108 protein-coding genes and 1 pseudogene (2 of these 109 cut by a window edge) are annotated in these 112,512 nt (G+C 64.4%); 46 read left to right on the top strand and 63 right to left on the bottom strand.

What is annotated here, in order from left to right:
• Nucleotides 1-117, bottom strand: partial view of a hypothetical protein gene (locus C7G42_RS18800; protein ID WP_199580983.1) — the 5' end (the start) only. Its footprint begins 237 nt before the window's first position; the window shows 117 of its 354 coding nt (coding positions 1-117); it begins with the start codon at nt 115-117; the stop codon falls past the left edge of the window.
• 2 nt (nt 118-119) lie between these two features.
• Entirely contained in the window at nt 120-593 is a 474-nt protein-coding gene (locus tag C7G42_RS18795; RefSeq protein ID WP_106950409.1) for a tellurite resistance TerB family protein, read from the bottom strand.
• A 440-nt stretch (nt 594-1,033) separates the two neighbouring features.
• Here C7G42_RS18795 and C7G42_RS18790 point away from each other — a divergent pair, with 440 nt between their 5' ends.
• From C7G42_RS18790 to C7G42_RS18775, 4 genes are all read left to right on the top strand, one after another.
• On the top strand, nt 1,034-2,779 hold the full coding sequence (locus tag C7G42_RS18790) for an MOSC and FAD-binding oxidoreductase domain-containing protein (protein ID WP_106950408.1): 1,746 nt from the start codon (nt 1,034-1,036) through the stop codon (nt 2,777-2,779).
• 33 nt (nt 2,780-2,812) lie between these two features.
• The gene (locus C7G42_RS18785) at nt 2,813-3,409 is read left to right on the top strand and encodes a redoxin domain-containing protein (RefSeq protein WP_106950407.1); all 597 of its coding nucleotides are present in this window, start codon (nt 2,813-2,815) and stop codon (nt 3,407-3,409) included.
• 84 nt (nt 3,410-3,493) lie between these two features.
• Nucleotides 3,494-4,321: a class II glutamine amidotransferase gene (locus tag C7G42_RS18780; protein WP_106950406.1), complete on the top strand. Its 828-nt coding sequence runs from the start codon at nt 3,494-3,496 to the stop codon at nt 4,319-4,321.
• A 17-nt stretch (nt 4,322-4,338) separates the two neighbouring features.
• The gene (locus C7G42_RS18775; protein WP_106950405.1) at nt 4,339-5,568 is read left to right on the top strand and encodes a carboxylate-amine ligase; all 1,230 of its coding nucleotides are present in this window, start codon (nt 4,339-4,341) and stop codon (nt 5,566-5,568) included.
• Between the two features lie 264 nt (nt 5,569-5,832).
• Here the strand turns inward: C7G42_RS18775 and C7G42_RS18765 are convergent, their stop codons facing one another.
• Nucleotides 5,833-6,141: a hypothetical protein gene (locus tag C7G42_RS18765; protein ID WP_106950480.1), complete on the bottom strand. Its 309-nt coding sequence runs from the start codon at nt 6,139-6,141 to the stop codon at nt 5,833-5,835.
• Between the two features lie 376 nt (nt 6,142-6,517).
• On the opposite strand from C7G42_RS18765, the gene C7G42_RS18760 reads away from it, so the two are divergent.
• Entirely contained in the window at nt 6,518-7,654 is a 1,137-nt protein-coding gene (locus tag C7G42_RS18760) for a hypothetical protein (protein WP_106950404.1), read from the top strand.
• A gap of 125 nt (nt 7,655-7,779) precedes the next feature.
• Here C7G42_RS18760 and C7G42_RS18755 read toward each other — a convergent pair whose 3' ends face one another.
• Nucleotides 7,780-7,983 (bottom strand): hypothetical protein, encoded by a 204-nt coding sequence (locus C7G42_RS18755; RefSeq protein WP_106950403.1) that lies wholly within the window; start codon nt 7,981-7,983, stop codon nt 7,780-7,782.
• 394 nt (nt 7,984-8,377) lie between these two features.
• Here C7G42_RS18755 and C7G42_RS18750 point away from each other — a divergent pair, with 394 nt between their 5' ends.
• Complete coding sequence (locus tag C7G42_RS18750; RefSeq protein WP_106950402.1) at nt 8,378-9,553, top strand: zinc-dependent alcohol dehydrogenase; 1,176 nt, start codon at nt 8,378-8,380, stop codon at nt 9,551-9,553.
• A gap of 57 nt (nt 9,554-9,610) precedes the next feature.
• Nucleotides 9,611-10,618, top strand: a complete 1,008-nt coding sequence (locus tag C7G42_RS18745; RefSeq protein WP_106950401.1) for an alpha/beta fold hydrolase — start codon at nt 9,611-9,613, stop codon at nt 10,616-10,618.
• A gap of 216 nt (nt 10,619-10,834) precedes the next feature.
• Here C7G42_RS18745 and gor read toward each other — a convergent pair whose 3' ends face one another.
• The 3 genes from gor to rpiA are packed head-to-tail and all read right to left on the bottom strand — an operon-like array spanning nt 10,835 to nt 13,539.
• Complete coding sequence (gene gor / locus C7G42_RS18740) at nt 10,835-12,223, bottom strand: glutathione-disulfide reductase (protein WP_106950400.1); 1,389 nt, start codon at nt 12,221-12,223, stop codon at nt 10,835-10,837.
• Nucleotides 12,224-12,268: 45 nt separating this feature from the next.
• The gene (locus tag C7G42_RS18735) at nt 12,269-12,811 is read right to left on the bottom strand and encodes a DUF2059 domain-containing protein (RefSeq protein WP_106950399.1); all 543 of its coding nucleotides are present in this window, start codon (nt 12,809-12,811) and stop codon (nt 12,269-12,271) included.
• Complete coding sequence (rpiA, locus tag C7G42_RS18730) at nt 12,808-13,539, bottom strand: ribose-5-phosphate isomerase RpiA (protein WP_106950479.1); 732 nt, start codon at nt 13,537-13,539, stop codon at nt 12,808-12,810. Before rpiA ends, C7G42_RS18735 begins: the two co-directional genes overlap by 4 nt.
• A 169-nt stretch (nt 13,540-13,708) precedes the next feature.
• Between rpiA and C7G42_RS18725 the strand changes: the two genes are divergently transcribed.
• The 5 genes from C7G42_RS18725 to C7G42_RS18705 all read left to right on the top strand — a co-directional run bounded on the left by C7G42_RS18725 (nt 13,709) and on the right by C7G42_RS18705 (nt 18,595).
• A complete protein-coding gene (locus C7G42_RS18725) occupies nt 13,709-14,383 on the top strand; it encodes an HAD family hydrolase (RefSeq protein ID WP_106950398.1) in 675 nt (224 codons plus the stop codon).
• 155 nt (nt 14,384-14,538) lie between these two features.
• Nucleotides 14,539-15,033, top strand: a complete 495-nt coding sequence (locus C7G42_RS18720; RefSeq protein ID WP_106950397.1) for a hypothetical protein — start codon at nt 14,539-14,541, stop codon at nt 15,031-15,033.
• 107 nt (nt 15,034-15,140) lie between these two features.
• Entirely contained in the window at nt 15,141-16,160 is a 1,020-nt protein-coding gene (gene moaA / locus C7G42_RS18715; RefSeq protein WP_106950396.1) for a GTP 3',8-cyclase MoaA, read from the top strand.
• Between the two features lie 170 nt (nt 16,161-16,330).
• Entirely contained in the window at nt 16,331-16,912 is a 582-nt protein-coding gene (locus C7G42_RS18710) for a TRAP transporter small permease subunit (RefSeq protein WP_106950395.1), read from the top strand.
• Nucleotides 16,913-16,939: 27 nt separating this feature from the next.
• Nucleotides 16,940-18,595 (top strand): TRAP transporter large permease, encoded by a 1,656-nt coding sequence (locus C7G42_RS18705; RefSeq protein WP_106950394.1) that lies wholly within the window; start codon nt 16,940-16,942, stop codon nt 18,593-18,595.
• 72 nt (nt 18,596-18,667) lie between these two features.
• Here C7G42_RS18705 and C7G42_RS18700 read toward each other — a convergent pair whose 3' ends face one another.
• Complete coding sequence (locus C7G42_RS18700) at nt 18,668-19,996, bottom strand: sensor histidine kinase (RefSeq protein WP_106950478.1); 1,329 nt, start codon at nt 19,994-19,996, stop codon at nt 18,668-18,670.
• Between the two features lie 133 nt (nt 19,997-20,129).
• On the bottom strand, nt 20,130-20,804 hold the full coding sequence (locus C7G42_RS18695; protein ID WP_106950393.1) for a response regulator: 675 nt from the start codon (nt 20,802-20,804) through the stop codon (nt 20,130-20,132).
• A gap of 420 nt (nt 20,805-21,224) precedes the next feature.
• Between C7G42_RS18695 and C7G42_RS18685 the strand changes: the two genes are divergently transcribed.
• Nucleotides 21,225-22,385 (top strand): acyl-CoA dehydrogenase family protein, encoded by a 1,161-nt coding sequence (locus tag C7G42_RS18685; protein WP_106950392.1) that lies wholly within the window; start codon nt 21,225-21,227, stop codon nt 22,383-22,385.
• A gap of 259 nt (nt 22,386-22,644) precedes the next feature.
• On the opposite strand, the gene C7G42_RS18680 is transcribed toward C7G42_RS18685, so the two are convergent.
• The 4 genes from C7G42_RS18680 to C7G42_RS18665 all read right to left on the bottom strand — a co-directional run bounded on the left by C7G42_RS18680 (nt 22,645) and on the right by C7G42_RS18665 (nt 26,849).
• Nucleotides 22,645-23,733: a TRAP transporter substrate-binding protein gene (locus C7G42_RS18680; protein WP_106950391.1), complete on the bottom strand. Its 1,089-nt coding sequence runs from the start codon at nt 23,731-23,733 to the stop codon at nt 22,645-22,647.
• A 178-nt stretch (nt 23,734-23,911) separates the two neighbouring features.
• Nucleotides 23,912-25,000 carry a TRAP transporter substrate-binding protein gene (locus tag C7G42_RS18675; RefSeq protein WP_106950390.1) on the bottom strand — a complete coding sequence of 363 codons (1,089 nt, stop codon included), beginning with the start codon at nt 24,998-25,000 and terminating at the stop codon, nt 23,912-23,914.
• Nucleotides 25,001-25,214: 214 nt separating this feature from the next.
• Nucleotides 25,215-26,357, bottom strand: a complete 1,143-nt coding sequence (locus tag C7G42_RS18670; RefSeq protein ID WP_106950389.1) for an Mrp/NBP35 family ATP-binding protein — start codon at nt 26,355-26,357, stop codon at nt 25,215-25,217.
• A 54-nt stretch (nt 26,358-26,411) separates the two neighbouring features.
• A complete protein-coding gene (locus C7G42_RS18665; RefSeq protein WP_106950388.1) occupies nt 26,412-26,849 on the bottom strand; it encodes a VOC family protein in 438 nt (145 codons plus the stop codon).
• Between the two features lie 197 nt (nt 26,850-27,046).
• Between C7G42_RS18665 and C7G42_RS18660 the strand changes: the two genes are divergently transcribed.
• From C7G42_RS18660 to C7G42_RS18640, 5 genes are all read left to right on the top strand, one after another.
• Nucleotides 27,047-27,919, top strand: a complete 873-nt coding sequence (locus tag C7G42_RS18660) for an NAD(P)-dependent oxidoreductase (RefSeq protein WP_106950387.1) — start codon at nt 27,047-27,049, stop codon at nt 27,917-27,919.
• Nucleotides 27,920-28,032: 113 nt separating this feature from the next.
• Nucleotides 28,033-29,313 (top strand): sodium:proton antiporter NhaD, encoded by a 1,281-nt coding sequence (gene nhaD / locus C7G42_RS18655; protein WP_106950386.1) that lies wholly within the window; start codon nt 28,033-28,035, stop codon nt 29,311-29,313.
• Nucleotides 29,314-29,448: 135 nt separating this feature from the next.
• Nucleotides 29,449-31,044, top strand: a complete 1,596-nt coding sequence (locus C7G42_RS18650) for a sensor histidine kinase (protein ID WP_106950385.1) — start codon at nt 29,449-29,451, stop codon at nt 31,042-31,044.
• Between the two features lie 44 nt (nt 31,045-31,088).
• Nucleotides 31,089-31,292, top strand: a complete 204-nt coding sequence (locus C7G42_RS18645; protein ID WP_106950384.1) for a DUF1289 domain-containing protein — start codon at nt 31,089-31,091, stop codon at nt 31,290-31,292.
• Nucleotides 31,293-31,320: 28 nt separating this feature from the next.
• Nucleotides 31,321-31,875: a TIGR02281 family clan AA aspartic protease gene (locus C7G42_RS18640; protein WP_106950383.1), complete on the top strand. Its 555-nt coding sequence runs from the start codon at nt 31,321-31,323 to the stop codon at nt 31,873-31,875.
• Nucleotides 31,876-31,887: 12 nt separating this feature from the next.
• Here the strand turns inward: C7G42_RS18640 and C7G42_RS18635 are convergent, their stop codons facing one another.
• Complete coding sequence (locus C7G42_RS18635; protein WP_106950382.1) at nt 31,888-32,088, bottom strand: hypothetical protein; 201 nt, start codon at nt 32,086-32,088, stop codon at nt 31,888-31,890.
• A complete protein-coding gene (locus C7G42_RS18630) occupies nt 32,085-32,951 on the bottom strand; it encodes a helix-turn-helix domain-containing protein (protein ID WP_106950381.1) in 867 nt (288 codons plus the stop codon). Before C7G42_RS18630 ends, C7G42_RS18635 begins: the two co-directional genes overlap by 4 nt.
• A gap of 453 nt (nt 32,952-33,404) precedes the next feature.
• Between C7G42_RS18630 and C7G42_RS18625 the strand changes: the two genes are divergently transcribed.
• The 3 genes from C7G42_RS18625 to C7G42_RS18615 all read left to right on the top strand — a co-directional run bounded on the left by C7G42_RS18625 (nt 33,405) and on the right by C7G42_RS18615 (nt 36,462).
• Complete coding sequence (locus C7G42_RS18625) at nt 33,405-35,315, top strand: PAS domain-containing sensor histidine kinase (RefSeq protein ID WP_106950380.1); 1,911 nt, start codon at nt 33,405-33,407, stop codon at nt 35,313-35,315.
• Nucleotides 35,312-35,983: a response regulator transcription factor gene (locus C7G42_RS18620; protein WP_106950379.1), complete on the top strand. Its 672-nt coding sequence runs from the start codon at nt 35,312-35,314 to the stop codon at nt 35,981-35,983. Before C7G42_RS18625 ends, C7G42_RS18620 begins: the two co-directional genes overlap by 4 nt.
• 101 nt (nt 35,984-36,084) lie before the next feature.
• Entirely contained in the window at nt 36,085-36,462 is a 378-nt protein-coding gene (locus C7G42_RS18615) for a response regulator transcription factor (protein ID WP_106950378.1), read from the top strand.
• A gap of 663 nt (nt 36,463-37,125) precedes the next feature.
• Here the strand turns inward: C7G42_RS18615 and C7G42_RS18610 are convergent.
• Together C7G42_RS18610 and C7G42_RS18600 are read right to left on the bottom strand one after the other, a co-directional pair.
• Entirely contained in the window at nt 37,126-37,911 is a 786-nt protein-coding gene (locus C7G42_RS18610) for an alpha/beta hydrolase (RefSeq protein ID WP_106950377.1), read from the bottom strand.
• A 719-nt stretch (nt 37,912-38,630) separates the two neighbouring features.
• The gene (locus tag C7G42_RS18600) at nt 38,631-39,176 is read right to left on the bottom strand and encodes a hypothetical protein (RefSeq protein WP_199580982.1); all 546 of its coding nucleotides are present in this window, start codon (nt 39,174-39,176) and stop codon (nt 38,631-38,633) included.
• Between the two features lie 39 nt (nt 39,177-39,215).
• Between C7G42_RS18600 and C7G42_RS18595 the strand changes: the two genes are divergently transcribed.
• From C7G42_RS18595 to C7G42_RS18575, 5 genes are all read left to right on the top strand, one after another.
• Nucleotides 39,216-40,388 carry an efflux RND transporter periplasmic adaptor subunit gene (locus tag C7G42_RS18595; protein ID WP_106950376.1) on the top strand — a complete coding sequence of 391 codons (1,173 nt, stop codon included), beginning with the start codon at nt 39,216-39,218 and terminating at the stop codon, nt 40,386-40,388.
• The gene (locus tag C7G42_RS18590) at nt 40,385-43,528 is read left to right on the top strand and encodes an efflux RND transporter permease subunit (RefSeq protein ID WP_106950375.1); all 3,144 of its coding nucleotides are present in this window, start codon (nt 40,385-40,387) and stop codon (nt 43,526-43,528) included. The genes C7G42_RS18595 and C7G42_RS18590 overlap by 4 nt, the downstream gene beginning before the upstream one ends.
• Nucleotides 43,515-43,931 carry a thioesterase family protein gene (locus tag C7G42_RS18585; protein ID WP_106950374.1) on the top strand — a complete coding sequence of 139 codons (417 nt, stop codon included), beginning with the start codon at nt 43,515-43,517 and terminating at the stop codon, nt 43,929-43,931. The genes C7G42_RS18590 and C7G42_RS18585 overlap by 14 nt, the downstream gene beginning before the upstream one ends.
• Before the next feature lie 101 nt (nt 43,932-44,032).
• Nucleotides 44,033-45,523, top strand: a complete 1,491-nt coding sequence (locus C7G42_RS18580; RefSeq protein ID WP_106950373.1) for a sensor histidine kinase — start codon at nt 44,033-44,035, stop codon at nt 45,521-45,523.
• 161 nt (nt 45,524-45,684) lie between these two features.
• Entirely contained in the window at nt 45,685-46,932 is a 1,248-nt protein-coding gene (locus tag C7G42_RS18575) for an oxalate decarboxylase family bicupin (protein WP_106950372.1), read from the top strand.
• Nucleotides 46,933-47,086: 154 nt separating this feature from the next.
• Here C7G42_RS18575 and C7G42_RS36245 read toward each other — a convergent pair whose 3' ends face one another.
• From C7G42_RS36245 to C7G42_RS18545, 6 genes and pseudogenes are all read right to left on the bottom strand, one after another.
• Entirely contained in the window at nt 47,087-47,365 is a 279-nt protein-coding gene (locus C7G42_RS36245; protein WP_502694217.1) for a DUF1275 family protein, read from the bottom strand.
• A gap of 35 nt (nt 47,366-47,400) precedes the next feature.
• Nucleotides 47,401-47,613 (bottom strand): annotated as a pseudogene (locus C7G42_RS18565) (formate dehydrogenase accessory sulfurtransferase FdhD); the annotation flags it as partial.
• A 32-nt stretch (nt 47,614-47,645) separates the two neighbouring features.
• Nucleotides 47,646-48,146, bottom strand: coding sequence for a Dps family protein (locus tag C7G42_RS18560; RefSeq protein ID WP_106950370.1), 501 nt, complete (start codon nt 48,144-48,146; stop codon nt 47,646-47,648).
• A 63-nt stretch (nt 48,147-48,209) separates the two neighbouring features.
• Nucleotides 48,210-48,773 carry a cytochrome b gene (locus tag C7G42_RS18555; protein WP_106950369.1) on the bottom strand — a complete coding sequence of 188 codons (564 nt, stop codon included), beginning with the start codon at nt 48,771-48,773 and terminating at the stop codon, nt 48,210-48,212.
• The gene (locus C7G42_RS18550; protein ID WP_106950368.1) at nt 48,770-49,825 is read right to left on the bottom strand and encodes a catalase family peroxidase; all 1,056 of its coding nucleotides are present in this window, start codon (nt 49,823-49,825) and stop codon (nt 48,770-48,772) included. The genes C7G42_RS18555 and C7G42_RS18550 overlap by 4 nt, the downstream gene beginning before the upstream one ends.
• Before the next feature lie 292 nt (nt 49,826-50,117).
• Nucleotides 50,118-50,399, bottom strand: coding sequence for a hypothetical protein (locus C7G42_RS18545; protein ID WP_106950367.1), 282 nt, complete (start codon nt 50,397-50,399; stop codon nt 50,118-50,120).
• A gap of 250 nt (nt 50,400-50,649) precedes the next feature.
• Here C7G42_RS18545 and C7G42_RS18540 point away from each other — a divergent pair, with 250 nt between their 5' ends.
• Together C7G42_RS18540 and C7G42_RS35860 are read left to right on the top strand one after the other, a co-directional pair.
• Nucleotides 50,650-50,892: a hypothetical protein gene (locus C7G42_RS18540; protein ID WP_106950366.1), complete on the top strand. Its 243-nt coding sequence runs from the start codon at nt 50,650-50,652 to the stop codon at nt 50,890-50,892.
• A gap of 160 nt (nt 50,893-51,052) precedes the next feature.
• Nucleotides 51,053-51,397: a hypothetical protein gene (locus C7G42_RS35860; RefSeq protein WP_245427785.1), complete on the top strand. Its 345-nt coding sequence runs from the start codon at nt 51,053-51,055 to the stop codon at nt 51,395-51,397.
• 259 nt (nt 51,398-51,656) lie between these two features.
• Here C7G42_RS35860 and C7G42_RS18530 read toward each other — a convergent pair whose 3' ends face one another.
• The 5 genes from C7G42_RS18530 to C7G42_RS18510 all read right to left on the bottom strand — a co-directional run bounded on the left by C7G42_RS18530 (nt 51,657) and on the right by C7G42_RS18510 (nt 59,286).
• The gene (locus C7G42_RS18530) at nt 51,657-52,928 is read right to left on the bottom strand and encodes an efflux RND transporter periplasmic adaptor subunit (protein WP_106950365.1); all 1,272 of its coding nucleotides are present in this window, start codon (nt 52,926-52,928) and stop codon (nt 51,657-51,659) included.
• On the bottom strand, nt 52,925-56,107 hold the full coding sequence (locus C7G42_RS18525) for an efflux RND transporter permease subunit (RefSeq protein ID WP_106950364.1): 3,183 nt from the start codon (nt 56,105-56,107) through the stop codon (nt 52,925-52,927). Before C7G42_RS18525 ends, C7G42_RS18530 begins: the two co-directional genes overlap by 4 nt.
• Before the next feature lie 79 nt (nt 56,108-56,186).
• Nucleotides 56,187-57,110: an RNA polymerase sigma factor RpoH gene (gene rpoH, locus C7G42_RS18520; protein WP_106950363.1), complete on the bottom strand. Its 924-nt coding sequence runs from the start codon at nt 57,108-57,110 to the stop codon at nt 56,187-56,189.
• Between the two features lie 70 nt (nt 57,111-57,180).
• A complete protein-coding gene (locus C7G42_RS18515) occupies nt 57,181-58,596 on the bottom strand; it encodes a sensor histidine kinase (RefSeq protein WP_106950362.1) in 1,416 nt (471 codons plus the stop codon).
• A gap of 9 nt (nt 58,597-58,605) precedes the next feature.
• Nucleotides 58,606-59,286, bottom strand: a complete 681-nt coding sequence (locus C7G42_RS18510; protein WP_106950361.1) for a response regulator transcription factor — start codon at nt 59,284-59,286, stop codon at nt 58,606-58,608.
• A 488-nt stretch (nt 59,287-59,774) separates the two neighbouring features.
• Between C7G42_RS18510 and C7G42_RS18500 the strand changes: the two genes are divergently transcribed.
• Together C7G42_RS18500 and C7G42_RS18495 are read left to right on the top strand one after the other, a co-directional pair.
• Nucleotides 59,775-60,023, top strand: coding sequence for a hypothetical protein (locus tag C7G42_RS18500; protein WP_199580981.1), 249 nt, complete (start codon nt 59,775-59,777; stop codon nt 60,021-60,023).
• A gap of 253 nt (nt 60,024-60,276) precedes the next feature.
• Nucleotides 60,277-60,633 carry a hypothetical protein gene (locus tag C7G42_RS18495; RefSeq protein ID WP_106950360.1) on the top strand — a complete coding sequence of 119 codons (357 nt, stop codon included), beginning with the start codon at nt 60,277-60,279 and terminating at the stop codon, nt 60,631-60,633.
• A gap of 114 nt (nt 60,634-60,747) precedes the next feature.
• On the opposite strand, the gene hydA is transcribed toward C7G42_RS18495, so the two are convergent.
• Genes hydA through C7G42_RS18470 form a run of 5 tightly spaced genes read right to left on the bottom strand, consistent with a single transcriptional unit; the run spans nt 60,748 to nt 65,526 of the window.
• Entirely contained in the window at nt 60,748-62,169 is a 1,422-nt protein-coding gene (gene hydA, locus C7G42_RS18490; RefSeq protein ID WP_199580997.1) for a dihydropyrimidinase, read from the bottom strand.
• Complete coding sequence (locus C7G42_RS18485; RefSeq protein ID WP_106950358.1) at nt 62,169-62,900, bottom strand: maleate cis-trans isomerase family protein; 732 nt, start codon at nt 62,898-62,900, stop codon at nt 62,169-62,171. Before C7G42_RS18485 ends, hydA begins: the two co-directional genes overlap by 1 nt.
• A gap of 10 nt (nt 62,901-62,910) precedes the next feature.
• Nucleotides 62,911-63,687 carry an ABC transporter ATP-binding protein gene (locus C7G42_RS18480; protein ID WP_106950357.1) on the bottom strand — a complete coding sequence of 259 codons (777 nt, stop codon included), beginning with the start codon at nt 63,685-63,687 and terminating at the stop codon, nt 62,911-62,913.
• On the bottom strand, nt 63,687-64,538 hold the full coding sequence (locus tag C7G42_RS18475) for an ABC transporter permease (RefSeq protein WP_106950356.1): 852 nt from the start codon (nt 64,536-64,538) through the stop codon (nt 63,687-63,689). The genes C7G42_RS18480 and C7G42_RS18475 overlap by 1 nt, the downstream gene beginning before the upstream one ends.
• On the bottom strand, nt 64,522-65,526 hold the full coding sequence (locus C7G42_RS18470; protein WP_106950355.1) for an ABC transporter substrate-binding protein: 1,005 nt from the start codon (nt 65,524-65,526) through the stop codon (nt 64,522-64,524). Before C7G42_RS18470 ends, C7G42_RS18475 begins: the two co-directional genes overlap by 17 nt.
• A gap of 198 nt (nt 65,527-65,724) precedes the next feature.
• Between C7G42_RS18470 and C7G42_RS18465 the strand changes: the two genes are divergently transcribed.
• Both C7G42_RS18465 and C7G42_RS18460 read left to right on the top strand, forming a co-directional pair.
• Nucleotides 65,725-66,432: a GntR family transcriptional regulator gene (locus C7G42_RS18465; protein WP_100180354.1), complete on the top strand. Its 708-nt coding sequence runs from the start codon at nt 65,725-65,727 to the stop codon at nt 66,430-66,432.
• A 2-nt stretch (nt 66,433-66,434) separates the two neighbouring features.
• Nucleotides 66,435-67,184, top strand: a complete 750-nt coding sequence (locus C7G42_RS18460; RefSeq protein WP_199580996.1) for an aspartate/glutamate racemase family protein — start codon at nt 66,435-66,437, stop codon at nt 67,182-67,184.
• Here C7G42_RS18460 and C7G42_RS18455 read toward each other — a convergent pair.
• On the bottom strand, nt 67,181-68,572 hold the full coding sequence (locus C7G42_RS18455) for an amidase (RefSeq protein ID WP_106950353.1): 1,392 nt from the start codon (nt 68,570-68,572) through the stop codon (nt 67,181-67,183). The genes C7G42_RS18460 and C7G42_RS18455 overlap by 4 nt on opposite strands.
• Nucleotides 68,573-68,660: 88 nt before the next feature.
• On the opposite strand from C7G42_RS18455, the gene C7G42_RS18450 reads away from it, so the two are divergent.
• The 4 genes from C7G42_RS18450 to C7G42_RS18435 are packed head-to-tail and all read left to right on the top strand — an operon-like array spanning nt 68,661 to nt 72,525.
• Nucleotides 68,661-69,755 (top strand): ABC transporter ATP-binding protein, encoded by a 1,095-nt coding sequence (locus C7G42_RS18450; RefSeq protein ID WP_106950352.1) that lies wholly within the window; start codon nt 68,661-68,663, stop codon nt 69,753-69,755.
• 29 nt (nt 69,756-69,784) lie between these two features.
• A complete protein-coding gene (locus C7G42_RS18445; RefSeq protein ID WP_106950351.1) occupies nt 69,785-70,831 on the top strand; it encodes an ABC transporter substrate-binding protein in 1,047 nt (348 codons plus the stop codon).
• A gap of 15 nt (nt 70,832-70,846) precedes the next feature.
• Nucleotides 70,847-71,710, top strand: a complete 864-nt coding sequence (locus C7G42_RS18440) for an ABC transporter permease (protein WP_106950350.1) — start codon at nt 70,847-70,849, stop codon at nt 71,708-71,710.
• Nucleotides 71,710-72,525, top strand: a complete 816-nt coding sequence (locus tag C7G42_RS18435; RefSeq protein WP_199580980.1) for an ABC transporter permease — start codon at nt 71,710-71,712, stop codon at nt 72,523-72,525. Before C7G42_RS18440 ends, C7G42_RS18435 begins: the two co-directional genes overlap by 1 nt.
• Here C7G42_RS18435 and C7G42_RS18430 read toward each other — a convergent pair whose 3' ends face one another.
• Nucleotides 72,526-72,861 carry a hydroxyisourate hydrolase gene (locus tag C7G42_RS18430; protein ID WP_199580979.1) on the bottom strand — a complete coding sequence of 112 codons (336 nt, stop codon included), beginning with the start codon at nt 72,859-72,861 and terminating at the stop codon, nt 72,526-72,528. It lies immediately after the preceding gene.
• Nucleotides 72,862-72,887: 26 nt separating this feature from the next.
• Here C7G42_RS18430 and C7G42_RS18425 point away from each other — a divergent pair, with 26 nt between their 5' ends.
• The 3 genes from C7G42_RS18425 to C7G42_RS18415 all read left to right on the top strand — a co-directional run bounded on the left by C7G42_RS18425 (nt 72,888) and on the right by C7G42_RS18415 (nt 76,410).
• Entirely contained in the window at nt 72,888-74,084 is a 1,197-nt protein-coding gene (locus tag C7G42_RS18425; RefSeq protein WP_106950347.1) for an MFS transporter, read from the top strand.
• Complete coding sequence (locus tag C7G42_RS18420) at nt 74,065-75,432, top strand: amidase (protein WP_106950346.1); 1,368 nt, start codon at nt 74,065-74,067, stop codon at nt 75,430-75,432. The genes C7G42_RS18425 and C7G42_RS18420 overlap by 20 nt, the downstream gene beginning before the upstream one ends.
• Nucleotides 75,433-75,510: 78 nt before the next feature.
• Nucleotides 75,511-76,410: a LysR substrate-binding domain-containing protein gene (locus C7G42_RS18415; RefSeq protein WP_106950345.1), complete on the top strand. Its 900-nt coding sequence runs from the start codon at nt 75,511-75,513 to the stop codon at nt 76,408-76,410.
• 187 nt (nt 76,411-76,597) lie between these two features.
• Here C7G42_RS18415 and C7G42_RS18410 read toward each other — a convergent pair whose 3' ends face one another.
• The 12 genes from C7G42_RS18410 to C7G42_RS18355 form a co-directional block, all read right to left on the bottom strand.
• Nucleotides 76,598-78,061, bottom strand: a complete 1,464-nt coding sequence (locus tag C7G42_RS18410; RefSeq protein WP_106950476.1) for an amidase — start codon at nt 78,059-78,061, stop codon at nt 76,598-76,600.
• A 16-nt stretch (nt 78,062-78,077) separates the two neighbouring features.
• The gene (locus C7G42_RS18405) at nt 78,078-78,875 is read right to left on the bottom strand and encodes an FAD binding domain-containing protein (RefSeq protein WP_106950344.1); all 798 of its coding nucleotides are present in this window, start codon (nt 78,873-78,875) and stop codon (nt 78,078-78,080) included.
• 11 nt (nt 78,876-78,886) lie between these two features.
• The gene (locus tag C7G42_RS18400) at nt 78,887-81,274 is read right to left on the bottom strand and encodes a xanthine dehydrogenase family protein molybdopterin-binding subunit (protein WP_106950343.1); all 2,388 of its coding nucleotides are present in this window, start codon (nt 81,272-81,274) and stop codon (nt 78,887-78,889) included.
• Nucleotides 81,275-81,276: 2 nt separating this feature from the next.
• Nucleotides 81,277-81,768 carry a (2Fe-2S)-binding protein gene (locus C7G42_RS18395; RefSeq protein WP_199580978.1) on the bottom strand — a complete coding sequence of 164 codons (492 nt, stop codon included), beginning with the start codon at nt 81,766-81,768 and terminating at the stop codon, nt 81,277-81,279.
• A gap of 20 nt (nt 81,769-81,788) precedes the next feature.
• Complete coding sequence (locus C7G42_RS18390; RefSeq protein WP_106950342.1) at nt 81,789-82,895, bottom strand: ABC transporter ATP-binding protein; 1,107 nt, start codon at nt 82,893-82,895, stop codon at nt 81,789-81,791.
• 8 nt (nt 82,896-82,903) lie between these two features.
• Complete coding sequence (locus tag C7G42_RS18385) at nt 82,904-83,794, bottom strand: ABC transporter permease (RefSeq protein WP_106950341.1); 891 nt, start codon at nt 83,792-83,794, stop codon at nt 82,904-82,906.
• On the bottom strand, nt 83,791-84,681 hold the full coding sequence (locus C7G42_RS18380) for an ABC transporter permease (protein WP_106950340.1): 891 nt from the start codon (nt 84,679-84,681) through the stop codon (nt 83,791-83,793). The genes C7G42_RS18385 and C7G42_RS18380 overlap by 4 nt, the downstream gene beginning before the upstream one ends.
• A gap of 82 nt (nt 84,682-84,763) precedes the next feature.
• Nucleotides 84,764-86,113 (bottom strand): ABC transporter substrate-binding protein, encoded by a 1,350-nt coding sequence (locus C7G42_RS18375; protein ID WP_106950339.1) that lies wholly within the window; start codon nt 86,111-86,113, stop codon nt 84,764-84,766.
• Between the two features lie 322 nt (nt 86,114-86,435).
• Complete coding sequence (locus C7G42_RS18370; protein ID WP_199580977.1) at nt 86,436-87,413, bottom strand: HEAT repeat domain-containing protein; 978 nt, start codon at nt 87,411-87,413, stop codon at nt 86,436-86,438.
• 2 nt (nt 87,414-87,415) lie between these two features.
• Nucleotides 87,416-87,649 carry a 4Fe-4S dicluster domain-containing protein gene (locus tag C7G42_RS18365; protein WP_007593252.1) on the bottom strand — a complete coding sequence of 78 codons (234 nt, stop codon included), beginning with the start codon at nt 87,647-87,649 and terminating at the stop codon, nt 87,416-87,418.
• A 34-nt stretch (nt 87,650-87,683) separates the two neighbouring features.
• Nucleotides 87,684-89,426 carry a fumarate reductase/succinate dehydrogenase flavoprotein subunit gene (locus C7G42_RS18360; protein WP_106950337.1) on the bottom strand — a complete coding sequence of 581 codons (1,743 nt, stop codon included), beginning with the start codon at nt 89,424-89,426 and terminating at the stop codon, nt 87,684-87,686.
• 104 nt (nt 89,427-89,530) lie between these two features.
• Complete coding sequence (locus C7G42_RS18355) at nt 89,531-90,304, bottom strand: ferredoxin--NADP reductase (RefSeq protein ID WP_106950336.1); 774 nt, start codon at nt 90,302-90,304, stop codon at nt 89,531-89,533.
• 195 nt (nt 90,305-90,499) lie between these two features.
• Here C7G42_RS18355 and C7G42_RS18350 point away from each other — a divergent pair, with 195 nt between their 5' ends.
• The 5 genes from C7G42_RS18350 (at nt 90,500) to C7G42_RS18330 (ending at nt 95,123) form a co-directional block, all read left to right on the top strand.
• Nucleotides 90,500-90,796, top strand: a complete 297-nt coding sequence (locus C7G42_RS18350; protein ID WP_199580995.1) for a gamma-butyrobetaine hydroxylase-like domain-containing protein — start codon at nt 90,500-90,502, stop codon at nt 90,794-90,796.
• A gap of 188 nt (nt 90,797-90,984) precedes the next feature.
• Nucleotides 90,985-91,758, top strand: a complete 774-nt coding sequence (locus C7G42_RS18345) for a Crp/Fnr family transcriptional regulator (RefSeq protein WP_106950334.1) — start codon at nt 90,985-90,987, stop codon at nt 91,756-91,758.
• 181 nt (nt 91,759-91,939) lie between these two features.
• Entirely contained in the window at nt 91,940-93,361 is a 1,422-nt protein-coding gene (locus tag C7G42_RS18340) for an ABC transporter substrate-binding protein (RefSeq protein WP_199580976.1), read from the top strand.
• Nucleotides 93,362-93,396: 35 nt separating this feature from the next.
• Entirely contained in the window at nt 93,397-94,254 is an 858-nt protein-coding gene (locus tag C7G42_RS18335; protein WP_502694216.1) for an ABC transporter permease, read from the top strand.
• The gene (locus C7G42_RS18330) at nt 94,251-95,123 is read left to right on the top strand and encodes an ABC transporter ATP-binding protein (RefSeq protein ID WP_106950331.1); all 873 of its coding nucleotides are present in this window, start codon (nt 94,251-94,253) and stop codon (nt 95,121-95,123) included. Before C7G42_RS18335 ends, C7G42_RS18330 begins: the two co-directional genes overlap by 4 nt.
• Before the next feature lie 295 nt (nt 95,124-95,418).
• On the opposite strand, the gene C7G42_RS18320 is transcribed toward C7G42_RS18330, so the two are convergent.
• The 7 genes from C7G42_RS18320 to C7G42_RS18290 form a co-directional block, all read right to left on the bottom strand.
• Nucleotides 95,419-96,456, bottom strand: coding sequence for a tagatose 1,6-diphosphate aldolase (locus C7G42_RS18320; protein ID WP_106950330.1), 1,038 nt, complete (start codon nt 96,454-96,456; stop codon nt 95,419-95,421).
• The gene (locus C7G42_RS18315; protein WP_245427783.1) at nt 96,453-97,346 is read right to left on the bottom strand and encodes a sugar kinase; all 894 of its coding nucleotides are present in this window, start codon (nt 97,344-97,346) and stop codon (nt 96,453-96,455) included. Before C7G42_RS18315 ends, C7G42_RS18320 begins: the two co-directional genes overlap by 4 nt.
• 62 nt (nt 97,347-97,408) lie before the next feature.
• On the bottom strand, nt 97,409-98,482 hold the full coding sequence (locus C7G42_RS18310) for an ABC transporter ATP-binding protein (protein WP_106950328.1): 1,074 nt from the start codon (nt 98,480-98,482) through the stop codon (nt 97,409-97,411).
• 5 nt (nt 98,483-98,487) lie between these two features.
• A complete protein-coding gene (locus C7G42_RS18305) occupies nt 98,488-99,492 on the bottom strand; it encodes a zinc-dependent alcohol dehydrogenase family protein (RefSeq protein ID WP_106950327.1) in 1,005 nt (334 codons plus the stop codon).
• Nucleotides 99,493-99,499: 7 nt separating this feature from the next.
• A complete protein-coding gene (locus C7G42_RS18300) occupies nt 99,500-100,327 on the bottom strand; it encodes a carbohydrate ABC transporter permease (RefSeq protein WP_106950326.1) in 828 nt (275 codons plus the stop codon).
• Between the two features lie 4 nt (nt 100,328-100,331).
• Nucleotides 100,332-101,219, bottom strand: a complete 888-nt coding sequence (locus C7G42_RS18295; protein ID WP_199580975.1) for a carbohydrate ABC transporter permease — start codon at nt 101,217-101,219, stop codon at nt 100,332-100,334.
• A 61-nt stretch (nt 101,220-101,280) separates the two neighbouring features.
• Entirely contained in the window at nt 101,281-102,582 is a 1,302-nt protein-coding gene (locus C7G42_RS18290; RefSeq protein ID WP_106950324.1) for an ABC transporter substrate-binding protein, read from the bottom strand.
• Nucleotides 102,583-102,749: 167 nt separating this feature from the next.
• Here C7G42_RS18290 and C7G42_RS18285 point away from each other — a divergent pair, with 167 nt between their 5' ends.
• Both C7G42_RS18285 and C7G42_RS18280 read left to right on the top strand, forming a co-directional pair.
• Nucleotides 102,750-103,790, top strand: a complete 1,041-nt coding sequence (locus C7G42_RS18285) for a LacI family DNA-binding transcriptional regulator (RefSeq protein WP_106950323.1) — start codon at nt 102,750-102,752, stop codon at nt 103,788-103,790.
• 9 nt (nt 103,791-103,799) lie between these two features.
• Entirely contained in the window at nt 103,800-104,534 is a 735-nt protein-coding gene (locus C7G42_RS18280; protein ID WP_106950322.1) for an SDR family NAD(P)-dependent oxidoreductase, read from the top strand.
• Between the two features lie 134 nt (nt 104,535-104,668).
• Here the strand turns inward: C7G42_RS18280 and C7G42_RS18275 are convergent, their stop codons facing one another.
• From C7G42_RS18275 to soxZ, 9 genes are all read right to left on the bottom strand, one after another.
• Nucleotides 104,669-105,754, bottom strand: coding sequence for a YeeE/YedE family protein (locus C7G42_RS18275; protein WP_106950474.1), 1,086 nt, complete (start codon nt 105,752-105,754; stop codon nt 104,669-104,671).
• A 106-nt stretch (nt 105,755-105,860) separates the two neighbouring features.
• Nucleotides 105,861-106,304 (bottom strand): DsrE family protein, encoded by a 444-nt coding sequence (locus C7G42_RS18270; RefSeq protein WP_106950321.1) that lies wholly within the window; start codon nt 106,302-106,304, stop codon nt 105,861-105,863.
• 10 nt (nt 106,305-106,314) lie between these two features.
• The gene (locus C7G42_RS18265; RefSeq protein ID WP_106950320.1) at nt 106,315-107,220 is read right to left on the bottom strand and encodes an alpha/beta hydrolase; all 906 of its coding nucleotides are present in this window, start codon (nt 107,218-107,220) and stop codon (nt 106,315-106,317) included.
• Nucleotides 107,221-107,234: 14 nt separating this feature from the next.
• Nucleotides 107,235-107,669, bottom strand: coding sequence for a DsrE family protein (locus tag C7G42_RS18260; RefSeq protein WP_199580994.1), 435 nt, complete (start codon nt 107,667-107,669; stop codon nt 107,235-107,237).
• A gap of 26 nt (nt 107,670-107,695) precedes the next feature.
• Nucleotides 107,696-108,388, bottom strand: coding sequence for a c-type cytochrome (locus tag C7G42_RS18255; RefSeq protein ID WP_245427781.1), 693 nt, complete (start codon nt 108,386-108,388; stop codon nt 107,696-107,698).
• Complete coding sequence (gene soxC / locus C7G42_RS18250; RefSeq protein WP_106950318.1) at nt 108,372-109,634, bottom strand: sulfite dehydrogenase; 1,263 nt, start codon at nt 109,632-109,634, stop codon at nt 108,372-108,374. The genes C7G42_RS18255 and soxC overlap by 17 nt, the downstream gene beginning before the upstream one ends.
• Before the next feature lie 6 nt (nt 109,635-109,640).
• Entirely contained in the window at nt 109,641-111,332 is a 1,692-nt protein-coding gene (gene soxB / locus C7G42_RS18245; protein ID WP_106950317.1) for a thiosulfohydrolase SoxB, read from the bottom strand.
• A 27-nt stretch (nt 111,333-111,359) separates the two neighbouring features.
• Nucleotides 111,360-112,181, bottom strand: coding sequence for a sulfur oxidation c-type cytochrome SoxA (gene soxA, locus C7G42_RS18240; protein ID WP_106950316.1), 822 nt, complete (start codon nt 112,179-112,181; stop codon nt 111,360-111,362).
• Between the two features lie 28 nt (nt 112,182-112,209).
• On the bottom strand, nt 112,210-112,512 hold the 3' portion of the coding sequence (soxZ, locus tag C7G42_RS18235; protein ID WP_094974899.1) for a thiosulfate oxidation carrier complex protein SoxZ. It continues 24 nt past the right edge of the window; the window shows 303 of its 327 coding nt (coding positions 25-327); its start codon lies beyond the right edge, outside the window; its stop codon occupies nt 112,210-112,212.

The raw sequence follows: 112,512 nt of genomic DNA, 5'->3' as shown, positions 1-112,512 counted from the left end.
GTCACCCATGCGTGGCGGCAGCCGATCGACAAGCTTGTCGAGGCGCGGGTCACCGCCGGCCAGTTCGCCGGCGGAACCTGCGGCCTCATTGCGACGCTCGTCCGATGCTGCGCTCATGCTTATTCCTCTGTCGCCAAGGGCTGTTCGAGGCGCTCCTTAGGCGAGTTGACCGGCTTTGCGCGCGGCAGCACCAGCGTCAGCAAACGCAACAATTTGATCGCCTGCACTTCATGGGGATGGACGTCCTCGTCCGCCGCAGCAACGCGCTCCGACAGCTCGATCAGATGGGACGAGAGCGGCAGGTTCGAAACCGGCCGCAGCGTGTCGATCACGACATTGGCGAAATCCGGCTCTTCGAGCCGTTCGGCGAGTTCGTCGAACATGGCATAGAGCCGTTCCTCCGGAATGTGCGGCGCCAGCTTGCGATCCCGGACGAAGCGGATCACCTCGTCGCGCTCGACGGGCGAAACGCGCCGGTCGGCAACCGCGACCAGCGCGCCCACGATCACTAGCGCGGCGGCAGCCTGCTCGTTCAAGCTGGACGGTTCCGTGATCTCGATCTCGATGGAATTTAAATGCTTGGCGTCAGTCATCGTTGCTCCTCAATTTGCGAAATGACCGCACGGAGCTGCGATGGGGACGAATGGTCGGAGATAAAGAACGAGGCCCGACAATCGGCCGATCCATCGCATTCGCGCGGGACAGGTCATCCGACATCGCGAGGTTTGCCGACTAGGTCGGCGTCCTCGCCAGAGGGGCCCGGATTCTTGTTCGTACCAGAGATAGAGGTGGGTCCGTCGGAATCAAGGCAGCACGGCTGCGACCAGCCGCCGCATCGGTTCCATGGTTGCAGGCTGACTGATCCAGCCTCGTGTTGCGGCTCTGCACGGCGCGCCCAGGAACAGCGATTTTGCCGACGGTCGGCTCGCAACGTCTAACAATCACTAACGGGCCCACAATCCGATTAGGGTGCAGATTACCGTGCAGGCGCCCCGCCAGGTCGGGGACTATGCATCCGCGATCGAGGAAACCGATGGCTCGTCTGCTCTCCCTCAATGTCGGCCTGCCGCGCGACGTCGCCTGGCAAGGCAGGACCGTCCATACCGGAATCTGGAAGACCTCCGTCACAGGCCCGCGCCGGGTACGCCGGCTCAACATCGATGGCGACGGCCAGGGCGATACGGCGGGTCACGGCGGCGAGCAGCGAGCCGTCTTCGTCTATCAAGACGAGTCCTATCGATACTGGCAGAAACATCTCGGCCGTTCCGACCTCGTTCATGGTCAATTCGGCGAGAATTTCACCGTCGAGGGCCTGGCCGACACCGAGGTCTGCATCGGTGATCGCTACAGAATCGGATCGGCCCTGTTCGAGGTCACGCAGCCGCGCGTCACCTGCTACCGGCTCGGCATTCGCATGGACGAGCCCGACATGCCCGCGCTGCTCGTCAAGCACGGCCGGCCGGGCTTCTACTTCCGTGTCATCGAGGAAGGCGACGTCGAGGCCGGCGACGAGATCGTGCAGGTCGAGAGCGGTCCGGAAGGCATGAGCGTCGCCGAGATCGATGCGCTGCTTTACCTGCCGCCTCATCCGCCCGAGCGCCTTGCGCGCGCGCTGAAAATTCCGGCGCTGAGCCCCGGCTGGAATCACTCCTTTGCTGAACTGCTGGCGCAGCAGGACGGCCCCGCCGCGGGAAACGCCGGGCTCGGCCCAGCGGCTTTCCCGGCGCCGGCCTGGCGCGGCTTCCGCCCGTTTCGCGTGACGCGCAAGATCGCCGAAAGCGCCAGCGTGACCTCGCTGATGCTCGAGCCTGCGGACGGACAGAAGTTGGCAGCCGCCCTGCCCGGTCAATTCGTGGTCGTGCGGCTGGGGCCATCGGCGATGACGCGCAGCTATTCGCTGTCGAGCCGCGCCGACGCCGCATCCTATCGCATCAGCATCAAGCGCGAGGCGCACGGCGCGGCCAGCTTCTATGTCGCGGAGACGATCCAGGCTGGCGATATCGTGCCGGTCGGTGCGCCGCGCGGCAGCTTCACGCTCCATGCCGATGCGCGGCCTGTGGTGCTGCTGAGCGCGGGTATCGGCGTGACGCCGGTGCTCGCCATGCTGCACGCCCTCGCCGCCGAACGCACGACGCGGGATGTCTGGTGGCTGCATGGCACACGCAACGGCCGCGAGCATCCGTTCGCGGCCGAGACGCGCGCGCTCCTTGCAGGATTGGCCCATCATCACAGCCATGTCTGCTTCAGCGCGCCCGATCCGGCCGACCGTCCAGGAGCCGACTTCGACAGCACGGGTCGTCTGGATCGGCAGCGGCTCCAGATGCTCGACGTCCCCAGGGACGGCGATTTCTATCTCTGCGGACCGACGGCCTTCATGAGCGACCTTACCACCGGCCTCGCCGCGCTGGGTGTCGCGCCCGATCGCATTCACACCGAGCTGTTCGGCAGCAAGCCCTCGCTGACGCCGGGTATCGCCGCCGCGCCGAAGACGACTCCACATCAGCCGACCGGAGCCCCGGGCCCGGGTCCGATGGTGTCGTTCACCCGCAGCGGCCTCAATGTCTGCTGGGGGCCTTCCTACGCCAACCTACTCGAGCTCGCCGAGGCATGCGATGTCCCGGTGCGCTGGTCGTGCCGGACGGGCGTGTGCCACAACTGCGAGAGCGGCCTCGTGGCCGGAGAAGTCAGCTACGCGCCGGATCCGCTCGACCCGCCGGCGGAGGGAAATCTGCTGATCTGCTGCGCACGACCACAAGGCGACGTCGTGATCGATCTCTAGAGACAAAATCGGCGCCGGACACAGGAGGATTCGATGCGAACTGACATCATGCCGGGAGTGACCTTCCCGGATTACGAACTCAGCGACCACACCGCAAAGCACCGCAAACTCTCCGAGCTGCAAGGGGACGATCCCATGATCGTCGTGCTCGGCCGCGGCGGATTCTGCCCGAAGGATCGTCGCCAGACCGAAGGGTTGGTTCAGCTCCATCGCGAGATGGAGGTCGGCTATTGCCGGCTGGTCACGATCACCACCGACACCATCACCGAGACCAATGAATATCGCAGTGGCGCCGGCGCGCACTGGCCCTTCCTCTCGGACCCCAGGCGGATCGTCCAGAAGGACCTCGACATCGCCGAATACACCGATCCCCTCCACAATCCGATGATTCCGCATGTCGTCGTGCTGGAGCCCCGCCTCGTCATTCACAAGATCTACAACGGCTACTGGTTCTTCGGGCGTCCGACGATGGAAGAATTGCGCCAGGACCTCAGAGCCGTCGGCATGAAGTGCCGCCCGGATTGGGACATCACAGCGCCCGGATTCAGGGCGCTCTGGGACCAGGGCCGCAAGGAGCATTTTTATCCCTACGGCAAGGCTTATCGCGAAACGCTCGGCGGCCGGGACTAGCGGCGCGAGCGACCGGATCTCGCCGGGAACGCAGCCCGGGCCTGTTTGTTGGTGCTGCCAGGACATATCCCCGACAGGAACCTCATGTGCCGCTGGATCGCATACCGAGGCGAGACCACCTCGTTCGAGCCTTACGTCACCGAGCCCGAACATTCGCTGGTCGCGCAAAGCATCCGATCGCTGCAATCCACGGCGGGCTCGAACGGCGACGGCTTTGGTCTGGGCTGGTACGGTGAGCATCCGGAGCCCGGGCTCTACCGCGAGACGCGGCCGGCGTGGTCCGACGAAAACCTGCGCTATCTCTGCCGGCATCTGCGCTCGCATTTGTTCTTTGCCCATGTGCGGGCTGCGACCGGCACGGCGGTGACGCGGCAGAATTGCCATCCCTTTGCCTGCGGCCACTGGATGTTCATGCACAACGGATTCGTCGGGAGCTGGAATCGGCTACGTCGCAAGGTCGAAGCGCTGATCCCCGATGCCTATTATCCGTCGCGGCTGGGCACGACCGATTCGGAAGCCGTGTTCCTGGCGATGATGGGGGCCGGCCTCGACGGCGATCCGCTCGGAGCGACGCAGCGCGTGCTGCACGCCCTGATCGGCCTGGTCAACGAAGGCAATCTGCGCGAACGGCTGCGCTTCACCAGTGCGATCGCCAACGGCCGGGATCTCTATGCGTTTCGAGTTGCGGTCAACGACGCCGCGAACACGCTCTATTACCGGGAGGACGGCGGTCAGGTCATCGTGGTGTCCGAACCGTTCGACAAGGAATCGGATTGGATCGAAGTGCCGCCAAATCACGCGCTCATCGCGCGCGCGTCCGAAAGCGTGAAGATTGTTCCGTTCGACGCGACAATTTGCAGTAGCGCCGACAGGGAACCCGTCCCCGCCAAGAGGATTAGTGCCCGCAGGTGACCTTTGCCGGGTGGGAAATGACTTTTGCTTCGGATGTTTTGAAACTGCTGCGCCTCGATTCTTCGACCGACAAGCAGCATCTGGTGATTCGCTCTGCCGGTGGCGGCGGCAAGGCTGCTGAATATTCCTTCGGCATCGAAGAGGAGTATTTCCTGGCCGACCGCCGCAGTTTCGAGGTCGCGATCCGCACGCCTAACGAGCTGTTCGAGTCGGCGAACTGGTCGACCGGCGGCCAGGCCATGCGCGAGATGCTGCAATCCCAGCTCGAGGTCGCCACCAACGTCCATGTCGACGTCAACGACGCCCGCGAAGAGCTTCGCTTCCTGCGGCGAGAAGTCGCCAACGTCGCCGCACAATATGGCTACGTGATCATGGCCTGCGGCACGCACCCGACCGCGGTGTGGCGCATGTCGCAGCCGAGCCCGAAGCCGCGCTACGAGGAGATGATCGAGGATCTGCGCAGCATCGGCCACCGCAACATGATGTGCGGCATGCATGTGCACGTCCAGCTGCCCGATCCCGAGAAGCGCATGGCGGTGATGCGGGCGATGCTGCCGCATCTGCCGCTGTTCATCGCGCTGTCCGCGTCCTCCCCGTTCTGGAATTCGCACAAGACCGGACTGAAGGGCTACCGTCTCGCCGCCTATTCCGAGCTGCCGCGCACCGGCCTGCCCGAACTGTTTGAGAGCCGGCAGGAGTACGACGACTATGTCGGCGCCTTGCAGCGCTCCGGCGTCGTTCCCGACGAGAGCCACATCTGGTGGGCGATGCGCCCCTCGATGCGGCACCCGACCCTCGAGCTTCGCGCGCCCGACACCTGCACTCTGGTCGACGACGCCGTCGCCATCGCCTCGCTCTATCGCTGCCTGACGCGCCACCTCTATCTGCGGCCCCATCTGTCGAAGGAGGTCACCGCGGTCGAACGCGCGATTGCGGTGGAGAACAAGTGGCGCGCCCAGCGCTACGGCACCGATTGCATCTTTGCCTCCAAGGATGGACCGGTCAACATCGCGGAGATGCTCTCCCGAATCATCGACGACACCGCCGGGGACGCCGAGGTGCTGGGCTGCACAGCCGAGATCGAGCATTGCCGCACCATCGTGGAGCGCGGCAGCTCGGCCGAATTCCAGCTTCGCGCCTACCGCGAAAATGGCGACGACATCACAGCCGTGTCACGATGGATTGCTACGACGACGATCTCGGGGACGATCGCGCCGATCGGGCGCAGTGCGCCTGCGCCGTCATAGCGCCCGCGCAAGCTTCGCGGACGAGAACGTCATTTCCGAATTTGATACGCCGTGGGGGGGGGAATGCATGACTGACATCGCCTGGTGCGCCGGTTGCGGCCACAGCCTGGTCCCGATCCTGTCCGAGAACGGCCGCGCGCGGCCAAGCTGCTTGGTGCGAGGGAGTCGATGCGCGGACCATTGAGATGGCAAAGTGGGCGGACAGCCCGGCCGGCAAGCCGGATCGGGCCGCGCCTCACGCTTTCGATTGAGCCGCCCTCCGCGTCAAGCCCGCGCCACCACGCGCGGACGGAATACGGAATCGACCGTCGGCGCACGAGCCGCGACCGGCTTTCGCGTCGGCCGGCGCCGCGGGATGAAGAAATTGTTCACGAGGATCGGCTCGTAATCGCCGAGCGCAGTCCGCTCCTTCACCAGCAGGCTCATGACCGAGCGCATCTTGATGACTTCCTGCGCCACGAAGCTGCAGTCCTCCGCGCGATTGATCTGCTCATGCATGATGGCTTCGGCTTCGCGCATGCTGACGCGGAGCGCCCTGATCGTTTTGCGAATTTCGTTGATACGGTTGTCCATGGCTGCCTCCATCTCGGTCGCAGCATAAGAACAAACCATGAACAATCTGTCAATCGCCGTGGTGTCAGGTCGCGATGTTACCGCTGATCCTGAGATGGCTTCGCGCCGATCCGTGGCCTCTGCCGTTGCACGCGCGTTGGCGAGCTTGCCGACAAATTAGACAGGCCCCCCTCGCCGCGCCCGAACCGCGCGGCCCCGGCACGCGTCCGACGATCAGAAGCAGCCGTCGATCTAACCTCCCGTGCAACCACCGGATTTCCCCCGAACCGGCACATCCGCATCGCGATGCCGGGGCCGCTTGCTGCTTCGCAAACCAATTGGCCCAAAATTCGCAATGACATTGCCAGCGAAGCAACGGCGCAGAGCGGAGAACGTCATGAACGTGCATGCGGGCGATCTCAGGACCACCGGCCTCACCCATCCGAACGGCGCGCCGCTCCGCCTCAACATGCAGGACTTCGTCGCCATCGACCGCGACCGGAATGCGAAATTCGAGGCGACCTATCGCCCGCAGGCACTCTACAATCGCGCCAACGAAGGCTTTCACGCCAACAACGAAACCTTCCTGCTCCACGAAGTCGCGACCAACCTGCCGATCTACCGCCCCGACACAGGTCCCACCGATTTCCACTTGCACCTTCCACCCGGCGGCTTCCAGCTGGTGCTGGTGACCTCGGGCGCGTTCACCTTCGACTATGACGGGCGCTTCTACAATGTCGGCCCCGGCGCTGTGATGCTGCAAAGCGCGATCGTGCATCGCCAGCTGTTCTACACCTGGTCGGGACTGTCGACCGAAGAGAATTTGAAGACGCCGCAGACGGTGGCGCCGGATCCGGTCTCGATGGGCTATTCGGGCAAATTCCTCGAAGCCTTCATCACCGATCCCACCACCTTCCCGAATCCCACCATCGTCGGCCCCGACCAGATCAACGAAGCCGAGACGCCGCGCGTGGCCTGGAGCCATCCGCTGCACGATCGACCGGCCAATGCCGGCTTCTGGCTTCAGGATCCGCTGGCGCTGGATGCACTGTTCAAGCCGCTGAGCGACGGTTCGATCAAATCGGCGCTGCCGGTTTACGTGCGCGACATCGGCATCGAAGCACCGAGCGGCCAGCTCGTGACCGGCCACATCATCGCAACCGACCCGCGCGGAGGGTCGCTGCTGCCGAAGAGCACATCGTCATCAGCGGACGCCGCCTCGTTCGCCAAGGGCGAGGTGGTGATCTATCGCGTCATTCGCGGCAGCGCTGAATTCAAGAACAAGGCGGGTGAGACCTTCGAGCTCGCGGCCGGCGACGTCGTGACCGCAGGCAAGAGCTCGATCAGCCTCATTGCGGTCGGAGAGAACACACAAGTGCTTCGGCTCGGTCTCCTCAAGGGCATGAACGATCTTCGCAGCTGGACGCCGACGCAGCGCGACGAGATCGACGGTCTCGCCGGCCAGATCATCACACAGAAGGACATCCGCCCGCTGCGCACCGAAGGCAGGCCGGTCGGATATCTTTACGGGTAGCCGTACAAGACAGGCCAGCCCAAGCGGGCTTGGCAAGCGAGCGGACCTGCCGCGACATGATCGACTTCAGCGAGCGGCGCGAGCAATTCTTGCCCGCCGGCACCGGCACCGTGGGTCTCGCACGCCTATACCGGAAGGCGGCGCACCGGAGAGGTCAGACACGCGTTGATATCGGCGGCCATCTTGTTGCGGTGGGCTTTGTTCAAAAGCGCGTCTCGCTCCGCACCGGGTTCAAGGCGCGAGGCCTGTTCACGCAGCCTCGCTGCATCGGCTGCGAGACGTTCGGCAAGAGAGGTCGCTTGACGTGCACGGCTGCGGTTCTCAGTCATTACCAATGTCCTTGCTTGCGCTACGCATCGCCAGGCACTGTTGCCATCGTCCTGAACCGCTCACGCGCCCCAGCAGCGGTAGCTTGCGGCAACGATTCAGAGAATGAGAGATGACGTTCAATGCGCGCCTCCGGTCTGTGGCGGGAGCGCGGCAGCGTCTCTCTGTCACCGGGCGCCAAGCACATCCGTGCCCGTGATACCTTGAATATGGTGTCTCAAACGACATTCGCCAGAGCGCCGTCCCCGAGAAGCCGTTCCTGACCTTCGATCAAGGTCCATAATCGACTGCCGGGCTGCATTCATTGGGTTAGGAACATCCCTCCATCCCTTCTGTTGCATCTGCACGACATGACCCGTGAATGCGCATGCCGTCCCTCAAAATGGAGATTTGACCATGCGTGCGCTCTGTTGGCACGGCAAAGGAGACGTCCGGGTCGACACGGTCCCGGATCCCAAGATCCAGCATCCGCGTGACGCGATCATCAAGATAACCGCCTGCGCCATCTGCGGCTCGGACCTGCATCTGTTTGACGGTTACCAGCCGACCATGGAGAGCGGTGACATCCTCGGCCATGAGAACATGGGCGAGGTGATCGAACTGGGGTCGGAAGTGACGAATCTGAAGATCGGCGACCGCGTCGTTGTTCCCTTCACGATCAGTTGCGGCAATTGCTGGTTCTGCCAGCAAGGATTGTTCTCCTGTTGCGACCGGACCAATCCGAACGCAGAGATCGCCGCCAAGGCGATGGGCCAGTCGCCGGCCGGGCTATTTGGCTTCAGCCACATGCTGGGGGGCTATTCGGGCGGACAAGCCGAGTATTTGCGCGTACCGATGGCTGATGTCGGTCCGATCAAGATTCCCGACAGCATCACGGATGAGCAGGCGCTGTTTCTGTCCGACATCTTCCCGACCGGCTACATGGCTGCCGTCAATGCGCAGATTGAACCGGGCGACACCGTCGCGATCTGGGGCTGCGGCCCCGTCGGCCAGTTCGCGATTCGCTCCGCGCTCATGCTCGGAGCTGGACGCGTCATAGCCATCGACGAAGTGCCCGAGCGTCTCGAAATGGCCGAAGCCGGCGGCGCCGAAATCATCGATTTCTCGAAGGAGGACGTCCATGAGGAATTGATGCGGCGAACCAACAAGCGCGGTCCGGACAGCTGTATCGATGCGGTGGGCTGTGAGGCATCGGGCCACGGCTCGGCAGATGCGGTGCTGGACAAGGTCAAGGCGGCAACCTTCCTGGCGACAGACCGCGTTCACGTGCTGCGTCAGGCCATCATGGCCTGCCGCAAGGCGGGTACAATCTCGATTCCCGGCGTTTATGTCGGAATGGGTGACAAGATCCCGCTCGGCGCCGCCATGAACAAGGGACTGACCATCAAGACCGGTCAGACCCACGTTCAGGCCTACACCAAGCCGCTGCTCGCCAAGATCGTTGCGGGTGAAATCGATCCTAGTTTTGTGGTGACACATCCGGCCAGCCTCGAAGACGCGCCGGAGATGTACCAGAAATTCCGCGACAAAGAGGCCGGCGTCATCAAGGTCGTGATGCGGCCAGGACGTTAAGCGGAAGCATCGCTTCCCTGCTCTCAAACAGCTGGCCGCGGTCAGCGAAAGTGTCCCATGCGCATCTTGAAGAAACGTTCGCCGTCTTTGGCGACGACGACCCTTCGTACTCTCGCAAAATATCCGTTCGTCTCCGCCATCGCCGCGACTGCCGGCTTGATGGCAGCGGCCGCGGTCGTCAATCGGCGGCTTGCCGACAAGGCGCAGCGCGACAACCCACCGCAAGGACGGTTCATCGACATCGACGGAGTTCGCCTGCATTACGTGGAGCGCGGATCCGGACGCCCCCTGGTGCTGCTCCATGGCAATGGCAGCATGATCCAGGATTTCGAGTCGAGCGGCCTGATCGACCTCGCTGCCAAGGACTATCGCGTCATCGTGTTCGATCGTCCCGGCTTCGGCCACAGCCTCAGGCCCCGCAACGTGGTGTGGACGCCTGCAGCCCAAGCCGACCTCTTCAAGGATGCGCTCGCGCAACTCGGCGTCGAGAAGGCGATCGTGCTCGGACATTCCTGGGGAGCGTCAGTTGCGATCGCGCTGGCAAGCAGACATCCCTCAATGGTCGAGGCCCTGATCCTGGCGTCGGGCTACTATTTCCCGACAGCCCGCACCGACGCGATGATGGCGATGGCCGGGCCTGCGATTCCGGGATTTGGCGATATCCTCAGTCACACGATTTCGCCGTTGCTCAACCGCCTGATGTGGCCGGCGATGCTGCGACAGCTGTTCGGACCGAAATCGGTCCCGCAGAAATTCGACGGCTTCCCCAAATCAATGGCCATGCGTCCCTCGCAGCTACGGGCCGGCGCTGCCGAGGCGGCGCTGATGGTGCCTGCGGCAATGCTGTCGGCGAAGACCTACGGCGAGCTGGCGATGCCGGTCACCATCCTGGCTGGCGAGGACGATCGGCTCATCGACATCGACGAGCAGTCCGGCCGGCTGCATGACGAGATCAAGCATAGCAAGATGCGTCGCGTCCCGAATGCCGGGCATATGATCCAGCAGTCGGACACTGCCGACCTCATGGCCGCTATCGACGAGGTCGCTGCGAGCACGCTGCACTGAGAGCCTGATCACGCCAGGCGAATCCGATTCAATGCGAGGTCTGCCTCGCACTGACGCGGGTGAAGTTGCGTTGCATGACAGCTGACGCGGCCTGGCCGCGATATCGGCCAGCCATGCATTCTTCAAAATGCGTCCCAAAAGAATGTCACGATGGACGAACGTCCATCCGATCATCGGCCCGCCGGGCTCTAAGAAAACGGCCCGGTGATTGCCGCCCTACTCCGCCGCCTGACGCACGTGGCGCGCGGTCGGGGTGCGCATGGTGACCAGCTCTTCGGCGGCGGTCGGATGCAGCGCGATGGTCGCGTCGAAATCGGCCTTGGTCGCCTTCATCTTCACCGCGATCGCGACGGCTTGCGTGATCTCGGCGGCGGCCTCGCCGACGATGTGGCAGCCGAGCACGCGATCGCTCGCACCGTCGACGACCAACTTCATCAGCACGCGGGTGTCGCGGCCCGACATCGTCGCCTTGATCGGGCGGAACGAGGTCTTGTAGATGTCGACGTGACTGAATTGGGCGCGCGCCTCGGTTTCCGTCAGACCAACCGTGCCGACCTCCGGCTGCGAGAACACGGCGGTCGGAATGTTGGCGTGATCGACCTGCACAGTACGCTTGCCGAACACGGTGTCGGCGAAGGCATGGCCCTCGCGGATCGCGACCGGCGTCAAATTGAAGCGATGGGTGACGTCGCCGATCGCATAGATGCTGTCGACCGAGCTCTTCGAGAAATGGTCGACCGCGATGCCGCCGTTCGCGGGGTTGATGGCGACACCGGCGTTCTCCAACCCGAGATTGGCCACGGCCGGATGGCGACCGATCGCGAACATCACCTGGTCGGAGGCGAGGCTCGATCCGTTCGACAGATGCGTGGTGAATTCATCGCCGTGGCGGTCGACCTTGCTTACCGTGCAGCCGGTGAGAATGGTGATGCCCTGCTTCTCCATCTCGGCACGAACATGGGTACGAACATCCTCGTCGAAGCCGCGAAGGATGTTGTCGCCGCGATAGATCACGGTGACGTCGGAGCCGAAGCCGGCGAAGATGCCGGCGAATTCCAGCGCGATGTAGCCGCCGCCCTGGATCACGATCCGCTTCGGCAGCTTCTTCAGATGAAATGCCTCGTTGGAGGAGATCACGTGCTCGATGCCGGGGATCGCGGCGCCATGGTTGGGCGCGCCGCCGGTGGCGATCAGGATGTATCTTGCGGTGATCTTGCGGTCGTTTTCGAGCAGGCGGACGGTGTGCTTGTCCTCGATCACCGCACGGCTCTTGACGATCTGCGCGCCCGACTTCTCGACATTGGCGGTGTAGGCCGCCTCGAGCCGCGCGATCTCCTTGTCCTTGTTGGCGATCAGCGTCGACCAGTCGAAGCTGGCGGGCGGAACGGTCCAGCCGAAACCCGCGGCATCCTCGAGCTCGTGGCGAAAATGCGAGCCGATCACGAACAGCTTCTTCGGCACGCAGCCGCGGATCACGCAGGTACCGCCCATGCGGTACTCTTCCGCGATCATCACGCGGGCGCCGTAACCGGCCGCGATACGGGCGGCACGCACGCCGCCCGAACCACCACCGATGACGAAGAGGTCGACGTCGAATTCAGCCATTGTCCACTCCGACCCCTATATGAATTACCGATCAGATAGTGTCTGTCAGATCTCCTTGCCACGCTTGCGCATCTCGGCGCGGAAGGCCCCCATCACGGTCTCGGAGAAGTTCTGGGCCCAGGAGTTCATGAAGGCCATGCTGAGCCCGATGGCGCGCGGCTCGGCGTCGATCAGCTTCTTGCCCAGCGGCGACTTGTAGAACGTGACGAGATCCTTCAGCTCCTGCTCGGTGAACTCGCTGGCATAGATCTGTGCCATGCCATCGCCGATCTCGTTCTGGCGGCCATTGAGCTGCTGTTCGACGATCGGGGCGACCTCGTTGAGCTCCTTCTGGTAGTTCAGGTTCTGCTGGATCAGCGCGATCTTGGTCTTCTGGACGAGACCAGGCACGGCGCCCGCGTACATCGCGGTGGCGTTCTTGATCTGCAGAATCTCCTTGGCCGCCGCAACCGCCGCGGGCGAGGCTTTCGGCTGCGCGGGTGCGGCAGCTGCCTTGGGCGCTGCCTGCTGCGCGGCGGCCGGGACGACCGTGAGGGCCAGTCCCATAGCGAGGGTCGCAGCCGGCAAAAACTTCAAGACGCTCTTCATTCCTGGTCTCCTTTCGGCTTACGCCGTTCAATCACGCGAATTCCCTCGCCGCCCGCCAGTACGGCCGAGCTGGCCAAGCCGATGAATAATCCGTGCTCGACCACGCCGGGGATCGCGCTCAACGCCTTGGCGAGACGAGCAGGATCCTCGATCCGTTCGAGCTTTGCATCGACGATCCAGTGGCCGCCGTCGGTGACGAAAACGTGGCCGTCCCTGTCCCCGCCCTTGGCCTTGCGGACCGCCATTTGCCCGGAAACGCCGCATTCGGCAAATGCCTTCTCGATCGCCCGGCGCGTCGCACCAAGCCCGAAGGGGATGACCTCGATCGGAAGCGGAAATTTGCCCAGCGTCGGCACCCATTTGGTGTCATCGGCGATCACGATCATGCGATCCGAGGCCGCAGCCACGATCTTCTCGCGCAGCAGCGCACCGCCGCCGCCCTTGATCAGGTTGAGTTCGGGATCGATCTCGTCGGCGCCGTCGATGGTGATGTCGAGATGGTCGATCTCATCCAGCGTGGTCAGCGGCACGCCGCACCTGACGGCATCGAGGCGCGTCGCCTCGGAGGTCGGCACGCCGATCACCTTGAGCCCGGCGGCGACGCGCTCGCCGAGCAGCTCGACGAAATGCTTGGCGGTCGAGCCGGTGCCGAGCCCGAGCTGCATGCCATCCCGCACCTCCTCGAGCGCGCGCGCAGCCGCCTGTCGCTTCAACTGATCCATATTCACGTCTGCGCCCACCTCTTGAGTCCCGAACGTGCCGCCGATCGTGGCTGCTTTCGGCGGCCTATGTAGCCTCGTTTTCCGCCGGAGAACAGGGTCTGGGGAACCGCGCTATAAGTTGATCTTATGGCGCCGCCCCTTGCACTGGCCTGACCGGGCCGGTAGCGCTTGGACCATGACCTCCCCTCACACCATCGTCTTCGATCTCGACGGCACGCTTGTGGATACGGCGCCCGACCTGATCACCGCGCTGAACCATGTGCTCGACCGCGAAGGGCTCCCGCCCGTGCCGATGGCCTCGGCCCGCAACATGATCGGCGCCGGCGCCCGCAAGCTGATCGAGCGGGGACTGGAGGCCGAAGGCCGCAGCGTCACCCCCGCCGACATGGACCGGATGACCGCGGATTTCATCGCCTATTACGCCGACCACATCGCGGTCGAATCCCGCCCCTTCGAGGGGCTGGAGGCCGCGCTGGACCATTTTTCAGCGCAAGGCCATCGCCTCGCGGTCTGCACCAACAAGCTGGAATGGCTGTCGAAGCGCCTTCTGGACCAGCTCGATCTCAGTCGCCGCTTCGCGGCAATCTGCGGCGCCGACACCTTTGGCGTCCAGAAGCCCGACCCGACCATCTTTCGTGAAACGGTGGCGCGGGCCGGCGGAGCGGTCAGCGCCAGCATCATGGTCGGCGATGCCGGAACCGATGTCGGGGTCGCTCGCCGGGCCGGGGTGCCGGTGATCGGGGTCAGTTTTGGCTATACCGACGTGCCGATCGCCGAGCTGAAGCCGGACCGGCTGATCCATCACATGCGTGACCTGCCGGCCGCCGCCAACAGCCTGATGACCGTATAGCGCCAACAAGCCATTGTTATAGCGTTGGTATTCGGGCAATCCTGTATTAACCATCCATTAACTATGCGCAGCCCGCCGGTTGCCTGCCCCAGACGACGCTCCTAAGGTCCGGGCGGGGTTATGTGGCGGTTCGTCGCAGTTGAAGTGGATGGGTCATGCGTCGTGTCATCGCGGTTGCGTTATCAGGAGCGAGTGTTTTGGGAGCGGCAAGTCTTGGGGGCTGCTCCTCGATGTCCTGGGACATGTTCAAATCGGCCCCGCCGACCGTCCAGGTCCGGCTCGAATCCAATCCGCCGGGAGCCGACGCCACGACCTCGCTCGGTCCGGGCTGCAAGACCCCCTGCTCCGTCTCGGTTCCTGCCCCCGAGGCTCCCTTTACGGTCGCCTTTGCGCTGCCAAAGTACCAGCCGGCGAGCGTCCCGGTGAACGTGATCAGAAATCCCGGGGATTTCACCACGCCCGCTTCAGCGAACACCGACCCGAATCCGGTGTTTGCGGAACTCCAGCCGGCCACCCCGCCGAAACCGGTTCGCAAGCCGCACCCTCCGAGGAAGCCCAAACCGGCTGCAGCCACGCCGGCCGCGGCACCCGCCGAAACCGCACCGGCCGCGGGCTCGCCGTTCCCCGATCCGAACGCCGGCAGGCGCTGATCTAAGTATACCACCCGATTGTCCTCGTCGCGTCCGATGCTTAGATTGAGTGCCGAGCACCGCTGAAGCAAAGGTGCGCCCGACGCCGCAAGTGACAAGGCCTCTCCATGAACGGATCCACCGCGCTGTCGACCCCGATGACCGATCCGTTCGGGCGGACCATCAGCTATCTGCGCGTCTCCGTCACCGATCGCTGCGATCTCCGCTGCTTCTACTGCATGTCGGAAGACATGACGTTCCTGCCCAAGGCGAACCTGTTGACGCTGGAAGAGCTCGACCGGCTCTGCACGGCTTTCATCGCCAAGGGCGTCAAGAAGCTGCGGCTCACAGGCGGCGAGCCGCTGGTCCGGCGCAATGTGATGACCCTGGTGCGCTCGCTGTCGCGGCATCTGTCGAGCGGCGCCCTTAACGAGCTGACGCTGACCACCAACGGTACCCAGCTTGCGAAATATGCAAGCGAGCTCGCCGATTGCGGCGTCCGCCGCATCAACGTCTCGCTCGATACGCTCGATCCCCGGAAGTTTCGCGAGATCACCCGCTGGGGCGAGATCGACAAGGTGCTGGAAGGCATCGAGGCCGCGCGTGCCGCAGGACTTGCCGTGAAGATCAACGCGGTGGCGCTGAAGAATCTCAACGAGGACGAGCTCCCCCAGCTGATGCGCTGGGCCCACGGCAAGGGCATGGACCTGACGCTGATCGAGGTCATGCCGATGGGCGAGATCGGATCGGGACGGATCGACCAATATCTGCCGCTGTCGCTGGTGCGCGCGCGCCTCGCCCAGCAATTCACGCTGACGGATCTTGCCGAGAGCACCGGCGGTCCGGCGCGCTATGTCGGCGTCGCCGAGACCGGCGGCAAGCTCGGCTTCATCACGCCGATGACGCATAATTTCTGCGAATCCTGCAACCGGGTTCGCGTGACTTGCACGGGAACGCTGCACACCTGCCTCGGCCATGAGGATGCCTCGGATCTGCGCAAACCTCTGCGTGCGTCCGATGACGACGCTCTGCTTGCGGATGCGATCGACCGCGCCATCGGGCTGAAGCCCAAGGGCCACGACTTCATCATCGACCGCCGCCACGACCGTCCCAGCGTCTCCAGGCACATGAGCGTCACCGGCGGCTGACACCGTCGGATTACGGTCTTATTCCCCTGAACTATCAACAAACTTCCAATTGACTGGCGGCACGCCCGCTGGTTTGGTGCGGCTGCCTCATGCCTGCGCGGCGAGACAAGCCACGCGCCCGTTCGGCGCAGTCAAGACGGCCGGGGCACACCATCGGGGAGGACCTATCGTTGCAAGCGCTCCTAAAGCTGAGCCGAGGGATCGACGCGTTCACACGCTGGACGGGCAAACGCCTGGCGTGGCTGATCGTGGCCGCCGTCATCATCTCCGCGGTCAATGCGATCATCCGCAAGACGTTCGACACGTCGTCGAATTCGTGGCTCGAGCTGCAATGGGTGCTGTTCAGCATCGTGTTCCTGCTGTGCTCGCCCTGGACGCTGCTCGACAACGAGCACATCCGCATCGACATCGTGAACAACGCGCTGCCGAAGAAGGTGCGCAACGTGATCGACCTGGTCGGTCACCTGTTCTTCCTCATTCCGCTCTGCATCGTCATGATCGTCACAGGTGTGCCGTTCTTCCAGCGCTCGATGCAGATCAACGAGCAGTCCGGCAATGCCGGCGGCCTGCCGCAATGGCCCGCCAAGTCCCTCATCATGATCGGGTTCGCTATGCTGCTGGTTCAGGCTATCTCCGAATTGATCAAACGGATTGCGGTGATGCGCGGATTGATACCGGACCCGCATGAATCCCAGGTCTCGGCGCTGGAGGCTGAAGTCGAGCATGTCGTCGAAGCGATCGAGAAGAAATAGCCGTTGGCGACGGTTTAAGGGGGACTCATGACCGCGTTTATCATCGCCAATATGGCGCCCATCATGTTCGCGTCGCTGGTCGTCGTGCTGCTGCTCGGCTATCCCGCGGCATTCTCGCTCGGCGCCGTCGGCCTGTTCTACGCCATCATCGGCGTCGAGCTCGGCCAATTTCACCCCGACTTCCTTCAAGCTCTTCCCGAGCGCGTCTACGGCGTGATGAACAACGACACGCTGCTCGCCATCCCCTTCTTCACCTTCATGGGACTGGTGCTGGAGCGCTCGGGCATGGCCGAGGACCTGCTCGACACCATCGGTCAGCTGTTCGGCACCATCCGCGGCGGCCTTGCCTATGCCGTCATCTTCGTCGGCGCGCTGCTCGCCGCGACGACGGGCGTGGTCGCGGCGTCCGTGATCTCGATGGGTCTGATCTCGCTGCCGATCATGCTCCGCTATGGCTATGACCGCCGCGTCGCCGCCGGCGTCATCGCCGCGTCCGGCACGCTCGCGCAGATCATTCCGCCCTCGCTCGTTCTGATCGTGATGGCCGACCAGCTCGGCAAGTCCGTCGGCGACATGTACGAGGGCGCCTTCATCCCCGGCCTCGTGCTCGCCGGGCTCTACGCCCTCTACGCCTTCCTCGTCAGCATGATCTTCCCGAAGGCCACGCCAGGCCTGCCGAAGGAAGCCATCGGCTTCCGCGAGGAAAGTGGCGACCGCGGCCTCCGTTCCCTCGGCGTGCTGTTCCTGGCGAGCTGCGTGTTCGGCTGGTTCATGATGCGCAATTCCGAGACGCATGGCGCCGATTACGTCGTGCTCAGCATGTTCTACGGCATCATCTTCGCATTCGCCGTCGCCGTGCTGAACTGGGTGATCGACAAGCTCACCGGCTTCCGCTTCCTCTCGAAGATGGCGCAGCAGACCACCTTCGTGATGGTGCCGCCGCTGTTCCTGATCTTCCTGGTGCTCGGCACGATCTTCATCGGCATCGCGACCCCGACCGAAGGCGGCGCGATGGGTGCCGCCGGAGCCCTCATCCTCGGCGCCGCGAAGCGGCGTCTGAGCTGGGACCTCATCCGGCAAGCCACGGAATCGACCGCCAAGCTCTCGGCTTTCGTCGTGTTCATCCTGGTCGGCGCCCGCGTGTTCTCGCTGACCTTCTACGGCGTCAACGGGCACGTCTGGGTCGAGCACCTGCTCACCTCCCTTCCCGGCGGCCAGGTCGGCTTCCTGATCTTCGTCAACGTCTTCGTGTTCGTGCTGGCCTTCTTCCTCGACTTCTTCGAGTTGGCCTTCATCGTGATCCCGCTGCTCGGACCGGCCGCCGAGCATCTCGGCATCGACCTGATATGGTTCGGCGTCATTCTCGGTGTCAACATGCAGACCTCGTTCATGCATCCACCGTTCGGCTTCGCGCTGTTCTATCTCCGGTCGGTCGCCCCGAAGGACCGATACACCGACCGCGTCACCGGCAAGCGGATGGACCCTGTCACCACCGGCCAGATCTATTGGGGCGCGGTGCCCTTCGTCGTCATCCAGATCATCATGGTCGCGCTGGTGATCACGTTCCCGTCGATGGTGATGCACTACAAGGGCGTGCAATCGAACATCGATCCCAACACGATCAAGATCGAGGTGCCGCAGATCGAGCTGCCGCCGCTGGATTTCGGCCCGCCGTCGAAGTAGAGGACGATCGTATCCACATCGTCATGGCCGGGCTCGTCCCGGCCACGACCTCTTATCGACGCACGAATGCGATCACCCTGCCCTGGAGGGTGAAGGCGTCGGCTCACTCTCCGCCAGCCGAAACCGCAGCGTGAACTCCGCGCCGCCGCCGGGGAGGTTCGCCACCGCGACCGTGGCGGCATGATCGTCGGCCACGGCGCGCACGATCGACAGCCCCAGTCCCGCGCCGTCGCTGCGCCGGCGATCGGCGCGCCAGAATCGCTGGAAGATCAGCTCGCGCTCGGCCTCCGCGATCCCTGGACCACAATCGCGCACGCGTACCGAACCGTCTTCGCCTACCTCGACGTCGACGGTGGTGTCCTTTGCCGTGAACTTGATGGCGTTTTCGGCAAGGTTGAAGACCGCGCGCTGGAGCATCTCCGAATTACCGTGGATCCTGACCGGCGCGTCGGTGCCTCGGAGCGCAATGTCCTTGTGCTGCGCGATCGCGAACGGAGCGATCGCGGCGACCACCTCGGCGCAGACCGCACGCAAATCCGCGGTCTCGCCGGGATCGAGCACCAGGGTGTCGAGCTCGGCGATCTCCAGCAATTGGGCGACGAGGCGGCTCATGGTTTCGATGTCGGCGTGCAGCGCCTGCCGCACCGCATGATCGCCGAGCGTCTCGATCCGCGTGCGCAGGATCGCGAGCGGCGTGCGCAATTGATGCGCGGCATCCGCCGTGAACTGACGCTGCACCCGAAAGCCGCCTTCGAGGCGGTCGAGCGCCTGGTTGACGGCGGTGACGAGCGGCAGGATCTCGCGCGGGATCTGCTCCGTCGGCAGGCGGATGTCGGTGCGCGCCGGGCCGATATTGCTGGCCTCTTCGGAGGCCTTCCACAGCGGCGCGATCGCACGGCGAAAGATGATGATGTCGGTGGCGAGCAGGATCAGCAGGATCGGAATGGTGATCCATCCCACGCGGCGGAAGAAGTTCGAGACGATGTCGTCGATGATGACATCGCGATGCGCGAGATCCTCGGCGACCTGGATGCGCACCGTCTTGCCATCAATGTCGCGGGTGACGGCGGCACCCGAAATGCTCTCCGATGAACGCGGTGCCGTGGGGGCGGTGCGCCGATGGGACGAGAACAGCAGCCGGCCCTCGGCATCGCGGATGTCGTACTGATAGCGGCCATAGGCATCCGAATAGAGGCCCTTCAGGCTGTCGGGCAGATTGAACGTCAGCAATCCGTCCGGTTGGGCAACGATGCGCTCCGCCAGCACTTCGGCCTGGGCGCGCATGGCATCGCGATGCAGCTGGTCGATCTCGGAATTGAGCAGCCAGAACAGCACCAGCGGCAGGAAGATCGCGACCACCGCGACGGCGAGGATGTGCAGGAACACGATGCGCCAGATCAGCGATTTGAACGTCGGCGACCTGTCATAGGAGCCGGCGCCTTGAGGCCTGGCTTGGGGCTTGCCTTGGAGCCTGCCTTGGTGCCTGGCTTGGGGCCCGCCTTGGGGCCTGGCTTGGGACCCGATCCGGGCCACGCTATTTCTCCACGTCCATGAGATAGCCGACGCCACGGATGGTATGGATCACGACCTTGGCGCCGTGCTCAGCGAGCTGCTTGCGCAGCCGTGAGACGTAGACCTCGACCGCGTTGGAGGCGACCTCGCCGTCCAGTCCGAAGATGTGGTCCTCGACGTTCTTCTTCGGCACCACCCGGCCCTGCCGACGCAGCAGGATCTCCAGCACCGAGGTCTCGCGCGCGGAGATGATCCGCGGCTGGTCGTCGACGAAGATCTGGCGGCTCTCGGTGTCGTAGACGAGGTTGGCAAGACTGAGCGAGCGGCCGAGCAGCTGGCCGGGCCGGCGCAGGATCGCCTCCAGCCGCGCGATCAGCTCCTCCATCGCGAAGGGCTTGGCGAGATAATCGTCGGCGCCGCTGCGCAGGCCACTGACTCGGTCCTGCAGGCCGCCGCGTGCGGTCAGCACCAGCACAGGGAGCGGCTCCATCTTGAGACGCAGCTCGCGCAGCACCGACAGGCCGTCGCCGTCGGGCAGCCCGAGGTCGAGGATCATCGCAGCATAGCTGACGCTGCTCACCGCCTCGCGCGCCTCAGCCGCGCTGCCGACGATGTCGCTTTGATAGCCGGCCGCCGCCAGCCCGGCCGCGACGAGCCGCGACAGCTCGGCATTGTCCTCGACGATCAGAAGGCGCATGTGCTCGACCAGAAATCCGGTATTTCAGAACCGCGGGACCCGCCGCGCTGCGGAATGTCTCCCATCATTCGGCGGCTACGACCAGCAAAAAAATGCGTCCTTGCCGACGTCGACAGAACCGTAAGGTGAGCGTCAGGCAAGGTTGATATGGGTTCCGTCTCGCCGCGACGCTCGCCCTGCCGCATGCAGATGCGCCACAAAAGTCGAACTGATCATCAACGCCAAGACAGCAAAAGCAATCGGCCTCGTGGTGGCGCCAGGCTTGCTCGGGCGCGCCGATGAGACGATCGAATAGACGGTGATCCTTGCGCCCTTCCCTCATCCGGTAGGGCCAGCGCGGATGTTGCTCATCTCCGGCCCATCAGTCTATAGCTGGTCGAAAGCCAGCCTCCGCCGAGGCGGCAGTCGACCGGAGTAGCTATGCCCCATCACGACGACAGCATTGCAGCGAAGATCGAGGCGTTCATCCGGACTGAAGTCGTTCCCTACGAAAAGGATCCCCGGACAGGTCCGCACGGTCCGAGCGACGAACTCGTGCAGGAGCTGCGCGACAAGGCGCGGAAGGCCGGCGTCCTGACGCCGCACATTCTCGCGGACGGGTCCCATCTCACGCAACGCGAGACTGCGAAAGCCCTGATCAAGACTGGCCTGTCTCCACTCGGTCCATTGGCGTGCAACACCATGGCGCCGGATGAAGGCAACATGTACCTGCTCGGCAAGGTCGGCAGCCCCGAGCAGAAATCGCGTTTTCTCGAACCGCTGGTGTCGGGCAAAGCGCGCTCGGCGTTCTTCATGACGGAGCCTGCCGATGCGGGCGGAGCCGGATCGGATCCGTCGATGATGCGGACGACGTGCCGGCTCGACGGCAACCATTGGGTCATCAACGGGCGAAAGAAGTTCATCACGGGAGCCGAGGGAGCGCGCGTCGGGATCGTCATGGCGAAGTCTGACGATGGCGCGTGCATGTTCCTCGTCGATCTGCCAAATCCCGCGATCCGCACGCTGCGCGTGCTGGATACGATCGACAATTCGATGCCCGGCGGACACGCGGAGATCGACATTGAAAACCTGCGGGTGCCGGCCGACCAGATGCTCGGCGCATCCGGCGAGGGTTTCAAATATGCCCAAATTCGTTTGAGTCCCGCACGGCTGTCGCATTGCATGCGATGGCTGGGCCTCGCGATCCGCGCCAACGAGATTGCCACCGACTATGCCTGCCGCCGCCAGGCGTTCGGCAAGCCGCTGGTCGACCACGAGGGCGTCGGCTTCATGCTGGCGGAGAACCTGATCGATCTCCAGCAATCGGAGCTGATGATCGACTGGTGCGCCGGAGTGCTCGACACCGGCTCGCTCGGCACGACCGAGAGCTCCATGGCGAAGGTGGCCGTGTCGGAAGCACTGATGCGCGTTGCCGATCGCTGCGTTCAGGTGATGGGCGGCACGGGGGTCTCGACGGAGACAATCGTCGAGCAAGCCTTCCGCGAAATCCGTGCCTTCCGGATCTATGACGGGCCGACTGAAGTGCACAAATGGTCGCTGGCCAAGAAAATCAAGCGCGACTGGAAAGCGGCCCAAAGCTAAAGCGGCCCAAGCGTAGAGCGGCGCGGTGGCGTAGCGGCGCTAGGAGGCTAGTCTGACTTGCCATTCAAATTGCTCCGCCCCCACACCGACTCCGCCTTCCGCAGCAGCGATTTGCGGGTAAATTTTCTCATGGATTATCAAGCCGTTGGCTACTGTGCATGGGGTTGTTTTTCAAATTTTGGGGCAGACACACTCTTGATCGCACAAGAAAACGCCCCGGGCTTTCGCTCCGGGGCGCTGCATTTGCCCGGTGATGCGCTCAGCTCTGCGAACGCCGTGCCATGAAGATGTCGTAGCCGACCTCGGCGACCTGGAACCAAGCATAGCCGTCGCTCGTGAACTTGGCGAGGGAGTCGTGCACCTTCTTGAAATTGGCGTTGGTCGCGCCGACTTCGGCATGCAGCTCCTTGGCGGCCTTGTAGCAGGCATCCATGATGGACGGTGAGAAGGCGTGCAGCTTGGTGCCGCCCGCCAGCAGCTTCTTCAGCGCCAGCGGATTTGCGGTGTCGTAGCGCGCCATCATGTAGTTGTTGGCGTAGTGGCCGGCCTGCTCCAGCACGCTCTGGTAATACTTCGGCAGCGCGTTCCACTTGTCGAGATTGACGAAGGCCAGCAGCATCGGCCCGCCTTCCCACCAGCCGGGATAGTAGTAGTGCGGCGCGATCTTGTAGAAGCCGAGCTTCTCGTCGTCATAGGGGCCGACCCACTCGGCCGCGTCGATGGTGCCCTTCTCCAGCGCCGGGTAGATGTCACCGCCCGCGAGCTGTTGCGGGACCACGCCGAGCTTCTGGAGCACGCGGCCGGCAAAGCCGCCGACGCGAAATTTCATCCCCTTGAGATCGTCGGGCGTATTGACCTCTTTCCTGAACCAGCCGCCCATCTGACAGCCGGTGTTGCCCGCGAGCAGCGAGACGACGTTGTAGCTCTTGTAGAACTCGTTGAGCACGTCGCGCCCGCCGCCCTGCATGTACCAGGCCTGGTTGATGCGCATGTTGGGGCCGAACGGCACGGATGACCCGAAGGTGAAGGTCGGGTCCTTGCCGAAATAATAATAGGAAGCAGTGTGGCCAATTTCGCAGGTGCCGTTCTGGACGGCGTCGAGCACCTGGAGGCCCGGCACGATCTCGCCGGCCGCGAAGATCTGGATCTGGAATTTGTTGTCGGTCGCCTCGGCGACCATCTTGCACATCATCTCGGCGCCGCCGAACAGCGTGTCGAGCGATTTCGGCCAGCTCGTCGGCATACGCCATTTGATTTCCGGCATCGACTGCGCGATCGCGGGAGCCGCGAGCGTGGCTGCGCCGGCCGCACCAAGTCCTGTGACCTTGATGAAGTCTCTTCTCTTCATGATTTCCTGCCCTGAATGTACCAGTGATTGTGAGCCTTCTTTCCGAGGCTTGCGGTCAGCATGACGCAAGCCGGGACCGAATGCCATCCCGATCGCACTGCGGCAAAGAAAAAGCCCGGCCTCCACTGGAGGCCGGGCTTTCCGGTTTTTGAGTTGAGCTTGGCTTGAGCCTGGGCGATCAGCCGCGCGTGCGCGAGCGGATCATGAAGCTGTCGTAGGTGTATTCGGCAACCTGCCACCACAGATATTCGTCGGAGCGGTAGGCCTGCATGGCGTCGATCGACTTCTTGAAGTCGGGGTTCTTGGCCGAGATCTCGCCCCACAATTCGTTGGTCGCCTTGAGGCAGGCTTCCAGCACCTCGTTGGTGAAGGGACGAAGCTGGGTGCCGCCGGCAACCAAGCGCTTCAGGGCCGTCGGGTTCTGCATGTCGTAGCGGGCGGCCATCCAGGTGTTGGCATTTGCCGTCGCGTTGGTGAGGATCGCCTGGTAGTTCTTCGGCAGAGCGTTGAACTTCTCCAGGTTGGCGAAGGCGTGGACGGTCGGACCGCCTTCCCAGAAGCCCGGGTAGTAGTAGTACTTGGCGACCTTGGCGAAGCCGAGCTTCTCGTCATCGTAGGGGCCGACCCACTCGGCGGCGTCGATGGTGCCCTTTTCGAGCGCCGGATAGATGTCGCCGCCGGCGAGCTGCTGCGGTACCACGCCGACCTTCTGGAGCACCTGGCCGGCAATGCCGCCGATGCGCATCTTCAGGCCGGAGAGGTCGGCAACGGTCTTGATCTCCTTGCGGAACCAGCCGCCCATCTGGGTGCCGGTGTTGCCGCAGGGGAAGCCGACCACATTCGACTTCTTGAAGAACTCGTTGGCGAGCTCATTGCCGCCGCCCTGATAGAGCCACGAGTTCTGCTGGCGCGCATTGAGGCCGAACGGCACCGAGGCGAAGATCGCGAAGGTCGGGTCCTTGCCGACATAGTAGTACGACACCGTATGGCACATCTCGACCGTGCCGCTGGACGTCGCATCCAGCGCCTGCAGACCGGGAACGAGCTCACCGGCAGCGAACACCTGGATCTGGAATTTGTTGTCGGTCATCTCGGCGACGTACTTCGCCACCTGCTCGGCACCGCCATAGATAGTATCGAGCGACTTCGGGAAGCTCGAAGTCAGGCGCCACTTCACCTCGGGCGAGGACTGCGCGATCGCCGGCGAGGCAACTGCGGTCGCCGCCGCGCCTGCCGCCGACACTTTCAGAAAATCACGACGCTTCATCTTCAGGTCTCTCCTTGCTGGGGCGTTTCCCCTTGACTTCTCTTCTTGCCGCCGCTCATTCCGGCGACGCGTTGGGCCGCGTCGAACCGAAGGGGCTTGACTGCCGTGGGCCTTTACCACGGAAGCCCCGCCTGCGGAACGCGACAATGGCATGACGGGGCTCTACGAAAGTCGCATGTCCCCAATAAGACCAATGTGGCCGCGGCCGCCCGGCTCAGGCCGCCGCGATGACGCCCTTGAGCTGGTCGCGGACCTGCCCTGCAATGGCGCGGTAGATCGCCGCATGGGGACCGTCCGGCTCGCTGTCGACGACGGGATTGCCGGCATCCGAGGTGGCACGAATCGCCATGTGCAGCGGGATCTCGCCAAGGAAGGGGACCTCGAGCTTCTCGGCCTCGTGCCGCGCCCCGCCATGGCCGAAAATGTCCGATCGCGTGCCGCAATGTGGGCACTGGAAGTAGCTCATGTTCTCGACGATGCCGAGCACCGGCACGTTGACCTTCTTGAACATGGCAAGCCCCCGCCGCGCGTCGATCAGGGACAGGTCCTGCGGGGTCGAGACGATCACCGCGCCCTTCAGCGGCACGTTCTGCGCCAGCGTGAGCTGCGCATCGCCGGTGCCCGGCGGCATGTCAACGACCAGCACGTCGAGCTTGCCCCATTCGACATCCCGCAGCATCTGCGTCACCGCCGACATCACCATGGGACCGCGCCAGATCATCGCGGTCTCTTCCTCGACCAGGAAGCCGATCGACATGATGGCGAGGCCGAAGCGTCGAAGCGGAATCATTTTTCGCTCGCCGTTCAGCTCCGGCTTGTCGTGCAGGCCGGTCAGCCGTGGCACCGAGGGGCCGTAGATGTCGGCATCGAGCAGCCCGACCTTGAGGCCGAGGTCGCGCAGACCGAGAGCCAGGTTCAGTGCGGTGGTCGACTTGCCGACGCCGCCCTTGCCGGAGGCGACCGCGATCACGGCGGCAACGCCCGGGATTTCCGACTGCCGCGCCATCGGCGATTGGGCGCCGCCCTGTGGCGGCGGCTTGTGGGCATGGACCGGCTGTACGCCGGGCGTGCCGCGGCTCGGTTGCGGGGGTGGCGGCGGCGCAGAGCCCGGCTTGCGCTCGGCGGTCAGTGCCACCATGACGGTGGTGACGCCAGGAATGCCGCGCACGGCGGCCTCCGCTTCGGCCCGGATGGACTCCCAGGCCCTGGCCTCGGCGGCATCGACGTTGATCGAGAAGAACACCTTGCCGTCGGACGCGTTGATCGCGCTCAGCACATTGGCATTGGTGAGCGCGACCCCGCGGGGGGATTTGATCCGGGCGAGGCTGTCGAGAACCTGTTGCTGCGTCACGCTCAAAGCGCATCTCCTCAAAGTTCAGGATGCCCCATTAGAGCGGAAACGCCCAAAAGGCTACTGCCTGCCGATATCGTCAGCCTTCTCGACGGGCGCTGCCCCCTGCTCCTTGGCGGCCTCGTAATTCAGCTCGATCATGACCCCGTTGGGGTCGTTGACGAAGATCTGCCAGAGGTCGCCGCCGGGCACCTGGCGGGAGTCGAACGTCATGCCCCTGGATGCCAGCCGCTGCTTCATGCCGTCGAAACCGCGACTGACGAAGGCGACATGATGGACAACGCCGGAATCCGGCTTTTGCGGCTCGGCGGTCGCGGAAATATCGACGAGGTGCACCACCGCCTTGCCCTCGCTGTACATCCAGGCACCGGGGAAGGCAAAATTCGGCCGGGCGCCTTTTTCCAGGCCCAGCACATCCTCGTAGAAGCGGACAGTCTCGGCCAGATTCCGGGTCCGGATGTTGAAATGATCGAGGACGCCAACGCTCACGCCGCCCATGCTTTCGCTCCCTTTTTTGAAGTCCTTGGGTCCGCCATCCTAGCACAGGGGGAAGCCAAACGAAGCCGTTGCCCTCCGCCCTTAACGGTTTATGGTGCGCCTCCGGTCCGCCCTCGGAGCGGAACTTCGAGGACGCCGCCCTGGCGCCCTCACCCGGCTGCAACCGTAAAACTCAAGCTACGGACAAGGTACCACACATGGCAAAAGTCGCTTTCCTCGGTCTCGGCGTGATGGGCTACCCCATGGCCGGACACCTCGTGAAAAAAGGGGGCCATGAGGTCACCGTTTACAACCGCACCGCGGCCAAGGCGAAGGAATGGGCGGACAAGTTCGGCGGCAAGACCGCCCCGACCCCGAAGGCCGCCGCCGAAGGCCAGGATTTCGTGATGTGCTGCGTCGGCAACGACAACGATCTGCGCGCGGTCACGATCGGCGCCGACGGCGCCTTCGCCGGCATGAAGAAGGGCGCGACCTTCGTCGATCACACCACCGCCTCCGCCGAAGTCGCGCGTGAGCTGGATGCGGCCGCGACCAAGGCCGGCTTTAAGTTCGTCGACGCGCCGGTCTCCGGCGGCCAGGCCGGCGCCGAGAACGGCGTTCTGACGGTGATGTGCGGCGGCGCCGAGGGCGCCTATGCCGGCGCCGAGCCGATCATCACGGGCGCCTATGCGCGGATGTGCAAGCTGCTCGGGCCCGCGGGCAGCGGCCAACTCACCAAGATGGTCAACCAGATCTGCATCGCCGGCCTGGTGCAGGGTCTCTCCGAAGGTATCCACTTCGCCAAGAAGAGCGGCCTCGACGTCGCCGCGGTGATCGAGACCATCTCCAAGGGCGCGGCGCAGTCCTGGCAGATGGAAAATCGCTACAAGACCATGAACGAGGACAAGTACGATTTCGGCTTCGCTGTCGAATGGATGCGCAAGGACCTCTCGATCGCGATCGCCGAAGCTCGCCGCAACGGCGCCAACCTGCCCGTCACCGCGCTGGTCGATCAGTTCTATTCCGAGGTCGAGAAGATGGGCGGCAAGCGCTGGGATACGTCGAGCCTGCTGGCGCGCCTGCAACGCTGATGAACGCATGAGGGCCGCAGCCGGGCAGCTGCGGCCCTCGCGGGCCTCGACGCGGCGCCCGCCGCGACGAGACCCGCATTGAGTCGAAGAACGAATTCCGGGGGGGAATTGACTTGCTGAGCGTGATAGCCGCCATTTTCATCGTTGCGTATGCTGCCATCGCGCTCGAACACCCGCTCGGCGTCAACAAGAGCGCTTCGGCACTCCTGGGAGCCGGCCTGCTCTGGACCATTTACGCGCTGTCCGTCGGCGACGCCTCGCTCGTCAACCACCAGCTCGACGAATCCGTCGCCTCGACCGCGCAGATCGTCTTCTTCCTGATCGGCGCCATGACGATCGTCGAGGTGATCGACGCCCACAACGGCTTCGAAGTCATCACCTCGATCATCCGCACCACGAAGCAGACCTCGCTGATGTGGATCATCGGCTTCGTCACGTTCTTCCTCAGCGCGATCCTCGACAACCTGACGACCACCATCGTGATGATCTCGCTGATCCAGAAGCTGATCGGCAACAAGAGCGACCGCCTGCTGTTCGCCTCCATCATCGTCATCGCGGCCAATGCCGGCGGCGCCTGGACCGTGATCGGCGACGTCACGACGACGATGCTCTGGATCGGAGGGCAGATCACTCCCGTGAGCATCATGAAGTCGGTGTTCCTGCCGTCGCTGGTCAACCTTCTGATCCCGCTGCTCATCATCGGCTATTCGCTCAAAGGAAAAGAGATCGTCCCTCCGCTGCAAGGCGGAGAGCAGGCCCTGAGGGTCGAGGCGTTCGAGCGCAATCTGATGTTCTATCTCGGCCTCGGCACCCTGGTTGCGGTTCCGGTTTTCAAGGCCGTGACGCACCTTGCGCCTTTCATGGGTATTCTTTTCGGGCTGGGCGTCCTCTGGCTGGTCGGCGAGATCGTTCACCGCCACAAGGACGAGGACGCGCGCCGTCCCCTCACTCTCGTCCATGCGCTGACGCGCATCGACATGAGCTCCATCGTTTTCTTCGTCGGCATCCTCATGGCCGTCGCGTGCCTGGAGCATGCTCGCGTGCTGGAACTGTTGGCGAAATGGCTCGACGCCACGGTCGGGCGTCTCGACATCATCGTCATCCTGCTCGGCCTCCTGAGCGCCATCATCGACAACGTCCCGCTCGTCGCCGCCACGATGGGCATGTACAATCTGGTGCAATATCCGCCCGACAGCTTCATCTGGGAGTTCATCGCCTATTGCGCCGGCACCGGCGGCTCGATCCTGATCATCGGCTCGGCCGCGGGCGTTGCCGCCATGGGCCTCGAGAAGATCGAGTTCTTCTGGTACGCCCGCCGCATCGCAGGCCCCGCGCTGGTGGGATATCTGGCGGGAGCGATGGTCTACATCGTGCAGCACGCGGCGCTGCACTGAAGGCGGGCCAGATTCAAATTAACGCCGGGTTAACGTAATTCTTTAGCTCCTTAAGTCACCTCTTAAGGATTTCTTGCCAGAGATAGACAATGCAGAAGGCCCGCGTCCGGCGTGGGCAGGAATCGTTGTTGCTTGATGAGTAACCCCGCTGAAAAGCCTGAGGTAGTGCAGCTTCCGGCCGAGCCGATGAGCGCTCCATCGGCGAGCAGCCGAAGGGCTGCGGCGCAGCGGGTGCGCGAGGCGCGGGACAAGTTAACGTCGACCAGTGGAACCCGGCCGGCCTTCGACGCCGAGATGCTGCGCCAATACGCCCAGACGCGGCTGTCAGCTTCCTATGTCGTGATGCTGCTGGTAGTCGCAACCGGCGTGCTGTTCGGCCTGTGGATGCAGCCGATCCCCGCCGCCGCCTGGACCGCCGGCATGCTCTGCATCCACGCCGCGATGATCCGCAGCTGCCGGCGCTTCCTCACCGAGCCCGCCTCGCCCGCGGCGACGCGGGCATGGCGGACGCGTTTCGTCGTGCTCGACCTGCTCTATGGCCTGTGCTGGATGGCGATCCTGATCCATCCCGTGCTCGACATGGTCACGGAAACGCTGATGATGTTCCTGATGCTGCTGGTGATCGCAGTGTCGAGCATGCTCGCCGCCAATCTGCCGATCGCAGCCCTCGCAGCCACCGCGCCGGTCGCCGTCGCCATGGCGCTGAGCTTCGTGATGACCGGTTCGCTGGACAATTACATCCTGGCCGGGCTCGCGCTGGCCGCCGAAGGCTATTTCGTGCTGCTGGCGCATCGCCTGCACTCCTCCACCTTCGCCACGCTGGAAGCGCGCGCCGAGAAGGACGCGCTGATCGGCGAGCTCGAACAGGCCAAGGCGATCTCGGACGAAGCGCGCCACCGCGCCGAATCCGCCAACGTGGCCAAGTCGCGCTTCCTCGCGCAGATGAGCCACGAGCTGCGCACGCCGCTGAACGCCATCCTCGGCTTCTCCGAGGTGATGAAGAGCGAGATCTTCGGTGCGCATGCGGTGCCGGTCTACAAGGAGTACTCGGCGGACATCCATAATTCCGGCGTACACCTGCTCAACCTCATCAACGAGATCCTCGACCTGTCGCGGATCGAGGCCGGCCGCTACGAGCTCAACGAGGAAGCGGTGTCGCTGGTCGGCATCGTCGCCGACTGCCATCATCTGATGAAGCTGCGCGCCTCCAGCCGCGGCATCACCATTCACGAAGTGTTCGAGCAGGCCATGCCGCGGCTGTGGGCCGACGAGCGCGCGATCCGCCAGGTCGTGCTCAACCTGCTCTCCAACTCGATCAAGTTCACCCCGCAAGGCGGTGAGATCTGGCTCAAGGCCGGCTGGACCGCCTCGGGCGGACAATATCTCTCGGTGCGGGATTCCGGCTCGGGAATCCCCGAGGACGAGATCCCGATCGTGCTCGCCTCGTTCGGGCAGGGCTCCAACTCGATCAAGTCCGCCGAACAGGGCGCCGGCCTCGGCCTGCCGATCGCCAAGAATCTGATCGACCTGCATGGCGGCACGTTCACGCTGAAATCGAAGCTGCGCATCGGCACCGAGGTGATCGTCACCTTCCCGCCGGAGCGCGTGATGAGCGCGCTGGCGCCGCTATCGGATGATTCCCCGCCGCTCCAGCCGGAGAGTTCCATCCTGCCCGAGGAGAAGCGCCGGCCGCGGCACAAGCCGATCATGAGCGCAGGCACAGGCTCTTAACCAGATGCTTGCAGACATGCCCGACAATCCCTCACTATGTCCGAATGAGCAAAGAAACGCCGTGTGTCGCCGTCTGCATGATCGATCCCAGGACCAAGCTGTGCTTCGGATGCGGCCGGACCTTGCCCGAGATCGCGCGCTGGCACGCCATGGAAAGCGCGGACCGGCTCGCGGTCATGGCGCTGTTGCCGGCACGCATGACGGAAGCTGGACTGGCGCCGATCGCGGCATCGCCGAAACGCGCCTGACCGGCCTGTGCGCCTGCGGAGGTGCGCGATGATCCGCTTCCTGCTCGTTCTCGTCATGCTTGCCGGCACGGCAGGCGCAGTCGTCGCCTATGGCGACCCCGATCAGATCGCGCGCGCCAGCCACAAGGTTACCCATATTTTTCGAACGCAGACGGCAACGCCCGCCCCCGCCGTACAGATCCCGCGCGGCCAGCGCGGCGAATTCGCGCTGCGTGCGAAGATCAACGGCGTCGCCGCGCCGATGGTGATCGATACCGGTGCGACGTCGGTGGTGCTGACCTGGGAAACCGCCAAAGCGATCGGCCTGCCGCTCGAAATGCTCGAATACGATGTCGACCTCGAAACCGCGGGCGGCCATACCAAGGCGGCCCGCCTCACGCTCGATCGTCTCTCCGTCGGTCATCTCATCGAAAAATCGGTGCCGGCCCTCGTCGTCCAGCCCGGGCAGATGAAGATCAATCTGCTCGGCATGAGCTTCCTCGACCGCCTGGAGAGCTGGGGCGTGCGCGCCGACAAGTTGATGCTGACCGGCTATCCCGAGCTTCAGAGCAGCCATCGCCGCTCGCGCACGGCTATCGATTAGCAACCTCGGCGCCTAGCGCACGAGGCATGCGACGATGGTCCTGAAGAAATCCAGGGTAAAACGGCCATAGATCGCGCTCGAACCGGGCTCCGAAGCTGCCAGGCGATACGAATTGCCTAGAGCGCGGACAAGCCCGATCGTCTCCATCAGTTCAAGATGCGTCATCATCCAATGAGTGCCCGCGAGCGACAGAAGGGTACCAATGTCGTTCACGACGCACCTGCTCCCGGACGCGGCAGCGGCATGAATTGCGCAAGATAGGCGCTCCGCCATTGATACGGCGTATCGCCGACGAAGCGCTTGAACACCGTGGTGAAATGAGCCTGGGTCTGGAAGCCTACGGTCAAGGCGATATCGACCAAGGCGACTTCGGCCTGCTTGAGCAGCTCCTGGGCGCGTTCGATCCGCCGCCTCAGCAGGTATTCGTGCGGCCGGACGCCGGTGGCTGCGCGGAACTGCGCGGCGAAGTGCATCCTGCTCAGCCCGGCCACGGCCGCCAGATCCTGAAGCGTGATCTTGGCGGTCAGGTTCTTGTCGACATATTGCAGAACGCGCTTGAGGCGCCAGTTTTGCAGCGACCGCACGGCGCGGCCCGTGTCCTCCTCGCGAACGCCGTCAGCCGGGACAAGCTCGGCCGGCGCGCGAAGCGTCTGCCGGCTGAACGTCCGGGTGAGGATCGCGAGCCGCAAGGCGTCGGCCATGATCGCCGAATGGGCATCGTGCGCGGCTTCGGTCGCCGCGAGCGCATCCGACAGGCGCCGCATGATCGGGTCGTTGAACTCTCCCGTTGCAAACGCCGGCTCGGTCTCGGCGGACGCCCCCGCAAGGAGCTTTGCGGACAGCTTGAAGCCAGACTCGCGGCCGGCAGATGGCTCGACGTCATCCGCCTGCGTCTCGACCTGCGTCTCGACCGCCAGGGCGACATCCAGATGGACGAAGGACAGCGTCGCTCCGTCTTCGCCGAACCGGTCAGGAAAATTCGACGGCCCGAGCGGATCGCGATCGATCGCCGAGATATCGATCGCGCGAACGTCATGATCCTTGATTGCCTGTGAGCGTGACATCTGCAGCGACATCGTCGAATCTCCTTGTCCCGTTTTCGATCCGGCATCGCCTGACCGGCTTGTCCGAATGTCGTGGGAGCAGAGTAGTTCGGCGGTCCGCGCGATCCATTCTACGCGCGGGTGTATCGATAGGTTTTCGGGTTAGCCGTGTCATACCTAGGTATGATCGAGGCATGTTCGCCGGGTGAGCGCGACGGTGCTGCGATCACCGACATCGCGGATGGGGACGCGAGGCGCGACGAGCGGCGCCTGCGGTAAGTTGACGCGCCTTTGCGCAGATTCGCCGGCGGAACCACGCGAGCGGGCCGGTTTCTCCGGGGAATGCCAGCTGCCGGCACTTTCGCCGGATTGCGTGGCGTGCAGGTCTTCCACGACAGCACGAAAATTCACACCACAGGATGTTGTGAACGCGATCAAATCGCGGCATCAACGCCGCTGGTATGAGAATTACGACTGCCAGCGACGATGACGACTCATGATCGACCCACGGGTTCATCCATGAGGCGCGCCGGCTTGCGATTCTGCTCCGCCATCCTCGCCGTGACGGTCTTCCTGGTTGACGTGCTGACACCGCTAGAGGGCGCGGTCGCCGTGCTCTACGTCGTGGCGATCCTGCTCGCGGCCAAGACCAACCGGCGCGACGACACCATCGTCGCCGCGGCCGGCTGCGTCGTCCTGACGATTCTCGCCTATCTGCTGTCGCACGATCTGGAGAGCATCGCCTCGCCCTTGCTTCGCGTATTGGTAAGCCTCGCGGCAATCGGGATCACGACCCTGCTGGCGCTGCAAAATCACGCGGCGACAAAGCGTCTCGCAGCGCAGGCGCGCCTGCTCAACCTCTCGCATGACATGATCTTCGCCAGGGATCGCGGCGGCGTGATCACCTTCTGGAACAAGACCGCCGAGCAGGCCTATGGCTGGTCGGCCGACGAGGCGCTCGGACAGCTCGCCGACAAGCTTCTGCGAACCACATATCCCGACCGGCGCGAAATCATCGAAGCGGGCCTGCTCGACACTGGTCGATGGGAAGGCCACGTGCAGCAGCGAACGAAAGACGGCGCCGTGCTCACCGTCGATGCCCGATGGGCCCTGCAGCACGACCGTCTCGGCAAGCCCGTCGGGGTCCTCGAGACGCATACCGACGTCACCGACCGCGTTGCCGCACACAGCGCGCTGGTGCAGAGCGAGCAGCGATACCGCCGGATGTTCGACGCCAGCCGGATCGGCGTGGTCGAAGAGGACTGGAGCGAAGTCCGAATCGCACTGCGGTCGCTGGACACCGCAGGCGCCAGCCTGCACGACCATTTGGCGCAACATCCTGATTTCGTCCGGAATGCCCGCCGGCTCGCCAAAATCACCGACGTCAATCCGGCCTTGCAGAAGATGGCAGGTGCAAACGGCGCCCCGGCCTTTATCGAGAATGTCGAGCGGCTTCTCGGCGAGGACGACCGGAGTTTCGTCGGCGCCTTGATCGCGTTCGCGGAAAGGGAGCCCTTCTACGAAGGCGAGACCGAGCTCGTCAGGCTCGACGGACGCAAGGTACCCGTGCTGTTCACGATCACCTTTCCTTCCGGGCCTGACGGCGATCGCAACGTGCTCGCTTTCGTCGTCGATATCACCGAGCGCAAGCAGGCGCAGGATGCCTTGCTTGCGGCGCAGGCTGAGCTCGCCCATGCCGCACGCGTCGCCACCCTCGGCGAGCTCACCGCCTCCATTGCCCACGAGGTCAATCAGCCTCTGGCGGCGATCGTCACCAGTGGAGAGGCCGGCCTGCGCTGGCTGCGACGCGAGGTCCCCGATCTGGACGAAGTCGCGGCCACGATCGTCCAGGTCGTGGCGGCAGGCCGCCGCGCCGGCGAGATCGTGGCGCGCATCCGGACCTTCCTGAAGAAGGCGCCCGCCCAGCAGGACAGTATCGATATCGCGGAGATCATCGAGGACGCGGCCCTTCTGGTCGCGCGGGAGCTTGCCAACGACGGCGTCGTCCTCACCTCCGAGACCGAGCATGGCTTGAAGCCAATTCGCGGCGACCGGATCCAGCTTCAACAGGTGCTCGTCAATCTGCTGGTCAATGCCGGCCAGGCCATGTCGGATCAGCCCGGTTCCCGTACCGTCAAGCTGCGCGCCAGCGCCGTCGACGGAGAGCGTCTCGCCATCACGGTACAGGACAGCGGTCCAGGCGTCCGGCCTGACGACATACCGCACCTGTTTGATCCGTTCTTCACGACGAAACCCGGGGGAATGGGCATGGGACTTGCGATCTGCCGAACGACGGTGGAAGCTCACGGCGGCCAGTTGTCGGTCGAGAGTTCGCCCGGCGCGGGGGCGACATTCCGCCTGACACTGCCATACGCCCGAGAACGTCCCGGACCATGACACGACCAGACCAGGCGCAACCACCTGCCCAATCCCTCAACTCGGTCGTCATCATCGTCGATGACGATGCCGGGATCCGCGCCTCGCTCGACAGCCTGTTCCGATCCGTCGGCCTCGAGACGCGCCTGTTCGCCTCGCCCGCCGAACTGCTCGGCGGCGCGCTGCCGGACCGCCCGGGCTGCATCGTGCTCGACGTCCGCCTTCCCGGCGTGAGCGGGCTCGATCTGCAGGGCCAGCTCGTCCGGCACGGCATAAGGCATCCCATCATCTTCATGACCGGTCATGGCGACATTCCGATGTCGGTGCGTGCCATGAAGGCCGGCGCAGTCGATTTCCTCGCCAAGCCGTTTCGCGACCAGGACATGCTCGATGCGGTGACGGCGGCGCTCGAGCGCGACGCGCAGTACCGTGCCGAGGCGGCAACCAAGGAGGATATCCGCGCCCAGTATGAGACCCTGACGGCGCGCGAGCGCGAGGTGATGGGCCATGTCACAGCCGGCCTGATGAACAAGCAGGTCGCCGCCCTGATCGGTCTCAGCGAGATCACGGTCAAGATCCACCGCGGGAACGTCATGCGCAAGATGGAAGTCCGGTCGCTGGCCGATCTGGTCCGCAAGGCCGAGGCGCTCGGGGTTTCCCAGACCCGCAGGACTACGGACCAAACCTGAGTATAGTTCCGGCCGGGCAAATCCGGGTGCATATAAGGTGTCATCGGCCGCGCAAAGGGAGATACTCTCCTTGCGAACACCGCGGTCAGGATTGTGCGCTCATGGCCAAAATTCCGGTGATTGCGATCGTAGACGACGACGAGGGCGTTCGCACCTCGCTCGCGAGCCTCGTGCGCTCGATCGGCTACGAAGCCCAGGCCTATGAATCCGGCATGGACTTCCTGCGGCAGGCACCGGGAGACGATCCGGCGTGCATGATCGCCGACGTTCAGATGCCTGTTATCTCCGGCGATGAGTTGCAGGCCCGGCTGATTACCGCCGGTCGCCATTTCCCGATCATCTTCATGACGGCGTTTCCGAGCGAGGCCGTGCGCCAGCGTGTGATGGCCGCAGGTGCGCATTGCTATCTCGGCAAGCCCTCCAGCGGTGACGAAATCATCCGCTGCCTCGAAGAGGCGCTGGCAGGCGACGCGAAGTAGTCCGCAAGAGGGCTCGCAGCCCGGAAACACCGGAAAGCCCGACAAACCTCATCCTCGGCTTCGGTTTCGCAACAATCCGATACTGCCTCGCCGGGGTCCCGCGCGCTGGCGCCGCGCGAGCTGGAAAGCGTCGACTTCGTCCAGGCTCTCGGGCAGCAATCCGGCTCCGGCCTGCAAGGCGATGTGTTGGGTGCGGCCCGCAGACTTCTCTGAATCATGCGAAATGAGAAACAGAATGGGTTCGTGAAATACTTCGACTGCGGGATCGGCGATGCTGTGCGTGTTAGGTGACTGAGACCCCCACGTCACCGCTCGAGCCTAACTCCTCCCTGGGCTTACGAGCATCTCAGGGCCGTCCTCCCCCAAAGGACGGCCCCTTTTTTTCGAGCGCGCAGCGCGATCGACCACATCGACTCTTCGGAATTTGGTAGCGCCAGCCGGTCGGGTGACGCGCGAAAGCGAACGCCCGGCATCGCGCCTCGACGATCTTGCCGCGCACATTCGTCAGCGCAATGCGCGGGATCGAGCGCGAGGCGATTGTTCTGCCAGCCCGTTATAACCCTTGCGCCTTCGCAGTCTTGGTCGGTCAGCCCGGCGGAAGAGCTGTCTCTCCCGCCGGCCTTCCCTTCGCCGGCCGTGCGTCAGGACCGGCAAACTGCGTGATCAGCGCGCAGCCTGTTGATCAATGCTGCGTGCGGCCCGCGTGATGACATCCGCCACTTCCTTCGGATGGGACTCGTAGACCGAGTGGCTGGCACCGGGGATGACGGTGGTATGGCTCTTGGCACGCTCGTAGTACCAGCGCTCCAGATCTGGATTGATGATCTGGTCGCCACCCGCGACGATGCCCCAGCTCGGCTTGGTCTTCCATGCGGCCGCAGTGAGCGGCGTGCTGAAGACTTGCGCCGCGGCCGGGACCTGAGAGCGCGCGACGAACTCGGCGCGCTCACGCGGCAGATCGGGCGCGAAAAGTTTCGGGAATTGCACCGGATCGAGATAGGTGAACTTGTCGGGGGTGACCTTGATGACGCCCTCGGTCTTTCCGAGCACGCTCGGTGTCTTCTTGCCGAGCGCCGATTCGTTCTCGCCGACATCGGGCGCGTGCGCGGCGACATAGACGAGACCGACGACGTTGGGATGGACGCCGGCTTCAGTGATGATCGAGCCGCCATAGCTGTGGCCGACGAGGAGTGTCGGACCGTCCTGTTGATCGAGAATGCGCTTCGCTGCCGTGACGTCGTCGGCGAACGACGTCTCGGGCTCCTGCACCATGGTGACGCGGAAACCTTCCTTGGTGAGGATCTCATAGACCGGCTTCCAGCCGGACGCATCCACCCAGGCCCCGTGCACCAGGACGATGTTCCTCAGGGATTCTGCGCTTGCGGGAGTAACGGTCGCGAACAGAGAGAGAGCGGCGGCAAAGGCCAGACCAGCGTTGAGGTGCTTCATGTCGTGATCACTCCGGGTTGGAATGAAGCGACACTAGTTCCGCCACCGGCCTGCGTATTTCGGTAAGCAACGGCCCTTGCCACTTCGCACGCCGAAAAATGCTCGTCACAACGGCGGCCACTCGCGCATCCTCCGGGCGCGACCTACCTAAGCCGCGCACTTCGAAGGGAGCAGGATGCCATGCGTGCGGATAGTCACGACCTTGCGAAGACCAGAACTGCCATCGTCGTCCGCAGAAGCCACAGGCCGAACCGATCGACGATGGCGCAGGGATCGACAATGACACCGAATTCACTCATCCGGATCGCAGCTGCCATTATAGTCCTGCTGAATGCGGCAACTCGGGTTCATGCAGCGTCCTGCGAGGATTCGATCGTGCGTGTCCAGGCACAGCTGGACGCCGCCATTGAGAAGAATGCAGACGCAAATGGCTGGAGTCCGGAGAGCCTCGGGGCACTACGCGGTCATCAGCCCACGCCGCGGTCTCTGGCGCAGGCGGAAGGCGCAAGAGGAACGCCTCTCCGGCTCGCGCTCGATGCCCTCGATCGCGCGCGGAGGGCGGACCGTTCCGGCGACGACACCAGATGCCGCCGCGAGCTGTCCGAGGCGACGCTACTGCTTCAGCAGGAGCCACGATGACTCCGGAGCGGATGCCTTTGCGATCGTGCGGCCAGACAGCGGGACGTGCGTTCAGGGAATACCGGCACGCCGGCCGCTCCCTATCGTCCCGCGCAATGAAGGAATCCGGAGCAGCCCATGCGAGAACAGCCCTCCTCCAACAGGTCCAGACACCGCCGGTTTACAGCCATGCTTCTGGGCGCCGCTCTCGCATTTGGCCTGATATGGCTGCCCCCGGTTGCGGCTATTGCGCAAATGGCACTGCCGACGATGCCGCCATCGATCGGAATGCCCTCGACCTCGCCGCTCAACATGGGTTCGACGCGGCCTGAAGGCATTCCGCTGGGCTCGACTGAAATTGCAACGCCGGGCGTATCTCCGATCACGCCATTGCAAGGCACGACGAATTGCGCCGCATCAGGCAATCCCGGATCATCGGGAGCCCTGTTCGACGGCGGAGGGCTCTCCGGAAGTTCGTCACTTGGCTGCCCGAACGGTTTGACGACCCAGTCAGCCTTGCCTCCCTCGACATCGACAGTCGGACGCGTCGGGATTCCGCTCGGATCCACCGAGTTCGGCGGCGCCGGAATCAGTTCGTTCGTGCCGGTGCCCGGCCCTAACTCCGTGGGCAGCACGAGTTCAATCAACGGCTCCGGCAATCCCGGAAATCAAGGAGGATCATCGCCGTGAAACGGAGCCTCATCATTGCACTCGTTGCTCTCGCCGCGATCGTGATCGGCGGAGGATTTTGGCTTTTCGGCAGCGACAGGAAGCCGATCGTCACCGCCGCGCCGCTGCCCGCCGCCGTGCCAGTGGTTGCTGCCGCCGTCACCGGCAAGGATGTTCCGATCTATCTGCGCGGCATCGGCACGGTGATCGCCTACAATACCGACGTGGTGCGCAGCCAGATCCAGGGACAGATCGTCAAGATCGCCTTCACCGAGGGCCAGACCGTCAAGGCCGGCGACCTTCTCGCCCAAATCGATCCTCGTCCTTACCAGGCACAGATCGAGCAATTGACGGCGAACCGCGACAGGGACCAGGCGCAGCTCGTGAACGCCGAGGCCAATCTTTCACGCTACAATCAGCTCGGCGACAAGGGTTATGCGACCCCGCAACTGATCGAAACGCAGACGGCGCAGGTCGCGCAGCTCAAGGCCGCCGTGAAGGCCGACGAGGCGCAAATCGATCAAGCCAATGTCCAGCTCAGCTACACGCGCCTGACGTCGGCGATCCCCGGCATCACGGGTGTCCGCCAGATCGACGTCGGCAACGTGATTCATCCGACCGATCCGAACGGTCTCGTCGTCGTCACCCAGATCGAACCGATCTCGCTGCTGTTCACCCTGCCGCAGGCGGATCTGCCCGCAATCCAGGAGCAGGCCGCGAAGGGAGCGCTGAAGGTCATCGCCTACAGCCAGGACAACAAGATGAAGCTCGATGAGGGCACGCTGCTGCTGGTCAACAACGAGATCGCGGGGACCACCGGCACCGTCCAGCTCAAGGCGGTGTTCCCGAACCATGAGCACCGGCTGTGGCCGGGGCAGCTGGTGAACGCGCGCCTGCTGCTGGAAACCCGCAAGGATGCCCTCACGGTCGCTGGATCGGCAGTTCAGCAAGGTCCGAACGGCAGCTATGTCTACGTCGTGTCTGCCGACCAGACGGCCACCTTGCGTCCCGTTCACGTGGTCGAGATCAGCGACGGGCAGGCTCTGATCGATCAGGGCTTGAAGTCGGGCGACGTCGTCGTGGTCGATGGCCAGTATCGGTTGACCGAAGGAAGCCGCGTCAGAGAGCTGCACGGCAAGGCGGCACGCGAAGCCGATCTGCAAAGCGCCGTGCAGGACGCGCTCCCATGAACCTCTCCGCGCCCTTCATCCTGCGGCCGATCGCGACTGCACTGCTGATGGCCGGCTTGCTGTTGTGCGGCCTTGCGGCCTATCCGCTGCTGCCGGTCGGCGCGCTGCCGAACGTCAACTACCCGACCATCCAGATCTCGGCGCAACTGCCGGGCGCGGACCCCGGCACGATCGCGTCGTCCCTGGCCACGCCGCTCGAACAGCAGCTCAGCCAGATTCCCGGCATCACGCAGCTCACCTCGTCCAGCGCACTCGGCGTGGCACAGCTCACAGTGCAGTTCGAGTTGTCGCGCACGGTAGACAGCGCCGCGGTCGACGTGCTGGCCGCGATCAACGCCGCGAGCCCCTTCCTGCCGCCGAACATCCCGTACCCCCCGACCATCCGAAAGGTGAACCCGGCGGAGACGCCGATCATGCTGATCGCACTGACCTCGGACTCGTTACCGCTGACCACGGTGGATGCCTACGCAGAAAACATCCTGCTGCCGAAGATCTCGCAGGTGCCGGGCGTGGGGCTGGTCGGCATCGGCGGCCAGCAGAAGCCCGCAATCCGTGTCCGCGTCAATCCGCAGGCGCTCGCCGCCCGCGGCATCGGCCTCGAAGACGTCCGCAACGTGATCGCCGGTGCCAATGTCGACCTGCCGAAGGGCACGCTCAACAGCCCGCGCGTGACCTACACGTTGAACACCAACGATCAGCTCCTGAAACCATCGGCCTATGAGGACCTCATCATCGCCTACCGCAACGGTTCGCCGGTGCGCATACGCGATATCGGCACGGCGGTCGAAGGACCCGAGAACGACCTGCTGGCCGGCTGGTACGGCAAAGAGCGCGCCATCATTCTGGCAGTCCAGCGCGTGCCCGGCGCCAACGTGATCCAGACCGTCGACCGGATCAAGACGTTGCTGCCGCAGCTGCAGGCCTCCGTACCGCCAGCGATCAAGGTGACGATCGCCGCCGACCGAACCGCCACCATCCGCGCCGCGGTCTCCGACGTCCAGTTCACGCTGATGCTGACGGTCGCACTGGTGGTGATGGTCATCTTCCTGTTCCTGCGGAATTTCTGGGCCACCGTCATTCCGGCGATCACGGTTCCGTTGGCGCTGATCGGCACGTTCGCGGTTCTCTACGTGCTCGGCTACAGCCTGGACAATCTTTCGCTGATGGCGCTCTCGATCGCGGTCGGATTCGTGGTCGACGATGCCGTCGTGGTCATCGAGAACATCGTACGCCATCTCGAGCAGGGCATGACGCCGATGGAGGCGGCGCTGAAGGGCTCCCGCGAGATCGGCTTCACCATCGTCTCCATCACCCTGTCGCTGATCGCGGTGTTCATCCCGCTGTTCCTGATGGGAGGCTACGTCGGCAAGCTATTCCAGGAGTTCGCAGTCACGATCACCGCAGCGCTGCTGCTGTCTCTGGTCATCTCGCTCACACTGACGCCGATGATGTGCGCGCGGCTGCTGAAGGATCAATCCCGAAAGAAGCACGGCCGGCTCTATCTCGCCTTCGAACGGGGATTCGACGCGCTGCTTTCACTCTATGCGAGAGGCCTGCGGATCGTTCTGCACCATCGCTTCGCGACGCTGCTGGTGATGCTCTCGACCATCGCACTGACCGGCTATCTGTACGTGATCATCCCGAAAGGCTTCTTCCCGCAGCAGGACACCGGGCAGATCGTCGGCATCACCGAGGCTGCCCAGGACATCTCCTTCCCCGCGATGTCCGAACGTCAGCAGGCGATCGTCGACATCCTCTCGAAAGATCCGGCGATCCAGTCGGTGGCGAGCTATATCGGTCCGGGCGGACCGACGGCAACGCTCAATCAGGGACGCATCTTCATCGTCCTGAAGCCGAAGCCCGAGCGCAAGGCCAGCGCCGATCAGGTGATCGAGCGGCTGGGGCCCAGGCTGGCCCACATCCAGGGCATCAGGCTCTACATGCAGGCTGCTCAGGACATCACCATCGGGGCACGGCTGTCGAAGACGCAGTATCAATACACGCTGACGGACGCAGATTCCAACGAGCTCACCAACTGGTCGGCAACCTTCCTGGCAAAGCTCCGCGCGCTCGACCTCATCACCGACGTCGCGAGCGACCAGGCCAATGCCGGTCCGAGGCTCGAAGTCACCGTCAATCGGGAAGTCGCCTCCAGCTTCGGCATCCTGCCGACGACGATCGACAACGCCCTCGACGACGCCTTCGGCCAGCGTATCGTCTCCACCATGTTCACCTCGCTGAACCAGTATCACGTCGTGATGGAGGTCGATCCGAAGTTTCAATACGGACCCGAGGCGCTCAAGGACATCTACCTGAACTCGGCTGGCGGCCAGCAGGTCCCCCTGAGCACGCTGGTCCACGCCGTCATCAAGCCAGCGCCCATCCTGATCAATCACCAGAGCCTGTTCCCCTCGGTCACGATCTCGTTCAACCTGCGGCCCGGCGCGGCGCTCGGCGATGCGGTGACGGCGGTCCAGAAGATCGAGAAGGAGATCGGTAAGCCCGCCTCGCTGTCGACATCGTTCCAGGGCAATGCGCAGGCCTTCCAGTCCTCGCTGTCGGGCACGCCGCTGTTGATCGGGGCGGCACTGATCGTGATCTACATCATTCTCGGCGTGCTCTATGAGAGCCTGATCCATCCGATCACGATCCTGTCGACGCTGCCCTCTGCTGGCATCGGTGCGCTGCTGCTGCTACTCGCCGTCCACACGGATCTCAGCGTCATCGCGATCATCGGCATCATCCTGCTGATCGGCATCGTCAAGAAGAACGGCATCATGCTGGTCGATTTCGCTCTGGAGGTGGAACGCGAGCGCGGGCTCAGCCCGGAAGAGGCGATCTACCAGGCCTGCACGCTGCGCTTCCGCCCGATCCTGATGACGACGATGGCCGCGCTGCTCGGCGGCGTGCCGCTGATGCTCGGCACCGGTACCGGCGCGGAGTTGCGCCAGCCGCTCGGCTACACCATCGTCGGCGGCCTGATGCTCTCGCAGATCCTGACGCTCTACACCACGCCCGTGGTCTATCTCTATCTTGACAAGCTCGGCAACTGGTTCACCGGGCGCAAGCCGCGGGCGGCCGCGACACCCACACTCTCGACAACCGGGGCAGATACGGAACTGAGCCATGAATCCGCTTGAGAAGGTGACGGCCGGCATGACCGCAGAGAGACTGGTGGCCGTCACGCCCGAGATGACGGTCGGCCACGTGATACCAGGCATGCCGGCGGTCTACGGCACGCCGATGATGATCCTGCACATGGAAATGGCCGCCGGATCGGCGGTGCAGCCGTTCCTGCCCGCAGGCCATGTCAGCGTCGGGATGATGGTCAATATCCGCCACCTCGCCGCAACGCCGGTCGGCCGCACGGTGCGCGCGATCGCGCGGGTGATCGCGGTCGAGGCCAAGAGCGTGCTGTTCGAAATCGAGGCCTGGGAGGGCAGCCGCAAGATCGGCGACGGCACCCATCGGCGCGGCGTAGTCGATGTCGCCGAGTTCGAGCGGCGGTTCGACGTGACAAAACCAACAGCAGAGATGGCCTAGCCTCGCGGCCGGCGAGCAGCCGATCTCGACCTCGTGCGCTTTGACAAGGGACCTGCCAGATTGCAAAAGACGGCCCTTCAACGTCGCGTTAGACATTTCGTATGACGCTCGAACGCCTGGACGGCTCCACGCCCGTAAAGCCCCAGCGATGGTGGCGCCGCGTACTCCCAGGCTGGCCCAAGCGGAATCGCGCTCCACTGTGGGCGTGGGGTAGTGTTGCCCTGAGCTTGTTGTCGTTCACGTCTTCCCTGCTCGGCTTCAATTTCACATCGATCGCATTCGCCGCCTCAATAACGGCTTCGCTCGTGGTGATCAGCCTGACCATCACCGCCCGGAAGAAGGCCCATACCGAGCTGGAGCGGAGCGAGCAGCGATATCGCCATCTGTTCAGCCGCATGCCGATCGCATTCCATCAGCTCGACGCCAGCAGGCTGGTCGTGCTGTTCCGTAAATTGCGCCGCGAAGGGGTCAAGGACCTCGGCCCCTATTTCGACAGCCATCCCGAGTTCCTCCGGACCTGCATGGACGCGCTCTCGTTTCAGGAGGCCAACGAACGGGCCGTCCAGATGTTCGGAGGCGGCGTCAGCGACTATGTCGGACCTTCCATGGCCGAGACCTGGAAGGAACGTCCCGATACGTTCCGGCGGGCCATGGAGTCACGCTATCGCGGCGAGACGAACTTCGAGGAAGAGACCCAGATGGTCACCTGGGACGGCCGTATCGTCGACGTCCTCTTCACGACGGCCCGCGTCGGCCCCATCATCGACCTCGAAATCAGCCTGGTCGGCACCATCGACATCTCACAGCGTGTTCGCGCCCAGCAGAAGCTCCAGCAGGTACGGGCTGAGTTCGCGCATGCCGCGCGCGTCTCGATGCTCGGCGAGCTCACCGCCTCGATCGCGCACGAGGTCAACCAGCCGCTGGCCGCCATCGCAACCAACGGCGCCGCCGGGCTGCGGTGGCTGAACAGGCCCACGCCCGATATCGTCGAGATCCGCAAGACCATCGAGAACATCGTCGTGGATGCTCAGCGCGCCGCGAACATCGTGGCGCGCGTTCACGGGATGGCTTCCCGGAAAGTGCCCGAGCAGGCATCGCTGTCGTTCGACGCGATCATCCGCGAAGCGCTTCTCTTCCTGCGACACGAGATGGAATCCCGCAGCGTGAGCATTTTGCACCAACCCGAGCCGAGCGCGCCACAGGTGCTCGGTGACCGCACCCAGCTCCAACAGGTGATCGTCAACCTGACCATCAACGCGGTGCAGGCGCTGACGCAGGCTGGATATGGCGATCGCAGGATTGTCATCAGCACGGTCACGCAAGACGCGGCCACGCTGTGCTGCTCCGTGGAAGACAACGGTCCCGGCATTGCCGCCGAACATCTCGATCGGTTGTTCGAAAGCTTTTTCACGACCAAGGACAGCGGGATGGGCATGGGACTATCGATCTGCCGGTCGATCGTCGAGGCGCACGGCGGCCGGATTGGCGCCCACGGCCATGGCGCCGATGGCGGCGCCCGCTTCTGGTTTACGCTGCCGCTATCCTCCGGGAGCAGCCCAACGCACCAGGCGGATCGGGACGCCCTTGTATGACGGCGTAAAGCTGAGCGGGTCGCGGGCTGGTCGCTGCAGCCATGCATTCCGGCAAAAGCAACGCCGTTCCCGGAAGCTGAAACGGCAAACGAAAACTAGGGTTGGCGGTTGGAGCCCCGTCGCTACGGAGGGCTTCGACATTTTTTCAGGAGCGACCCCAGATGTTTTCACGACGTGATTTGCTGGCAATGTCCGCGGCAGGCGCCGCCATGGTCGGTTCCAGCGCGCAGGCCGCAACCTTCGGCAACCCGAACGAGCCTCCGCAAGGTGCCGTCAACGCCAGGAGCCCCGGCAGCCTGACCGATCCCGGTCCACAAAACCCTGAATTGGCAAAGCAATTCCCCTCCGCACAAACCCCGCCGGCGACCGACGTTGGGGGCCAGGCGATGGATTGGGCCTCGTTCAACAATGCGCCGAGGCGCATCCAGAATGGCGGCTGGGCTCGTCAGGTCACCGTCGCGGACTTCGCCATCTCGAAGGAGATCTCCGGCGTCAACATGCGGCTGTCCGCCGGCGGCATCCGCGAGCTGCATTGGCATCAGGCGGCCGAATGGGCGATCATGACCTATGGCAGCTGCCGCATCACCGTGCTCGACACGCAGGGGCGCCCTTATGTCGGCGACCTCAAGGCCGGCGACCTCTGGTATTTTCCGCCGGGCGCGCCGCATTCACTGCAGGGATTGGGTCCCGACGGCTGCGAATTCGTGATCTGCTTCGATGACGGCCACGCCAATGAGTTCAACACGCTGCTGGTGACCGACTGGCTTGCCCATACGCCGCCCGAGGTGCTGGCGAAGAACTTCGGCGTGCCGGCCGGCGCCTTCGCCAAGATTCCGCTGAACAATCTCTGGATCTTCCAGGGAACGGTGCCCGGCGATCTCGCCGCGGATCGCGCGGCGGTCGCCAAGCATGCGGAGGCACCGCCCTACCCGTTCATCCATTCGCTCGCCAGTTCGGCACCGGTGAAGGAGAGCTCCGCCGGCAGCATCCGCGTCGCCGACAGCAGCAACTTCAAGGTATCCACGACCATCGCCGCGGCACTGGTGACGATGCCGCCGGGAGCGGTCCGGGAGATGCACTGGCATCCGAACGCCGACGAGTGGCAGTACTACATCAAGGGTAAGGCGCGCATGACGGTGTTCGACACCGGCCCGAACGCGCGGACGACGGATTTCGCAGCCGGCGACATCGGCTATGTCCGGCGCAATCTCGGCCATTATGTCGAGAATGTCGGCGACACCGAACTCCAATTCATCGGCGTATTCCGTGCGCCCCGCTACGAGGAGGTCTCGCTCTCCAACTGGCTGACACACACGCCGCCCAAGCTGGTGGCCCAGCACTTCAACATTGACGAGAAGCTGATCGCTCAATGGCCGGACAACGGCCCCGGCGTCATGCCCAAATCCTGAAGCAAGGCCATACGGGGGCCGGAACGAGAAAGGTGCCGAAGCCGGCACCTTTCTTCTTGTCCGTGGTTCGTGCCCTACTGCGATCTACAGCGATCGACCGCAGGGGGACCCGCCGGCAGACGCGCGGCGCCCGCAACGAGCGCGCGTGACGTCATCACGAACAGCTTCGCTTGCGGCAGAGCCAGAGAACCCATGCCGATGATGCGATCGGCAGAGGGAGGCTCCACCCGCCCAGCCATCTCGTCACGCAGCCGCCGGCGGCGGCCCCCAACAGGAACATCAGGCAGAGCACGAGCATGGTTCGTGCACCGCGAGCCGCATCGCGATCCGACGCCGCGACCAACTGATCGATGGCCCGTCGTATGTTTCCAGTGACGGTGACTGCTCCGGAGCGTCGGCCTTGACGCTTGCCCTGGTCAGAGGCTCCGTTGATACAGCTTGTATCGTCATGTTTGCAGGTCCGCGATGTCAGCAGCCAGCGCGCGGCACCGCTTCTTCCGGCAGAAGGACGCGGTGCGGATGCGAGAATACGGCGTATCCATCATCGCGGGCCACGGCGAGAAGCGTAATTCCCGCCTCATCCGCTGCCTGGATAGCGAGCGCGTTCGGCGCAGAAACGGCAACGACGACCAACGCACCGATCATCGCTGCCTTTCCGGTCACCGATCGCGACCTCGATGTGGTGCGATCGGCCGCACGAACCCACCCAATCCTTACGAGTTCGTACCGCTTCGGCCGCTCTCGTAGAGGAACCAGATCCGCCGCTCCGTCTCGTCGATCCAGTTCTCCAGTAGGCTCGCGGTCGCGACATCGCCGTATTCGTCGCAGAGCTCGTGGACCCGACGCATCTCCTGCGTCAGTTGCTGATTGTCGCTGCGAAGCTCGGCGAGCATGTCCTGCGGATCGACATAGTCGGCGTCGTTATCGAGAATGCGCTGCTCGCGCGCAATCTGGCCGATCGAGCGCAGAGTCGTTCCGCCGATCTTGCGTGCCCGTTCGGCAATATCGTCGGTCATGGCAAAGATCTGCTCGGACTGCTCGTCGAGCATCAGGTGATAGTCGCGAAAGTGCCGGCCCGACACGTGCCAGTGAAAGTTCTTGGTTTTCAGGTACAGCGCGAAGACGTCAGCCAGCAACGCTCTCAGCGCGGCTGGGATGTCGCGGTTCGCATTGGCCCCGAGATCCGTCGGAGTCTGGATATCTGCTTTCGTCATGATCGTCGTCCTTGTTGGAGATTGAAAAAGATCGGCGGCGCGCCTCGTCGGCGCACGAAGGGTTCATTCCGACGGCGTCGTCCTGTTCCGCAGTGTGAAGAGTGCCATCGTCCCGAACACGCCATCACGGCGAACCAAGGCGTGGAACAGCGCCGCCGCCAGATGCAGCAGCACGATGGCAAAGAAGGCGAAGCCCAGATAAAAATGAGCACTCCACAGCAGCGTGTGCGCGCGGTCGCTCTGCGGCAGCACCGCCGGAATTTCAATCCCGCCATACAGGACAACCGGATAGGCCGCGGCCCAGAGCATACCGAGACCCAGCAGCGGCATGACAATCATGAGGCCATACAGCGCGAGATGTGACAATCGCGCTCCCAGCCTGATCGCCGGCGGAAGATCTTCCGGCAATGGCGGCGCGCCGTAATGAAGCCGCAGCGCCAGCCTGATCAGGACGAGGACCAGAAGCGTGACACCGAGCGTCTTGTGGATCAGGATCAGCGGCAGATATGTCGGTGCCACCGTGGATACCATGCCGACGCCGATGAAGAGCATGGCAATGATGCAAGCCGCCATCAGCCAGTGCAAGAACCGCTGGATCGGAGCGAAACGATGATGCGCGTTGCTCATGGCTTGGCGACCTCGGTTCGCGGATAGCTGCCGGCTTCTGCCGCACGAAGATCGTAGGATTTGCGGTAGACCGACGAGCGCGCGGCCGGGAACGGATCGTCCGACACCCGAATTCCCTTCGGCAGCACGGTCGGATCGAAGTTGATGTCGCGACACGGCCCGTCCCGCTCCTGTTCGATCCGCTGCACGACGAGCGTTCCGACCTGCACCGTCCGGCGGCCCTCCGGCCAGGCCTTGCTCGGGTCTGCGGTGGGATCGCCGGGACCGGCGACCGTCGTGACCATGGTCCAGCGCTGCGGGCCGTCGGTGCGGATGCGCTCCGTTATCTCCTGCTCGAGGAAATCCGGCCCGCGCCTTTCCAGTTCGGCCTGTGATATCGGTACGGCCGGAGCGGCCGGGAGCAACGACCATCGCACCGTCCGCTCGCCGCCGCGTGCATCCGTGAAGATGAAACTGTTGAGCCCGTGGTAAGCATCCTGGGCATAACTCTCGGTCCAGGGCGCCGTCTTCGCCCAGGCCGCGAAGGCAGCGAATTCCGGATTGGACTGGATGAACGCCTTCATCGCTTCCGGATCTTTCTGGCCGGATGCAATCAGCAGGTCGTGGAACGCTTGCGGCGTGGACACCGCGAAAAACGGCGGATTAATCAGCGCCATCCGCCACTCTTCGCCGTCCGCCGCGGTGATCTGCAATCCCAAACCCCGCACGCGCGCGGTTGCATCCACGGCGTTCGGATCTGTGGTGCCGAGATTGAAGCGGCCCACCGCCAAATACTTGCCGCGCTCAAAGATCCTGGCACGAGAGAGTTCGGCGCCGTTTCCGTTCGCCTCGAAGGCTCCGGTGAAGCAGATTCCCTTGGCATGATTCCGCCGGTGCCCCAGCGGCGCCCCTCCCGGAGGCGCCAGCGCCGCGATCATCCGCTCCGGGGTGAGGCGCCCGGGCGAGAGCCAGCCTGCGGTATATGCGAACGCGGCGGCGCCGCCTCCGAGCACAGCCGCAATCAATACGAGCGAGCCGAAGCCCGAACGCGGCAAGTTGCCTGATTGCTTCATCACTTGTCCTCGCGATGCGTAAGCCGCCTACGGACGGCCACACGGCCCGTTTCGCCGAGCGGTGCGGGTTCCTTGTAGCCGGCGGCCACCGTCACGATCTTCTGAAACCCAACGTCAATTTCACGAAGGCACGTTTGGGCGCGTACGGCCAACGGGAGGCCTATCCGCCGCCTTCGCGGCTTACTCGAAATATCTCGTGCGATTTGAGAATCACCTGCCGGGTTCGACAGCCCTATCCTCCAATCGATCGCATATCGGAGGCTCTCCGAACGAGGCCGGCGACGTCTGCTCTTCAGCAGCCGCGGCAGATCGATCCTTCCAGCATCTTCTCGAGCCGGGCGTCTTCCTTGTCGATGGTCGGGTCCGTGCCGAGCAACGGCCCTTTCGTCACGTGGCCGCCGCCGTCCGACGCTGGAAGTGCGGTACCGAGCGAGTTCGTTCCCGGCGCGGCAGCGCTCGTACCGAGCGTACCGCCGCCACCCATCGACATATGCGATCCCGTACCACCGCGGGCTGACGCGGTGCCCGACAGTCCAATACAGACGGCAACACAAACGACAGGGAATAATCTCATTGCTGACACTCCAGATGTTCACACGATCCGCCGCACTGAAACGAACACCGGTCGCGTTTGATCATGCACAATAGCGCGAGCGTTCTGACAATCGTGACAAAATCTTCTCGCAAGAGTGATGCACATGCGGCGGGACTCTTCGACCGGACTACCTACATGACTCTCATCAGAACAATTCCGGAAACGCCACTAGCCGAGCAGCGATCATCGCCCGCGCCTCTCCGCACACAGTAGCTAATGGAGAATCGCTATGACTGCATTCAAGGTCTTGATCGCTGCAGCGCTGATCTCAACGGCAACGATATCGTCCGCATCGGCGGCCTGGTCTTTCGCCGACCAGGAGCCGGCAGCTTTCGCATCGATGTACCCCGATCGCGACGTGCTGAATGGTGGCGCGCTGACGCCCGCCGGGCGAATGGGCCTCGAGCGACCCGGTGGGGCAGCGCCGGTATTCACCCCTGGGCATCTTGACGGCGAACACGGGCGTCGATGACGGGACGCCGCAAGCAAGCATCGTCCGTCCTGCCGCCCCCATATTTTCACCTCAGCATCCCGGCGGCAGGATCGGCGATACCCCCGGCGTTGGCGCAGCGCCTGAAGCGTTGGCCGCCAACACCGTGGCAGGCGAAGCGAGATTCATCGAGACGCCTTCCATGCAAGCCGAGCTGTTCGGACTGGGTACGACCGCGGCATTCGGTTCGATGCCTGTGCCGCCGGCACCGCCGGTATCTGCCACGATCGTGCCGGGCGCGGGACTCATCGCCACTTGCGGAATCGAAAGCGGCAGAGACGCAGCGCTCGTCACCTGCCCTCCCGGCATCGAGCTGCATGCGACACTCGTGCTTGTTCCAGCCGGCGCAGCCGCGGAGATTATTCCGATAGAGCTTCCGTTCTGTCCCGTGACCGGAAGAATCTCAGCCGCGAGGCTCGATGTCGAAGCGCCCGTGGCCGATACGCTCGGCGTAGCCGGCACCGGGATGGGCGATGACGACGGCTGAGCACAGGCGACCACCGTCCCCGGCGTGGTCGGGTCCGAGGCGAGCGGAACAGGCGCCAGCGTCGTATCCGGAGCCCCCGGCACAGTCGTCGCGGAAAACGGGCCCGGACTGTTGAGCGGCGAAATCACGATCGCACCCGGCACTGTCGGCAGATCCATTGCCGTGCTGCCGGTCGTAGCGACCTGTGCCTGGCCCGGAGAGACTCCGAGCAGGAGAGCCAACATCGTTGCGAGCGCAATCCGCACCATCATCCGTGTCCTTAGCTCACCTCGGTCTTGCGAACGGCGACCTTGCTGCCTTCTGCCAGATTGACTGCGGGGTTGAGCACGACCTGGTCGTTGGGCTGCACGCCGTCGCGCACTTCCACATGGGTGCCGAAATCCCGAGAGATCGAGACCTGCTGAAAATGAACCGTGCCGTTCCGTACGACCACGACATGGAGGCCGTTCTGGTCGAAGACGAGCGCGTCAGAGGGAATCGTCATCGATGCCGTCCTGCGAGGGATCGATAATTCGACCGTGCAATAGATGCCCGGACTGAGCAGGCCGTCGGGATTGGGAACGTCGATCTCGGTCAGCAGCGTCCGGCTCCCCGGCTGCAGCGCGGTTGCGATCCGTGTGACCTTGCCCGCAAACGTCCGCCCCGGAATCTCGGGGACGCGGATGTCCGCATCGACGCCCGGAGCAACGCCAAACGCCTCGTCCTGAGGCACGAACACCTGGGTCCGGATCACGTTGGAATGCATCAGCGTGAACATGAAGGTCGACCCTGCCTGCACCAGGCTGCCATTGTCCACATTGCGCTGGGTGACCACACCGTCGAACGGCGCCACCACACGCTGGTACGACTTCTCCTGCTGGAGGACGCGGATCTGCGCCTGCTGCGCAGTGATGTTCGATTGGGCGACCCCCACCGCGCCTTGCTGCGCGCGCAGGGTGAGACGATCGTTGTCGCCTTGTTGTGCCGTCAACCAGCCCTGCTTGACGAGATTGCTGTCGCGCGAATTGGTGACGTCGGCGAGCTCCCGGCTTGCCTGCGCCTGCTGAAGCGCGGCCTGGTCCTGCGCCAGCGTCGCCTGCGCCTGCGCGATCTGCTGATCCAGCTCGGGCGCGGTGATCTCCGCAAGGAGGTCGCCCTTCTTGACGCGATCACCGATATCGACGTAGCGCTTCTCGATATAGCCGCTTGTCCGCGCGAAGATGTTGGCCGCCTCGAATGCGGTCGTCGTCGCCGGCAGACTCACCTTCATGATGTCGCCGCTGGGCTTGACTGTCGCCACCCGAACTTCCGGAACGTTGGTCCGCACCTGCTCTCCCACCGCGGCAACGACAAGCGCGGCCTCGTAGTGCCGCCAGGCACCGATGCCGAGACCGCCGGCAAGCAGCAGGAGCACACCTCCTCCGAGCAATGCTCCGCCGTAGCGGCGGCGGGATCGCGGACCCTTGCCCGGCAGCTCCACGACCCGGAGGCTCTCCGCCCCCGCGCGGTCTCTCGCCTCGTCGTCATCAGTCCTTGCACGAACGTCGCTCATTCCGGTTGCTCCTCGAATACGCCGTGGCGAGGCTTGCCGTCGTTGCCCTTGCGCAGCATGGCAAAGAGATAAGGCACGATCAGCAAGGTCGTCGGGGTTGCGAACAGCAGGCCGCCGATGACCGCCCGCGCGAGCGCCGCATTCTGCTCCTCGCCGGGCCCGCCGATCGCCATCGGGATCATGCCCACGATCATCGCCGCCGCGGTCATCAGCACGGGCCTGATCCTCGTTCGGCCCGCGCTCAGCGCGGCCTGGAACGCGGAATGTCCCTTCAATTGCTCGTCACGCGCGAAGGTCACGAGCAGGATGGAATTTGCGGAGGCCACGCCGATCGCCATGATGGCTCCCATCAGCGAGGGCACGTTGAGCGTCGTTCCGGTGATAAACAGCATCGTCACGATGCCGCAGAATGTCGCCGGCAGGGCCAGGATGACGACGAAGGGATCGCCGAAGTTCTGGTAGTTCACGACCATCAGCAGGTAGACGAGGATGGCCGCGAACAGCAGTCCGAGTCCGAGATCGCGGAACGACTGATGCATGCTCTGGATCTGTCCCAGAACCTGAATGGAATTGCCCGGCTGAAGCTGCTTCTGCAGGGTGGACGTCACCTTCTCGATGTCGGCTGCGACGCTGCCGAGATCACGGCCCTGCACGCTCGCATAGACGTCGTACACCGGCTGGACATTGGCCTGGTTCGAATTGGTGGGGACGGTGCCACGCTTGAAGGTCGCGACATTGCTGAGCAGGCCGGGCACCGTCTGCCCGCTCGCAGCGAGCGAGGCCGACACCGGCGTGTTGCCCAGGGCGTTCAGAGAATTGGCCCTGTATTCCGGTGTCTGCACGGCCAGGTAATAGGGGATGCCCGACGTCGGATCGGTCCAGAAATTGGGCGAGACCTGCGCGGACGATGAGAGGCTGACATTGATATTGGTGGCGACCGTGCTGGCATTGAGGCCCAGCTGCGCCGCACGGGTGCGGTCGATGTCGGCATAGAGCGCGGGAGCATCGACCTCCTGCTGCAGATGCGCATCGACCACGCCGGGAATCGCCGCAACACTCTTCTGGAGTTCCTTGGCCACGGCCAGATTGTTGTTGCCGTAACCGACCGTACGGACGTCGATCTGCGCCGGAAGACCGAAGTTCAGGATCTGCGTGACGATGTCGGCCGCCTGGAAATAGAATTCGTCCTCCGGGAATGCCGAAGGCAGCACCTGCCGCAACTTCCTGACGTAATCGGCCGTCGGTTTGTGCACATCCTTCAGTGACACCAGGATGGTGCCGTCGTTCACTCCGATTGTCGAACCGTCGGTGAATGCGAGATTGTAGGCCCGTGCCGGAAGGCCGATATTGTCGACGATCAACGCCCGATCACGCTCCGGAATGACTTCGCGGATCTTGTCCTCGACTGCCTGGAAGATCGCTTCGGCGCGCTCGATTCGCGTGCCCGCGGGCGCGCGAACGTGCAGCTGGATCTGGCCGCCGTCGATCAGGGGATAGAAGTCCCTGCCGACGAAGACGAACATGGTGGCTCCGAGCGCCAGCACCAGCACGGCGACGATAGGTACGACGGAGCGACGCCTCAGCAATTTCAGCAGGAGATCGGAATAGCCGTCGCGCAGGCGCTCGAAACCGCGCTCGAACATGGCCGAGGCGCGCGCGAAGATGCCCGACGGGCGCTCGCCCCCGCCGTGACGCCGCTCGCCCTTCAGCAGCAAACCGATGGTGATCGGCGTCAGCGTCCGCGACAACCCGTAGGACGCCAGCATCGCGAACACCACGGCGAGGCCAAGCGGCGTGAACAAATACTTGGCCGGCCCCTCCAGAAATACGACCGAGGTGAACACGCAACTGATCGCGAGCGTCGAGACCAGCGTCGGCACCGCGATCTCTGCGCCCCCGTGCAGGGTCGCTTCCGACAACGGCATGCCTTCCTCGGTCCAGAGCCGGTGCGTGTTCTCGATCGTCACCGTCGAATCGTCGACAAGAATACCGACCGCCAGGGCAAGCCCGCCGAGCGTCATCGTGTTGAGGGTTTCGCCGAGGAAATACAGGACGATCAGCGACGACAGCATCGCCAGCGGGATCGAGATCAGGACGACCAGCGTCGATCGCCATGATCCCAGGAACACCAGGATCATCAGCGCGGTCAGGCCCGCCGCGATCGCACCCTCGCGCAGCACGCCGTCGACCGAATGGGTGACGAAGATCGACTGGTCGAACAGCTCGTTGATCTTCAGCCCCGCCGGCGCCGACGCGCGGATCGACGTCAAGGCCGCCTTCACACCGTTGACGACGGCAAGCGTGGACGCATTGCCGTTCTTGATGACGCTGAGCAGGACGGCGCGGTGGCCGTCCTCGCGCACGATGTTCTGCTGGACCTGGGCGCCGTCGCGGACCTGGGCGACGTCCTTCAGGAAGATTGTGGCCCCGTTCGCGAACTTCACCGGGATCATGTTGAGATCGTGGATCGTGGCCGGCGTCGCATTGGTGCGAACGGTATACTGGGTGTCTCCGATCTTCGTCGTGCCGGTCGGCAGCGTCAGATTCTGGGTGTTCACCGCATTGACGATGTCGAGCGGCGTCAATCCGCGCGACAGCAGCTTGTTCGGATCGAGATCGACCATGATCTGGCGGTATTTGCCGCCCGCGGGTGTGGGCAGAGTCACGCCCGGAACTGGCGCCAGCTGCTGGCGGACGCGGTAGATGCCGAAATCGTAGAGTTGCTGCTCGTTGAGGCTGTTCGACTCGAGGCTGAGCTGCAGCACGGGCACGCTGGACGCATTGAACTGCACGATGATCGGCGGCTGGATGCCCGGCGGCATCAGGGCGCGGATCGCGTTGGTCGCCGAGACGATCTGCGAGATCGCGAGATCGAGATTGACGTCCGGCTGGAAGTAGATCTTCTGAACGGACAGGCCGTTGAGGGTCTGCGCCTCGATATTCTTGATGCCGCTGACATTGGCGCTGATCGAATACTGGCTGTAGGTGCTGACGCGCTGTTCCATCTCCGGCGTCGAGAGCCCGGTGTAGCTCCAGATGACCGTGACGACGGGGATCCTGATCTCCGGGAAAATATCGGTGGGCATCGAGCGGATCGCGATCCCGCCGAGGAAAAGGATCAGCGCAGCTAGCACATAGAATGTGTGCGGAAGCCGTAGCGCGAAGCGAACAATTCCCATGGTGGTCTGCCTGGAGCGAGTTGAGTGGGGGCGTCGAACAGGTGAGGACGGTCGAAGCCCCGTTCAATTGAAAACGAATTCAGACGCCACACACGACGGACCGTGGCGTATCCTGCGCGGCGAGCATGACGGCCCGCTTGACCTTGGCGAAGGCGCGATTCTCGATCTGTCGAACCCGCTCGCTGGAGATGGACAATTCGCGGGCCAGCCGATCGAGCGTGACGGGGCATTCCGTCAGCCGCCGTGCCTCGAAGACATGACGTTCCCGCGCCGCAAGCCCGCCCAGCGCAACCCGCAAGGCTTTGGCACGCCGCTCCGTCTGCTCGTGATCGGCAAGCATCGTCTCGGCGTCGATCGCCCCATCGACCAGCAAGGCTTCGAGCTCGGTTCCGCCATCGTCGCCACCGACGCGCGCGTTCAGCGACAGATCACCGTTCAGCCGCACGTCCATCTCGATCACTTCACGCGCCGTCACCCCGAGCTTCCCGGCAATCAATTCGGCGACGTCAGGCGTGAGCCCCGACATCACGTTGCCGGTGGCTTTCCTGATCTCGCTGCGGAGCTTGAAGAACAGCTTCTTCTGCGCGGCCGTCGTCCCGATCTTGACGAGGGACCAGGACCGCAGGATGTACTCGTGAATGGCGGCCCTGATCCACCAGACCGCGTAGGTGGAGAAGCGCGCACCGCGGCCGGGTTCGAAGCGTGACGCCGCGATCACGAGACCCAGATTGGCCTCGGCGATCAGATCGACCATCGGAAGGCCGTATCCCTTGTAGCCCCGCGCCAGCTTGGCCGCGAGCCGGAGATGGCTGGTGACGAGCGCGTCCGCCGCGCTCCGATCCCCGGTCTGCTGCCAGCGACGCGCGAGCTGCTGCTCCTGACCCGGCTCGAGGAGGTCGTAGCGCCTGATGGCCGCGGAATACGCGCTGAGGAACGGCGCCGGCACCGGCGAAACCGGCACAGCCGGGAGATTTTTCCGCGTAACTTCGTGGCTAATCTGCATCCGTCACTCCCACGTTCCATGCCGGCTGATCGATCTCGAAAGCGTCGCGCATCATTTTGGTCCATCCCATCTAATCGGCGTCGGCGTGCACCATCGTCCGCGACCGGCGGGTGACGGCCCTGCCCGTCCGACCGATCCGGGCCAGGATCTCGATCTGCCCACCGGGAGCGGGACCGATGATCAGTCGAAAACCGTGCAGCTTGACGATGGCCGCGACCAGGCTCAGTCCGAGCCCGACGCCCGGCGTGTTGCGCATCGTGTCGGAGCGATAGAAACGGCGCAGCACCGCCTCACGCTCCTGCTCGCTGATGCCGGGTCCGGTGTCGCGGACGCGCACGAGCGCCGTATCGTCCTCCGCCTCCAGGGCGAGCTCCACCCGTCCGCCCGATGGCGTGAATTTGACGGCATTGTCCACGAGGTTGGCGACCGCCTCGAACAGCAGGTCGCGGTCGCCCCAGACCTGCACATTGCGCGCGATAACGACACCGAGCCCGATGAGCTTGTCCTCGGCGATGGGCTCGTAGACGTCGCACACCTCCCGCAGGATCTCGTCGAGCGCGACCTCGCCAAATCCGGCCATGCGGCGGTTGTTCTCGATCTCGGTCAGGCGCAGCAGCGCCGTGACGATCGCGAGCGATTGGTCGATGCCGGCGATGGCCTTGTCGGTGATGTCCTGGAGCTCCTCCAGCGTCGCCGCATGCGTGCGCCCACGCTCCAACGCCAGGCGGACGCGCGTGAGCGGCGTCCTGAGATCATGGGCGATGTCGTTGCCGACGCCGGCGAGCGCGTTGATCATCGTCTCCATCTCGTCGAGCATGCCGTTGACGATCGCGGCCAGCCGCGCGAACGGATCGTCCGTCCCGCCCTCCGGGAGCCGCTCGCGCAGCTCGCCGGCGACGATGCGCTGGACCCGCTGGTTGACCTCCTCGACGCGCTTCTGGGCGCGGACGCTCAGCCAGGCGCCGGCCACCAGGCAGAGGCTGAAGGCCGGCAGCAGGCCGAGAGCCAGGGCCTCGCCCACGACGCTCGATATCTCGCGCGTCTCGTCGACGTTTCGTCCCATCACCAGCACATCGCCTCCATCGAGACGCTTGCCGATCGCCCTGACGATCGGAACCTGGTCTGCCGGTCTTCCCCTGAGATCGAGCCGCACGCCCTGCACCACGCCGCCCAGCCCGAGTTCGCGGGGCAACTGGTCGATGTTGCCGGCAAGCCTGGTGCCGGCGGCATCGAACAGTCCTGCGTACTGAACGCCCCTGGAATCCTGCTCGAGATGATCCGCGATCGCACCGATGCGGCGGGCCGGCGGCAGGTCTGCGATGAACTGGATCTGCGTGGTGATCATGCGATCGGATCGCACGATCAGGTAGTCGTCGAGCTTCCAGTAGACGAACGTGAACAGGCCGACAACGAACAGCGCGAAGGCGGCCGCCACGGCCAGGGCCCAGAGGAACGTGCTGGAGCGGATCAACCGGACCTGATGCATCTTGCGCTCCTATTGCCGCGAACGCAGCACGAAGCCGGAGCCTCGGACGTTGTGGATGAGCTGCACCTCTCCGGGACCGTCGACCTTGTGACGGAGCCGGCCCATATGCACGTCGATCAGGTTCGTGGTCGCCGGGACGAATTTGTAGTTCCAGACCTCCTCGAGCAGCATTGCGCGCGTCAGCAGCTGATCGTTCCGGCGCATCATGTATTCGAGCAGCCGGAATTCGCGCGGCAGCAGGTCGAGCTCGCGATCGCCGCGTCGCGCCGTCCGCTCGATCAGATCGAGCTCGAGCGGCCCGGCATGCAGGACGGTCTTGCGATCGTCGGTCGGGCGGCGCAGCAGCGCCTCGATCCGCGCGACGAGTTCGATGATCGCGAACGGCTTGGTGAGATAATCATCTCCGCCCATGCGCAATCCGCGCACCCGGTCGTCCACCGCACCGAGCGCACTCAGCACCAGCACGGGCGTCCTGAACTGATCTTTGCGCAGCGCCTCGATGACGGTGAGCCCGTCCATTTTCGGCAGCATGCGATCGACGATCATGGCATCCGGGCTCGACGCACGCGCATGGTCGAGACCGTCGATACCGTCGCCGGCCCATTGCACCTCGAAGCCACGATCGGTGAGCTCGGCGACGATCGCCTCGGCCGTCTCAGCATCGTCCTCGATCAGGAGAATCCGGTTCATGGTCCTCGCTCCACGTTCCGCGCGACGTTTCGGTGCGCGGTGGTGACGTGTGGGCTCGGCGACGCGCGGGGTCATGTTCGATGCCCGCGCTCGTCGAGCGCGCTACCTTGATGCCGCCTGATGCCGGCCACTCGCTGCGGTAAGAGATAGGCTTGCGGCGCATGTGGCGCCATTGAATTGCAGTTCATGATGTGGGCCGCACCCCTGGCGAGCAGCGCCTGCAAAGGCGACGCGTGTTGTCAATGTCGTGATCATCTTCCGGGCTCCGCTGCGAACCGCGCTGCATCGAACATACGTACTCAACGCGCTCGCCGTCGTCCCGAGGGCAACGGATGTTATCGATTCGCACGATCGTGGGTGCGACGCTGCATCGGCTCACAGGCCGTTGAATTGCGGTGAGCAAATCGTGCGTTTGAAACGCGCCCGACTGCGCACACCTCAACGAGGAGCCGGCTTGGTCGGCCTGATGTCATCAAAGGAGAGAGCAAATGACCACGTACAAAGTGTTGTCGATGGGATTGATTGCAGCCGCCATGCTCGGCGGCCCCGTCATGGCGCGCGAGCACCATCGAGTCGTGCGGCAACCCGCGGTACAAGCGGATATGATCGCGACGACTGCGCCGTTCGACTATCCGGGCGAACGCGCCTGCATCCCGGCGCCGCGCGTCGGCGCATTCGCCACCGCGCCGTGGACCGGCAACAACGTGCCGTGCGAGCCGGGTACCGGCAGCCTCTGATCGCCGCACATCGAATGACAGGGAGCGGGCTGATCCATTCAGTCCGCTCTCTGCGCATACGCCGCCACCACGCGCGGCGCAGTTACCTACGCGAGCAGCGCGGCTGATACATGACGCCGAATTCAGTTGGATTTCCGTGCATCTCTCCTACCTCTACTGCATCACACGCCCAGTCATTGGCAGCCTCGCGCGCAGCACGATGCGTCGGCGGCTTCCGGGATGGCCGGGCAGCTCAACACGAGAGGAGTTTTCCATGAAACGAGCCATCATGATTCTGGCAACAGCAGCACTCGCTTCGACACTGGCGATCGGCGCAGCCGACGCGCACGGCGGCGGTGGTGGCGGCCACGGCGGAGGCTTCGGCGGAGGCGGACATGCGGGCTTTGGCGGCGGCGCGCATTTCGGCGGCCTGGGACACGCGGGAGGATTCGGCGGCGGTGCCCGGTTCGGCGGCGAGCACCTCGGCTTCGCCGGTCATACCGGCGGTCTCCGCCAGCACGCATTCCACCGCTTCGGTCGGCCCGGATACGGATTCTATGGCGCCTATCCGGATTGCTATGACTGGTACGAGTTGCATCCCGGCCGGGCATTGCCGCTGAGCTGCAGCTAGCCGCGCGCGCACGGCGCCGATCGGTCCGGACCTCAAGACGTCATGGAACGGATCGATCGACGCAGCGCTTTCATCGCTGGACTGTCGGCATGCATTAGGAAGAAAAACACCTTGTCAGATCAGGCTCGATTTGCCGCGGCTGAGCACCTCGCCCGCGCCCTTGTCGCCGACGATCTTGCCCTGTTCGTACACGACCCGCCCGCGGGCGATGGTGGTAACCGGCCAACCAGTGACGTCAAAGTCTTCCCAGGGCGTATAGTCGGAGCCGTGATGCAGATCGGCTTGTCGGATCTTTTTCGTCAATTTCGGGTCCCACAACGCGATGTCGGCATCGAAGCCGACGCCGATCGAGCCCTTGCGCGGGTAGAGACCGTAAATGCGCGCATGGTTGGTCGCGGTCAGCTCGACGAATTTCTGCAGGCTGATCCGCCCCTTCGACACGCCTTCCGAGAACAGGATCGGCAGCCGCGTCTCGACGCCGGGAATACCGTTCGGTACCCAGCGGAATGAAGTCCGTGCATTCGGCGTCAGCTTGCCCTTGGGATCATCGTAGCGGAACGGGCAGTGGTCGGATGAAAAGGTCTGGAACACGCCGGTCGTGATGCCTTCCCAGATCGCCTGCTGGCTTTCGACGTCGCGCGGCGGCGGCGAACAGACATATTTCGCGCCCGTGATGTCCATGTTCAGTCCCTTCATGTCGTCGGCCGTCAGCGTGATGTATTGCGGGCAGGTCTCCGCATGCACCGGCAGTCCGCGCTGCTGGGCCCAGCGCACCTGCTCCATCGCCTCTCGGCCTGAGACATGCACGATCATGATGGGAACACCGATCACCTCGGCATGGCTGATGGCGCGATGCGTCGCCTCACGCTCGACAGCCTGGGGCCGCGACACGCCGTGGTAATAGGGCGCGATGTGGCCTTCGCGTTCGAGCTTGCTGGTGAGGAACCGGATCGCGTCATAGCCTTCGCAATGGACCATCACCAGCGCCTCCTCGCGGCGCGCCACGTCGAACACCTCCAGCAGCTGGCTGTCGCTGAGCACGAGATCGTCATAAGTCATGAACACCTTGAACGAGGTGTAGCCGTCCTTGACCAGCGCCGGCAGCTCCTGCCCGAGCACGACCGCGGTCGGATCGGAGATGATGAGATGGAACGCGGTGTCGATGTAGCACTCGCCCTCGGCGAGCTTGCGGTAGTTCTCGACGCAGGTGCGCAGCGACGTGCCCTTCTCCTGGAGCGCGAAGGGCAGCACCATGGTGTTGCCGCCGGCAGCGGCCGCTCGCGTCGCCGAGGCAAAGTCGTCGGCCATGACCACGTCGGGGCCGGAGGGTTGCGAAATATGGACGTGGCTGTCGATCCCGCCCGGCAGCGCCAACAATCCGGTCGCGTCGATCTCGCGCGCCGCGCCCTCGATCCGGTCGGCGATGCTGACGATGCGGCCGTCGCGAATGCCAATATCGGCGCGAAACTCGTCGCTGGCCGTCACGATGGTGCCGCCGCGAATGGAAAGATCGAGCTGCGTCACAGAAGTCTCCATCACTTGATGCCCGCCGATGTCTGGAAGATCCGGCCCCACTGCGCAAGGGCCGCGATGTTGCCGCCGGCGAGCGCCAGCGTTCGCCACAGCGTGACCGCGACCGAATCCAGCACGGCGATGCCCAATTCCCGTTCCAGGGAGGCCGCGAGCGCGGCGCCGTCGAGATTGGTGCAGAGAATGACGATCGCGTCGGCGCCGTCCGCCGCGACCGCGCGGATCATGTCCGCGATGGTCGCAGGCGGGACCTCGCCGAAGGAGAAATTGTCGCGCAGGCCCAGATGCCGCTCGGCATGCGGAACGATGCCCTCTTCGGCCCAGACGTCGCCGATCCGCCGCTGTACGTCGTCCGTATAGGGCGAGACCAGGCCGACGCGCCTTGCTCGAAGCGCCCGGGCGGCGTCGATGCAGGCGAGCGTGGACGTCGTCGCCGGCACGCGCGTACGCGCCGTGATCGCTTCGCACAGGCTCCTGTCCCGCCCGATACCAAGCCAGCTCGCCGAGGTGCCGTTCCAGGCGATGGCGTCGACTTTTGCATCGGCCAGCAGGTCCGCCGCCGGTAGCATCACCGAGGCGTCGAACTGGTTCAGCGCCGCGGTGTCGAGCGCAATCTCGGTAACGCGGAATCGCGAGAAATGCGCGGTGACGTCGGGCACGCCATGCAGCATGGCGCTCGTGACGGGCTCGAGAACCGAATTGGAGGACGGCGTGATCATGCCGAGACGCTTGCGCATGGCCTCAACCTTACGACGCCTGCGCCAGGCGCGTCGACTCCTCCCGGATCAGGGAGAGGATGCGGCGCTTGGCGTCATTGAATTCGGGACTAGTGATGTCGCGCGGGCGCGGCAGGTCGAAATTGACGGCCTCGCGGATGCGGCCGGGCCGCTTCGTCATCACCACGATCTTGTTGCCGAGCACCAGCGCCTCGTCGACGCTATGGGTGACGAAAACGATGGTGCAGCGGCGCTTCTGCCAGATCGCGACCAGCTCCTCCTGCATTTCGAGCTTGGTCTGGGCATCCAGCGCCGCGAACGGCTCGTCCATCAGGATAACGCTAGGGTTCATCAACAGCGCGCGGGCGATGCCGACGCGCTGGTTCATGCCGCCCGACATCTCGGAGGGATGGTGGTGCTCGAAACCGCGCAAGCCGACGAGATCGATGAACTCCATGGCGCGATCGTGCCGCTCGGCCTTGCCGATGCCCTTGAGCTTGAGGTGGAAGGCGACGTTGTCGATCGCCGTCAGCCATGGCATCAGGGTCGGCTGCTGGAACACCACGCCGCGGTCGGAGCCGGGCCGCTCTACCTGCTTGCCGTCGACCAGCGTGCGGCCGGACGTCGCCTGCTCGAAGCCGGCGATGATGTTGAGCAGGGTCGACTTGCCGCAGCCGGACGGACCGAGCAGGCAGACGAAGTCATTGGCCTCGATGTCGAGGTTGATGTTGTCCAGCGTAAGCAGGTCTCGACCGCGCCGCTTGTCGGAGAACACCTTGACGATGTTGCGAAGCTCGATGGCCGCCATCAGCCTGCCCTGCCCTGCACGGTGGTCGTCTGCTGCCAGCGCAGCGTGCGCGCCATGATCGCCTTGAGGCCGAGGTCGGAGAGATAGCCGAGCAGCCCGATCGAGATCATCGCCGCGAGTACGATGTCGTAGCGCAGGAAGTAGTAGGAATCCCACAAGACGTAGCCGAGGCCGCTCTTGACCGCGACCATCTCGGCCGTGACCGTCAGCATCCAGGCCGAGCCGACCGCGATGCGCAGGCCGGCGAAGATCGAGGGCAGCGCCGCCGGCAGCACGATGTCGGTCAGCATCTGCCGCTGGCTTGCGCCCATCATCGCGCCGGCGCGGACCAGATTGTGGTCCACGGTCTTCACGCCATGGATCGCGTTCATCAGCACCGGGAAGAAGGCACCAAGGAACACGAGGAAGATCGCCGGCTTGTCGGCGATGCCGAACCAGATGATGGCGAGCGGGATCCAGGACACCGGCGGGATCGGCCGCAGCATCTGCAGCGTCGGCTCCAACGTCTTCTCGAACAGGCGGGACCAGCCGATCGCTACCCCGGCGAGGATGCCGAGCAAGCTTGCCAGCGCGAAGCCGCCGAACACGCGCAGGGCGCTGGCGAGCGCGTCGCGCAGCCAGTGACCGGAATAGGTCTGCGTGGTCTCGTCGAATCCGAACACCCAGTCGCCGAGCGCATGCAGCACCGCACTCGGCGCCGGCAGCAGCGCCGGCGGCAGCACGCCGCTACGGGCGAAGGCTTCCCAGCCGGCTATCAGCAGCGCAGGGACAATGAGGCGTTCGAGCCCCTGCAACGCCCGCGTCAGCCGAAAGGCCGGCCTCGCGGGCGAGACGTCAGTAACCGAGGTCATTCTTGGCCTTTCCCGTGGCCTTCTCCAGGAACGAATAATCCATATTCTTCTCCGCTTCCGCGGAGACGTCCTTCTGAATGTATTTGAGGTCGCGCATCATGGCGGCGATCGCGAGCGTTTGCGACCGATGGATCGCAGGATCGGGCGAAGCGTTCTTCAGCGCTTCCGCCGCCACATTCTTATCGAGGCCGGTCAGCTTGTTGATGACCTCGATCCAGGGCGCCTTGTCTGCGATCAGCTTGTTGTCGAGCTCGACCACGGCACCGACGACGCCCTGAACACCGGCGCGCTGGCTGGCGATCACGTCGGAACGGGTGACGATCAGATTGGTCAGGTTGCCGGCAGCCTGCTCATACGGCAGCACAAAATGCTTGCCGGCGCCGGCAAGCCGGATCTGCGAGGCGAACGGCTCGACCGAGCAGATCATGTCGACCTCGCCACGCTGCAGCGCCGCCAGATGATCGGACGGATTGGGAATGCTGATGAACTGGACGTCCTTGTTGGGATCGACGCCCTGCTTGAGGAATGCGCCGCGCATGTGGATGTCCTGCGCATTGCCGCGGGAGGCCGCGACCTTCAGCAACTGACCGTCGCTCTTGCCCTTGGCAACGATGGCCTTGAACGCGGTCCAATCATCAGGCGGCAGGTTCAGCTTTGTGGAGGAGAGACATTCCGAGCCGCCGTTGATCTGGCCGGACACGGCGACGACGTCAAAACCCTTATCGAGCGCGGTGATGTAATGGAGGTAGGTGACCTGAGCGACGTCGATGCTCTTGGAGATCAGTGCGGTCAGCACGTCGTTGCCCGAGTTGAAGCCGGTGGCCTCGACCTCGACGCCCTTCGCCATGCCCGGGATCAGCGACATCGGCAGGCAGTGCGCGCATTTGGCGTAGCCGAGCTTGATCTTCGCGGTCTGCGCAATGGCCAGGTTGCCCCCGCCGAACATCGCTGCCATCACCACGAGGCCCAGTCGCAAACTCGTCCGCATCGCTCACTCCGTTTCGAAGGCGCGAGACCTCGCGCGTCTCAGGAGATCATCGGTCGGCCTTCGCGGCAGCGCAACGGTGATTTTGCATGCTGCATACAATTTGCGCGCTATGCCATTGTTTTCAGCGACATGCGTCGGTATTTTGGGCAAGCCAAACAGCCGGAAACGGCTAGGATGAAATGAAGCAACGAGGCGCGCGTGCAGCAGAAGTCGGAAACCCCGAAGGGCCGAAAATCGCCCAAACTCAAGAGGATGGGCCTGCATGAGCGCGCCGCCGCGCGGATGCGGACGATGATCATTCGCGGCGAGCTAGCGCCGGGATCGCAGACCCAGGAGACCAGGCTATCGAAGGAGCTGGGCGTGTCCCGCACGCCCCTTCGTGAGGCCATGAAGGTGCTCGCGGCCGAAGGGTTAATCGAGCTTCGCCCCAACCGCAGTCCGCGCATCGCCGACATCGCGATCGCCGGCATCTCGGAATTGTTCGAAGCGCTCGCCGGGATCGAACGGCTGGCCGCGGAGCTCGCCGCCGAGCGCGCCACCGAGCGCGACCTCGCCCGCCTGCGCACGCTGCAGACCCGGATGGAGGGTCATCATCGCAACGGCAAACTCGACGATTATTTCGCCATCAACGGCGAAATCCACAACACCATCGTCCGGATGGCGCGCAACACGCCGCTGCGCGAAGCGCACGAGACACTGATCTCCCGGGCCGAGCGTGCACGCTATCTGGCGCTGGGTGCCGACAAGCGCTGGAGCAATTCGGTCGACGAACACGCCGGCATCCTCGCCGCCCTCGAAGCGCGCGACAGCGAAGCCGCGGGGCGCCTGCTCGGCGCCCATGTCCGCCAGACCGGCACCGCGCTGCTCGAGACGCTCGCTCCCAAACCCAAGCTGACGGCGGCGTGACCATGAAGTTGCTGCTGCTCAATCCCAACACCAGCACGGGGGTCACCCAGTTGATGACGGATGTCGGGCAGCGCGCCGCCGCGCCCGGCACCGAGATCGTCCCCTGCACCGCGACGCGCGGCGTGCCCTATATCGCGACGCGCACCGAGGCGCAGATCGGCGGCGCGATCGCGCTGGAGATGCTGGCCGAGCAGCACAAGAAGGTCGATGCCGCGATCATCGCCGCCTTCGGCGACCCCGGCCTGTTCGCCGCACGCGAGACGTTCGACATTCCCGTGATCGGCCTTGCGGAAGCCGCGATGCTGACGGCGTGCATGGCCGGACGGCGTTTTGCCATCGTCACCTTCGCGCAAGCGCTGGGACCCTGGTACGAGGAATGCGTCCGCGACCACGGGCTGCGCGAGCGCTGCGCCGGCATCCGCATGCTCGACACGCCGTTTCAGGCGATCTCCGAAGTCGGCACCGAGAAGGAGGACCTTCTGGTCGAACTCGCACAGCGCGCCATCGTCGAGGATGAGGCCGATGTGCTGATCTTTGCAGGTGCGCCACTCTCGGGGCTTGCCGAGCGCGTCGCCGACCGGATCCCCGTTCCCCTCGTCGACCAGGTCGTCGCCGCCGTGAAGCAGGCCGAGGCACTGGTCGCGTTGCGCCTGCGCAAGGCCACGGCGGGCACCTACCGACGGCCCGCTGCCAAGCCCACCATCGGTCTTGCCGGCGCGCTCGCCGCCCGGCTCGAGCATCGCGACAGCTAGGGGAGCTTCGGCCGACGATGCGAAAAGCCCAATTCGTTTTCGATGGCACGGCCGAAAGCAAACAGGCGAGATTCGCAGCCCGGCGGCGCGATGATCTGGATGCCGAAGGGCAGCTGATTCTCCCCTCGCCGCACCGGCAAGGTCAGGACCGGACAGCCGACCAGCGACACGATGAAGGTGACGGCGAGATAGTCGATCGGCGTCTCCAGCGCTGCACCGTCGATCGCGGTGACGTCACTGATCTCGTTCGGCCAGGGGAAGACCGACGCCGCCGGTGCGATCAGGAAATCGACGCGCGTGAACAGCTCGCGAAAGCTGCGGTAGATCGCGGTGCGCCGCCGCTCGGCGTTCAGGTAATCCTCCGCCGAGAGCTTGGCGCCCGCCTCGATATTCCAGATCACGGTGGGCGTGAGCTCGCCGCGGCGCGTTCTCAGCAACTCGCCATAGCTGTTGGCGATGTGCGCGGCACGAAGGGTGCGGAAGGTCTCGATCGCGCCGCTGCAATCCGCCGAAGACGAGACGATTTCGGCAACACGCGCGAGCGCTTCGCAAGCATCGGCAAAACGAGCGCAGACATCGCGCGAAACCGGCGCAACACCGAAATCAGGCGTGACTGCAATCCGGGAACGTCCGGCCAGGTGACGATGGTCATTGACGACGCCGGTCGAGAGCGGGTCCTGGGCATCGCCGCCAGCGCAGACCGACAGCGCCAGTTCGAGATCATCGACGCCGCGGGCAAGAAAACCGTGGCTGGCCAGCATGTCCCAACCGAGCGGCCGGCGCGGCGACGGGATACGGCCAGGCGTCGGCCGGATCGAAGCCACGTCGCAAAAGCTTGCGGGGGTGCGCACCGATCCGCCGAAATCGGTGCCGTGCGCGATCGGCACCATGCCGGCCGCCACCGCGGCGGCAGAGCCGCCGGACGAGCCGCCGGAGGTCAGCGCTGGATCGAACGGATTGCGCGTCGGCCCGCGCAATTTATTGGTGCAGACCGCGCCGAAGCCGAACTCCGGCGTATTGGTCTTCCCCAGGATGATCGCACCGGCGCGTCGCAGCCGCGCGACCACGAGATCGTCCTCGACCGGCACGTGGTCGCGAAACAGCGCCGATCCGTAGCTGGTCGCAAGCCCCGCGGTGTCGGTGAGGTCCTTGATCGCGACGGGCACCCCATGCAGCGGGCCGCTCGGCGCAGCCGCCGCGTCGCAGATGTCCGCCGCACGGCGGGCACCCTCTGCATCAACAGTCACGAACGCCGCCAATCGCACGTCCACGAGTGCGATCCGCGCAAGATGCGCCTCGACGGCGTCACGCGAGGACAGCTCGCCCTTGGCGATGGCGCGCGCGAGGGTTGTGGCGGTGAAGTCGTAAATCGATTGATCCGAGGTCATCGGACTACAATGCCAAAACGCGCCGCAAAAAGCGACCGCGCCGGGCACGAGACTTGCTTTCTCCTCTGGGGCAACGGGAGGCAACATCATGGCTGAAGCGCAAGGCGGACGATCGCTCGTCGTCGACGCCGTCACCCACCGCTATCCGAGCGGCGCGCTCGCGGTCGAGAACATCAATCTCGACATCAAAGGCGGCGAGATCATCGCCCTGCTCGGCCCGTCCGGCTGCGGCAAGACCACGTTGCTGCGGATCATCGCCGGCTTCATCGCCCAGACCCAGGGCCGCATTATCATTGGCGACGACATCGTCGACACGCTGCCGCCGAACCGCCGCGCGGTCGGTATCGTCTTCCAGAACTACGCGCTATTCCCGCATCTCTCCATCAGCGAGAACGTGGCCTACGGGCTCGCTGCCCGCGGCATCGACAAGGCAACGCGCCAGCGCGAGTCGCAGCGTCTCCTGGAACTGGTTCAATTGCCCACCATGGCCGAACGCCTGCCGCGGCAGCTCTCCGGCGGCCAGCAGCAGCGCGTTGCGTTGGCTCGCGCGCTCGCGATCAAGCCGTCGATCCTGCTGCTCGACGAGCCCTTTGCCGCGCTGGACAAGAACCTGCGTCTCGACATGCAGATCGAGGTCAAGCGGCTGCAGCGTGTCTCCGGCATCACCACCCTGATCGTGACGCACGACCAGGAAGAGGCGCTGTCGATGGCCGACCGCGTCGCCGTACTGAGTCAAGGCAAGCTCGAGCAGTTCGGTACACCGTCGGATGTCTACGACCGTCCGCAGACGCTGTTCGTGAATACCTTCGTCGGTTCCAGCAATCGCATGCCCGGCGTGGTCGTCTCGGCGGACCGAACCGCCGCCAAGATTCGCCTTGATGCCGGCGCGGAGATCATCGCGCGGCCTGCCGCCGGCGCCCTCACCGAAGGCGGCCGCGTCACCGTGTGCATCCGGCCTGAGCATCTGCAATTCGTCGGCGACGAGACCGGCTTTGCCGGCGTGGTCGGCATGTCGCTGCCGCTGGGCGCGACCGTCGTGCATGAGGTCACGACGGCCGACGGTTCCGGCGTCAAGATCTCCCAGGCGCGCATCGGCGAGACGCGCGCGCTGGACAGCGGCGCCGCCGTGCGCCTCGCACCGCTCGCCCCTTCGCTCGCCAACGCATTTCCCGCAACGCTCTAATTCCTGTCATTGTCCATACGGAGTTCGACATGATCCTCAATCGCCGCAGCCTGATGACGACCGCCCTCACGCTCGGGGCTATGAAGGCGTTTCCCGGACTGAGCTTCGCGCAGGCACGCCCGCTGGTGTTTGCGACCTTCACCGGAAGCTGGGAAGAAGCGCACAAGGCCGTCCTGGTGCCCGCCTTCCGCAAGGCAAACGCCGACGCCGCGATGGTGCTCGACCCCATGCTCTCGGTCGACCAGATCGCGAAGGTGAATGCCGCGAAAGCCAATCCGCCGATCGACGTCATGCTGCACGATCCCGGCCCTGCACTCGTCGCGATCGGCCAAGACCTGGTCGAGCCCTATCCGGTCGAGAAGAGCGCCTATTACAAGGACCTGATCGCCGAGGCGCAGGAGCCGATGGGACCTGCTCCGTTCTTCCAGGTCGTCGGCCTCACCTACAACCCGGAAGCCGTCAAGACGCCGCCTACCTCGTGGGCCGATCTCTGGAAGCCCGAGTTCAAGGGCCGCGTCGGCATCACCAACCTCAACTCGACGCTCGGCACCGGCTGGCTGGTCGAGATCGCCAAGATGCGCGGCGGCTCGGAAGCCAATATCGATCCCGCCTTCAAGGCGCTGGAGGAACTCAAGCCCAATCTCGCCGCCGTGGCCGCCAATCCCGGCGCGCTTGCGACCCTGTTCCAGCAGGGCCAGATCGACATCTCGCCCGGCAATTTCAACGCCATCCAGATCCTCAAAGCCCGCGGCGTGCCGGTCGAGTTCGTAGCGCCGAAGGAAGGCGCCATCGCCTTCAAGACCACGATCCACATCGTCAAGAACTCGCCGAACCGCGAGCTTGCCTTCAAGCTGATCGAGGCGGCGCTGACGCCCGAGGTGCAGACCACGCTAATGAACCCGCCTTATCTGATCGTGCCGACCAATTCCAAGGTGACGATGGGCGGCGAGATCGCGCGCGTGCTCGCCAAGGACACCGCCGAGCTGAAGAAGAAGTTCGTGTTCCAGGACTGGAAGAAGATCAACGAGCAGCGCTCGGCCTGGATCGAGCGCTTCAACCGCGAGATCAAGATCTAGCGCAAGGACCTGGCGATGGGCGCAGCACCGGCATCTCGGGACGTCACGTCCTATGGAATGGGATTGGCGGCGCCGCTGGCGCTGTTCTTCCTGCTGTTCTTCGTCGCGCCCCTGCTGCAGCTGTTCTGGCTCTCGCTGCACAACGACACGGCCGGGCTCCATTGGGGGCTCGGCCAGTACCTGCACTTCCTGACCGACCCTTTCAGCCTCAGTGTGCTCGGCTCGACGCTGCTGCTGGGGGCCGAGGTGACGGCCGTGTGTCTCGTGCTCGGCTTTCCCATCGCCTGGCTCTACCAGCGGGTCGGGCCCAGGCTTCAGACCATCATCATCCTGATCGTGCTGCTGCCGCTCTTGACCAGCGTGGTGGTGCGCACCTTCGCCTGGATCGTCATCCTCGGACGCCAGGGCATCATCAACGCGACGCTACAGTCCCTCGGGATCATCGATACGCCCCTGAAGCTGCTCTACACCCAGTTCGGCGTCGTGATCGCGCTGGCACAGGTGCAGATGCCGCTGATGACGCTGCCGCTGATCACCGCGCTCGGCCGCATCGATCCCAATCTCGACGATGCCTCCTGCTCGCTCGGCGCCGGAAGCTGGCGCACGTTCTTCCGCGTCGTGCTGCCGCTGTCGCTGCCCGGCGTGATCGCCGGCTGCACGTTGACCTATGCCGCCGCCATCACCGCCTTCATCACCCAATCGCTGGTCGGTGGCGGGCAGATGCTGTTCATGCCGATGTATCTCTACCAGCAGGCCTCGACCTTGCAGAACTGGCCGTTCGCGTCGGCGATCTCGATCATCTTCCTGCTGGCCGTGCTCGCGGTCGTCTCGGTCTTCACCACGCTCGGCCGCCTGTCGCGCGGCTATGGAGGGGCATGATGAGCGGACGCAAGCGCACCCTGGAGGCGTTCAGCTTCGAGCTGGTCATGACGTTGGTCGCGATCATCGCGCTGATCCTGATCATCGCGCCGTCGCTCGTCGTCCTGATCGTCTCCTTCACCAGCGGCTTCTCGCTGAGATTCCCGCCACCCGGCTATTCGCTGCGCTGGTACGCCGAGCTCTGGGACGCCTGGCAGCTGCACTTCGCGGCGAAGAACAGCCTGATCGTCGCGCTGTGGGCGACGGGCCTGTCCGTCGTGCTTGGTGTCGCCGCCGCGCTTGCGATCTCGCGGTCGCAGGCGCTATCGGCGCGGCTGCTCGATTCTCTCTTCATGTCGCCGCTGGTCCTGCCTGCACTGGCTTTCGGTCTGGCGGCGCTGATGCTGTTTTCGCTGGTTGGCTTACCGGTGTCCCCGCTGACGCTGGTGATCGGCCACACCGTGGTCTGCGTACCCTATGTCGTGCGCAACACGGTCGCTGCTCTTGCCCAGCTGGAACCGACCCTGCTCGAAAGCTCGGCAGTGCTCGGCGCGAGCCGCCTCTACACGTTCCGGCGCATCGTGCTGCCGCTGATCCGGCCCGGCATCATTGCCGGCGCCTTCATCGCCTTCATGTCGTCGTTCGACAACGTGCCGGTGTCCCTGTTCCTGCGTGACGCCGCCACGGACATGCTGCCGATCCGGATGTGGCAGGACCTCGAAGGCAAGCTCGACGTCACCATTGCCGCATTGTCGGGCGTCTTGATCATCGCGACCGTGGCGATGGTCGCAGTGATGGAGCGTGTCACTGGCCTGTCGCGGCGGCTGACCAACTGATCAGGCCCCGCGAAACAGCGAGTAGCCCCAGCGCGTGAATTTCAGCGGCAGATGAAAATGTTCATCGACGTGCTTGATGCGGAAGCGGAACGGCGCCACGGTCAGGAAACCGTCGCTGTCGCCGAAGAACTCGCCGAGATGAAACAGGACTTCATGCTCACCAGCCGTCACGCCCGCGCCTTGCGCGACGGGATGATCGAGCACGCCGTTGGCTCCGAGCCGCCCGTCGGCGATGCGCAGCGAGTCCGGATCGATCCGCCATATCTCGACGCGCAGGCCCTGCGCCGGCCGGCCGCTCGCCACATCGACCGCGTGAATGGAAATACCGCCCGCCACCATGGTCCTCCCGTGAGTGCAGCTGCATGGTAGACGCAAACGGTGCCGCTCGGCCAGCGCCCGCGCTGCTGCCGGCCCTGGGGGCGATGACCTCGCTCCAGGCCCTGGTGGCGCTCGCGCTGTTCGCGCCGGGCGTGGTCGCTCCCCGCGCCCATATCGAGGTATGGCAGCTCTCGATGTTCTCTTGCGCGGTGTTCGCCGTCGGCATCCCCGCCTCGTTCTGGGGCGGCGGTTTCATCGCGCGGCTGGGCTCGCTCCGGATCGCCAGCCTCTGCGCGGCAGCCATCGTCGTCAGCATGGCGCTGGCCTCGCTCGGCACGACGGCGGCGCTGCTCGCTGCGGGCCTCTGTCTCGGCCTTGCCTTCGGGCCGGAGACGCCGGCCAGCGCGGCGCTGCTGTCGCAGCTCGTGACGGCCGAACGGCGGGCCTTCGTGTTCTCGGTGCGCCAGACCGGCAACCAGATTGGCGCCGTCTGCGGCTCGCTGGTGCTGCCTGCCATTGCCATCTCGCTCGGACCGGCCTGGTGCTATGCGGCGGTGGGTGCCTGTGCACTGCTCGCGATCCTGCTGTTCGAGCGGCTGCGGCCGGCCTATGCCGGCAAGGCGGCCCCACTTCCGCAGCTCAGTCTCCGCGCACGGCTGGCGCTTGTCACCGCCGACCGGCGCATTGCGATGCTGGCGCTGGCCTCGATGCCGTTCAGCGCCATGCAAGTCTCGCTCAACACGGTCTTCGTTACGCTCGGCACCCGCGAACTCGGTCTCAGCCATATCGAGGCCGGCATGGCGCTCGCCTGCGCCCAAGCCGGCGGCCTGGTCGGCCGGCTCGGCTGGGGCTTTGTCGCCATGCGGCTCAACGCCTCACGCGCCGTTCTGGTCGTCATCGGCCTCGGCATGGCCTTCTGCGCCGCGCTGCTCGGCCTCGAGGGCGCATCGATGGGACGCGCCTGGCAATTCGCGATGGCCACGCTGTTCGGCTTGACCGCGTCGGGCTGGAACGGCGTTTTCGTCGCCGAGATCGCGCGCCTCGCGCCGCAGGATCGGATCGGCGAGACCACCGGCGCGGTGCTGACCGCATCCTATGCGGGCCTGCTGGCTGCCCCGGCGCTGATCTCGATCCTGGACGCTGCGGCCAGCCTCGGCGCGGCCTTCGTCGCCTTGGCCTGCCTTGCGCTGTGCGGCACATTGGCGTTGATCTGGGGAAGCCATGACAAGATCGTTCAATAGTGCGCGCGAGATCGCGGCCGATGTCACGACCGGACGAACGAACGCGGTCGAGACCGCCAAAGCCGCGCTCGCGCGCATCGAGGCCACCAAGGCGCTGAACGCCGTGGTCACGATCGACCCCGCGCGCACGCTGGGCGATGCCGCGGCGGTCGACGCTCGCCTGCGCGCCGGCGAGACCATGCCGCTCGCGGGCGTGCCCATCGTCGTCAAGGACAACATCTGGGTCGCCGACTGGCGCGTCACTCAGGGCTCGCGCCTGTTTGCCGATTTCATCGCGCCCGAGGATGCGATGGCGATCGAGCGGCTGCGCAGGGCCGGCGCCGTCGTCGTCGGCATCGGAGCGACGTCGGAATTCGCCTGCAAGGGCGTCACGACATCACAGCTCTACGGGCCCACGCGCCACCCGCTCGATCACGCGCTGACACCGGGCGGCTCATCCGGCGGTCCTGCCGCTGCTGTCGCAGCCGGTCTCGTGCCGCTCGCAATCGGCACGGATGCCGGCGGATCCAGCCGCAGGCCGCCGGCTCATGTCGGCGTCGCCGGTTTCAAGCCGTCCTACGGCGCGATACCCTACGGACCCGGTTTTGCCGAGCCGTTCTTCGGCCTCTCCGTGATCGCACCGATCGCGTCTGACGTGGCCGATATCGCATTGGCGTTCGAAGCCATGGCCGGCGCCGATCCGCGCGACCCGGATTCTGCCGTCATCGCATCGCAGGCTGAAGACGTCGACGGCTTGCGCATGGCATTCTCGCCGCGTCTTGGGCTCGACGTCGCGGTCGACGACATCGTCGCGGATGGCCTCGCCTCCACCGTCGACCGCCTTTCCTCGGCAGGCTTGCGCATCATGCAGCGCGATCCCGTCTGGCCGCCGGGCGCGACCGAAGACGCCATCATGCCGCTCCAGCATGCCGGTCTCGCGGCGCTCTATGGGAACGCGTTCCGCAAGGATCCCTCCATATTTGATCCCGACGTCGCCAGGCAGATCGAACGCGGCCTCTCCTGGTCGGGTGCAGAGGTTGCTGGAGCTCTGGTCGCGAGCGCCGCGATCGCCAGTGCTTTCGCCGCCTTCCTCACCGACGTGGACTTGCTGCTGACTCCGACCGTCCCCTGCGTCGCTTGGTCGCTGACCCAGCTTGGGCCGGACATGATCGGCGGAAAGCCGGCGAGCCCGCGGGGGCATGCGGTGTTTACTCCCTTCGTCAATCATGCCCGCCAGCCGGCGATCTCGATTCCGTGCGGAACGGATCCGCGCGGCCTTCCGTTCGGCCTGCAAATCATTGCCAGACGCGGACAAGACCGCACACTGCTTGGCGCCGCACAACGGATCGAGGCCATGTTGCGGAGGTAACGTTGCTGGGACCATGATCCGACAGGGTGGACGCGCTAGCATGGGTTTTGCATAAATTGCAGGCGATATGGACGCCGCATGAACCTCATCAGTCTCGACATCCGCATGCTCCGGTCGCTGATCTCGGTGGTCGAGACCGGCAGCATCACCGAGACCGCCCGACGGCTGGGCCGCACCCAGCCGGCGATCACGTTGCAATTGCAGCGGCTGGAGGAGCTCACCGGCAAGCAGCTGTTCGAGCACGGCGGCCGCAGGCTGATCTTGACCGACGACGGCAACATGGTTCTCACCTACGCCAAATCCATCCTGAGGTTGCATGACGAGCTGATCTCGCAACTGGCGTCGCAGGAGATCGAAGGCCAGGTCGTGCTCGGCACGCCGGACCTCTATGCAGCGTTCATGCTGCCGCAGATCCTCAGTGTGTTCAAAAAATCCTTTCCGCGCGTGCAGGTCGAGCTCAATTGCGCGCTGTCGACGCCACTGGTCGGCCTGGTCAAGCGCGGCGATGTCGACATTGCGCTCGTCACCCGCATGAACGATTTCACCGGCGGCCAGGTGGTGCGGCGCGAGCAGCTGGTGTGGATGACGGGCGAGCAGTCCACGGCGCATCAGGAGCGACCGATCCCGCTCGCGCTGCTGCCGCCGGGCAACATCTATCGCGACTACGCCATCGATACTCTGGAGCGCGCAAATCTGCGTTGGCGCGTCGCCTGCGTCAGCGAAAGCGTCGGCGGACTCCAGGCCGCAGCGTTCGCCGGCATGGCGGTGACCGTGCTCGGCCGTAGCGCGCTGGTGCCGGCGATGCGCGAGATCGGACCGAACGAAGGCCTGCCGCCGTTGCCGAAGATCGAGCTGCTGCTTTACAAGTCCAGCGGCGCGACCTCGAAGGCGGCGACTGCGCTACACGACTATCTCGCGCATTATCTGCGCCTCGACGAGGAGCTCAGCGGCCGCGGCGCACCGATCGAGCTGGGCTAGACCCCCAAAAGTGCGAAAACAACCCCATGCACAGTAGGACGGCCCTTGTTTGCAAAAGGTTTTTCGGCATCAAACTTAGGGAATATCGAGGCCCACCGTTTGGATCGCCCCTAGGCGAGCTGACACGTCGGGCAAAACACTTGCACTATCGTTTTGTGGCCGCTTCCCCCTGGCGCGCCTCTCTCCCCTAGCGTAAGGCGAGCTGCGGCCAAAACTTCGCCCAGGGCTGCGCCGCCTCGAATGCCGCAGCGATACGAAAGATCGTGGGCTCGTCGAGCCAGGGCGCGATGATCTGCAGGCCGATCGGCATGCCGTCGCGATCGAAGCCGCAGGGCAGCGTTGCCGCCGGCAAGCCTGCCAGATTGATCGGCCAGGTGAACGGCGACCAGCCGAGATGCGGATCGACCTTGCTGCCGTCGACGGTGTCGACGCCGATCTCGCCGGCCTCGAATGCGGTGACCGCAACCGTCGGCGTCACCAGCACATCGACACGTTCGAACAGCTTGACGAAGGCATTGCGCGCCTGGCCGCGGCGGTAACTCGCCTCGATGTAATCGGTGCCAGTGTAGCGCCGCCCGGCGTCGATGACATTGCGATAGTCGGCCTCCGAGCTTGCAAGATCGGTTGCGGACTTGCTCGCAACCGCCGCCGCCTGTTCGGTAAAGGCAATCGGCTTCAGCGTGTGCTCCAGAATACCGGGATCAAGACCCGGGCCGTCCATGGTGACCTGCGCACCGCAGGAATCGAGAACGGCAAGCGCCTTGCCGAATGCCGCACACACGTCAGGGCTGACGACGGCGTAGCCCAGATCGGCGCTGGCGCCGATACGAATGCCATCCAGGCGCCCTGCGGTCGTATCGAAGCGACGTGCGGACACGGGAAGGCTTGCGGCATCGCGCAGATCGTAAGCAGCGATGACCTCCAGCGTCAGCGCGGCGTCTGCGACCGAACGGGTGATCGGGCCGGTATGGGCGAGCGAGGCCCAGGACGGCGGCGAGAAGCCGGGCGAGCGCGGCACGAGGCCGAAAGTCGGTTTCAGACCGAACACCCCGCAAAAGGAGGAAGGCACCCGGATCGAGCCGACGCCGTCGGTGCCGATCGCGATCGGGCCGCAACCCGCGGCCACGCCCGCTGCCGCGCCTCCGCTCGACCCACCGCTGGTACGACCAGGATTCCAGGGATTGCGCGTGATGCCGGTGACCGGGCTGTCGGCCGTCAGCTTGTAGCCGGATTCGCAGGTCGTGGTTTTGCAGGTGATGATCGCGCCGGCGGCCTTCAGGGACGACACCACGGCGGCATCGGCCTCAGGCACGAACGCCTTGTTCATCGGCGAACCGGCGTAGGCCGGTACGCCCGCGACGAAGACGAGATCCTTGATCGTCACTGGCACACCGGCAAGCAGTCCCTTGGCCTCACCCGCGCGCATCTCTTTCGTGATGAGGTCGGCCTCCGCCCTCGCCTGCTCGTATATCGGCGTCACCACCGCATTGCAGGCCTCGTGCGTGGCCTGAAGCGCTGCGATGGTGTCGTCAACGACATCGCGCGGAGTGAACGTCTTGCGCCGGTAGCCAGCAACGATCTCGGTAGCAGAAAGCGCGCCAAGGCCAGTCGGCGCCGGCGGGAAGGCCGCTCGGCCGGAACCATCAGTCATCATGTATCCCAAAGAGCTAGCTGAGCGCCGCCTCGACGGCGCGCTTGGCCATCACCGTGACGAGATGCGCACGATAATCGGCTTCGGCGTGGATATCGGAGGTGAGGCCGTCGGTGTCGATCTTGATCGCCGCCACTGCGGTTGGATCAAAATTCTCCGACAACGCCGCCTCCATCGGCGGCACGCGAAACACGCCGGGTCCCGCGCCGGTTACGGCGACACGGACGCCATCGGCGAATTTCGCGACGAACACGCCGACCAGTGCATAGCGCGACGCCGGCGCCTTGAACTTCGCGTAACCCGCCTTGAGCGGCACGGGAAAACGGATCGCGGTGATGATCTCGCCGGGTTCAAGTGCGGTCTCGAACAGGCCGAGGAAGAACTTGCCCGACGCGATCTCGCGCGTGCTGGTGACGATGGTGGCGCCAAGACCGAGCACACCGGCCGGATAGTCCGCCGCCGGATCGTTGTTGGCGACGGAACCGCCGATGGTGCCCCGGCTACGCACGGCGGGGTCGCCGATCATGGACGCCAGTGCCGAAAGCCCCGGGAGCTTCGTCCGCACCAGCGGCGATGCGGCAACCACCGCATGCGGCGTCATCGCGCCGATCGTAATGGTCGCACCGTCGTCGGTGATGCCCTTGAGATTTCCGAGCTTTGAAAGGTCGATCAGCGCCGCCGGATTGGCCAGCCGCTGCTTGATCGTCGGGATCAGCGTCATGCCGCCGGCAACGAGCTTGCTGTCCTCGATCGAGGTCAGCAGCTTGGCCGCATCTGGAATCTGGGCAGGCTGGTGGTAGGCAAATGGTTTCATGGTTGTCCTCCCTATTCCGCGGCGACCGGCAGCGACGCGTTCTGCAGCAGCCGCCAGATCCGGTTCGGCGTCGCCGGCATGTCGACATGGGTGACGCCGAGATGCGACAGCGCATCGACCACCGCATTGATGACGGCGGCGGGCGAGCCGATGGTGCCGACCTCGCCGCAACCCTTCACGCCCATAGGCGTGTGCGTGCACAGCGTCGAGTGGGTCGCGACCTTCATCATGGGCATGTGGTCCGCACGCGGCATGCAGTAATCCATCAGCGAGCCCGACAGGAGCTGGCCGGAGCCCTCGTCGTAGACCGCATTCTCGAATAGCGCCTGGCCGACCCCCTGCACGATGCCGCCGTGCAGCTGGCCCTCCACGATCATCGGGTTGATCACCGTGCCGACGTCGTCGACCGCGGTGTAGTTGACCAGCGTCACCGTGCCGGTCTCGGGATCGACCTCGACCTCGGCGATGTGGCAGCCGCCGGGATAGGTGAAGTTGACGGGGTCGTAATAGGCCTGCTCTTCCAAGCCCGGCTCCAGCACTTCGAGTGGGTAGTTGTGCGGCACGTAGGCGGCGCCCGCGATCTCCTCGAAGCTCTTGACCCGATCGGTGCCGGCGACCGCGAACTTGCCGGCCTCGAACTGGATGTCGACCTCGGCGGCCTCGAGCAGATGCGCGGCGATCTTCTTACCCTTCGCGATCACCTTGTCGGTGGCCTTCGACAATGCGGCGCCGCCGACCACGAGGGAGCGCGAACCGTAGGTGCCCATGCCGAACTGCACGCGGTCGGTGTCGCCGAACACGATATCGACATTCTCGAAGGCAACGCCGAGCTTCTCGGACACGATCTGCGCGAACGTCGTCTCGTGGCCTTGGCCGTGATTGTGGGTGCCGATCATGACCGTTACCTGACCGGTCGGATGCACGCGCACCGTGGCGCTTTCGTAGAGGCCGCCACGCGCCCCCAATCGTCCGGCGAAGCGCGATGGCGCAAGGCCGCAGGCCTCTACATAGGTGGAATAGCCGAGCCCGCGGAACTTGCCCTTACTCGCAGAGGCCGCCTTGCGGATGCCGAAGTTCTTGACGTCGGCGGCCACAAGCGCACCGTCCAGGCAACCCATGGGATCGCCGGAATCGTACTGCACCAGCACCGGCGTCTGGTACGGATATGCTTCCTTCGGGATCATGTTGCGGCGGCGGATCTCGACCCGGTCGATGCCCATCTCGCTGGCTGCGACATCGACCATGCGCTCCAGCACGAAGGTCGCCTCGGGCCGGCCGGCACCACGATAGGCGTCCACCGGCACGGTGTTGGTGAACACCACCTTCACGTTGCAATAGATCGCCGGCGTCGTGTAGACACCGCCAAGCAGCGGCGCGTAGAGGTTGGTCGGAATGTTCGGCCCGAAGGTCGAGAGATAGCCACCCATATTGGCGAGCGTGTTGACGCGGAAGGCCAGAAACTTGCCGGTCTCGTCGAGCGCCAGTTCGGCCTCGGTGACGTGATCGCGGCCGTGGCGGTCGGAGACATAGCCTTCCGAGCGGCTCGCGACCCATTTGATCGGCCGCTTCACGCGCTTGGCGGCCCAGGTGATCACCGCCTCCTCGCCATAGTGGAACTGCTTGACGCCGAAGCCCCCACCGACATCAGGCGCGACCACCCGCAGCTTGTGCTGCGGGATGTTCAGCACCAGCGCCCCCATCAGGAAGCGCACGACGTGCGGGAACTGGCTGGTGGTCCATAGCGTGAAGCGATCAGTGCCCGGTTCGTATTCGGCGATGGCCGCGCGCGGCTCCATCGGATTGCCGATCAGGCGGTTGTTGACCAGGCTGAGCTTTGCGACATGCGCAGCCTTCTTGAACGCGGCTTCTACGGCGGCCTTGTCGCCGAGCTCCCAGTCGCAGCAGATGTTGTTCGGGACGTCGTCGAAGAGTTGCGGCGCGCCCGGCCTGACGGCTTCGAGCACGCCGACGACCGAAGGAAGCACCTCGTAATCGACCGCCAGCAACTCCGCCGCCGTGTCGGCCTGCTCCGGCGTCTCGGCGATGACGAAGGCCACCATGTCGCCGACGAAGCGCACCTTCCCTTGCGCCAGCATCGGGAATGGCGGCTCCTTCATCGGGACGCCCTTGGCGTCCGAGATGCCCCAGCCGCAGGGTAACCCGCCAAGGCCATCAGCCTTTACGTCGTCACCGGTCAGAACCGCGATGACACCAGGAGAAGCGAGCGCGGCGCTCTTGTCGATGCCGCGCAGGATCGCATGCCCGTGCGGGGAGCGCACGAACACGCCTGCGGTCAGGCCGGGTCGCTTGATGTCGGAGACGTAATTGCCGCGTCCCGTGAGGAAACGCTGGTCTTCCTTGCGCTTCGGTGAGGCGCCGATGCCGATCACATTGCTCATGGTCACTCTCCCTTGGCGGCGTTCATGGCGGCAGCGCCGGCCATGACAGAGACGACGATGTTCTGGTAGCCGGTGCAGCGGCAGATATTGCCTTCGAGACCGTGGCGGACATCGGCCTCGGTCAGGTCTGGCTTCTCGGCGGCGAGCGCCACCGCGGTCATCAGCATGCCGGGCGTACAGAAGCCGCATTGCAGACCGTGATGCTCACGGAACGCCTCCTGCATCGGATGCATCTGGTTCGAGCCGGGTGCGCCTTGCAGGCCCTCGATGGTGAGCAGCGTCGCGCCGTCGAGCGCGGGTGCCAGCAACGTGCAGCTCTTCACAGGGAGGCCGTCGAGATGCACCACGCAGGCGCCGCACTGGCTGGTGTCGCAGCCGATATGCGTGCCCGTGAGGTGAAGCTGCTCGCGCAGCAGCTCGGAGACGAGCGTCGCCGGTGCGGCCTCGACAGTGGTTGGCCGGCCGTTGAGTGTAAAGGATATCTGCACGGTCATACTCCTGTGCGCAGGGGTCTTCAGGCGAGAGGCAACGCGCTGCCGGTGGCCCACGTGGCCATCACGACATCGCCAACGGTGAATGGATCCGCGAAGAAGGTCTTTTCCGGCACATAGGCGACGAACTCGTCGTCCGGCACGGTGTCGAGCATGACCTTGACGAAGTAGCCCTGATACTCGATGGCGAGCACACGGCTCGGCAGCGAGGTTGTGCAGCCCGGCGGCAAGTCCCTGCCCGGCCGGACGAGAGCGACATCGTCGCGGCGAACGGCGATGTCGACCTTGTCACCGACGCTGACATTCGCGCGCGCCTGAAGTGGCACTTCGATGCCGGAGGGGGCGGCCTGCGCGAGGGTAAAACTGGCGCCATTGACCTTCTCGACGCGGCCGGACAGCACGTTCTGCCCGCCCATGAACTCGGCGACGTAGCGATCATGCGGATGGGCATAGACATCGCGCGCCGCGCCTGCCTGCTTGATCTTGCCTTGCTCCATCACCACGACGAGGTCAGCCAACGCAATTGCCTCGAGCTGGGTGTGGGTGACATGGATGAAGGTGATGCCGAGCTCCTGCTGCATCCGCCTGAGCTCCTGGCGCATCTGCACCCGGAGCTGCTCGTCGAGCGCCGACAGCGGCTCGTCGAGCAACAACACCCTGGGCTCGGTGATCGCAGCCCGCGCCAGCGCGACGCGCTGCTGCTGGCCGCCGGAGAGCTGCGCCGGCAGGCGGTCGGCGAATTGCGTGAGCCGGACTTTCTCAATCATGGCATCGGCCGCGCGAAGCCGATCGGCCTTGGACTGGCCTCGCACGCGAAGCGCAAAGGCAATGTTCTCGCGGACCGTCAGATGCGGAAACAGCGCGTAGGACTGGAACATCATCGCGGTGCGGCGCTGTACCGGTGCAAGCCCGACGACGTTCTGCCCACCGATGACGATCTCGCCGGCGGTCGGGTCCTCGTGGCCGGCAATCATGCGCAGGATCGTGGTCTTGCCGCAGCCGGACGGGCCGATGAAGCAGCAATAGGCGCCGTCGGCGATCCTGAGGTTGACGCCATCGACCACATTGGTCACGCCGTCAAAGCTCTTGCAGACGCCTGCCAGTTCGATATCGCCGCGATCTTTCTTCATGTCTCAGCTCAACCCTTTGCGCTGCTGCCGCGCTTCTTCTGGATCAGCACGATGCTGCCGAGGCTCGCACCGATGACGACGAAGGAGACGATGGTGGTCACAGTCCCCAGCGCGTAGAGCGAGGGCGAAGTGACGTTCAGCGTCATGCTCCAGATTTCCAGCGGCAGCGTGTTCAGCGAGCCCGCGGTCTGGAGGCTGCGCGCGAACTCGTCATAAGAGAGTGTGAAGCCGAACAGCGCGACCGCGACGAGGCCGGGCGCCAGCACCGGAATCATCACCAGCCGGATCGACTGCCAGCGGCTGGCACCGAGGTCGTAGGCCGCCTCCTCCCAGACATGGTTGAAGCGCGACATCACGGCGAACATCACCAGCACCCCGAACGGCAGCGTCCAGGATAGCTGCGCGCCGAGCGCCGAGCTGTACCAGCTCGCATTCAGCCCGAGCGCCTGGAACAGAAGCCCCGTGCCGAGACCTAGCACGAGACCGGGCGCAACAAGGCTGCCGATCATCATGTAGAAGACGAAGGTGTCGCCGCGAAATCGTTTGCGGAAGCCGAGGCCGGCCAGGAACGAGACCACCACGGTGATGACAGTGACGATGACGGCAAGCTTGATCGAGCGGTCGAACGAGCCCTTGACGTCGCCGGTGCGGACTTGCGTAAAGAGATCGACGAACCAATGCATCGAGTGCCCCTTCATCGGGAACACCAGGCCGCCGCGGATGTCCTGGAAGGACAGGACATAGATGCAGAACATCGGGCCATAGAGCGCGATGACGTAGAGAGTGAACAGCGCCGCCAGCACGTAGAACGTCCAGGGACGTCCGCCCCTGCTCGGCGCGATCGCCTTGGACGTCGCGGGCGCGACCGTTTCGGGCATGTCGGCTAGAACCGCGCTCATCGCGTGATCTCCTGCCTGATATCGACGGTGCGCAGGATCAGCGAGACGATCGCGACCAGCACCAACGTCAGCAGCACGGCGCTTGCGGCCGCGGTCGGATATTGCAGCACGCCGACGTCCTCGTAGAAGGCGCTAACCACCGAGGCCGAGCCGCCGCCGGACATCACCTTGACCACGAAGAAATCGCCCATCACGATCGAGACCACGAAGATGGTCCCGAGCGCGATGCCGCTCTTGGACATCGGCACCACGATCAGGCGCATGATGTCGAAACGGCTGGCGCCGGCGTCGATGGCGGCCTCGATCAGCTTCTTGTCGATCCGCGCCATGGAATTGAAGATCGGCACGATCATGAAGATCGTGAGCTGGTGGACATAGGCGATGACGACGGCGAGGTCCGAGAACAGCAGGACTTCCAGCGGTTGATGGATCACGCCCACTGCCAGCAGCGCCTGATTGATCAGGCCCTCCTTGCCCAGAAGCGGAATCCACGAGATCATGCGAATGATGTTCGAGGTCCAGAACGGCACGGTGCAAAGCAGGAACAGGCCGATCGCGAGCAGCTGGTTGCGGACGTGAAACACCAGGAAATAGGCGACAAAGAAGCCGATGATCAGCGTGAAGACCCAGGTCAACACGGTGAACTTGATGGTCGCCAGATAGAGTTTCAACGTCAGCGCCGAGTGCAGCACCTCGACATAGCTTGCGAGCGTGAAGCCCGGCGTCAGCCCGCCAAAGCCGTCGGTCGCAAAGAAGCTCGCGGCGAGCACGACAAGGATCGGCGCCACGAAGAACGGCACGAGCACCAAGACCAGCGGCGAGACATAGAGCCAGCCGGCAAGATTTGCGCGTGGTGACGTTTGAGCTGGACTAGAACTTGGCTGCATGTCGGCGAACGCCTCGAAGTCGTTCTTCTCGCACCGGCGCAGTCACGCGCCGGCGCTTCGCTCGAGTCAGGGAAAGCAGGTTTCAGGCTACCTTGAAGTCGTTCCAGCGCTTGTTCATGTAGGCGGCTTCGTCCATCAGCGTGTTCCAGCACGAGATGTTTTTGACGCGGTCGAGGAACGAGCCGCCGTCACGCTTGGTGCCGGCCTTCTCCATCGGCACGCCGTAGGGATCGTTGATCACCGCGGGCGCCGGCTTGCCGTCGTACCAGAAGTCCCATTCTGCAGCGGTCAGGAACTTCTTCGCCGTCGACGGCACGGGGCTGTAATAGCCGTAACGGCCGACGAAGCCGCCCTGCCAGCCCGAGAGATACCAGTTGAGATATTCGTAGGCGGCATCGAGCTTCTTGCCGGAGAGATGCTTCATCAGGCCCATGCCGTTGCACCAGCCGCGATAGCCTTCCTTGCCGTTCTTGACGTTCACAGGCGCGTAGACGCAAGGGATCTCCTTGACGCGCACCGCGGCGACTGCCGGCGACCACATCGACTGGATCACCACTTCGCCTGCGGCCATCAGCTGCACCGACTGGTCGAAGGTGGTCCAGGTCGCGCGGAACTGGCCCTGCTTCTTTAGCTCAATCAGCTTGTTGCAGGTGAAGTCGATCTCCTCCTTAGTCATGTTGCCCTTGTTGCCGTACTTGATCAGGCCGGCGCTTTCGAAGCAGAGCGCAGCATCCATGATGCCGATCGCGGGCACGTCGAGGATCGCGGCCTTGCCCTTGAACTTGGGATCGATCAGATCCTTCCACTCGGTCACTTCATGGCCGACCAGATCGGGCCTGTAGCCGATGGAGTCGGCATTGTAGACCTGCGGCAGGAAGGTCGCCCATTCGGTGACGCCGTCGTGCAGATCGGTCGAGTCGGGCTTGGAGATGTACATGGCCTCGTAGGGCGAGATGCCCTGGCGCGGGATCTTGTGGCCGTCGATCTCGCCCTTGGTGAAGATCGGCAGGATGTTGTCGAATTCCTTGATCTTCTTGACCTCGATGCCCTGGATCACACTGCGCTTGGCGGCGAGCTTGGCCTGCCAGCCCTCGAGATCGGCGATATCGACCGTATTAGGCTGGCTTATGAAGCGGTTGATGGCAGCCGAGGTGTCGAGATTCTGCATCGTCACCTTGAAGCCGAGATCCTTGGCGGCCTGGTCGCCGATCGCCTTCACCACCGAATAGGAGACGCCGACATGGCGCAGCTCGATGTCCTTGATCTCCTGCGCCCAGATGGTCGGGAAACCGCGGATCGCATCCGATCCGACAGCTGCGCCCGCAACTGCGGCCGCCCCCTTCAACAGCGTGCGCCGGTTCAACTTTTTCGCCGATCCCGCTTCCGTCCCCGCCGGATTGGAAGTGGACGTCCCCTTAGCCCCATCAGACATGGCAACCCTCGTTGGTTACGATGAACGCTCGCGTCGGACGTCATTGTCCAGCCGCGGATGTGATCGATTGCGCGCGAGGCTAGAGGCGGGATTTTGCGAAGTAAAATTGGAAGTAACAATTCGCGGCATAAGCGCCACTAATGGCTCAAATCTCTGCACGTCATCTCGGCAGGGCCGCTCAGGAAGGCAGCAGGCAGTGGCTCGAACTACCTTCAATACAGTAAGCGATGGCGGGCATCAGCTCCCCACCACCGCCACGTCTCGGGACGAGCACGACTGAGGCTCGCCAGCACCAAAAGAGTAAAACCGCGAGCTGGGCGCTCTACGCTCCCGCTTTTGCCTTTCGCGCGGCGATCTGCTGGAGCGCCCAGCGGGCGTTCTTGCGCACGTCGGGATCGGGATCGTCGGCGACCACCACGAGGTACGCCTCGCCCTCGGGGGCGGCGATCTCGCCGAGCGCGGCAGCCGCCTCCTTCCGTAAATTCGCCTGCTCGTGGCTGATGCAGTTGCCGATCGGTCGCAGGGCGCGCTCGATCTTCATCTTGCCCAGGCTGCGGATCGCTTTGAGCCGCACCTGCCAGAATTCGTCGGCAAGCGAGGCGATAAGCTGATCGGCGGCGAGCGAACCGTTGACGTTGATCCCCAGAGTCTCGGCGGCCATCTCCCGGACCATCCAGTCGGCATCCTTCAGGGCGCGGGTGATCGTCTCGGCCGCCGGCTTCATCTGCGAGAAGGCGAGCGCGCTCACCGCGGCGCGGCGCACATGGGCGTCGGGATCATGGATCAGCGCGGTCAGCGCCGGGATCGACTCTTCGAGCTTCAGGAAGCCGATGACGCCGATCGCCTGAACGCGGACGGCCGCGTCGCCGTCCTGGAGCGCTTCCAGCGCGGGCTTCAGCGTGTCCTTGCGGCGCAACTCCTTGAGCGCGCGCAGCGCGCCCATGCGGACGAAGGCGTGGCCGTGCTTGACCAGCGGCAGGATGATTTCGGCGCAGGCGGCGTCTTTGAATTCGGCCAAACTGTCGGCCGCGGCCGACGCCACGATTCTCTCAGGGTCGACGAGCAGCCTGACGAGTGCACTCGCAGCCTCCGGCCCGTCGAACTCGCCGAGCGCCATCGCGACCTGCTGGCGCACGCCCGCGTCCGGATCGGACACAAGGTTGGCGAGATGCGCGACCGCGGCAGGGTCGCCGGAATGGCCGAGCGCGATGATGGCGACGCGCCGCTCGGCCGGATCGGCGGCCTGCAACCGCTCGTCGGCGTCTTCGAGATCGTCATAGGATTCGAACGGGCTCGACATGCTCACCTCAGCAAATAGGGAATGTTGACGGTGACGGCGCCGGTCGGGCAATCGGCCTCGCAGGGCATGCAATACCAGCACTCGTCATAGGCCATGTAGGCCTTGTTGGTCATGTCGCTGATGCGGAGCACGTCGAGCGGGCAAACGTCGACGCACACGGTGCAGCCCTTGTCGGCGATGCATTTGGCGTCGTCGACGACCACCGGAACCGATGTCTGATAGGATGCGAGAGGCATCGTTGATCTCCTGTTGTTGCTATTTGACGGTGGATCAGGCGGTCGCGCGGATGCGCTGCTTGTCGTAGAGGTCCTTCTCGTCGTCGGCGATCGGCACGACATAGGGCTCGACCGCACGCTTCTCGCTGGTCATCCTGCCGTTCTGCTTGCTCAGGAGCGTGTGGCAGAACCAGTTCTCGTTGTCCTTCTCCGGGAAATCGGTGCGCCAGTGATAGAGGCCCCAGCGGCTCTCCTCGCGATACAGCGAGGCATGGACCGCCATGTCGGCGCAGTCCATGATCGACTGTACTTCGAGCGCACGGAGCAGCTCGTGCGCGTTCCGCGCGATCATGTGTTCCTGCATGTCCTGCCGCGTCTCGGCGAGGCGGCGCATGCCGAGCTCATATTTGCGCGTGACCTTCGGCGGCTGGAGATAGTCATTGACGAGGCGGCGGGTCTTGTACTCGACCTGGTTCGGCGGAATGCCGTCCTCGCGCTTCGTCGGCGCCAACACGCGGTCACGCTCCCTGGCGACATCGGCCGCGTCGAACTCCGCGAAATCGTGGCTGTCGGCGAACTCCATCGCGTCGATGCCGGCGACCGCCCCGTTGGTGAAGGCGCCGAGCATGTAGTTGTGCGGCACGCTCGCCATGTCGCCGGCGGCATAGAGGCCCGGCACGGTGGTGCGCGCGTTGTCGTCGACGAACACCCCGGAGGCGCTATGGCCGGAGCAGAAGCCGATCTCGGAGATGTGCATCTCGATCGAGTCGTTGCGGTAGTCGACCCCGCGTCCCTGCTGGAATAAGCCGCGCGTCGGCCGCTCCACCTTGTGCAGCGTGGATTCGATTTCCGAGATCGTGTCCGGGTGGAGATGCTTGAGCTGGAGGAACACCGGGCCCTTGCCCGACAGCAGCTCGTTGTAGAATTCGAGCATCATCTGTCCGGACCAGTAGTCACATTCAATGAAGCGAGATCCCTCGTTGTTGGCGGTAAATGCACCGAAGGGACCGGCGACATAGGCGCAGGCAGGACCGTTGTAATCCTTGATCAGCGGATTGATCTGGTAGCATTCGAGGTTCGCGAGCGCGGCGCCGGCGTGATAGGCCATGGAATAGCCGTCGCCGGAATTGGCGGCATTCTCGTAGGTGCCGAACATGTAGCCGGAGGTCGGCAGACCCAGGCGGCCGGCAGCACCCATGCAGAGGATAACGGCCTTGGCCTTGATCACTAGCATTTCGGCCGTGCGGGTGTTGACGCCGATTGCGCCGGCGATGCGGCCGTCGGAGGATTTCAGCAACCGCGTTGCCATGTAGCGGTTGGAGATCAGGATGCGGGCACGCCGCAGCTGGCGATAAAGCGCCTTCTTCACGGTCTCGCCGTTCGGCATCGGCAGCACATAGCTGCCGATGTGGTGCACCTTCTTGACGGCGTAGTCGCCGTTCTCGTTCTTCAGGAAGCGGATGCCGAAGCTGTCGAGCTCCTCGACGATCTTGTAGCAATTTTGCGCGTATTTATAGACCGCCTTCTGGTCGACGATGCCGTCATTGGCAATGGTGATTTCCTTGGTGTACTGCTCCGGCGTCGCATAGCCGGGGATGACGGCGTTGTTCAGGCCGTCCATGCCCATCGAGATTGCGCCGGAGCGCTTGACGTTGGCCTTTTCGAGCAGGACGACATTTGCCTTCGGATTCTTCAGCTTCGCCTTGAGCGCCGCCATCGGGCCAGCCGTACCGCCGCCGATGACCAGCACATCGCAGGAAACCTCCGAAAGTCCGTCGACGATCTGATCTAGTGCCATCGCTTGCTCCTGGTTCGCCGGTATCTCCGGCGCCTTTGCATCAGATTTGTTCAGGGAGCGTCGCGGCGATAGCAATTAGTTGTCGCCGGGACGCGATTTGCGCCTCAGCGCTCGACGAAGGCCTTTTCAATGACGAAATGGCCGGGCTGGCTGTGGTTTCCTTCGACGAAGCCACGCCCGGAGAACATTGCGGGAAGTTCCTCCAGCATCGCCGGGCTGCCGCAGAGCATGATGCGGTCGGTCTCGATGTCGAGGCTGCCCTGCCCGATATCGTCGAAGAGCTGACCCGAGGCAATCAGGTCGGTGATGCGGCCACGATTCCTGAACGGCTCGCGGGTGACGGTCGGGTAGTAGACGAGCTTGTCGCGGATCAAGGGTCCGAAGAATTCGTGATTGCGGAGGCCTTCGACCACGTGCTCGCCATAGGCGAGTTCGGAGACCTGGCGACAGCCATGGGCGAGCACGATGGTCTCGTAGTTCTCGTAGACGTCGGGGTCCTTGATCAGGCTGGCGAACGGCGCGAGGCCCGTGCCGGTCGAAAGCAGCAGAAGACGTTTTCCGGGAATGAGATTGCCGGTGATCAACGTCCCCGTCGCCTTGCGACCGACCAGGATGATGTCGCCTTCGCTGATCTTCTGGAGGCGCGAGGTCAGCGGCCCGTCCTGCACCTTGATCGAGAAGAATTCGAGCGCCTCCTCGTGATTGGCGCTTGCCATGCTGTAGGCCCGCATCAACGGCTTGCCCTCGACCTCGAGCCCGATCATCGCAAACTGTCCGTTCTGGAAACGGAAGCCGGGATCGCGTGTCGCGGTGAAGCTGAACAGGGAATCAGTCCAGTGCCGGACCGATAGAACCGTTTCCTTCTGAAATGCGCTCATCCGTCGTCTCTCCACGCCTGCGGTTGGGCGCAAGGTTTCGGAGAGACGGGAGTCCGGCAACCCGGAACTGAAATTCCCGGTCGATTAGTTTCACATTTCGCGGGCGATGATCGGGACGCAGCCGGCCTTGGCAACTAGTTGCTATCGCGATCGTCTGCGGCGACCTAGAAAAAGGGTCGGAGATACGTCATGACCATGACTTTGGTAGCACCGACCGTTGCAGACTACGAAGCGAGCGCCGACCTGGCGACGCTCCTCGTCCGCACCACACAGGATGATGCGCTGAGCGTCCCGGCCGAAAGACTTCGCCTCTCCTGCAAATGCGCTCACTGTACCCGCGCCCGCTTCGACGGCCGCTTTCCCGAACGCTTTCCCGGCATCGCGATCACCGAGATCGGCGACCTCGGCTATGGGCTGAACATCTCGTTCTCGGACGGGCATAATCGGGGGATTTACCCGAAGCCGTATCTGCTGAGCCTGGCGGCGGGGTGACCGTTAGTCGGGTCGTCATTCCGGGGCGCCCGAAGGGCGAGCCCGGATCCATAGCCCCGGCTCGTAGTTATGGATTCCGGGCCTACGCGCTTTGCGCGCATCCCGGAATGACGCAGAAAGTAGATCACCCCTATCTGGCACGGACATTGCTCCTCTTTAGAACGATTTGAACGTTCCGGAGGTTGACGATGTTGCAGGCGGCGAATGTGGTTCGCGGGGCTGTTCCCCCGGCAGTCCGGCCTGCAGGCAGCTCCTCGCTGCTGCTCACCGAGAACCAGCAATGGATCGGCGGCCCCCCGCCGCTGATGGACAAGCTCTCGCCGCGCGAGCGGGAGTTGGTGTTGAAGCAGGGCCGCCGAAAAGTGCTCAACCGCGGCCAGACCCTGTTCAGCCAGGGCGGCAGGCATGACGGCATCTGGCTGATCGAGAGCGGCCGCATCCGGGTGTTCTACACCTCTCCGCTTGGGCGCGAGATCACGCTGGCCTATTGGCATGTCGGCAATTTCGTCGGCGGGCCGGAAGTGTTCGAAGGCACCGTGCATCAATGGTCCGGTGTTGCGTCCAGCAATTGCAGCGTCGTGCACCTTCCCGGAAGAGAGTTGCGGTCCCTTGCCGTCGAGATTCCGAACCTTGCGATCGGCCTGATCGAGGGCCTCACGTTCAAGGGCAAATGCTACTCGGCTCTCGCCCAGATGCTTGGAACGCGCTCGATCACGCAGCGCCTTGCGCATCTGTTGCTACACCTCGTCGAGCTCTATGGCGTCGAGGACGCCGATGGCAGGGTGATCGCAGCCACCTTCACCCATGCCGACATTGCACACATGGTCGGAGCCACCAGGCAATGGGTCACGATCAGCCTGAAGCGGATGCAGGAAAAGGGAATCGTGCTGACCAAGCGATCGCAGATCGTGGTCTGCCGGGCAGACGTGCTGGAAGAGATGCGCGGCCACGCATCCGATTGACCGAATTTGCGATCACGGCCCGTGCACAGGCAAGCGGCTTTATAGTGCAGGACTGCTCAAGGAGTATGCAATCAGCTTTTCCCGGCAACTAATCGACTGCAGCGGTCATTCCGGATTTGCCCTGACCGGGCCCTCACCCAATCATGGCAACCACAGCACGTCCAACCGAATGAGGATGAGAATGGTCCGCCATCTTTCCACGCTCTCGATCGCGACGTCGGTGACGTCGCTGGCCCTTCTGGTCGCGCAACCGGCCTTGGCGGAAACGGTCACGCTCGGCATCGGAACGCAGGACACCACAACCAACACGGTGACCGCCGGTGTCGTCATCCGCCAGTTGCACCTGCTCGAGAAATACCTGCCCAAAGACGGCAAATACAGCAACATCAAGTTCGAACTGGAGTGGCAGAACTTCACGTCGGGTCCGCCCGTCACCAACGCGATGATGGCGAACAAGCTGCAGATCGGCATGATGGGCGACTATCCGCTGATCGTGAATGGCTTCACGTTCGAGAGCAACCCCGAGAGCAAGAGCCGCCTGATCGGCATCGCCGCCTACAGCCTGTCAGGCTCCGGCAACGGCATCGTCGTTCACAAGGACTCGCCCTATTACGATCTCGCCGATCTCAAGGGCAAGCTCGTCAGCGTACCGTTCGGCTCCGCCGCTCATGGCATGGTGCTGAAGGCGATGCAGGACCGTGGTTATACCCCCGACTTCTTCCAGCTCGTCAGCCAGAGCCCCGAGGTCGGCTCGACCAATCTCCAGGAGAAGAAGATCGACGCACATGCCGACTTCGTTCCCTTCGCCGAGCTGCTGCCGTTCCGCGGCTTCGCACGGAAAATCTTCGACGGCGTCGAGACCAACGTCCCGACCTTCCACGGCATCGTGGTCCGCACCGATTTCGCCGAGAAATATCCGGAGGTCGTCACTGCCTATCTGAAGGCGGTCATCGCCGCCAATCAGTGGCTGCGCGAAGATCCCAAGCGCGCCGCGGAAAAGATCCAGGAATGGACCGGCATCAGCAAGGAGGTCGTCTACATCTTCCTGGGGCCGAGCGGCAACATGACCACCGATCCCACGGTCAAGCCGGCGTTGATCGACGCCGCGACTGCCGACGTCAAGGTTCTGCAAAATCTCGGCCGGATGAAGGAGTTCGATCCGAAGAAATGGGTCGACGACGGCTATATCCGCAAAGCCTATGCCGAGATGAAGCTCGATTACGACGCGCAGCTCGCGAGCACCAAGAATTACGAGATCTCCGGCGAAGACGCCTTTTGCAAGAAGCCGATCGCCGATCCGCGCAAGGCCGGCGAGGTCTGGGTGGATGATTCCGGCATCATGCCGTTTGCGTCCGCGGCGTGTACGTTGGGCGCCTATGCCGACTTCAAGGCCAAGGGCAAGAAGATCAACGTCGCTTACGTCTTCGACACCACGCGCGGCATCAAGCTGTTCGCCGACCAGGCCTTCTTCGCGGTCGGCGATGGCGAGGTCGCCCCGTTCCTGCTGAAAAAGGACGCCGAAGCCTACGCCGCCAAGGTCGGCGGCAAGGTGCTCGGCTTCGACGACGCGGTGAAGGCAGCAGTCAGCGGAGGCAAGACGTGAGCAGCTCCGCCATCCTCAGACAGCCCGAGGACAGCATGCCGGCAACAGCCATTGCAGCGGCGGGCCCGGAGCCCATCGCCAGACCGCCCTCCTTCGGAACACTCGCGCTGCGCTGGTACCGACTGAACCGCAGCGGCCTGCGCGCGATTGCGATCGGCGTTACCTCGCTGCTGGCATTCCTCCTGGTCTGGCACCTGCTCACGACCTATCGCGTCGTGTTTTTCGTGCGCTTCACCAACGTGCCCTCGCCACTCGCGGTCTATGCCAGCTTCACCAAGGCGATCCACGACCCCAAATTCCTGCTGCATATCGTTCTGAGCTGTCGGCGCATCCTCATCGGCTTCTCGCTCGCAGCCATCATTGGCGTGCCGCTCGGCCTGATCATGGGCCGCTTCAAGCTCATCCACGAGATCATCTTCCCGGTCGCGGAAGTGCTGCGGCCGATCCCGGCGATCGCCTGGGTGCCGATGGCGATCATGCTTTGGCCGACCAACGAGCAGAGCATCGTCTTCATCACCTTCCTCGGCTCGTTCTTCCCGATCCTGGTGAATACACTTCACGGCATGACGCTGGTCGATCCCGTGCTGGTGCGCGCAGCGCAATGTCTCGGTGCGCGTGAGCGATCGATCTTCCGCGAGGTGTATTTTCCGGCCTCGCTGCCGCACATCTTCACCGGTCTCACCGTCGGCATGGGCGTGGCCTGGGTGTCGCTGATCGCAGCCGAGATGATCTCGGGCCAGTACGGCATCGGCTATTTTACCTGGGAGGCCTATTCGCTGGTGCAGTATGCCGACATCGCGCTCGGCATGATCGCGATCGGCGTTCTCGGCTTGGGATCGAGTCTGCTGATCCGGGGCGCCGGACAATTGGTGATGCCGTGGAGAGCCAAATGAACGAGATTCCCGCCAAGGCACCGCAAGGACACATCGAGGTCACGAACTTTTCCCTCAGCTATGACAGCATCGAGGGACCGGTCCAGGCCGTCACCGACACCCAGATCCATGTGAAGCCGGGCGAATTCGTCTCGATCGTCGGGCCCTCCGGCTGCGGAAAATCCACGCTGCTCAATGCGGTCGCGGGCTTCCTCAAGCCGACCACCGGTATCGTCACCGTCGACGGCGAACGTGTGAGCGGACCCAGCGCCGAGCGCGGCATGGTGTTCCAGCAATATTCGCTGTTTCCCTGGAAGACGGTGCGGGAAAACGTCGAGTTCGGCCTGAAGATGCGCGGCATGCCGCGCTCGCAGCGCGAGCGCGCCGCCCGGACGCTGCTCGGGCTAGCGGGCCTGGAGGCCTTCGAGAAGCACTATCCGGAAAAGCTCTCGGGCGGCATGAAGCAGCGCGTCGGAATCGTTCGCGCGCTTGCGACGGGACCGAAGGTGCTGCTGCTGGATGAGCCGTTCGGTGCGCTCGACGCCCAGACCCGCGTCATCATGCAGCAGATCCTCACCAACATGTGGCAGCGGCTGAAGATCTCGGTGCTGTTCGTCACCCACGACATCGACGAGGCGATCTTTCTGTCCGACCGCGTCTACTGCATGACCGCGCGCCCCGGTTCGATCAAGGCTGAGGTTCCGATCCCGCTGGAACGGCCGCGACAGCAGTCGATGATGATGTCCTCGGAATTCCTGGCACTGCGCCGCGGGCTGATGTCCCTGATCCGCGAGGAGAGCCTGAAGGCGATGGGCGGCGAGATCAGCGACCTCGGCATGCGGGGGTTGGACATCGAGCTGCACGGCCAGTCCTTGGCCGAAGTGCTTTAGCCGAGAACTCGTCGAACTTGCGCTCGACAAGGCCGGGCGTGAGCACTTCGTTGACGATCCTGGCGCGATGCTCGCGCCCGGTGCTGGAACGTTGGACCAAGCTTCGCCCCGTCCTTCGAAGCCGTCTTCGTCAATCACGCGAACGAAGACGGCGGGACGGTTGACCATCCCGCCGGATCACGTCACCACCAGCGTTCCCAGCGGAATAACGATAATCGAACGCATCGATCGAACGGATGGTGAAGCCGTCAGTCACGCTGCAGATCCTGCGAGACGACGCGGAGCCGCCACCATCTCAGTAAGCGCGCGCGAAGTCCCCTTCCTGCTTGATATCGCTGAAAACAGGGTAGCGCGCTCTCCATGCCGTACCCTTGGCCTTGGTCAACTCGCTGAGCCGTTCCAAAACGTGGAGGCCGTCCTTGCGCAGGCTGGCAGACACTGCGGCGCGATCCGGGAAATTCTTCAGCACCGCATCGAGCCAGATGGTGCGACCTGCGAGGAAGCCGCTCGCGCCCGCCGCATAGGAATAGTCGAGCACGCGCTCGAATTTCTCCGGCGCAGCGCCGCCCGAGAGCAGCACCCAGGGGATATTGCGACCGCGGCAGATATCGCCGATCGCATCGAACTCCTTCTGCGCAGCCTTGGCCTCCGCACTGCCGTCACGGGCCGGCAGGCTGTTGGCCGCCAGCGGGCTCTCCAGCTTGAGCAGGTCGACGTTGTATTCGGGCTTCGCAAACTCGCGCACGCTGTCGATGACGAGGCCGGGGAGCTTGCCCGGCGATTCCACGTAATCTGGGGTGTGGTTGGCGCTGCCGAGGAACGGATAGACCAGCAGTTCGAGCACGTAGGGAATGTCGTGACGGGCGCAGTCTTCGCCGATCTCGCGCACGAATTTCTTCTGGTGATCGTTCACCGCGGCATCGGCATCCGGCCGGTACCAGGCCAGCACCTTGACGGCGTCGCCGCTCATGGCGCGGATTTTCTCCACGCTCCAGTTGGTGATGGCGCGCGACTTGCGGCCGCCCGCGGTTTCCTCGACGCGGTGTTCTTCCAGCGTCATGATCAAGCCGCAGCGCGGCGGCAGCAGATCGATCGCAGCGGGCACGGCGAAATTGGGGTCGAACAGCATTGAGCTGCAATGCGGCGCAAGGTTCTCGACGAGGAGGCGTTTCGCCGCCGTGACGTCGGAATATTCGACCTGCTCCCGCGTGATGCCCTTTGCTTTGGCGATGGCATCGAACAAAGGCGGCCGCTGGTCCAGCGCGACCATGCGAAAGTGGCCATCCGCGTCTGCAAGCCGTGCCAGGCCGCGGTTCTTTCCAATCGTTCTCATGGCTTCGTCCTCATGAATACAAGACACTCGTTGATATCGGGGATTCCGTTGCGGCCGCCGGCGTGGCGGCATTTCATGGCGGCCGCGGCCGCCGAAAACGCCATGGCGGCGCTCACGCCGAGACCAGCGCCGATTGCCAGCGCATAGGCACCGTGAAAGACGTCGCCCGCGCCCGTGGTGTCGACGACGTCGACGGTATAAGCGGCCTGCCGGTGCAACTCGCTGTTTTCGTACCAGCTAACGCCCCCTTCGCCGCGCGTGACGGCGATGACGCGGCAGCCGAAGCGCGCGAGGGTTGCGAGCGATTTATCGTCCGTCGAGCCGGCAAAGGCGGCAAGTGCAGGCTCGGAAAAGATCGCGTGGTCGGTCAGCGGCAGCAACCGCTCGAACACGTCAGGCTCCGCCATGTCACCGTCGAGCACCGTCGGGATGCCACGGGCGCGCGCTTCCCGAAACAACGTCGCGGCGCCCTCGACCCAGCGGGGATCGGCGAGCACGGACGATGCGCGCGAGACGGCCTCGAGCGGGAGCCAGTCGGCGGCTTCGGGATAGAGACCGCGGAAGTTCACGATCTGCCGCTCGCCGGAGCTGTCGACGATGACCCCGGAGACGGATGAGCGGCCATCGGCAAACAGTCGGAAATTCTCGACGTCGACGCCTTCCGCGGTGAAGGCCGACTTCATCTCGTGACCGGCGGCATCGTTCCCTGCCCGCCCCCAGAACGCGACGGACGCACCGAGCTTTGCCACCGCGACGCCGGCATTGGCGGCCATGCCGCCGCCAAGCGTGCCATATTCGATGGCCTTGATCTTTTCGCTTCCACCCGCGAACGGCCGATCGACGCGCCAGACCTGATCGAGCGCGGACAACCCGAGACAGATCACGTGCACGGGCCTCCTCTTGGACGCGACGTCCGCGAGCGCCGACAGATCCCCAATGTCGACCAATGCGCTCACTGCACGACCTGTCCATTGGCGGCATCGAACAGATGAGTCTTGCCGGATTGCGGACGCAGAATGATGCGATCGCCGACCTTTGGTCGTAGCGCCGGATCGACCCGCGCGATCGCGGAGCCGCCGGCCAGATCGAAATGGATCAGCGTATCCGAGCCGAGCGGCTCGACCAGCCTGATGTTGACGGCGATGCCGTCGGCCGCATCGGCGGTGACGGCGAAATGCTCCGGGCGAACGCCCAGCACGGCGCTTCCGGCCTGGCGCAGGCGGCCCGCGGTATCACCATCCAGCGGCACCGCCGTCCCGCCTTGCGAGAGGATCGCTCCCTCCCCGCGCCATTCGACCGGAAAGAAATTCATGGCCGGGGAGCCGATGAAGCCGGCCACGAACTGGTTGGCCGGCCGCTCGTAGACCGCCTCGGGCGTGTCGTATTGCTGGATCGTGCCGCTCTGAAGCACCACGATGCGGTCGGCCATGGTCATGGCCTCGATCTGGTCGTGGGTCACGAAGACCATGGTGGTCTTGAGCTCCTGCGACAGCGCCTTGATCTCGGCGCGCACCTGCCCGCGCAGCTTGGCGTCGAGATTCGAGAGCGGCTCATCGAACAGGAAGGCTTTGGGGTTGCGCACGATCGCACGTCCCATGGCGACACGCTGGCGCTGGCCGCCGGAGAGCTCCTTCGGCTTGCGGTCGAGATACGGCTCGATGTGCAGCAGCGCCGCCGCGTGCCTCACCCGAGCATCGATCTCCGCCTTCGGCGTTCCCCGCAGTTCCAGCGCAAAGGACATGTTGTCGTAAACCCGCATGTGCGGATAGAGCGCGTAGTCCTGGAACACCATCGCGATGTCGCGCTGCGCCGCCTGGACGCCGTTGACGCGGGTGTCGCCGATGTAGAGGTCTCCGGAGGAAATCGGCTCGAGACCTGCGATGATCCGGAGCAAGGTCGACTTGCCGCAACCGGACGGGCCGACGAAAACCACGAATTCGTGGTCCGCGATCTCCAGATTGAGATCGGGGATCACGGTGAAATTCCCGTAGCGCTTGGTGAGGTTGCGGATCGAGATCGAGGCCATGATCGTCAGTCCAGCGCCAGCACGGGCTTGATCAGCTCGCCCTTGGCGAAGCGGGCGAAATTCTCGGGGAGAGCCGAAAGGCCGAACTCGCCATCGACGAGGACGCGATACTCGTCCTTGTATTTGCGCAGCAGCTCGACATTCGGCTCGAAATCCGAAACCGGGAAATAGAAGGTCCGGATCATGTAAAAGTCCTTGCGACGGAAGACCTTGCCTTCCTCGATGGTCCAGGGCGCGGCGTTCTCGCCGACCAGAACCAGCGCCCCGCGCGGCAGGACCAGCTCGATGCCGAGGTTTCTGGCCGCATGCGCGCCGGAGCATTCCATGATGAGCGCAAAGCGCTTCGAGGTATCACCGACCGGATGTGCTTTTGCACCGAAAGACTGGGCGATTTTCAATCGCGTCGCGTTGGGATCGGCGACATGGACGTCATTGTAGCCGAGCGCATGGAGCGCCAGCACGACGCCGAGGCCGACAGGACCTGCACCCATGACAAGAACAGGTCCGGCCTCGTTCGCTGGCACCACACGGCTGACGAACCGCACGGCGTGGCCGGAGGTGCCGATGGTGTCGAGCAGGAGCGGCGCGAGGCTGTCCTCGATGTCATCAGGCACCTGCAGCAGACAGTTTTCCGGCACCGGGACGTATTCCGCATAGCCGCCCGGCCTATTCCAGCCGATCAGGCTCGAGACTTCCAGGCACATCTGGGTGTCGCCCCGCGTGCAGGCGGCGCAGTGGCCGCAATGCAGGGGGATGTAGACCGCGCAACGGCGGCCATGCAGACGGTGACCAGGCTGCTCGACGACACCAAAGATCTCATGCCCGGCGGTGAACTCGGCGCCCTTGTGCCAGAGCTTGAAATCGGAGCCGCACAGCGCGGTGCGCGAGATCCTGACCAGCACCTCGCCGGTGCCCACATCGGGCATCGCCACGCGCTCGATGGTGATGCGGTCATTGCCGTGGAAGACCGCGGCCTGCATGATTGAGTTCGGACGGGGAGATACGTTCATCAAATACCTAGCCTTTCACCGCACCGAGCGTCAGCCCGGACACCAGCCAGCGCTGAACCAGGGCAGCCAGCACCAGCGGCGGCAACGCGATCAGCGTCGCAGCCGCCATGAGGGCGCCCCATTGCGTGGAGCCTTCGCCGATGAAGTTGAAGGCGGCCGCGATCAGCGTCTTGGTGTCACCATTGGAGAGCACCAGCGCAAACAGGAAGTAATTCCACGAAAACACGAAGGCGAGGATCGCCGACACGGCGATGCCTGACGCCACCAGCGGCATCGCGATGCGCCAGAGGATGCGTGTGACGCTGCATCCATCCACCTGTGCCGCCTCGAACACGCTGCGTGGAATGGCATCGAACGACGGCAGCAGCACCCAGATCACGATCGGGAGCGTGATGACGGCGTGGCTGAGAATCAGCGCGGTGTAGGAGCCGATCATGCCGATCTGCCGGAACATCACGTACCACGGCAGCAGGAAGAGCGTACCCGGCGCCATGCGCGCCGCGAGCGTCAGGATCGCCGGCCACGTGATCCGCGTCCAGGACACGGCGAAGGCGGCGGGAATCCCGAACAGCAGCCCCAGCGCGGTTGAGCCGACAGTGACAATCAGGCTGTTGAGCGCATAGCTCAGGAACGGCGTCGTCCTTGTCAACTCCGCGTAGTTCTCCAGCGTGGGCGAGAAGACCAGCGTGGGCGGATAGGCAGTGACCTCGAAGGACGGCTTGAACGAGGACAGCACCATCCAGACCGTCGGCGCCATGATGAGCACACCGGCGATCACGAGCTGCACCGTGTTGAGCCAGCGGATCCAGCGGTCGGTGTTGGCGGCACCGTTCATGACATCACCAAGCCACTGCGCCGCGCAGCCGGTTGAAGGCGAGCACGGCGCCGAACACGATCGCGGTCAGCGTCAGCATCAAAGCGCTGGCATAGCCGATGTTGAAGAATTCGAATCCGACCCGGAAGCCGTAGATATTGAGCGTATTCGAGGCGTTGCCGGGGCCGCCCTGGGTCGTGATGTAGATGATGTCGAAGAAGCGCAGGAGATCGACGCTGCGCAAGATGGCTGCAGTGACGATGGTCGGCAGCAGCAGCGGCAGCGTGATGCGCTGGAACGTCTTGAACGGAGATGCACCGTCGATCTGCGCGGCCTCATAGACGCTCGGCGGCAGCGACTGCAGTCCACCCAGCACGATCAAGGCGACATAGGGCGTCCATTGCCAGCTGTCGATCAGCGCCACGGTCGGAATCACCCATGTCGGCGAAGCCAGCCAGTCCGAGGGCGGCAAGCCGAACGATTGCAGGATATAGTTGGCGGCCCCCAGCGACGGATCGAGGATCACCAGCCACATCATGCCCGCCACGACAGGCGGCATCATGAAGGGCGAGATGAACAGCGAGCGCACGATGCCCGGCAGGCGCTTGGCATTGAACAGCACCAGTGCGAGCCAGACACCGAAGACGAGTTGCAGCACCAGCGACAGCACGAACAGCGCAATGGTGATCCACAGCCCGTGCCAGAATTCGTAATCGGAGATCAGCTTCGAATAATTGGCGAGGCCCGCGAAGGATTGTTTGCCGGTCGAGGAGAACGTCTGAAAGCCGAGCCAGATCGTATAGACGACCGGAAACGCGATCATCGCGACCGTGAAGAACACGGCCGGCGCCGAGAGCGCCGCCATCTCCAGCTTCCGCCGGTCCTGCGTGAGTGGCGCAGCCGTATCAGACATGTATTCCTGTCCTCGATCGGGTGAGATGCCGGCCGGCAGCGAGCCAGCCGGCACCGGGCGGTCAGTTCAGCGCGATCAGCGCGTCCAGCGCCTTGTCGGCATCCGCGCAGGCCTGGTCGATCGGCTTTTGCTTCAGGATCAGATCCTGCACCGCCTGCCCGATGAATTCGCGCGACTGCGGATTGGCGACGATGGGATAGCCGACCTCGGACGAGCCCTTGGTGGCGAGCACGTCGAGCGCGGCCTGCCATTCCTTGCGGACCGGCTCTTCGTCGATCCACTTGCGATATTCGGGATCGTTCGCAACGGACGGGCGCGGCGGCGCGATACCCTGGAGGGCCATCTTCTTCTGCACTTCCGGGCTGGTCGCCCACTGCACGAAATACCAGGCGGCATCCGGCTGCTTGCTGTGCGAGGACACCGCCATGCCCCAGCCGATCGTGGTCGGCACCTGGCCGGCCTCGCCCGCCGGGAACGGCAACAGGCCGGTGTCCTTGAGGCGCGCACCGCCGTCCATGACGGTACGCAGCTCGTTGGAGGATTCGAACGCCATCGCGGCACGGCCGCTGCGATAGAGCGCGGAGATCTGCTGAAAGCTGTAATTGACGACACCGGGCGGACCGAAATCGCGCAGCAGGCGGCTATAGGTATCGAGCGCCTCCTTGCCCTTGGCCGAGCAGAGATTCGACTTGCCGTTGGCGATGTAGGTGCCGCCGATATTGTGCAGCATGTTGCTGAAAGTGTAGGCGACCGCGGGCTTGAGGCCGCGCGAGACGAACGGCGTCACGGAGCTGTCGCAGGTCTTGATCTTCTCGGCCGCAGCCTCGACGTCCTTGATCGTCTTCGGCGCCTCGAGGCCGCACTTCTTGAAGATATCGGTGCGGTAATAGAAGATCGGACCTTCGAGGTTCATCGGCATGCTGGTCAGCTTGCCGCCGAAAGTCGCCGCCTTCAGCAGCGCCTGGCTCAGGCCGGCAGAATCGTAATCCTTGGCGACGTCGTTCTTGGCCATTGCGGTGAGATCGGCATACCAGCCGGCGGCGGCAAATTGCTCGCCTTCGCGCGACGGCAGCGTCATGTAGACATCGACCTCGTCGCTGTTCGCATTCATGACCGTGACCAGACGCTGGCGCATCTGCTGTTCCTGGTAGCCATCGACCTTGAGAGTCATGCCGGTCAGCTTCTCGAAATCGGCCTTGTAGGTCAGCAGCGCCTGCGAGACCGGATTGTTGTTGGCGAGAAAGGTGACCGTCTTGCCCTTGAATTTCATCCAATCGAAATCGGCCGCGTGCGCCTGCGCGCTGACGGCGGCAATCGCAAGAACGGGCAACGCGACGCGCGTCGCGAGCATCTTGGCCTTCATCGAACTCTCCTCCCGCTGGCGCCTTATGCTGTCGGCACCTTATGAAAACGGTTACATACTAAACACCACGACACCTCTGTCAAGCGATGGACAATCTAGCTTTTATGCGGCAATATCGCAGGCAGTTCCCTTGTTGCAGGCTTGAGACGAGATTGTAACGTTACATTATGAACGGGTCGTCCGCCAAATTGACGAAGCGAGGCATCCGCGCCGTCGCGGCGCGAGCCGGCGTTTCGACGGCGTCGGTCTCTCGTGCGCTGAACAATCCGGATGCGGTGAGCCCGTCCCTGCGTGCGCGCATCGCGCAGGCCATCGACGCCGTCGGTTACATCCCGCACGCGCCGGCCCGCATTCTGTCATCGCGGCGGTCGCGTACGCTGGGCGCGATCGTGCCGACAATCGACAACACGATGTTCGCACGCGGCATCGCTTCGCTGCAGAAATACCTGTCTTCGGTGGGCTACATGCTGTTTCTCACCACGAGCGGATACGATCTCGACGTCGAGCTGCAACAGGCCCGCAACCTGATCGGCCGCGGGGTCGATGGCCTCGTGCTGCGGGGCGACTGCCATCACGAAGGCTTGCGCAAGCTGCTCGCGGACAATGCGGTGCCTTTCATCAATGTCGGGATCTATCAGCCCGACCGGCCCTACCCTTGCGTCGGCACCAACAACGAAGCCGCCGCCCATCGAGCGGCCGCGCATGTCATCGAACTCGGCCATCGCAAGATCGGAATCGTTTCCGCGCTCCAGCGCAACAACGACCGCGCCGGCGCTAGAGTCGCCGGCTTTCGCCGCGCCCTCGCGGAGAACGGCCTGGAACTGCCTCCGGAATGGCATGTCGAGGTGCCCTACACCCTGGATGACGCGCGCGAAGCGGCTCGCCATCTCCTCAATCTCAGGGACCGCCCGACGGCAGTGGTCTGCGGCAACGACGTCATCGCCTATGGCGTCCTGCTGGAAGCGGAGCGCAGCGGCTTTTCCGTGCCGCGCGACCTGTCGGTCGTCGGCTTCGACGACCTCGACTGGAGCCGCCATTTGCGACCGAGCCTGACCACGATCCACGTCCCAACCGACGAGACCTGGCAGCGTGCCGGAGAATATCTGGTGCGCAACCTCGCCGGCGAGCAGACCATCATGCATCGCGAGGTCGATTTCTCGCTGGTGGTCCGGGAATCGACGGCTCCGCCTCCCGCAATCCTGAAGTGAGATTCCCCAATGAGTGCCAGCTTTTCCCTCACCCCCGGCTTTCATGCCGTCGTGGTCGGCGGTGCCGGCGACATCGGCGCCGCGATCAGCAACCAGTTCTGCGATCTCGGAGCGACGGTGACCGCCACAGGCGTCAATGATGCCGATCTCGCACGCTCCCTGCTCAAGCCGCGCACTGGGCTTGCGCTCACGACGCTCGATGTCACGAGCGATGAAGCCGTCGCGTCACTCGCCGGGCAACACCAACGCGTCGATGCGCTGATCAATTGCGCCGGCATCCTGGCGCGGGACAAGGAATACGAGATCGAGACCTTCATGAAAGTGCTCGACGTCAATCTCACGGGCACGTTTCGGACCTGCATGGCGTTCCGCTCGCAGCTGGCGAAGATGAACGGCTCGATCGTCAACATCGCCTCGATGAATGCCACCCTGGCACTGCCACGGATTCCGGCCTATTGCGCCAGCAAAGGCGGCGTCGTGATGCTGACCAAGGCGCTGGCCCTGGCGTGGGCCGAAGACGGCATCCGCGTCAACGCCGTGGCGCCCGGTTACGTCGAAACCGCCATCAATGCCGCCGGCCGCGCCGACCAGGCCCATTATCAGCGCATCGCCGACCGCACCGCGTTCAAGCGCTGGGGGCAACCCGAGGACATCACCGGTGCCGTTGCCTTCCTCTGCATGCCGGCCTCGCAATACGCCACCGGAACGGTGGTCGCGGTGGATGGCGGGTTTCTGGCGGGGTAGCGGCCGGCGCGGCCGCAGGTGCAGCCGCGCCGATTGAGTTCAGCGGAAGTTTCCCTTGGTCTCTGGGATCACGACCGCCCAGATCAAATAGATCAGGAACACGCCGACTAATTTAGCAATGCGACAAGGCTGATTCACCCGCTCGCTGCCGGCAAGCTCGTCGTCTGCTGCGGCATGCCGGCGCGATCGACGAGCAGATCCGTGATTCCCGCCCCCAGCCACATGCCGCCGAGCACGAGCCAAGCGGTGAGTGCGAAGACCGAGGCACCGGTCACGCCGGCGCCAACCGCGCAGCCGCCGGCGAGCATCGCGCCGAACCCCATCAGAACGGCGCCGAGCAGGTAGCGCCGCATGCCAAGCCCATCCGAAAATCCCTCGAGCTTCAGCTCGTGCGCACGCGCCGCGGCGAGAAACGAGCCGAGAAATACGCCGGGGACGATGCCGAGATCGAAGCCGAGCCGGAGCTGCGCGCTGTTGAGCACCAGCATCAGCAATTCGGCCGACGGTCCGCTGAAGGTGAGGCTCTTCAACGTCACCGGCGCGAACGAAGCTTGCGACAGCTGGTAGGTGAACAGCCAGCCGGCGACGACGGCCGTTCCGGCTGCGAGCGCAGCAAGGATCAGCCGGCGCGGCAACCGGCTGCGAAAGGCAAAGGACAGCCCCGCAATCAGCCACACCGCTCCGAAGGCAAGCTTCTCGGACGTGCCGGCACCGAACATGGCCATGATGTCGCGCGACGGGCCGCCATCGACCAGCCACAGATTGGTCACCCATTCGCGCGCGGGCGACAGCAGGCCGCGATAGGAGGCCTGCGCGGTCACCGCAAACACCAGCCCCGACAATAATGCCCGCAGATTGCCATTGGCCGAGAGCACCAGCAAGCGGCTGGCGCAGCCGCGCGCCAGGATCATCCCGCAACCGAACATGACGCCGCCGAGCAGCGCGCCCGAGATGCTGCCCTGCTGCGCGAGCTGACGCGCCTCGGATACGTCGAGCCAGCCGAGCGCGACCAAGCCTTGCGTGCCTACCAGCGCCGCGGCAAAGGTCAGGAGCCAGACCGCAAGGCGCGGCCCGCCCTCGCCGCGGGAGAATTCGACCGCCGCGGCACGCAGACAGAAGCGGCTGCGCTGGGCGAAGAACCCGAACAGGCCTCCGACCAGAAGGCCGCCGAGCCAAGACAGCCGGTCTTCACCCAAGAGATCGATGATCGACGTCAGCACGTCCGCCTCGGCTGTTGCTGCGAGCATGCAATTCTAGCGATTGGGCCGTCGCGTCCCATGAGCCAGATCAAAGCTCGACACCAGAGGATGCCCGAGCGGAGCGGCCTCACGGCCGCAGATAGGCATATCCCTGCTGTTGCAGCTCGGCGAGCCGCACCACGCCGCCCTTCTCGGCCACCAGGAAGCCGGGCGTGAGGTCGTCCAGCTTGACGCCCTGCGCCTTCATCGTGTTGGCGCAGGCGTCGAAACCAACGCCGGCGTCGACGAGCTTCGTCATCATCGCAACGGTGTGATCCTGTGCCGCGAGCGCGTGGAAGGCTCGCAGCGCCGGCCCGTGCACCACCAGCCTGATATCAGCCTTCCCAGGTCCGCCGACGCCGTCGACGTGGTTCTGCAGATTGCCCAGAACGAAGACGACGCGATCGGCATCGGCGAGATGATAGACGACGCGCTGTCGCGCGGGCGCTTCCGTCGCCGCGGACGCCTGGCGCACCGCGAAGGCACCAAATAGTCCGGCAAGGCTCGCGCGAAGCATGGATCGACGCTGCATGGTCCCCCTCCTACCGTGTCTGCTTGATGAATTCGGCGATGCGGTCGGCGACGTCTTCCGCGAACAGGTCGCGGAAGAAATGATCGGCATCCTCGATCGTCTCCAGCTGGACTCTGCCCCCGCTCGAACCCGCAAGCGAAGCGAAGGCGTCTGCAACGTCGGGCACGACGGTATCCTTGGTCGCGGCGAGCACCAGCACCGGCAGCTTCACGCGCGCCACGAGCGCGGCCGTGTCCTGGCCGGCATCGGGACCGTAGAATGACGCAAAGCTCCGGGCCGTGACCACGGCATTGCGGCAATAGACAAAGCCCGGCACGTCCATCCACTCCCCGCCGCCGCCCGCCGCGACCGCCTTCGTCGCCTGCTCCAGAAACGGCGCCAGCGGCTTGCCATAGGTCTGGGCGTAGGAGGCGCGCAAGTCCGCCTCGGCTTTTGCGGTCACCGGCGCCAGCAGCACCGCGCCCGCCACCGGCGGGGTTTCACTCGCTGCGAGATACCGCGCGACCTGGTTGCCGCCGCGCGAATGGCCGAACGCGAAGACGAGCCGGGACATGCCCTTCGCCCGCGCGACCCAGGCGGCGATCTCCGCAACTACATCCTCGATGGCATAGTCATGCCGCACAGCGCAGTCATACATGCCCTTGCGGCGATCGAGCCCGAGCGAGAGCGTGTGCGCAAGCGAAGCGATGCCGCGCTGCTCCAGCGCCTTGGCCACACCCTGAATGACCTCCATGTCCTTGTGCGCGAGCGTGCCATGGGTCATCACGACGAGCGGCGTGTCCAGTGCCATCGTGGCGGGTGTGCGCAGCGTTGCGAGTGTGGTGCGGCTGTCGACCGATAGTTCGAGCTCCTGCTCGGCCGCATATCCGGACTCTGCGAACGCGAACAAGATGGCCAATCCCAGCAACCATCGCATCGTTGGCTCTCTCCCTATGGCCGGACAATCGTCCAGTTCTTCTCCGCCAAATCCATCAGCGCGGCAACCCCGACCTGGGTGACGCTGACGCCCTCGATCAGCAGCGGCCGCCTGTCCTCCTTCGCCGCCAGCGTCTCCAGCGTGTTGCCGCAGGCGATGAAGCTCACATTGGGCATCGACTTCAGGAAATTCACCAGGCGCTCCTTCACCGGCGAGCGGTCCGCAAGCAGCATGTCGAGGCCGCCGTTGAAGGCAACGACCACGATTTCGACCTCCTCGCCCTGCCCGGAATAATGCCGCGAGACGTTGGCGGCGACATCGAGAACGGCGCGCATCTTGACCGGGTCGTCGTCGCTGATCTGCAGCGCGAGCCGGTGAGGTTCCGCCCCCCGGGCCAGAGCCGGATGTAAGGGGACGAGCAGGCCGGCCGCGAGAGCCGCGCGCAGCAGCGTGCGGCGGCTCGCCCGGCCACCTCTCACTCCACGCCCCGCGACTTCTTCTCCTTGCCGTCCTCAGGCGTGACGTCGATGGCGGCAGCGCGCCCGGTGATCTTCACCGGGGCGATGCAATCCTTCATGCAGGGGTCTTTCTGCCAGAACGACTTCTCGCTGGTGGCGCGGTCGTCCATCACGAAGCCCTGCTCGTTCGGCATCTTGATCGCGGCGAGGGTCTTTTTGTTGAGCTCGAAGTTCTGATCGGTGACGACGTCGTTCAGATACAGGACGTAGGCGACCAAGGCGTAATATTCATCGACCGACAACGACCCCGTATTGCCATAGGGCATGGCGTGCCTGACGTAGTCGAACACGGTGGACGCATAAGGCCAGTAGGAGCCCACCGTCTTGACCGGATTGTCCGATGTCAGCGAGCCCTTGCCGCCGGCCAGCACCGGCCAGCGGCCGTTGCCCTCGCCGAACTCGCCGTGGCAGCTCGCGCAATTGTCCATGAACAGCTTTTCGCCCTGCGCAACCGTGCCCTTGCCTTCCGGCAGGCCCTGCCCGTCCGGGCGCACGTCGATGTCCCAGCCGCGGATCTCGTCCGCGGTCGGCGCGCGGCCGATGTGATAGCGCGAGCCGCCCCTGGTGTCGGCCTTCTGCTGCGCGAGCGTTGGCGCGGCCAGCGCGCAGGCCGTCAGTGCCACGGCAATGAGCTTAAGCGACTTCGACATTCTCGACCTCACCATTGGCCTGCACATGCCAGGTCTGGATGCCATTGTTGTGATAGATGGAGTTGACCCCGCGGATCTTGCGCAGCTCGGCCTTGCTCGGCTGCACGTAGCCGGTCTCGTCCTGCACGCGCGATTGCAGCAGCAGCGGCTCGCCGTTCCAGTCGAACTCGTAGTAGAAGCGGGTCAGCGCCTTGTCGAGCACGGGCCCGTCGAGCCGTGCCGGCCACCAGTTGCGGCCGCCGTCGAGCGAGACGTCCACGCGCTTGACCTTGCCGTTGCCGCTCCAGGCAAGACCCGAGACGATGGTAAAGCCTTTGCCGTGCCTGATCGGCGCCTGCGGGCTCGGGCTCGTGATCACGGACTTGGCGTCCATCGACCAGGTGAAGCGGCGCGCCTTGCCGTTCGGCATGAGGTCCGTGTATTTCGACGTCTCCTCGCGGGTGTGCCAGGGCTGGTCGCCGACCTTGATGCGGCGCAGCCACTTGACCCAGAGATTGCCCTGCCAGCCCGGCACCACGAGCCGCATCGGATAGCCCTGCTCGGGATAGAGCGCTTCGCCATTCATCTTGTAGGCGATGATGCAGTCGTCGAGCGCCTTCTCGATCGGCAGGCTCCGATCCATCGCGGCCGCATCGGCGCCTTCGACCAGCAGCCACTTGCCGTTTGTCTTGACGCCGGCTTCTTCCAGAAGCGTGCGCAGCGAGACGCCGGTATACTGCACGCAGTGGATCATGCCGTGAGTGAACTGGCAGCCATTGAGCTGGGCGCCGCGCCATTCCATGCCCGAATTCGCCGCGCATTCCATGAAATGGATCCGATTGACGCGCGGATAGCGCTTCAGCTCCTCCAGCGTGAGAATGAGCGGACGCTCGACCAGCCCATGGATCATCAGGCGGTGATCAGCCGGATCGACCTCGGCGATGCCGCCGTGATGCCGTTCGAAGCAGAGCCCGTTCGGGGTAATGATGCCTTCGAGCTCATGCAGCGGCGTGAAGCTCACCGAGGATTCGCGCGAAGCGGTCAGCCATTCGACATCGCGCCGCACGACGTCCTTCTCGAATTTCGACGGCTTGCCGTAGGGGCGAACGGCGACGCCCTCGCCGAGCGACTTCGTCCACTCGGGCACATTAGGCGGCTGGTTGGCGGGATTTCCGCCGGCGGCTGCCGGTCTTGCCAGCATCGCGGCCGCGACGCCGGCGCCGGTGGCCAGGAAGCTGCGACGGGATTGGCTGTCTGTGTTCGACATCGCTTCTTACGCTCCGGTAACTTTGACGGCCCTGTTGGGCTCGAGCCGAACGGTTTTCTGTCGCGTCAAATAGTTTGCGACGACGTCCCAGATCGGCGGCCCTTCGGTTCCTTCGTTGACGCTGGCCCAGCCGGCAACCTGGTATTCCCTGCCGGGATCGATGGGCGTGCCGGTCTTGAGAACCTGCATGTCGGAGATGCGCTGCCCCTGCGGCTTGGTGACGTCGATCGCGTAAGACAGTCCGCCGATCCGCACCATGTCGCCACCCTGCTGGTAGTAGGGATCGATGTTGAAGAGATTGTCGGCGACGTCCTCGATAATCTCCTTCAGCCGCGCGCCCGTCATGCCCATGCGGTAGACCGCCGGATAGGTGATCGCGGTCGCGTTGGTGACGTCCTCGAAGGTGATGTCCTGCCCCGGCAGCACGCTGGTGCCCCAGCGGAAACCGGGTGAGAGCGCGATCTCGGCGTCACGTTCCTGCAGCAGCGCCTGGCAGATCAGATCGTCGAACGTGCCGTTGAAATTGCCGCGCCGATAGAGCAGCGAATCCGTCTTGCCCAGCACCTTGGCGAGCTCGGATGCGAAGGGCTTACGCACCTCGGCGATCTTCGCAGCCATCTCGGCGTCCGCCGTGATCACGTCGGAGAACAGCGGAATCAGCTTGTACCTGTAAGCCTTGACCTCGCCGTCGCGGACGTCGAGATCGAGTCGCGAGACGAACTTGCCTGATGACCCCGATGCGATCAGCAGGGTCTTGCCGACCTTCACCGCCTCGGGCAGCGCGTCATGGGTATGTCCGGTCAGGATGACGTCGATGCCCTTGACGCGGCTCGCGAGCTTGCGATCGACGTCGAAGCCATTGTGGGACAGCAGCACGACCAGTTGCGCACCGCCCTTGCGCGCCTTGTCGACCTGGGCCTGGACGTCCTCCTCGCGCACCCCGAACGACCAGTTCGGAATCATCCAGCGCGGATTGGCGACCGGCGTATAGGGGAACGCCTGGCCGAGCACTGCGATCTTGACGCCGCCGCGCTCGATCATGGTCGAGGCGTCGAAGGCTGCCTCGTTCCACTCGGTGTCGCGGATGTTGAGGCCGAGGAAGGGAAAGCCGAGCCCGTCGATCGCCTGCTTGACGCGCTCGGTGCCATAAGTGAACTCCCAATGGCCGGTCATGGCATCGGGCTTGAGCAAGGCCATGCAGTCGATCATATCCTGGCCGCGCGTTTTCAGCGAGGACCATGAGCCCTGCCAGGTGTCGCCGCCGTCGAGCAGCGCGACCTTGTCGCCGCGCTCGGCGCGGATCGCCTTGATCACGGTCGCGGCACGGTCGAGTCCGCCGATCCGGCCGTAGCTCTTGGCAAGCGCCTCGAAATCCTCCGAGGTCAGCGCATAGGCCGCGGATGAGCCGGGCGCGATGCCGAAACGGGCGAGAAACTCCTTGCCGGTGACGTGCGGCGGCAGGCCCTTGGCCTCGCCGACGCCGAGATTGGTCGAGGGTTCACGGAAATAGAGCGGCATCAGCTGGCCGTGGATATCGGTCACGTGCACCAGCGTGACGTTGCCGAGCGGCTCGAACGCCAGCAACTCCTTCTCGGTCAGGCGCTGCTGGGCGACCGCCCGGGTCAGACCGGAGCCGACCCCGGTCGAGAGTGCCGCCGTTGCCGCCGCAACCTGAATGAACTCGCGGCGAGAGATCATGCGCAATACTCCTGCAAGTTCATCGTTTCAGTTGCGCACCGACGGCGTCTCGACGGGCAAGCCGATGCCGCGCCAGGCGACATAAAGCTCGAGCGCAAGGAACTCGTCCGAGAGCGGCTTGAACGGCTCAGCGCGCACGTCGAACATGCAGCCTTCGAACCGCTCATGCAGCGGCACCAGGCGCTGGTCGCGCAGCCGATAGGTCGGGAAGCCGTTGGTCTGCCCCTGACTCAGGAAGTCCGCACGCATGAACTTGCCGTTGTTGCGCTCGTGGCAGGACGCGCAGGCGAGATCGAGCTGTCCATAGCGCGTGTAGTAGGTCTGTTTGCCGCGCTCGAACCACGGCGACATCGGCCCGTCGGTCTGCACCGCCACCGGCATGCCGTGCGATTGGTATCGCACGAAAGTGGTCATGTCGGTCAGCTCCCTGGATTTGAATTTCCAGGGCTCCGCCTTCATGTGCTCGCTGCGGCAGTTGTTGATGTGCTGTTCGAGATTGACCGGCTTCTTGAGCTTGTCGTCCCATTTCGGCATCGCCGCGCCGACGCCCTTCATGCTGGTCTCGGCTTCGCCGTGGCAGCTCATGCAGGACTTGCCTTCGCTGCCCTCGACCTTCTTCCAGGCATCCGCCGCGCGCTCTACAGCGAGGAATCCGGGGTTCTCCAGGTCGTCGTCCTGGAGGGCCCGCGTTTCCTTGCTGCGGAACTGGTAGCCGGAGATGATGGTCTTGAAGACGTGTCCGGGAGGCGCCGGGATGCCCTTGCGTTCGGCCTCCTGCGCGGAGGCACACGTCGCCACCGATGCGGCCGCGGCGATCGCGACAGCTAGTCCAATATAGCGCGACAGCATCCGCCCTCTCCCTCGAAGCTCTACGGCACTACGCCTTGAGCGCGATCTTCTCTTCGGCCGTGATCACCGAGCCGTCGTCGTCGGTCCAGGCGAACTTGAACGTCCCGGCTTCGTCGATCCTCGCGTCGAACTGGATGTAGGGGTTGGCCGAGATCGCGGGCTCCAGCGCGCAGCTGAAGACCGGCTTGCCGTTGAACTCGCAGGTGAACTTGTTGATGATCTTGCGCGGTATCGGCTTGCCCTGCGCGTCCTTGCGCTGGCCCGACTCCATGACATGCGAGACCAGGGTCTTGATCTGGATGATTTCGCCCTTGGCCGCTTCCTTGGGAAG

Source organism: Bradyrhizobium sp. MOS003, assembly GCF_003020125.1.
Classification (GTDB): domain Bacteria; phylum Pseudomonadota; class Alphaproteobacteria; order Rhizobiales; family Xanthobacteraceae; genus Bradyrhizobium.
Note: the sequence above shows the minus strand (reverse complement) of the source record. Positions and strands in the feature narration are given on the sequence as shown.

What these genes read in the sequence shown, in the direction of transcription:
- C7G42_RS18485 (WP_106950358.1), bottom strand. Translation starts at nt 62,900, where the DNA reads ATGCGCAAGCGTCTCGGCATGATCACGCCGTCCTCCAATTCGGTTCTC.
- C7G42_RS18525 (WP_106950364.1), bottom strand. Translation starts at nt 56,107, where the DNA reads ATGGGAATTGTTCGCTTCGCGCTACGGCTTCCGCACACATTCTATGTG.
- rpoH (WP_106950363.1), bottom strand. Translation starts at nt 57,110, where the DNA reads ATGCAGATTAGCCACGAAGTTACGCGGAAAAATCTCCCGGCTGTGCCG.
- C7G42_RS35860 (WP_245427785.1), top strand. Translation starts at nt 51,053, where the DNA reads ATGCAAGCCGAGCTGTTCGGACTGGGTACGACCGCGGCATTCGGTTCG.
- C7G42_RS18745 (WP_106950401.1), top strand. Translation starts at nt 9,611, where the DNA reads ATGCGCATCTTGAAGAAACGTTCGCCGTCTTTGGCGACGACGACCCTT.
- C7G42_RS18615 (WP_106950378.1), top strand. Translation starts at nt 36,085, where the DNA reads ATGGCCAAAATTCCGGTGATTGCGATCGTAGACGACGACGAGGGCGTT.
- C7G42_RS18385 (WP_106950341.1), bottom strand. Translation starts at nt 83,794, where the DNA reads ATGAGCGCGGTTCTAGCCGACATGCCCGAAACGGTCGCGCCCGCGACG.
- C7G42_RS18495 (WP_106950360.1), top strand. Translation starts at nt 60,277, where the DNA reads ATGAAACGAGCCATCATGATTCTGGCAACAGCAGCACTCGCTTCGACA.
- C7G42_RS18255 (WP_245427781.1), bottom strand. Translation starts at nt 108,388, where the DNA reads ATGTCGAAGTCGCTTAAGCTCATTGCCGTGGCACTGACGGCCTGCGCG.
- C7G42_RS18340 (WP_199580976.1), top strand. Translation starts at nt 91,940, where the DNA reads ATGGTCCGCCATCTTTCCACGCTCTCGATCGCGACGTCGGTGACGTCG.
- C7G42_RS18545 (WP_106950367.1), bottom strand. Translation starts at nt 50,399, where the DNA reads ATGAGATTATTCCCTGTCGTTTGTGTTGCCGTCTGTATTGGACTGTCG.
- C7G42_RS18795 (WP_106950409.1), bottom strand. Translation starts at nt 593, where the DNA reads ATGACTGACGCCAAGCATTTAAATTCCATCGAGATCGAGATCACGGAA.
- C7G42_RS18415 (WP_106950345.1), top strand. Translation starts at nt 75,511, where the DNA reads ATGAACCTCATCAGTCTCGACATCCGCATGCTCCGGTCGCTGATCTCG.
- C7G42_RS18500 (WP_199580981.1), top strand. Translation starts at nt 59,775, where the DNA reads ATGACCACGTACAAAGTGTTGTCGATGGGATTGATTGCAGCCGCCATG.
- soxB (WP_106950317.1), bottom strand. Translation starts at nt 111,332, where the DNA reads ATGATCTCTCGCCGCGAGTTCATTCAGGTTGCGGCGGCAACGGCGGCA.
- C7G42_RS18335 (WP_502694216.1), top strand. Translation starts at nt 93,397, where the DNA reads ATGCCGGCAACAGCCATTGCAGCGGCGGGCCCGGAGCCCATCGCCAGA.
- C7G42_RS18560 (WP_106950370.1), bottom strand. Translation starts at nt 48,146, where the DNA reads ATGACGAAAGCAGATATCCAGACTCCGACGGATCTCGGGGCCAATGCG.
- C7G42_RS18590 (WP_106950375.1), top strand. Translation starts at nt 40,385, where the DNA reads ATGAACCTCTCCGCGCCCTTCATCCTGCGGCCGATCGCGACTGCACTG.
- C7G42_RS18395 (WP_199580978.1), bottom strand. Translation starts at nt 81,768, where the DNA reads ATGACCGTGCAGATATCCTTTACACTCAACGGCCGGCCAACCACTGTC.
- C7G42_RS18705 (WP_106950394.1), top strand. Translation starts at nt 16,940, where the DNA reads ATGACCGCGTTTATCATCGCCAATATGGCGCCCATCATGTTCGCGTCG.
- C7G42_RS18445 (WP_106950351.1), top strand. Translation starts at nt 69,785, where the DNA reads ATGATCCTCAATCGCCGCAGCCTGATGACGACCGCCCTCACGCTCGGG.
- C7G42_RS18480 (WP_106950357.1), bottom strand. Translation starts at nt 63,687, where the DNA reads ATGGCGGCCATCGAGCTTCGCAACATCGTCAAGGTGTTCTCCGACAAG.
- C7G42_RS18660 (WP_106950387.1), top strand. Translation starts at nt 27,047, where the DNA reads ATGGCAAAAGTCGCTTTCCTCGGTCTCGGCGTGATGGGCTACCCCATG.
- C7G42_RS18390 (WP_106950342.1), bottom strand. Translation starts at nt 82,895, where the DNA reads ATGAAGAAAGATCGCGGCGATATCGAACTGGCAGGCGTCTGCAAGAGC.
- C7G42_RS18400 (WP_106950343.1), bottom strand. Translation starts at nt 81,274, where the DNA reads ATGAGCAATGTGATCGGCATCGGCGCCTCACCGAAGCGCAAGGAAGAC.
- C7G42_RS18540 (WP_106950366.1), top strand. Translation starts at nt 50,650, where the DNA reads ATGACTGCATTCAAGGTCTTGATCGCTGCAGCGCTGATCTCAACGGCA.
- C7G42_RS18345 (WP_106950334.1), top strand. Translation starts at nt 90,985, where the DNA reads ATGTTGCAGGCGGCGAATGTGGTTCGCGGGGCTGTTCCCCCGGCAGTC.
- C7G42_RS18330 (WP_106950331.1), top strand. Translation starts at nt 94,251, where the DNA reads ATGAACGAGATTCCCGCCAAGGCACCGCAAGGACACATCGAGGTCACG.
- C7G42_RS18585 (WP_106950374.1), top strand. Translation starts at nt 43,515, where the DNA reads ATGAATCCGCTTGAGAAGGTGACGGCCGGCATGACCGCAGAGAGACTG.
- C7G42_RS18735 (WP_106950399.1), bottom strand. Translation starts at nt 12,811, where the DNA reads ATGAAGAGCGTCTTGAAGTTTTTGCCGGCTGCGACCCTCGCTATGGGA.
- soxA (WP_106950316.1), bottom strand. Translation starts at nt 112,181, where the DNA reads ATGCTGTCGCGCTATATTGGACTAGCTGTCGCGATCGCCGCGGCCGCA.
- C7G42_RS18760 (WP_106950404.1), top strand. Translation starts at nt 6,518, where the DNA reads ATGAACGTGCATGCGGGCGATCTCAGGACCACCGGCCTCACCCATCCG.
- C7G42_RS18790 (WP_106950408.1), top strand. Translation starts at nt 1,034, where the DNA reads ATGGCTCGTCTGCTCTCCCTCAATGTCGGCCTGCCGCGCGACGTCGCC.
- C7G42_RS18435 (WP_199580980.1), top strand. Translation starts at nt 71,710, where the DNA reads ATGAGCGGACGCAAGCGCACCCTGGAGGCGTTCAGCTTCGAGCTGGTC.
- C7G42_RS18475 (WP_106950356.1), bottom strand. Translation starts at nt 64,538, where the DNA reads ATGACCTCGGTTACTGACGTCTCGCCCGCGAGGCCGGCCTTTCGGCTG.
- C7G42_RS18750 (WP_106950402.1), top strand. Translation starts at nt 8,378, where the DNA reads ATGCGTGCGCTCTGTTGGCACGGCAAAGGAGACGTCCGGGTCGACACG.
- soxC (WP_106950318.1), bottom strand. Translation starts at nt 109,634, where the DNA reads ATGTCGAACACAGACAGCCAATCCCGTCGCAGCTTCCTGGCCACCGGC.
- C7G42_RS18295 (WP_199580975.1), bottom strand. Translation starts at nt 101,219, where the DNA reads ATGTCTGATACGGCTGCGCCACTCACGCAGGACCGGCGGAAGCTGGAG.
- C7G42_RS18775 (WP_106950405.1), top strand. Translation starts at nt 4,339, where the DNA reads ATGACTTTTGCTTCGGATGTTTTGAAACTGCTGCGCCTCGATTCTTCG.
- C7G42_RS18420 (WP_106950346.1), top strand. Translation starts at nt 74,065, where the DNA reads ATGACAAGATCGTTCAATAGTGCGCGCGAGATCGCGGCCGATGTCACG.
- C7G42_RS18380 (WP_106950340.1), bottom strand. Translation starts at nt 84,681, where the DNA reads ATGCAGCCAAGTTCTAGTCCAGCTCAAACGTCACCACGCGCAAATCTT.
- C7G42_RS18625 (WP_106950380.1), top strand. Translation starts at nt 33,405, where the DNA reads ATGACGACTCATGATCGACCCACGGGTTCATCCATGAGGCGCGCCGGC.
- C7G42_RS18425 (WP_106950347.1), top strand. Translation starts at nt 72,888, where the DNA reads ATGGTAGACGCAAACGGTGCCGCTCGGCCAGCGCCCGCGCTGCTGCCG.
- C7G42_RS18780 (WP_106950406.1), top strand. Translation starts at nt 3,494, where the DNA reads ATGTGCCGCTGGATCGCATACCGAGGCGAGACCACCTCGTTCGAGCCT.
- C7G42_RS18640 (WP_106950383.1), top strand. Translation starts at nt 31,321, where the DNA reads ATGATCCGCTTCCTGCTCGTTCTCGTCATGCTTGCCGGCACGGCAGGC.
- C7G42_RS18355 (WP_106950336.1), bottom strand. Translation starts at nt 90,304, where the DNA reads ATGAGCGCATTTCAGAAGGAAACGGTTCTATCGGTCCGGCACTGGACT.
- C7G42_RS18455 (WP_106950353.1), bottom strand. Translation starts at nt 68,572, where the DNA reads ATGACCTCGGATCAATCGATTTACGACTTCACCGCCACAACCCTCGCG.
- C7G42_RS18665 (WP_106950388.1), bottom strand. Translation starts at nt 26,849, where the DNA reads ATGGGCGGCGTGAGCGTTGGCGTCCTCGATCATTTCAACATCCGGACC.
- C7G42_RS18765 (WP_106950480.1), bottom strand. Translation starts at nt 6,141, where the DNA reads ATGGACAACCGTATCAACGAAATTCGCAAAACGATCAGGGCGCTCCGC.
- C7G42_RS18650 (WP_106950385.1), top strand. Translation starts at nt 29,449, where the DNA reads ATGAGTAACCCCGCTGAAAAGCCTGAGGTAGTGCAGCTTCCGGCCGAG.
- C7G42_RS18725 (WP_106950398.1), top strand. Translation starts at nt 13,709, where the DNA reads ATGACCTCCCCTCACACCATCGTCTTCGATCTCGACGGCACGCTTGTG.
- C7G42_RS18755 (WP_106950403.1), bottom strand. Translation starts at nt 7,983, where the DNA reads ATGACTGAGAACCGCAGCCGTGCACGTCAAGCGACCTCTCTTGCCGAA.
- C7G42_RS18675 (WP_106950390.1), bottom strand. Translation starts at nt 25,000, where the DNA reads ATGAAGCGTCGTGATTTTCTGAAAGTGTCGGCGGCAGGCGCGGCGGCG.
- C7G42_RS18575 (WP_106950372.1), top strand. Translation starts at nt 45,685, where the DNA reads ATGTTTTCACGACGTGATTTGCTGGCAATGTCCGCGGCAGGCGCCGCC.
- C7G42_RS18280 (WP_106950322.1), top strand. Translation starts at nt 103,800, where the DNA reads ATGAGTGCCAGCTTTTCCCTCACCCCCGGCTTTCATGCCGTCGTGGTC.
- C7G42_RS18270 (WP_106950321.1), bottom strand. Translation starts at nt 106,304, where the DNA reads ATGCAGCGTCGATCCATGCTTCGCGCGAGCCTTGCCGGACTATTTGGT.
- C7G42_RS18550 (WP_106950368.1), bottom strand. Translation starts at nt 49,825, where the DNA reads ATGAAGCAATCAGGCAACTTGCCGCGTTCGGGCTTCGGCTCGCTCGTA.
- C7G42_RS18555 (WP_106950369.1), bottom strand. Translation starts at nt 48,773, where the DNA reads ATGAGCAACGCGCATCATCGTTTCGCTCCGATCCAGCGGTTCTTGCAC.
- C7G42_RS18375 (WP_106950339.1), bottom strand. Translation starts at nt 86,113, where the DNA reads ATGTCTGATGGGGCTAAGGGGACGTCCACTTCCAATCCGGCGGGGACG.
- C7G42_RS18350 (WP_199580995.1), top strand. Translation starts at nt 90,500, where the DNA reads ATGACTTTGGTAGCACCGACCGTTGCAGACTACGAAGCGAGCGCCGAC.
- C7G42_RS18410 (WP_106950476.1), bottom strand. Translation starts at nt 78,061, where the DNA reads ATGACTGATGGTTCCGGCCGAGCGGCCTTCCCGCCGGCGCCGACTGGC.
- C7G42_RS18450 (WP_106950352.1), top strand. Translation starts at nt 68,661, where the DNA reads ATGGCTGAAGCGCAAGGCGGACGATCGCTCGTCGTCGACGCCGTCACC.
- C7G42_RS18305 (WP_106950327.1), bottom strand. Translation starts at nt 99,492, where the DNA reads ATGAACGTATCTCCCCGTCCGAACTCAATCATGCAGGCCGCGGTCTTC.
- C7G42_RS18370 (WP_199580977.1), bottom strand. Translation starts at nt 87,413, where the DNA reads ATGTCGAGCCCGTTCGAATCCTATGACGATCTCGAAGACGCCGACGAG.
- C7G42_RS18310 (WP_106950328.1), bottom strand. Translation starts at nt 98,482, where the DNA reads ATGGCCTCGATCTCGATCCGCAACCTCACCAAGCGCTACGGGAATTTC.
- C7G42_RS18630 (WP_106950381.1), bottom strand. Translation starts at nt 32,951, where the DNA reads ATGTCGCTGCAGATGTCACGCTCACAGGCAATCAAGGATCATGACGTT.
- C7G42_RS18440 (WP_106950350.1), top strand. Translation starts at nt 70,847, where the DNA reads ATGGGCGCAGCACCGGCATCTCGGGACGTCACGTCCTATGGAATGGGA.
- C7G42_RS18470 (WP_106950355.1), bottom strand. Translation starts at nt 65,526, where the DNA reads ATGCGGACGAGTTTGCGACTGGGCCTCGTGGTGATGGCAGCGATGTTC.
- C7G42_RS18515 (WP_106950362.1), bottom strand. Translation starts at nt 58,596, where the DNA reads ATGCATCAGGTCCGGTTGATCCGCTCCAGCACGTTCCTCTGGGCCCTG.
- C7G42_RS18285 (WP_106950323.1), top strand. Translation starts at nt 102,750, where the DNA reads ATGAACGGGTCGTCCGCCAAATTGACGAAGCGAGGCATCCGCGCCGTC.
- C7G42_RS18685 (WP_106950392.1), top strand. Translation starts at nt 21,225, where the DNA reads ATGCCCCATCACGACGACAGCATTGCAGCGAAGATCGAGGCGTTCATC.
- hydA (WP_199580997.1), bottom strand. Translation starts at nt 62,169, where the DNA reads ATGGAGACTTCTGTGACGCAGCTCGATCTTTCCATTCGCGGCGGCACC.
- C7G42_RS18360 (WP_106950337.1), bottom strand. Translation starts at nt 89,426, where the DNA reads ATGGCACTAGATCAGATCGTCGACGGACTTTCGGAGGTTTCCTGCGAT.
- C7G42_RS18405 (WP_106950344.1), bottom strand. Translation starts at nt 78,875, where the DNA reads ATGAAACCATTTGCCTACCACCAGCCTGCCCAGATTCCAGATGCGGCC.
- C7G42_RS18680 (WP_106950391.1), bottom strand. Translation starts at nt 23,733, where the DNA reads ATGAAGAGAAGAGACTTCATCAAGGTCACAGGACTTGGTGCGGCCGGC.
- C7G42_RS18265 (WP_106950320.1), bottom strand. Translation starts at nt 107,220, where the DNA reads ATGCGATGGTTGCTGGGATTGGCCATCTTGTTCGCGTTCGCAGAGTCC.
- C7G42_RS18580 (WP_106950373.1), top strand. Translation starts at nt 44,033, where the DNA reads ATGACGCTCGAACGCCTGGACGGCTCCACGCCCGTAAAGCCCCAGCGA.
- C7G42_RS18290 (WP_106950324.1), bottom strand. Translation starts at nt 102,582, where the DNA reads ATGAAGGCCAAGATGCTCGCGACGCGCGTCGCGTTGCCCGTTCTTGCG.
- C7G42_RS18610 (WP_106950377.1), bottom strand. Translation starts at nt 37,911, where the DNA reads ATGAAGCACCTCAACGCTGGTCTGGCCTTTGCCGCCGCTCTCTCTCTG.
- moaA (WP_106950396.1), top strand. Translation starts at nt 15,141, where the DNA reads ATGAACGGATCCACCGCGCTGTCGACCCCGATGACCGATCCGTTCGGG.
- C7G42_RS18620 (WP_106950379.1), top strand. Translation starts at nt 35,312, where the DNA reads ATGACACGACCAGACCAGGCGCAACCACCTGCCCAATCCCTCAACTCG.
- C7G42_RS18510 (WP_106950361.1), bottom strand. Translation starts at nt 59,286, where the DNA reads ATGAACCGGATTCTCCTGATCGAGGACGATGCTGAGACGGCCGAGGCG.
- C7G42_RS18320 (WP_106950330.1), bottom strand. Translation starts at nt 96,456, where the DNA reads ATGAGAACGATTGGAAAGAACCGCGGCCTGGCACGGCTTGCAGACGCG.
- C7G42_RS18785 (WP_106950407.1), top strand. Translation starts at nt 2,813, where the DNA reads ATGCGAACTGACATCATGCCGGGAGTGACCTTCCCGGATTACGAACTC.
- C7G42_RS18645 (WP_106950384.1), top strand. Translation starts at nt 31,089, where the DNA reads ATGAGCAAAGAAACGCCGTGTGTCGCCGTCTGCATGATCGATCCCAGG.
- C7G42_RS18300 (WP_106950326.1), bottom strand. Translation starts at nt 100,327, where the DNA reads ATGAACGGTGCCGCCAACACCGACCGCTGGATCCGCTGGCTCAACACG.
- gor (WP_106950400.1), bottom strand. Translation starts at nt 12,223, where the DNA reads ATGGCTGAATTCGACGTCGACCTCTTCGTCATCGGTGGTGGTTCGGGC.
- C7G42_RS18720 (WP_106950397.1), top strand. Translation starts at nt 14,539, where the DNA reads ATGCGTCGTGTCATCGCGGTTGCGTTATCAGGAGCGAGTGTTTTGGGA.
- C7G42_RS18365 (WP_007593252.1), bottom strand. Translation starts at nt 87,649, where the DNA reads ATGCCTCTCGCATCCTATCAGACATCGGTTCCGGTGGTCGTCGACGAC.
- C7G42_RS18695 (WP_106950393.1), bottom strand. Translation starts at nt 20,804, where the DNA reads ATGCGCCTTCTGATCGTCGAGGACAATGCCGAGCTGTCGCGGCTCGTC.
- C7G42_RS18460 (WP_199580996.1), top strand. Translation starts at nt 66,435, where the DNA reads ATGAAGTTGCTGCTGCTCAATCCCAACACCAGCACGGGGGTCACCCAG.
- C7G42_RS18530 (WP_106950365.1), bottom strand. Translation starts at nt 52,928, where the DNA reads ATGAGCGACGTTCGTGCAAGGACTGATGACGACGAGGCGAGAGACCGC.